The following is a 112,490-nucleotide window of genomic DNA, read 5'->3' as shown; positions in this document are numbered from 1 at the left end:
ACAATAGTTACCTATATTATACAACATTAACGCGGTGTCGTCTTAAACAAAATTAACATAAAATAGGCTGTCGAGACTTTCTCGACAGCCTGAAGCCGCTTCTATAGGAAGCGGCTTGGTCTTTTTAAGAGATAAGTGTATTTAATTTGTCACATAACTTGGTTAGATCATTCCGATTGATCTGTTGCTCTGCCATAGGAAAAAGTACAGTTTCTTCTTTTATAAAATGTACAGTCAGCACTTCAAAGGCCTCTCCCGCGTTCTTGGCTGCCTCTTGAATGTCATCAAGCGTGAGCAAACTCAAATCGCCCTCCGTCTGATGAAGAAAATGATCGATATAGCCCTCTATTTCACGGTGCTCCTCCTGTATACCGACGAGCGGTCCCTGCTCAAAACCAATGTAGGTTCCTAGCATAGAAAAGAAGTGTTCTTCTTCCTTTTCGGTATGTTTCTTGAGGGGTACCCTAAAGTCGAGAATCTGCATTCTCAGTTTTTCCAGTTGCTTGCGGCCTTCTTCCAAATCTAGTATTCTGTGCTGCTCAAACCACAATACAATGGCATGCCATTCATCCATCAGATATGTTAGATATCGATGCTCATTTTCAAGAATACGCATGGCAGGTTTGGAAAAGCGCAGTTTCTCATTTTCCAGCACGCGGATTTCCTCCATTCATCGGCTAAAAATCCAGCATTTTTTTCTTTAATGCATATTGGACCAGTTCAGGCCGGCTTCTTAAATTCAATTTTTCCATGATCTTCGCTTTATTTGCTTCCACCGTCTTGACAGAGATGAACAGCTTTTCCGCAACTTCCTTGTTACCGTAACCTTTTGCGACCAGAGGCAGAATCTCCAGTTCCCGCTTGGACAGGATCTCATAAGGATCTTCTGATTGTGACGTTGTATCTTTTTTGATGAACTCACGAACGAGAGAAGTAGCCATTTTAGGATGGATATAAGTCCCACCCCCATGAATGGTTCGTATGGCAAGTAATAGCTCCTCATCTGGAGCATTTTTCAAAACGTATCCTGAAGCACCATTCTTTAAAATATGAAAAAGATATTCTTCATCGTCATGCATGGTCAAAATCAGAATTTTAGTATCAGGGTGGTCTTCTTTAATCTTGCCTGTGGCGATCAATCCACTTTCGCCTGGGGGCATGCTGAGGTCCATGATTAGAATATCCGGACGATATTTAGCTACCATCGTATACGCTTCAATGCCATCCGCAGCCGTTCCGACAACCTCCATATCCGATTGGAAGTTCAAAATCATGGAAAATCCGCTTCGTACAATAGCATGGTCATCCGCTAACACAATTTTGATCAAGTCTCTATTCCTCCTCTTGGCCAATCGGAATTTGCAAAAAGACTTTGGTTCCCTGACCCACATTTGATAGGACGCCAAAACTTCCGCCTACCAGCTCTGCTCGCTCCTGCATGCCATATAAACCTAATCCCGTTCCAATAGGCTGGCTCCCCTTTTCAAAGCCAATTCCATCGTCCTCTACAGTCAAACGAAGCGTATGATCGTGCTCAGTCAAAGAAACTTTAACCATGTCTACCTGGGCATATTTTAAGGCATTGAGAACAGCCTCTTGGCAGACACGGTAAATGACCGTTTCCTTTTCACTTCCGTATCGCTTTTGGGGAAGATCCGACACAAATTCAACGACAAGACCAAAGCTTTGTTCAACCCTCTTAAAGTGGGAACGAAATGCCGCTTCAAGCCCAAAATCATCAAGTGTGGCGGGGCGTAGTTCCACAGACAGGTTGCGGATATCATCCAGCAATCGCGTCATGGATGCTTCAGTCTGCTTCATGTTTTTGATGAGCTGTTCATCATTCGTCATGTATTTTAACACCCGCAGCTCAACAACCGCACTCATCAATTCCTGGGCGACGCTGTCGTGCAGTTCCCTGGAAAGCCGTTTACGCTCATTTTCCTGCGCTTCAATGACATGCTTCATCATTTTGTTTTGATACAATTTTTCCTGCGTCTGAAATTGCGGAGTCAAGTCCCTCAACATCAACACCCTTGTTCCATGTTCAGAATCAATGGTGTGAAAAGAAGCGGCATAGGGGATCATTCCGTTGCTCTTTGTTTCCAGATATACCTGAAAAGAAGCGAAATCCTTGGATTCTGGCATATTGAAATAACAATCAAGGCAGGTACGGGGCTCCGTTTCGCTTGTATAGCCCCTGCATGTTCCACACAAAGCTTTTTCCTTCCCTTCATAGAGTTGAATGAGGACGTCATCGCTCACAATCTCCTCCGCTGCCGGGTTCATAGCTAGGGTGTTCCCTTGCCCATCAAAAAAGAAAATGGCTTCTGTACTGTTCTCAAACAACTTCACCATTAGCGCATTCAAAGAGCCAGTCCCTACAGATAATGTCAATTACATCACTTCCTTCCCGTTCAACTCTCCAAATCCCCTATGCGCCAAAGCTTCCAAATCACGCATCATGGCTGCGGTCATCAGCAGTTCTTCCCGAAATCCACCAAGCAGTACGCCCGCGACGCGAGCATCATTCCATAGGGGAACAGCCCCGAGACTCTTGAGTTTCTCGGATTGAACGATCGGGTAGTTAAACAGGTTGTCTGCCCCCACATATTGATGAACAGATGGAATGAAAACGGATTTCCCAGTTTTGAACACGACTCCTGCTATGCCCTTTCCGGATTGCAGTACAATTCGCTTAAAGCGATCATTTAAATTACCGGCTGCATTTTTCCATTTAATTACGTATTGATATTCGGCCGGTTCAACCAGAGCAAGCGCCATGAAATCATAACCGAAATGTTCGCGTATTCGCTCAAGCTCCCTTTGATAATCCATCCTATTATTCATCGCTCTCTCCTAATAGAATTAGGAAAGAAGGCAGAGCCCGCTTTCCTAATTCGATTTATGTCTTCTGTAAAGGATATAACTTCTGCGCACATAATTCAACGGAACACTCCACACATGTACAAGCCGGGTAAACGGCCAGAATGCAAAAATCGCAAAGGCCATAAGAATATGAAGCTTGAAGGACATCGGTACGTCTCTCATCAGTGTCGGGTCGACACGGAATACGAATAAACCGCGGAACCAGATTGAGATCGTCTCTCGATAATCGAATTCTGGCTGTACCGCATTCGTTACGAGAGTCGCAAACATCCCCATGCATACAATGGCCAAAAGCAATACGTTTACTATCAAATCAGACGCCGTACTTAAATGGCGCACATTGCGTATTGTAAATCGACGAGAGGTAAGAATCAACATACCGAGGAACGTCATCGCTCCAAATATTCCACCAATATAAACTGCTCCAATATGATATAGATGATCGTTTACACCCAGTGCATGCATCCAGGTTTTGGGTATGCCCAGACCGGATACATGACCCATAATAACCGGGATAATACCCAGGTGGAATAAGAGACTTCCGATCATCAATTGTTTCTTTTCAATAAACTCACTTGATTTCGCTGTCCAATTGAACTGATCATTTCTGTAGCGGAAAATATGCCCTACAATAAAGACGACCACACACATATAAGGGAAAATAACCCATAAAAACTGCTCTAGCATCATCATTGCGCAGCTGCCTCCTGTTCTACGCATGCTTTAAGCGTTTCGCGCAGTCCCTTGACCAGATGAAAATACGGGCTTTCCATTTTCTCCAGCGCTTTAAGTAAATGATATGTGCCGTCTTCCAGGATCGCGATTGGCATGCGGAAGTTTTCTGTCGTCTTCGGATCTTGCGACCATTCGGCGGCATACAGAAATTCACACATGAGCGGAAGGTAATCTGGCAGCTCACCATCTGGCATTTCAAGACCATACATCTCGTATAGCACCTTTAACTTGACCAACATTTGTCCCCGTTCTTTTGCATCTTCGAATTTGAAGTAAGTCATATATAGTGCACAATTTTTTTGAAAATCAAAGGTTTCTGTATACATTTCCTGAATCTCTTCCATACTGAACTCTTGCATAAGGGACCAGTAGGTGTTCGCATACGTATATGCCGGATGGTTTGGATCAAACGATGCTTCCAGAAAAGCCGGATGAAAATCCAGCTTTTCCGGGTACATGAGTTGTTGGGCGAAAAACCCGAATGATGGCTTGCATTCATACAGCTTCGCTACATTAATCACGCCAAATACCCCCGTAGAAGTTTTCTTCATACATTTCTTTTCCCGTTTTCAAAGGCTCTTCCATCCCCATTGAACTTGCCATACTACAGCCGTCACATCCAGATCCTGAACCCATATTTCCCATGGTATCGCCGTAACCCGCAGATCCTTGAGCCCGGTACGGATTCGAATATCCTTCTTTATGCGACGTTGGAATGACGAAACGATCCTCATACTTGGCAATCGCCAGAAGCCGATACATCTGCTCAGTCTGCCGAGGTGTCATGCCAATGCGCTCAAGACGGCTTTCATCAAAAGATTGTCCTGTGGATTGAGCACGCATATAGGAGCGCATCATAGCCATTCTTTGCAAGGATTCCTTCACGGTTTGGGTGTCGCCCGCCGTCAGCATATTGGCAAGGTACTGAATAGGGGTACGCATTTCTTCGATAGCCGGAAAAATCATATCGGGATTCTCAATCGAGTCTTTCCCTTCAAAGTAATTCATGATCGGGCTAAGTGGTGGAACATACCAGACCATAGGTAATGTACGATATTCCGGATGAAGCGGGAATGCCAGCTTGTGCTCAATGGCAAGCTTGTAGACCGGCGAGTTCTGCGCTGCTTCAATCCAGTCCTCCGAGATGCCGTCTTTTCTCGCTTGAGCGATCACTGCCGGATCACTAGGATCCATGAACAGGTCACACTGCGCCTTATAAAGCTCTTTCTCGTCCTGCGTAGAAGCGGCCTCAAGCACCCGATCCGCGTCATACAGCATAACACCGAGGTAGCGAATTCGTCCTGTACATGTCTCGGAGCAGACTGTCGGCAGGCCTGCTTCCACACGTGGGAAACAGAAGGTACATTTTTCCGCTTTGTTCGTCTGCCAGTTAAAGTACACTTTTTTGTATGGACAGCCCGTCATGCAATACCGCCAGCCGCGACATGCTTCCTGATCCACGAGCACAATTCCGTCCTCGTCCCGTTTGTACATAGCACCTGAAGGACAGGACGCGACACAGCTCGGATTTAAACAATGTTCGCAAAGCCGTGGGAGATAAACCATGAACGACTTCTCAAAGTTAAATTTAATCTCTTCTTCGATTTTCTGAATATTTGGATCAAGCGGACCAGTTACATGCGCACCCGCCAGGTCATCTTCCCAGTTTGGACCCCACTCCAAATCCATTTTTTCACCCGTTACCGCAGAGTGCGCGCGTGCCACAGGTGAATGCTTCTGTTCACCAGCGTTGGTCAGTTGCTCGTAATTGTAAGTCCAGGGCTCATAATAATCTTTCATTTCCGGCATGTCTGGATTGTAAAAAATCTTACCCAGTGCTATCTTGGACAGCTTGTTGCCTGACTTCAATTCCAATTTCCCTTTGCGGAGCTGCCAGCCGCCTTTATATAATTCCTGGTCTTCCCAGCGCTTCGGATAACCGATACCGGGTTTAGTCTCCACATTGTTAAACCACATATATTCCGCACCTTTGCGGTTCGTCCAGGTTGTTTTACATGTCACGCTGCACGTATGGCAGCCAATACATTTATCCAGGTTCATGACCATGGCAATTTGAGCTTTAATCTTCAAGCCAGTTAACCTCCTTCATTTTACGTACCGCAACGTACACATCACGCTGGTTGCCGATTGGACCATAATAGTTGAATCCATAACTAAGCTGAGCATATCCACCGACCATCTGGGTTGGTTTGAGATGAATTCTTGTTGGTGCGTTATGACTACCGCCGCGTGTATCCGTGATTTCAGAGCCTGGCACTTGAATGTGCTTATCCTGAGCATGGTACATGAACATAGTCCCTCTTGGCATCCGATGGCTGACAACGGCCCGGGCGGTTACGACGCCATTACGGTTGTATACCTCTACCCAGTCATTGTCAGCAAGATCGTGCGCCTCTGCGTCTTCATTGTTGATCCATACGGTAGGACCTCCACGAAACAGCGTAAGCATGTGCTGGTTATCCTGGTAGGTGGAGTGAATATTCCATTTACCGTGCGGTGTCAGATAGCGAAGCACGAGTGAATCTTGTCCGCCTTTTATTTCCCGATCCCGAGGACCGAACACCATCGGTGGCAACGTCGGTTTGTAGATCGGCAATGATTCTCCAAATTGTTGGAAAATCTCATGATCAATATAGAAATGCTGTCTTCCCGTCAAAGTACGAAACGGAACGAGACGTTCAATATTCGTTGTAAATGGTGAATAGCGGCGTCCCTTCTTGTTCGATCCAGTGAATACTGGTGTCGGTATAACTTCCCGAGGCTGTGCCGTGATACTTTGGAAAGTGATTCTTTCCGCTGCCCGATCAGCCGAGATGTCTTTAAGTTCAACACCGTGAAGCTCTTCTGCCTGCTCATAAGCCTTTTGCGACACCCGTCCATTAGTCGCGGATGAAAGATGAAGAATTGCATTGGCCACTTGGCGAGCTGTCTGGATTTTTGGCAGTCCGTCTTTAATGGACTCATCGTAATAAACTCCGTTCAACTTTTTCATTTCCTCATATTCTTCTGCTACGGAGAAGCTGACGCCATGCGCACCTGCTTTCCCAGTAGTCAAATTCGGACCGAGTGAGATAAATTTATCGTGAATTTTAGTATAGTCACGTTCGATGATGCTGAAATTCGGCATGGTTTTACCCGGGGTCGCTTCAATCTCACCCTTCGTCCAATCCTTTACAAGACCCATCGGCTGTGAAATTTCACCCACACTGTCGTGTGCAAGCGGCGCGGTCACAAGGTCTTTATATATACCTGGCAGGTACTCTTTCGCCATATCAGAAAAGACTTCGGAAAGCTGGCGGTAAATATCCCAGTCCGCACGGGATTCCCACAGTGGATTAACGGCCGGATTAAACGGGTGTACGAAAGGATGCATATCGGTGGACGACAAATCCGTTTTCTCGTACCAGGTTGCCGCCGGAAGCACGATATCCGCGTACAATGGGGTTGTCGTCATCCGGAAATCAAGTGCAACCATCAGATCAAGCTTTCCTTCTACATCTTCTCTCCAGACGATTTCCTCCGGTTTCTGCTCCTCGTTCGGCCGGGCAAGCAGGGCATCAGATGCTCCGAGTAAATGCTTCATGAAATACTCTTGCCCCTTCGCCGAACTGGAAATCAGATTGGATCGCCAAACAAAGAGTGAACGCGGGAAGTTCTCGGCTGCCCCAGGATCTTCTACAGCGAAGCGTGTCTTACGTGATTTAATCTCTTCCACAGAATGATTAATGATTTCCTCGTTGGACTTTTTGCCTAATTGCGCTGCCTCTTCGGCGAACAACAGACTATTTTTATTAAACTGTGGATAAGAAGGCAGCCAACCCAGACGCGCTGCGAGCACGTTGTAGTCTGCTGGATGTCTGTAACTGACATCCCCGCCAGTCGGTGACTTCAAGGTGTCTGTTCCACTTTCTTCGTAACGCCACTGCTCTGTTGCAAAGTAGAAAAACGATGTAGCATTTTGCTGTCGAGCCGCCCCTTGCCAGTCTTTTGCAAAGGCAATCGTTGACCAGCCTTCGATTGGGCGGAGCTTTTCTTGACCCACATAATGCGCCCAGCCTCCCCCGTTTACACCTTGGGAAGCCGTCAACACGACAAGGTTCAAGATGGACCGATAGATGGTGTCACTATTGAACCAGTGGTTGATACCCGCACCCATAATAATCATGGAGCGCCCTTTGGTATCGATAGCATTTTGGGCAAATTCCCGAGCAATCTGTACCACAACAGACGCCTTCACACCTGTGATCTTCTCCTGCCAGGCAGGGGTATAATGCGAAGCTTCGTCGTAATAATTCTTGGCGTTATGAGAGCTGTCATTGCGTGCGACACCGTACTGGCTCATCATCAAATCGTACACGGTTGCTACGTAACGTTCCGAGCCATCTGCCAAGCGTACTTTTTTGACTGGAATTACACGTTTGAACGTTCCATTACCTGCGTTATCAAAATAAGGGAATACGATTTCTTCCCATTGCTCGCCATGACCTTCCACAGTGAGTGCGGGCTCAACCTTTGTTCCGTCTTCCCGCTCCAGAATCAGGTTCCATTTCTTATCCTGCTCCCAGCGCTGTCCCATCGTACCGTTCGGAACCAGCATTTCCCCCGCTGCTTCGTCATATATGACTGGCTTCCAGTCCGCATGCTGCGAAGCATCTCCAAGGTCACTCGCCCGTAGGAAACGTCCACCTTTCCAGGCTCCCTCGTGCGGATCAAGCAGAATCATAAACGGCATATCTGTATATTGTTTGGCATAGTTAATGAACATCGGTTCTTGGCGCTCTTTGTAAAACTCATCCAGAATAACATGTGTCATAGCCTGGGCTACAGCAGCATCTGTACCCGGATGTGGTGCAAGCCAGTTGTCAGCGAACTTCACATTCTCCGCCAAGTCGGGAGCCACTGATACAACTTTTGTCCCCTTATAACGTACTTCCGTCATAAAATGAGCGTCTGGCGTCCGGGTAAGTGGTACATTCGATCCCCACATGATCAGGTAACCCGCATTGTACCAATCAGAAGATTCCGGTACATCCGTCTGCTCACCCCAAATTTGAGGAGATGAAGGCGGAAGGTCGGCATACCAGTCATAGAAACTCAACATCTGTCCACCAAGAAGCGAAATGAATCTGGCTCCTGAAGCGTAGCTTATCATTGACATCGCCGGTATTGGCGTAAAGCCCGCGATCCGGTCAGGACCATACTTACGAATGGTATAGATGAGTTGCGCCGAGATCAGACGCAGGACATCGTCCCAAGCGACACGGACATGACCGCCTTTTCCGCGAGCTGCTTTGTAGAGCTTGGCTTTCTCCGGATCTTCCACAATGCTTGCCCATGCTTCCACCGGATTGGCATGTTCCTGGATGGCAGCCTGCCAAAGCCGCAACAGCTTACCGCGCATATAAGGGTATTTCACACGTAATGGACTGTATTCATACCAGGAAAATGTAGCGCCACGCGGGCATCCTCGCGGTTCAAATTCTGGCATATCTACACCGCAGGAAGGATAATCGATCTGTTGATTTTCCCAGGTAATGATGCCGTTTTTCACAAAAACCTTCCAACTACAGGAACCCGTGCAGTTCACTCCGTGAGTCGTCCGAACCACTTTGTCGTGAGACCAACGCTGTCGGTACACGTTTTCCCATTCTCTATTTTTTTCCTCAAGGATTGACCAATTTCCCGAATAGCTTTCGATCGGTTTAAAAAAGTTGAGGTTGTATTTTTTTTTCATCGATGACCAACACTCCTTTTTAGAATAAATCATCCCAACGCAAGTTCCATGGGAAGGTTCATTCGCTTACTCTCATTATGTAATTCATTCATCGCTGTTCCCATTAGGGAATGTCCTATAGCGCTACAGGAAATCCCTCGTTCTATCGAAAGATACAAAAAAGCCTCCCTCTGCTAAAGGAAGCTTATATGAAGAGGTTAATTGTTCTTTTGGCCCGTTAACAGGAGCATGATAAAAGAAATGAGTATGATAGAGCACGTCCAGGCCCAGGCCATAGGAAGATGCCCAGAATCCACCGCAATATAAATGGCCGTCGGAATCGTTTGTGTTTTACCCGGAATATTTCCGGCAAGCATCAACGTAGCACCAAATTCGCCCAGACCGCGGGCAAAACCGAGTATAAAGGCAGCTTTAAAAGAAGGGAAAATTAAAGGAAAGGTGATATACCGGAAAACCTGCCATTCACTTGCACCCATCGAACGTCCCGCGTTTTCCAAGTCCTGGTCAACAGAAGACAATCCCATTTTCAGTGTCCGATAGACAAGAGGAAAAGCCACTACCACCGCTGCTATAACCCCAGCCCACCACGAGAATATAATAGGTTCTCCAAACCATTGCTCCACAAAACGTCCGAACCCGCTTTTTCGTCCTAGTAATATTAGTAGTAAAAAACCAACAACCGTCGGTGGGAGTACCAAGGGCAGCATAAGCACAGTTTCAACAACCGTTTTCCCTTTAAATAAACCTAACCGTGACATGGACCATGCCACAAGCAAACCTAATATGATTACTAGAACGCTGGATAACAGTGCAACCTGCAACGATAAGCGGATAGGAGGCCAATATTCATTCCAATCTATATCTTGCATGCTCACTTCGGTATGGTAAATCCATACTTAGCCATAATATTCAGAGATTCTTGTGATTGTAGGTATGCATAAAAGTCTTCGGCTTCTTGAATGTGCTTTGAACCTTTGATAATTCCGATTGGATACTCAACAGGTGAATAGGCTTTGGGATCCACCTCAAAGGCGATTTTTGCCTTTTGTGAAGTCAATGCATCTGTTTTATATACAAATCCGACATCAGCATTCCCAGTTTCCACATATTGCAGCACTTGTCTAACGTCTTTTGCTTGAACCAGCTTGCTCTGTAACGTGTCCCAAAGCTTCGCTTTCGTCAGCGCTTCCTGTGCGTAGTTGCCTGCAGGAACACTTTCAGGAATTCCGATCGCAACTTTCTTCACTTCTCTTTTTGTTAAATCGGTTACACTCGCAATGTCCATCGTCCCATCTGCTGGGATAACCGCGACCAATTCATTCGTCAGCCATGTTTTTTGTTTATTACTCTCTATTAACTGTTGATCTACGAGAGACTTCAAGTTTTTCTTCGAAGCGGACAGGAACAAATCCGACGGCGCTCCTTGCTCAATTTGTTTTTCCAGCGCACCAGAGCCGCCGAAGTTAAAATTCAATTTGGTGCCTGTATGGGTTGATTCGTATGAATGCTGAATTTCTTTGAGCGCATCCGTTAAACTTGCAGCTGCGGATATGGTAAGCTCAACAGTTTCAGCCTTTTTCGAAGAATCCTGGCTGGAGACCTCGTTGTTCTGGGCCGTGCTGCTACCATTTGAAGCTGATTGTTGCCCCGCACCGCACCCTGAAAGTAATAAAATGATGGAAATAACCAAAACGAAAACAGTGCTACTTTTAATTAATTTATGCAATTGGTTCGGCTCCTCATGTTAGTTCATCATTAATTAATGGGTTTCGCTATTAGCTGTGCCTGTTTCGTACGTTCGATCAATGTACAATTTTCAAGAAGAATATGATTGAAAATATCTGCTTCCAGGTCTTCTAACCGCTTCAATACGAGTCGGTGCGTACCACAAGCTTCCTGCATCGGCTCAAAGCCATTTGTGATCAAGCGCATTTCCTTCAGGAATTCCACCACCGTTTGATGTTCGTTTTGCAACTTGGACAAAATTGGATTTAACTCATCTGCTCGTTCCATTGTTGATTCTTGTAAAAATGCTTCAATCATCGGAAACACAAGGTCCTCCTCATATTGAATATGTTCCGATATTTCCTGTTTAAGCAAGGTGAACAGTTCATTAACTCGCTTTAGATGCGGATAACGTTCGCCATGAACCCGCGTTAGTTTGGTTACATACGGCGTTAACGCCGATAGTTCTTCCCGAAGCTTCGTATGATACTCATTTTGAATATAGGCGATTAGTTCTTTGGGTTCGAGTGAAGGAGGTTGCATTTGCTTATGCTGTGCCTGCTTTTCTTCCACTTCATGTATCTGCTTCAGCAGTTCACCAGCGTGGAGACCTTGATTGGCTGCTGCTTCACGGAGCGATATTTTCCCTCCACAGCAGAAATCAATCCTCAGTTTGCGGAACAGATCTCCCGTTTTGGGTACTGCTTTCACAATGTCCGCCACCCATGTTTCTTCCGTTAACTGGCTCATCTTCCATTCCTCCATCTTACTTCGATTTTATACTTACCTTTCATTCTACGTCTCCCTTAAAGCTGAACCAATCAGGGGGTTCCCTCTTTCATTCGTGGAAAGAGCCTGATTATAAAAAATCAGAAAGCAACTGTTCAGCCGCTTCTTTCCCTTGAGCGATGCAATCTGGAATTCCAACGCCCCCATAGCCGGCACCACATAGAAAAACACCCGGTAAATCCTGTGCGAAGTCCTGTCTAATCTTCGCCATATGCTCTTTGTGTCCAATCGGATATTGCGGCATTGATCGATCACACCTACTGACTTCGGTGAATTCCGGTTCCGCTTCCAGGCCCATTAAATCTTTCAAATCTTTACGCGCGGCATCCACAAGTTGATCGTCTGTCATCTGAATCCACTCCTGTGCACCTGCATGTCCAATGTAGGTCCGTAAAAGCGTATATCCTTCAGGAGCAGTATGGCTCCACTTCGTCGAAGACCAAGTACATGCTGTAATCTTTTTGCCTTCTTTGCGGGGTACTAAAAATCCCGTTCCCTCAAAATTAAGATTAAGATCTGTGTTTTTATAAGCAAGAGCAATATTGGCTACGGAAACATAGTGAATCTTGTGTAACCAGCTAGCGCTTGCAACGCCGGAGAATAATGTAGCCGCTTCAAAAGCTGGAACAGCGCAGATCACCGCATCCGCATCTATTTTTTGTCCATGTTCTAAAATGACCTGATAACCGCTTTCTTTCCTTACTTCAACTACACCTTGCCCCATAACAAAACGTACGGTATCCAGCCTTTCCTTTAGCCGCTCCACGATCGAAGATAATCCTAGCCGATAAGAAAGAAACATACTTTTCTTAGCGATATCCGGCAGGTTGTCTTGTACTGCTGGCTTTCTCCCCGCCCCTTTAGACATACCCTTAATCAGACTTCCATGCTTTTGTTCCATTAGTTTAAATTGAGGGAAGGTTGACATGAGGCTCAGGGAATGAGTATCCCCAGCGTAAATTCCAGACAGCAGAGGTTCCGTAATCTGGTCCAGAACTTCTTTGCCGAGACGCCGTTTGATAAAATCACCTAGAGATTCGTCTGCATCACCTTTCTTTGCCGGAATGATTAAATCCAGGGCTGCCCGTGCTTTTCCCAGCGGAGAAATAAGTCCTGTCCGAATGAAGGGAGTGAGCTTTGTTGGAATGCCCAGAATGAAGCCCATCGGCATCGTATGAAGTTTGCCCTTATGCAAAATACTAGCAGATTTGGCTTTCGGGTTTGTCGATACCAGATCTGCTTCCAGCCCCAACTCCATAGTCAAATCCAATATTGCCGTCTTTCTGGCCAAGAAAGCATCCGGTCCTTTTTCGATCATAAAATCGTTTTGGCGAACGGTTTGCAGTTTTCCTCCTAGACGTTCACTTTTCTCCACCAGTGTAATCTCCACTTCAAGTTGCCGATCCTCAGCCAGCTTTTTCACATAAAAGGCAGCACTTAAACCGCTTATTCCTCCACCGAGAATAACGACTTTTTTAGAACTTTTCTTCATGAAAACACTTTTCCTCTCCAACCCCGGGTATATAAGCGCAATAAGGGTCACTCTCCAAATAGTCTCCTGTTATTGCAAAAGCCCTTGCTCTGGAGCCCCCACAGACAGCCTTGAATTCACAGACTCCACATTTACCTTTAAGTAGGGACTTATCTCTAAGATTCATCATGATCGGAGAGTTGCGATAAATGTCTGCCAAGCTATCCTTTCGTACATTCCCGCACATAAGAGGCAGGAAACCACTCGGGTATACTTCGCCGATATGACTAATAAAAACAAATCCATCTCCGTCATTTACGCCTTTAGGAGCACGTCCTAAAACATCTGCCCTCTTTTGTCCGTCTGCTACACTGTTCTCACCTGCGCTGTGCTTTTGCTGCAGCACGACCCTCCGGTAGTGAGGAGCTTCTGTAGCCTTCACTCCGTACGGCATCTGTTGCTGTATTTGATACAACCATTTCATTACGGCTTCATGCTCATCAGGAGTAATCATATCTTTCTCCATGCCACGTCCAGTTGGAACAAGGAAAAATAAACTCCATAACACGGCCTGCATTTCCTTTACTCTTTCTGCAATTTGCTCCAGATCATGAAGATTGTACCGGGATACCGTAGTGTTCACTTGAATAGGGATGTTCAGTTCCTTTAAATAACCAATTCCTCGCATGGTCGTATCGTAAGAACCCGCTGTACCCCGAAAATGATCGTGAATCTCGGCACATGAACCGTCCAGACTAAATGCCCACCGCGATAATCCAACTTGCTTTGCTTTTTCTACCGCTGTTCGTGTCACTTTAGGAGTGGCACTGGGGGTCATTGAAACCGACAGATTTTTCTCTTCAATTGCATATTGAGCCAGTTCAAACAGATCAGGACGCATTAAAGGATCTCCGCCTGTGAATACAAGCAACGGATGATTCATTTCAGCGATTTGATCTATTAGCTTCTTACCTTCTTCTAGTGTCAGTTGGCGAGGATCAGGTTTGTACTGAGCTTCCGCTCTACAGTGAAGGCACTTTAAAGCACAAGCTCGTGTAACCTCCCAGATGACTATAAACGGGTCAGTATGATAATCACGCGGCGTTTTCAAAGATATCATTGATGTCTCTCCTTTTAGAAATATAAAAACAACACAAAAACATAGAGCATCATTGAAAATCCAATTTCCGCCATGCCAACTTGTTTTGCCTTTAATCCGAGTTTAGGAAGCCAAATGGCTCTTATCAAAAAAATTAAAAAAGGAATAAACAGAAATAACTTTAACCAAATAGCAAACAACAAAATCACCGCATGATAGATAACGGAAGCATAATGGTAACGTATATTTTTTCTTTCACGAATGATCGTTTTGACATACAAAGCAGTTCCGATAAAGTAAAGCACCAAAAGCAAGAATAGCTCTGTTGCTACCCTCCAATCCTCTCCTCCCCCCATATAAATAACGGGATATATAAAAGAACAAAAGAGTAAAATTGCAACAATGTCATTGAGTAAAGCACGTTCATTTTTCGTTCTCGCAAAATAAATATTAGCCATAAAAAAGAGCAATAAAAGAACTCCATACCAGATCAAGGCAGGCTCAAACCATATCAGTGAAATTAACAAAGGAAGTAATATCACTCCATATACAACGGCGGGTTTGCGGTATCTTTCACTGCTGCCTGTTTTGATCCATTGGAGGACAGGAAAACTGAATAAGTAGATAAAAAACCAGCACACAAATAGGGGTATATGAATGAGATCCCCTCGAGAAGCAGCTAAACCGAATAAAAATGGAAGAATGAGCATAGCCCAGGCTCCATGTTGATTGGGTATGTATCTGCTCATCCCCCTCAAACCCTTGATCCTTTTTTCACAATCTTTTTTATGTCTGTTATTTCGGTTAATCGATTCATCATCCATTCCCCCAAGATTGAGTTTTATCTTCTAACTTCATTCTAAGTATTATATGAAATTGAACCAATTAGGGAGTTCCCTTTTCCTTAGAGGGGAAAATCCTAACCGGAAAAATAACGCTATTTTCTTATGCTATACTGTACTAAAAAAGGGAACAAAGAAAGGATGAACTGTTATGGGAGGACCTTCTTTACGTCAACTGCATGCTCATCATGCCATTCATCAAGGCGGGCTATCTGGCGCTCTAGATAAGACGAGAGAAGTAGAGGAATTACTCGAAGCGAAAGAATTCCAGGTGGCGCGCCAGGCTGCCGACCACTTGATCGAATATTGGGAAACCCGCATTCTCAGCCATGCTGATGCAGAAGAGGAAGGATTCTATCAGGAAATGGTCGAGAAAAAACCGGAACTGCAGGAGGCTGTCGTCAAACTTACACGAGATCATGATCTGCTCCGAATCATTGTAAAAGAACTCAAAGCCGGGATCCGTGAAGAAGGGCTTACGCCTGAAGTTCTTCAACAGTTCCACGCGCTTCTGGTTGTCAATGCCATTCATAGTCGGGAAGAAGAACGTTTGCTGTTTGAGCAACCGTCATAATCAAGATGTGCATAACGATTCACATTCTCTATAAAAACGTACCAAAGAAATAGTCCAACGCCTCTTGTGAGTATCCGTCATCTCCTTGCCAGGCTGCTACGGAATAAAAATCATGATTGCCGTGCTGTCGTTTACGAGGCGTGTCCTGTGGGACCAGCAGTCCGGCATATCCCCACACCTCCATGACGACATCACGCTCGTTTTTGCTGGATGGAAACACATCCTTCCAGCGCTTTTCCAATTGACGTGCACTGCTTTGAGCATCACAGTTCTGAACAGCTTCGAGCATGTTATGGAGTATAGCTAGATCCTCATCGGAAACCTGAACATCCTCTTCTTGACTGAACAATTCAAGGTCCATCCAGCAATACAGAAGGTGGTTCAGACGAATACCGCCCCATTTGATTCGTTCAAAATTTAGCACATTCAAATCTTTATTGACGTATTCCTTATCGGACATCAATTTATTAAAATTACAATCCCCACAGCTACTGTAATTGGGCAGGACGACAGGCCGCTCCCCATAGGTGTGCAAAGGAAGCCCTGCGGTTAATGCCCAGCTCGATAAGGCGCTTCGTAAATGAACCTTTTTCGTGGAAAGACTATGCAAAAATGCTGCTGCCACTCGTTCTTTTGTAGCCTTTTGCTGGTGCAGCTCATGCAGCCTGTTTATAATCTCGTTATGTGTAATGGTGATCGGATCGAACATCAAGCCCTTACTTTTGGCATATTCAAAATCCTCACCCGAAAAAGATCCCCGCTCCTGCTTCCAGCCGCTAGAGGACCAGAATGTGTTCATCAGTATTTTTTTCGCCTTTTTATCCACAACATATCTCCCTTACTCATCCAACACCCTCACCTCCAGCACAAAGCGCAGGGTTGTCGTGTATTTTATGTAAGATCACTATTCATCTTTATACTTAAAAGCAATGGCCGTATTTCCCGACCGGGGGTCAAAATAAGAAGAGATTTTCCCCCAGTTCAGTTCATATTCCATATAGGGGTAAGGCTTTGTTTGACGATAGCTTGGCTTTACGGACAAATGTTGCTGTAACAAACGATCATGCTCCCTTTGCCGCTTTCTCTCCCCTTCTTCAGACCAATTATCCCACGAAGTTGGAAATTCATTGCCCTGGAGCGAAATCTCCGCGACAACTAGGCTGGTATCCTTAAAGCATACAGACACAAAAAAATGCCGACGCAGCAAAGAAACCTGATCGAAATGATACCAGATATACTCATTTCCTAGCTTTCTTACAGAATGAAAATATTTCGAATACCAATCGGCCTCTAACAACTGATCTTCCGTTAAAGATGAGTAAATCGCACGCTCACCATCGACCTGAATGATTCCCGATTCCCAGTCATTCATTGCTGCCACTCCTTCAGCTATTATGCCAATCTCCTACAGTTGCTCTCTGCCCTTATTTGTCCACATGATTGAAAATGGCCTGCCAGGCCCGATCTAGCACCCTCGTATGTAATTGTTTGGCATAAACAGTTCTAACGATGGCGAGAACGATCACACCCACGAATACAACACTGAGCAAAGTAATAGAGGGAACCCAATAGTCAAACATGGCATTCGCCAGCACTTGCAGCAAATGTCGTTCGGGTTGTAAATATTCCATTGCTGCAACGATGCCTGCTGCCAGCAATATGATCACTGATATAATCATAAGCATTGCATTGATTACTTTGTATTTGGCAAGCCCTCGCTGAAAAACGCGAGTTCCCGCATATTGCTCCAGCACGATGATCTGCTTGTGAAAATCATGTTCTACCTGCTCTACAGGCAGATCGTGCTCCTGAATAAATGCATGAGCTTTCTTCAGTTCGGATTGAATAAATAAACTACTCTGGATAGCAGATCCCAGCTGACCTAAAACATTCATATCTTTTCACTCCACTTCAATAGTATCTAACTTACGAGTATATAGGGTTGCCATGCTCTACAAAACGATCGGTTCCAGACTGCTCTCTAAATGAGCCTATTAGTAAAAATCAAAGTAACCCCGCCAGACTCCGTCATTCTGATGCTTGGCAAAATAAAAGCTGCCTCCATCCACAATATTCAATTGGGCTTTGGCATCCGAAGCAATCTGAAATACAAATTCATAGCCCTCGCCAAAGTCAATGCCCGATTGAATAAAGCTGGGATAGCCACCGATTTTGTGAACCGCATATATTTCCTCTACGATGTCCTCAAAATAGTCGGGTTCCTCCTCGTCCATTTGGTTAAGGGCATCGCCGTATTCCTCAGGGATGTCATCACCGTCCCAGACCGGATAATCATTCTCTTTGAGTTCAGGGAACAGCGGAAATGCTTTGATTTGCATAAATGACGGACCAAAATCTTTTTCGACCAAATCCTCTACCGACGTATACTCACGAATACACATATACCCTTCCATGTCCTCATGATCCAGTACATCGGGAGACAGGAAGACTGTCAACAGCTTGATGCTACGCATAGCTTCAGGGACAAAGGGCAAGGTCGGCAAATACAATTGCATGATCGGAGCCATAGCATTCCCCTGTACATCAATGGGTCGTTCCTCTGTTGGCAAAGCCACTGTAACTCTACCAATCCAGCTTTGTTCAAGGGAATCCGACGGTCTACGACCCCCTGTATGAAAAATCGTAGCTTTACGTTTTAGAATCGTTCTTAGCTTCTCAATAGCGTTGCTGGACAACGAAATCACTCCTTTCTAATCTAGAATAGAAACAGAACAACATCCTCGCCTGCTTTAAATCCAAACTCTCTTATTCGATCTTCCATCTCTTGAATCTGATGTAGATAATCTTCCGGCACAGCTGGCAGACCCTGTTCATTCACTAATGTCCCACCGAGTCTGGTGCGTGCATATTCGGCACTTTTCCACATCACCTCAAACACCGTTTGCGGCTGCGCGGTTCGCACCCCATCCATACTGAAAATTAAATCTGCAAAGCGATCCTCTGCGAGTGTACTCAACCAAAAAAAGCCAGGCTCGGTTCCCGTATGTACGCTAAATAGTTCATCATAACCTCCCGTCCCGTGATGGTGTGCATGGAAAATGTCCATATCTCCCCACTCCATTCCGAGACTCAGCATGACATCCCAGATATCCGCTCCACGGTAAGATTGGCCTTGATCCGCTACTAGCCTAAGCATGACAGCGTGTTCCCTTTCACCTTCCTGATCTGTAAATGCTTTAAGTTTTTCCGCCTTTGCACGTGCATGGTGAGCATCCTCTCGAGGAAGCACATGAACAGTTCCCTTCTCCTGAAAACGCGCTGGCAGTGTGTTCATAAAGTCTGCAACCTTGACTTCATCCAAACAAACCTGCATCTCTACATTATCGAATATATCTATACAAACACAAATTTTATCAAAATGGCATTCGCCTGCTGGTCTGCGCCCCACACTAGTCCACACCTGTAAATCATGAACATGCCCATACACGATATATCCTTTGAGCAATCGCAAAATATCCTCATCTGACAACGTAAAACCACTAAATTCCACATCAATCAGCCAATAGATATTAGCATCAGGCTCCACTTGATGGATTCCTTTTATGGTCTTGACAGGCTCATGTTCCAACTCCACGGCAAGGATGCTCGATACATCCTCACTCCCATGTTCGGGTAAATTCATGAATCTCTCTCCTAACTAGCTGTTTTCACTTTACAGTTTCCTATAATTCTCAATATATATTAAACTATAAATCACCAAGCACAAAATAGTATAAAAACGGTGCTGGGTTGTTGAACTTAACTTTTAGAAATTCAAAGCTTCGAAAGGGGAGAACTCATGATGCAAAAACTTTGGCAAAAAGGGAAGGCTCTATCACTGCCTATTATGGTGTCCGCATCGCTGATATCTGGAGCGCTGTCTGTAAGTACACCTGCGGCGAATGCGGCTGCAACCAAGGAATTGCTTCAGCTATCCGGTCAGACTACTTACTATGGAGAGGTCGAGAATGGGCAGCCTAACGGACGTGGTACGATCAAATGGAGCGAATATAAGCAGTATTCGGGTGATTTTGTGAATGGCAAGCGATCAGGTACCGGAAAATATACAAATCAATACACGGATGCAGATGGACAGAATCATAAAGTCGTATACAACGGAACATGGAGCAATGACACGATGAGCGGCAAGGGTACGCAGACTGAAAAAGTGACGCAAACGGATGGAACCGTACGTTCGAACGAGATCCAAGTAGGTACTTTTCAGAACAATGGATTACAGAACGGCTACCAAGTGATCCACGCTGTGGCCGATCCAGACTACAGCTTCACTTATAAAAATAGCAATGAAATAATAAATATCTTACACAGTAATCAAGATCTGGTCCAAAGGTGGCAAAAAGGAGACCTCTTCTCCGTAAATTATAAAAATGGCTCTGTCCAAAAGGAATACTCCATGTTCCCTGAAGAGACTGCTACCAAAGAACGCCAAAGACAAGCGTCCATTAAGTATCTCAAAGGTATTACTGCCAAGGTCACTCCTCACTTGCAGCAGTTTGAAAAGCTGTCCAAGCAGATTCCGCTAAAGTAATTAAACCGACGCGAAATATATATTAGTCTCTACGCAAGAAGGCCTCTCTTTCTAATGGAAAGCTCCATTTGAAAAGAGTGGCTTTTTTCGTTTCGTTATGAATGGCTATAAGAACTTCGGATCATACACCTCCTACTATTCTCCCTTATGCACCCTCATGAACTCATACAAATGACTTATTTTTCACTAAAATCCCCCCCTTTTTTTGCTAACCCCCACTGGATTCACTAAAATATAAGTAATTATTTTAATCATCCGAGGTGGACATCATGGCTAAAATTATGGTTCCTCCTGAGAAACTAGAAGCAGTTTCCAGGCAGTTCGCACAGGCACGTGAGCTGGGGGCACAAATTTGCGGACAACTGTCACAGCATATTCAGATGTTAGAAAATAGCTGGGCAGGAACAACACAGCAGCGCTTTTATCAGGATTTTCATAAAGCTCGTGGACAAATGGATGCTTTCACTCAAACTGTCAGTTCTGTCAGCACAGAGCTGCGTTCCATTGCAGTAAAATTCAAGGAAACAGACACCCAAGCAGACACGGGGATTACCAAAGGAGATCACAGCGGACAGATCAGCAACAGCGAAGGGGCAACTTCCGGGAAAAAAGGACCCGATCCAGCAGATATAGCCATTAACAGCCTGTCAGAGGCCAACAAATGGCGCGGGCAACTAGGATTTGCCGGAACAGCGATCTATAGCGGTCTGGCTTCCACACTTGTGCTCACCAAAACAGTAGAATTCAAGAGAAGTCTGAAGAATCCCACTCGAGCGGTTATACATAATGCGGCATGGGTGAAAGGCAAGGGTAACAATGCTTTTATGCGTAATTTAGGCAAAAGCCTAAACCGCCAATTCGCCAAACCGGGTATTGTGATGAAGGGGTTAAAGGGCTTCGATCGTTTAGCTGGAAAGCTTCAAATGGGTAAGCTCGGCCTCGGATTCAACAAAGCCAACAGCTTTCCTCAGTGGACACGGAACGTCATCGCCGGGGTGGAAAAAGGACGTTACGGCATAGCCACCCGCCAAATTCCCGGTATGATTGCCAAAAAGCTCTACCCTATTAATGCCACCATGAATATTGTGGGCGAGGGTATCAGTCTGGCTGGAAAATGGAAAAGCGGGAAGCTTACCGGAACGGATGTAGCTGTATCTGCTTCTAACGTAGCGATTAAAACCGCCGCAACTTATGGCGGCGCTGTCGTTTTGGGGTCCATAGGCGGTGCTATCGGTGGTCCGGTCGGCGCAGCCGTCGGGGCATACGTCGGCGGTACAGTGGGAAGCTGGGCAGGCGGAAAAGTCGCCAAATTTGCGGAAAAAGGGATACGCTGGGCCAGCAAATTATTTAAATAATATACACACCTAACAGATGGAGAAGGAGCCTGACTATGGACAAACAAACGGTAATTTTAACGCTTGAGGAGCTAGGTTTTGCCTTGACCGCATTGGGCGCAGAAGATATGGCTTCTGGTCTGCTCCAATCTTATTACGGGGAACTAACCGAAGATCGCTGGGAACTACTTTTTCATGCCGCAACGCATAGCATGATATCCAAGGGTTTGATGGAACAACGGGATGACGAGCAACAACAGCTCGAATTTGATGCGTTCATTGTTGAAATTTTAGCTCATCTGGTACAAAGTCGTCAGATGCTACGTGGCTTTAAGGAGCAACAAGATAAGCAAAATACGTTAACGATACACCATGGAAATGAACGTTTTCTGTATCATTTCTCCAGTCACAATGAACTCCATTTCTTTCGCTGGTCTTCTCCAGAAGACTGGCATCACGACATTGATCAACTGTTCGGCCTGTCTGCTCCGAACTTCAATGCGCACAGCCGATACGTCGATCTGACCGAAGAACAGTGGAATGAGTTAACCTCATCCAACTTCACCATGCAGCAAATGACAACGTGGAAGCTTCATGAGTCGGCTCAACAAATGATACAAGACTGGCGGGAGGATTTTGATCGTAATCAGTGTAGCCTTGATAATTTGAGCCAAATGGTATACACGGATACGGATGAAAATGGTCCTTCTGTTACAAATCTGCTATTTGTTCTTAAAGGAAAGAATGATGTGTGGATTGTAAGAAATACAGAACTGGATATGCAGGCCACTCCATGTCTGCGAATTGAAAGTGTGACCGAAGCTGACTGGATAGAACGGATAACTTATTTCATTCAGGCGTTTGTTCCCGACGAGGCGGTATTCCGTGGATAAAATTGTATATCGAAGATCTTTGGCATTTTGGAAAGCCATGGGCAGCTTGATGTTTGTGCTTATTTGTCTGTTTTTGCTGCTGCTCATTTTTATCGACGAAGATATCTCAGCTCTACAAATCTTCTTCTTTATTACGTCCGCCATTGTCGGACTTCCTTTTTTCGGTAGCTATCTCGTGGTTTGTTTGAGCAGAACGCTTCGAAAGGATACCTACCTGTTCATCTTTGACGAGCACAGCATTTCAGATGGTATTCGAACTGTCCCGTGGGCTGCAATCACTAAAGTCGAATTCGAAGGGGCCTCCATCCGCAAATGGCTGCGCCCTCGCTTTCCCGCCTTTATTTTTCATCTGAATGACCACAGCACCTGGGAAGTCAGCACCGACTATGTGTTGAACGATATAGAGCTGAACCAAACCGGGAAACAACTTCGAACTCTCATTAACCAGCATGGCAAGTCGAAGAAAAAACGTTCCTGAATAGTGCCATTGAATATATCAAAGCTTGTCTCTATCATATGCGGCCGAATTGGCCGCAGCCAAAAATGGAATACCAAACTGGCTGCGGATAAAGGAGTCTGCCGTCGTAATCAAACCCTTGACGATCTTCCCCTCAATCCTGGTCTCCGCCAGCGCTTCTGTCGCAAAAGCAAGCAGCGCTGGATCGAGCCCACCCGCAGACCCGGTATTAATGACAAGCTCTGGGCTAAAACGCTCAATCAGCAGGGCCGTAGTCGAGGCAGCGTTCGCTTTGCCAATTCCTGATTGCAGCAAAATAACTTCCTTGTATTCCGGCTTATACTTGAAAAACACCCGTCGCTGCGATACGCTGCACCGCCTCCAGCAGCCTTTCCTCACTGTTTACCAGACTGACCCGCACATAAGAAGCTCCTGCACGACCAAAGCCTTCTCCAGGAGCGACCGCAACGTGCGCCCCGTCCAATAAAAAGTCTGCAAAGGAAGCCGATGTATGCCCCTCCGGCACCTTGAACCAGGCAAAAAAAGACCCTTGGGGAGCTGCTACATCCCAGCCAATACCTCGTAACGCTGCAATAAGAACATTACGGCGCCGCTCATATAACTTCGCGAGCTCCTGTACTGGCTCCTGGGTGCCCAGCAATGCGACAGCTCCCGCATCCTGTACCGCGCCAAAAACAGTGCTGTAGGCATGCGTATGATAATGCTTGAGCGCACCAATAACGGACGCATTTCCAACCGCAAATCCGAAGCGCCATCCAGCCATGTTATACGTTTTGGAAGCTGTATACGTCTCGACGCCATACTCCTTGCCGCCGGGGATTTGCAATAAACTAATCGGCTTATGCCCGTCAAATCCAAGAGCACCGTAAGCAAAATCATTCATAACTGGAAACTGATACCGAGCGGCATAATCCAGCGTCTTCGTCAGAAAATCTGCAGTAGCTACGGCTCCAGTCGGATTGTTCGGATAATTAATCATAAGCAATTTGACCTGCTCTGCGATTTCCTCTGGCACGGTTGTATAATCAGGCAAGAAACCAAGCTTCTCATCAAGCGGAATCGTATGAATATGGGCTCTTGCCAGCGCAGCAGCGGAATAATATTGGGGATATGCCGGATCGGTGGTCAATAACCAATCACCGGGATTCAGCAGCGCCTGTGGAATCCCCATTACGCCTATGGCTGAGCCGTTGAATATGGCAATCTCCCGGTCAGGATCCAGCTCCACCTGATACTCCCGTTTATAGAACGCGGCGACAGCCTCCAGCGTGCTTTTTTTTCCATGAAAAGGCGGATAGCCCTGATTGATCGGTTGATCAACCGCTTCCTTCAAAGCGCTGATAATATGCGCCGATGTTGGCTGATCCGGGTTGCCGGCTGCCAGATTAATTACATCTATTCCTTTACTTTTATACAGATTCACTTTGTCATCTATTGCGCTAAAATAGTTGTCAGGCAGAGCCTTGACGAGATCAGAGGATGAAAAAATCACGTTCATATCCACCTTCTATCCATAAGATACAGGCTGACAACGTCAGCCCGCAGAAGATAATGCCCCATATTATTTGAAATAGCTTGGCAACTTGTAGCCTTCATAATCAGGGTTCGAATGGATGTACTTTTGGAATTCATCTGAATGATATCCTTCAATAATGTCTTTGACGAAGGGCTTATCCTTGTTCTTGCTGTCCACAGCGACCACGTTCGTGAACGGATCTGTCATATTTTCAAGCTTTAATGCCGAGGTCAGCTTTATTCCATTCGATACAGCAAAGTTCCCTTGTATAGCCGCAAAATCAACATCCTTCAGTACACGTGGCCCCTGTGCCGGATCGGTAGCAACAAATTGCAGATGATGCGGATTAGAGGTGATGTCGTTCACCGAGGTTTGCAATGGATCGATATTGTCCTTTAACGTAATCCAGCCTACTTCCTTCAAAATATTCAGCGCACGCAGCATATTGACTGGCTCGTTGGGCAGGTTGATTTGGGCTCCATCGCCGATTTCGTCAAGGCTGGTATGCTTGCTGGAGTACAATCCCATTGGAGGAGTCGGGACCTGTACAGCACCAATCAGATCAATATTCTCCCGCTTATTCATAGAATCCAGGTAAAGCGAATGCTGAAACACATTAGCATCAATATCCCCCTTAGCCACGGCTACATTGGGCTGAACACCGTCTGTAAACTCTTTATATGTAATCTTATATCCTTTCTTCTCCAAATATGGAGCCACACCATTCTTAAACTGATCGCTATATGGACCAGGATTAAAGCCGATATGCAGTGTTTTCTTTTCTTCACCCGCAGCATTGCCCGACGTATTCTTGCTGCCGCAGCCTGAAATAAAAAGCACGACTGCTCCCAGCAGCAATATAAATGAAATCCATGGTTTCTTCATTTGATGTCTCCCCCTGCTCCTTGATATCTTCTACTTTTGGTGAGTTAGAATGTTTACAGTCGCTCAAAATACCAAGTAACTTGATGCGTTTTATAGATATTACAATGATTTTTTATTCACTGTCAACAACATTTAATTACGCATCTTCTGCATAACAAATAAGGGATCACAACAGGCGATCCCCTTGTAGGTAAAAACACTTCACAAGTTTGTAATATTATTCCGTTTCAATTATACCCCCTGGGGGTATAATTGATATGAAAATAAAACCCTAAAGGAGCTATTAAATATGAGAATGCAATGGGCTTTGCTCGCTGGTACAGTCATGATGATTTTGAGTGGGTGCGGGAACAGTAACGCGCCAAACCAAGAGCACACGGCAAACAGCAGTCAACAGCACGACACATCGGAGATGAACCATTCCACTTCCAGTGAGCTTCCTGCCGGATTAAAAGAAGCTGAAAATCCAGCCTTCAAAGTTGGTGGTCAAGCGACTATACGAGCTGACCATATGGCAGGCATGAATCGGGCTACTGCCACGATTGTGGGTGCTTATACGACTACTGCTTATACAGTCTCCTATACACCAACCACTGGAGAAGAGAAAGTGAATAATCATAAGTGGGTTATTCATGAAGAGATTAAGGATGCAAGCAGCGAGCCCTATGCACCGGGCACAGAGGTTATCCTTGCAGCAGATCATATGAAGGGGATGGATGGGGCTAAGGCTACCATTGATTCCGCCGAGCCAACGACCGTATATATGGTAGACTATACGCCGACTACAGGAGGAGAGCCTGTCAAAAATCATAAATGGGTGACGGAGAGTGAGCTTTCAGCCCATTAGAACTCTTTCAGCACAGGTCGCTTGTGATAACAAAAGGGAGCCTGGCATCGGCTCCCTTTAACGGCTTTAATTGAGTTTGGACAAACCTACTTCGCCAAATTCAGCTTGGCCTCCTTGATATCATACAAAGTCCCTTCGTTGGAATCTACAAGCTTTTTCATTTGTTTGTTGGCTAGTCCATTTGCAGGCACGATTGCATTAAAAATAACATCATTTTTCTGTAATTGCTCGTTAATTTCATCTACTGAAAAACGGGCTTTACCCAGGGCTGTATTCTTATCATGAACTGGTGCATCTGTAATGAATATGATTGTTTTGGAATTAGAATTTTTGGGAAATTTACTTATAGCTAACTGAATAGCCTCTAATCCCGATTCCTTCAAATCCCCGCCAGCGGAAGGGCGCAGCATATTCAAGTTACCTTTTAACTTATTTTTATCGGTCGTAAACTCCAAAAATTCTAAATCTTTATCTGCCTTCAGATTGATATCCCGAAATGCAACGACAGCAAAATGAGAACCTGCTGGAACGGAATCAACAAAGCCTTTCACCTTCTGTCTCACATAATCCAGCGTCCCTGTCATACTACTCGTAACATCTATGACGAACACAATATCCGTAGATTTGGAGAAGGTGGTGGATATCTTTTTCAGAATCGTTGGATTGGATTGTGATTCGGAAGCATCTTCATTTTCCTCCATTAATTGTTCACTTTCGCTAGTTGTCAAAACCTGCGGTGGAGCAAGGAAAATCACAACGCTCTGAGCTGCAATATTCCACTTCACCTTCGCACCCAGCGCCTCACTAACAAAGCGAATAGGAACCATTACTTTGCCGTTAATGAGTCTTGGCGCCGCATTGAGACGCACTAATTTTCCGTTGATATAGGCATCCCTGGAGCCTACAGTTAACTTGATCGTTGTATTTCCTTTGGTTGCAGTAACGGTCTTGGTAGCTCCATCCCACTTCACTTTCGCCCCAAGCGCCTCAAAAACGGCACGAAATGGCACCAGCATACTTCCGCTAATAGAGGTCGCAGGCTGCTCATATTGTTGCAGTTTACCGTCTATAAACACCTCAACCTGCTGAGCCTTGTTATTATTTATAGGAACAAATTGGGGTACAGACGCTGCCGAATTTCCCGACTGATCGATCATTTTGATATAAAAGTAATATCCACCTGTAGATAAATTCAGGTTACTCAAAGGGTAGCTAAACGTTGTTTCCGGATCGAACTGAATCCGTTTAATTAATTGAGCATCCGCATTTTTGACCATAACATATGAAGTGTACGTGGGTTGAATATTTTTCATCTTCAAACGAACTGAAAATGATGTACTTGAAGAGTTGATTGTAAATGTACCCGGAAAATTTTCTCCAGATGGGATAGACAAAGGGATTTCCGGTGACTCATCAACCGCTTGGTCCACTTTAGGCTCCTCGATCGGCTGGGTTACTTGCGGTTCAATTACTTTCGGTTCATCCACAGGTTGAGCAACTTTGGGTTCACTGGGAGTGGGAATCTCTTTTATATGGGTCTCCACCTCAGGCTGCGTTACTTTCGGCTCCTCCGCAAGTGGAGTTACTGTAGATTCATCGACTGACTGCACAGTCCCTTTCATAGTTATAGCTATAGGAAGTTCTATATGATTTTCTGATCCTGGCCCAGGTGCTGGTCGTGAATCCGCAATCGTAATTGTGGAGTTGGCATAATCGATCGTAAAGTCACCAGAAGGAATTTCAATGTTGTTGCTATACAGACGAATTGGTGTATCAGGCTTAATCGTAAACGGGAGATCAAATTTAAACACTCTGTTTACTCCATTACCATCATCAAGAATAAGCTTAAGCTTATCTCCATCTTTGAATACTGTCGAATTGGCAGCCTGAACACTTTCTGTGCACAAAGTGATCAACCCTACAAATATCGTTAAAAACGAAAGTAGGAACATCATTTTTTTGAGCTTCATTCTTATTTCCCCTTTTAAATCTATATTCTTGTCGGTAAATCATAGCATAGGGTTAGATGAAGTTCATTCCATCTGATTACAGTTATGGATATAGGAACTCACTTTTTCCATCATTCGCGCTCTGTTCAATGTTCATATGTATCTTCTTGGTCCGCTTCTTCAACGTGGCATACGTAATATAGCCGCCTTCAGTGCTTTAGTCCCTTCTTCGCTTTTCAAATAATCCGACGGTGTTTCGTTGCCGAGTGCGGGGACTTTTCGATCCATCCAAATCAGCAAATACTCCCCCATATCGGGCAGCAGCACAATCTGAATCTCCTTGGGAATTTTACTTTTGGCCACTTTTGCTCTTTTAGCCGGATCTACCTGTGCATACCGCTCCTGATAGACCTGAACCATGTTGGCCCAGTTCTCCGGCTTAAACTCTTTCAAATATATGTCTCTCATCTACGAACCCTCCTTAGGGCCTCAGACCACGCTTTTCATGCTGGAGCAACCATTCTTTTCTCCATAGCCCTCCTGCATAGCCCGTTAGTTTCTGATTGGAACCGATAATTCGGTGACATGGAATCACAATGCTCAGCTTATTTTTTCCATTAGCACTGCCTACGGCTCGGATCGCTTTTTCATTTCCAATAGCAAGAGCAATATCTTTATAAGCTGTTGTTTTACCGTACCCCACGGACACCAGAGCATTCCATACTTTTTGCTGAAAATCCGTACCTTCAAAGGCATAAGGAAACGTAAACTCAAAGCGCTCACCTTTAAAATACTCGTCAAGCTGGATAGCGCATTCCGCTAATACTTGGATTGGAATCTCTTCTATAGCCCTCGTTAAGAGCTCATTCCGATTAGAGAACATAATAGAATAGACAGCCTCATTTGTGCCCTGTATCTCTATCTCTCCAATCGGCGATACATACTTCATTACGTATAGTTCGCTCATAAGAAGGATACAACCTCCTTCCTTTTCTATTCCCTACTCAACTTTCTATACTCACTAGGAGAACAATGGTTCAAGCTACGAAACGCCTTATAGAAATGGGAGGGACTTTGGAAGCCCGTCTCATAGCAAATCTCAAGATTCGTAAGATTTGTACTTTTAAGAAGATAGGCTGCCTTATCTACTCTTATTTTTTCCAAATACGTGCGCGGGGTTTCGGCGGTTTCCTGTTTAAAGATCCGATCCAAGTAAAAGGAGCTTATTCCGATATGGTCCGCAATATCCTGCAATACAAGTTTTTCCTTGTAATGATTAACCAAGAAGGTTACCACATTCTGCACAAGTCTGATATACGGCGAATGGTCTGTATGGGGCTGGCATCTTTTGCAAGCACGAAAACCCGCCTTTTCCACTTTGTCCAAATCAAAATAAAACTCTACATTTATTTTCTTCGGCTTTTTGGATCGACAGGAAGGTCGGCAGTATATGCGGGTTGTTTTCACAGCGGTAAAAAACAACCCGTCATACTTACGATCACACGCTATAATTTTCTCCCACATTTCTTCAAAAGAAAGACTAAGGTTAGCCATGATCGAATGCTCCGTCCTTTCTATAGTTCATATTCATCTAGCTCAAGGATTTTGCAAAATCCTCATATAAATGTGATGTATCTTGTAGCTCTATCAACTGTTCTGCATTCTTTTGCAAAGCAACTATTATCTTATCAGAAAATGCATTTCCAAAGCTAAACCGTTTAACTCCTAACTGCTGAAGCTGGTGGACATTCGTCAGACCCGGCAGGGATAAAACATTAAGCGGAGCATGGATATGAAACACAACTTCCCTGATCTCTTCATCACGCTTTAATCCTGGAACAAAAATTCCGCTCGCACCACTATCCTCATACGCTTTGGCCCGCTCTATGGTCTCTGAAAGTGGAGTATTCATCTGCAAATATGTATCCGTTCTTGCGTTTATAAAAAACGCTTGAAACCCACGCGCATCCAAGGCCGCTCTAATTTTGGACAATAGGTTACTGTGCAGACCCACTTCTCGAAGTCCCTTTTGCATTTTCAAAGAATCCTCAATATTAATCCCTGCAACTCCCACATCGGCTACCCTTAAAACATGCTCAACAATCGTTGCCGTGTCCTCTCCATATCCTGCTTCAATATCTGCCGACACTGGAATCTGAACATGCTCAACAATCGTCCGAATAATACTTACGTGCTGGTCAAAATCAATAAGCTCTCCATCTGAAAATCCAAACGTATTGGCAATCCCCCAACTCGTCGTACCTATCGCCTTAAAACCTGCTTTCTCCAGAGCCACCGCAGATAGCAGATCCCAGGCGTTCCCTAAAAATAAAAGTTCCTCTAATGTGTGAAGTGCATGAAACTGCTGGATTTTGTTCATAAATATAGCCTCCTGATATGTGATGTAACTCATTTTATCAAGAGGCTATCTTTGTTTCGTCCTCATTCTTGCACTTATGGTCTGTAGGAATCTAGGAACAACTTGGTCCATTTATTCACATATAAATCATAATTTTTGAAAAAAACGGTTATTTAAGCTCTATTCAATCCTATGCTTTTTATCTATACTCTTGCTAAATCCATTCGAGTTAGATGGAAATCTACGCTTTTAGCCTTTCACAATTACATTTTATAGGAGGAGTTATATGTATAAAATAAAGTTCCTTATGATCTTGCTAAGCTTTACTGTAGTCGCTTCTTTCTCTAGCTTGTCCGGCTCTTCACCTAGCAAGGCTTTTGCTGAAGAGAATGGGACTCCGGTGCAGAAAACGATCGATTTAAATGAGGGCTTCGACAACTCAAATGAAGCTAGTATACAGCCATTATCCCTTACCAGCGAAGAAGCTACTAGCCAAGCAGCGGTTACAACTATTGACCATGATGCTAATTTCTCACCTTCAACACTTCAGTTCCTGAAGGCTAATACAGGACTCGACGGTGAGCAGTGGGATAATATTATGAAGCTAGTGAACAAACCAGAGCAAGATTCTTTGAAATGGACTGAATTCTATGGCTATGCTGAAGATATCGGCGATAATCGTGGGTACACCATTGGTATCTTTGGAGCAACAACAGGCGGTTCAAATGATACGGGACCAGATGGCCCGTACTTATTTAAAGCTTTTGATGCTGCTAGTGGAGCTAGCAACCCTTCCATTGCAGGTGGATTAACACGTGCTGGTCTAAAGGGGAAGATGAATGGTTCGATTCTAAAGCTCAGCGATAGCGATAGTGTAATCAAGAAGAAGATCAACGCTCTCCAAAACAATGAAGCTTGGAGAGAAGCCATGTGGCGTACGTTCTATGACACCTATATCGAATATAGTGTACAGCAAGCACATAAACGCGGATTTAATACTGCTCTAACGATTGGATCATTTGTCGACACAGCACTCAATCAAGGCGCTACTGGTGATTCAGGTAGTCTTGAAGGAATCCTCTCACGTTCAGGCAGTAGTACGAATGAGAAGAATTTCATGACTAGCTTCTATGCTAAGCGTACATTGGTTGTCGATACCAACGATTATAACCAACCTCCCAATGGTAAGAATCGTGTGAAACAATGGAGTTCTCTCTTAGCTTCTGGCGAAACAGATCTTAAGAACGCAGATGCAGCCGTGATCAAAGCAACGAATTGGGAACTGAAGTAAATACAATATACGTCATTAGGAGGGCATATCGTATGTCCTCCTTTATTTATTTTCATAAATATTGAGTTGGTGTTGACTACTAACAAGGTCCCATTTTCCCAAACAGTTCCTCTCATCATTCAAATATGTGGGTCGCGTGTGCAAATAGAGAGACTGTCCCAAAAGCCCGAAAGTTGCAAGCTCCTGAAACAGTCTTGTAAAATGGTTATGAAGTCGAAATAAGGCCGTTAGATGATTCGGTAGCCAGATGGAAGTCTACCGCTACTGCGGATATTACGGATTTGTTGCAACGTCAAACGTTGATTGGTAGAGATAATAGATTCCACATCATTCCCACGAATCAGATCATCCAGGTCGGCGATGCTGCGATTGCCTCTAAACACACGGAAGTTACCTCTAAACCGCGTGCCTGTAAAGAGTACCAGTGTAGCATTGCTGCTGGTAGAAAAGAAACGCAGACTTTCGATGCCGTCGAGAATGTTATCGGTATTACGAATGCCTAGGTTTCCTCTGAATACTCTCCTGGAACCCCGAAAATTTTCTTCGTTGTAAACTGTAAGACGTGGATACGTTTGAGATACATATGCTTTGTTGTCCATGTTGTAATTCCTCCTTTCAACTTATCTTATGCCTCACCATCCGATTGGCGCGGGCCTCGCAGCATCCATCTAAAAATGGTTATGTGATTGAATAGAGCGATGCAGACTTGAAAAAGGAACATATGTTCTGTATAATCTAGCTTAGCAATTTGGAAAATCCTGAACTAACGGAGATGCGGACATGGACGATAAATTTATTGAGGAACTACGTGAAATTAGCAGAAACGACAAGCGAAGATCCGAATTTCTTATTAAGGGTATGAAGGAAACACTTCAGGAAAGAAAAGAAAAAAACTTTATCGAAAGATGGATTTGGCGACAAAAAAATAAGAAGCGTATAGCGCGGAAGTTTAAATCCTAGTAGATATAACAACCGAATCTTCATAGCTTCATAGCACTTTACAAGTGCTTAGGTCACAGCTCATTAGGAGGCAGAGTCATGATTGAGCAACTAGTCCCAAACGACGATATATTAAATCAAAATCTATTTTTGGCTGATGAAGTTCGATACCATTTGATCCATCGAATTTGTGAGTCAGAAGGATCAACATGCCTCAAAACGTCCGATAAAAATATGGTCTTTGCTCAATCACCCGGACATAAGGCCTGGTTATGGATCTCACAACAAATCACAGATAATCATAAATTGACCTATATAGGAGAACTCTTACGTTATTTAAAAGGAACCACCCTATCAGGTGTATGTGGTGATGCCGAAACAGTCGAGAAGTTCGCAAATGCTTACGCACAACGTCGTCATGCTGCTCAGGTACATACCCATATGGTCATGGAATCTTATTTCTGTCCTAAATATAAAAAGCCCTCGGGCGTTGAGGGAATGATCCGACAATCCATCCCAGAGGATGTACAATTAGTTGCCCAGTTTCTAGCTGGTTTTTCAGAAGAAGCTTTAGGTAGTTTTATTGATCCGGTTAGTCAAATATCGGTTGCGGAGAAGACCATCGGGACAGGAAATTTGTATCTTTGGATTGTAAATAACATGCCTGTGTCCATGGCTAATATTGCTCACCGCTCGCCGAGACATGCTCGCATTAATGCTGTGTATACCCCGCCTAATTTACGAAAGAAAGGTTTTGCCAGCGGAATGGTATCCGAGCTATGTTCGATTTTGGAAAATGAGCATTTAGTACCCATGCTATATGCAGATTTAAAAAATTCGGTTTCCAATCAAGTTTATAAAAATATCGGCTTTAAGGAAGCCGGCAAAATCACTGATATTACGTTTGAATAAGCCCTCCTACTGCAAGAGAGCATATTATTGTTCATTCAAAATCAAAGAAGACCACAATGTCACCTTCATCACTGGGCCTCCTTTTCACTTATCTATAAGCTTTACTCCGTAACACCCAATTCCGTGTGGACTGAGGATCTTCGTGAAAGTAAATATACAGCCACAATAGCTATAACGACCCCTGCTGCTCCAAACCAGGTGATGGAAGCCAGCGAAACCTGACCAACAACTACACCACCGATCCCAGCTCCGGCCGCCATGGCAAGCTGCATCGTAGACTGATTGAGACTCAGCATCACACCGGAAGATTCAGGCACAAGAGTGACCAAGTTATATTGTTGAGTAGGTCCAGTTGTCCAGGCAGCGAACGACCAAAGGATCAATAAAGCAAATACTGCGATCAGGGAATGAGCGGCGGCAGGAAGTAAAAGCAAGGAAAAGACATGCAACACCATGCCCCCGAATAATGTAAAGGAAATACCCTTTTTATCTGCGCTGTATCCACCGATTTTCGACCCGATCAGGCTGGCAATCCCGAAGGCAAGTAATACTGAGTTTAGCATATTATCCCCTACACCTGATACATTCAGCAAGTACGGTGAAATGTAAGTATACGCGAGGAAATATCCCCCTCCCCAAAAGAAGGTAATCGCCAATCCCAAAGCAACTTCAGGCTTCTTCAGAAGAGCAAATTGCTGTAGTAAGGGAATCGGTTGATCTCCTTTTAAGCGAGGGATTGTCATAGCGATAACGATCAAAGCAATAATCGCTGTCAAAGCGATGCCGAGAAATACGGTTTTCCAGCCATATGATGCAGAAGATATCATTCTTCCAAGCGGCACCCCGATAATCAGCGAGGCTGTAAAACCCATAGTAACTGTAGCAATAGAACTGGCCTGCTTGCCGGCTGGAGCAATCTTCGCAGCAATGCTCAGTGCTGTAACCACAACCATCCCCGCCCCGAGGGCCATAAGAATACGTGCGGCGATAAACATTCCAAAACCCGGCAGAATAAAGGAGAGGGCATTAGCTACTGCAAATAATCCGAGCGAACTCAGGAGCAGCTTGCGTCTGTCCCATTTAGCGGTTACTGCCATCAGAATCGGCGTGCCAATCGCGTAAGCAAGAGAAAAGACTGTAATCAACTGTCCCGCTGCGGACACCGTAATCCCCATGGTTGTCGCAATCTGATCCAAAATGCCTGAGATAATGTATTCGGATGTGCCTACCAAAAAACTAACAATGGCCAAAATATACACTTTCCACGTGCTCTGCATTTTTAAATAACGCCTCTTTTCTTATATTGTTTTTATATTTTTACAAATATCGAAATTAAGACTAAAAAAAATTATGTCATCAGGAACGGGGCATATTTCTGCGCTGCTTCCACATCCAAGCTGTAATAGATAAACGTCCCCTCTTTACGGTATGTGAGCAGCCCCGACTCTGCCATTTGCTTCAGATGATGCGATAGCGTTGAAATAGCTACACTGTTCAGCTTCTCGCCCAGCACAGAGCAGCATTGGCCACTTTCCTCTTTTAGCAGAAGTGCTATCTTGAGACGAGTTGGTTCTCCAAGTGCTTTATATATTTTTACAGCTTGTTGCATTTCCGTTGTATCTTTCACCCTGTTCGGCTCCCTTCTGTTTCAGTCTTAATTTCGATGTTTGTCGAAATAAAGTTATCACAAACATTTGTAAAAGTAAACCCGTTTCTTCTAAAGACACTGCCTTTTTACACTCTGTGGTGTGAATGATGGTCTTTCTCATCTTATAAATAATCCCCCATCCATAAAAGGATGGAGGAAAAAATGATCTGAGTGTAAAGGGAGAATCATGGATGCCATAGCATTAATTCGGGCTTGCCGTGGGTCTGACAATAATTTCATTAACATCTACATCCGCTGGCTGCTCCATGGCATACAGAATGGAACGGGCTATGGCATCAGGCGAAATCGAAATACGACGGTACTCTTTCATTCCTTGCCGGGCCTCTTCATCTGAAATACTGTCAGCAAGCTCAGATTCAGTTACTCCCGGCGATACCAGCGTCACACGAATATCTCCCCCCACCTCCAAGCGCAATCCTTCAGAGATCGCCCGAACCGCATACTTTGTAGCGCAATACACCGCTGCAGTCGGGGTTACACTATACGCGCCAATAGAGGCGATATTGATAAACTGACCAAATCCTTGCTTTTTCATAATCGGAAGCCCTGCCGCAATCCCATGCAGAACGCCTCGTATATTTACATCAATCATGCGATCCCATTCCTCTACCTTCAGGGCCTCTAATTTTGAAAGAGGCATCACTCCCGCATTGTTCAAAATGACATCCACACGCCCAAATGTTTTTTCCGCGTAGTTAATGAACGCTTCCATCTGGTCCCTCTTCGTCACATCCAGTTGCTGATAATCAGCCGATCCACCTTTAGAACGAATCTCGGATGTCAGAGCCTCCAGTCGCTCTGTGCGTCTGGCCCCTAATATCACATGAGCCCCATGGCGAGCAAGTAAACGGGCAGTAGCTTCACCGATCCCACTGCTTGCCCCCGTAATAGCTACGACTTTCCCTTTAATATCCAACATGCTTATTCCTCCTCTAGTTTAAAATGTCACTGAAAAAAGATAAAATAGATTACTTTTTCTCTTCCCTGTAAAAAACCATCCCTGCATGATACAAGACACCATCTTTGAATTCACCATCTGCCGTAAATCCGGTGTCGTCCACATACTCGATATAGTCATCTTCTACGATGATATAGCTGCCTGTATAGGCACTTTGCCTTTGACCCCGTGCTTCATCATAACGGCCATTAGGCAAGAGTTCGTGACGGATATTTCCGTCTTCAGTTACCCACATCCCTATACAGGGATGCTGCGAAGCGTGTACACTTTTTTCCGCTTTGTTACTCTCCATGACTCCCACTCCTTTGCACTTCTATTTTTTTCTCAATTGCTCATTAGGTGTTGTATCTGCATCTTATTATGAGAGGAATGTCCATCGGGCTGGTAGAAGAATCAGAGCAAATTATTGCCTAATCCTCCAAAGACCCTTAATATGTAATAAACTACTGAAAATGAAAACGGGCTACGTTGAAAGAAGGGATGTGTCAAGATGGGGGCAACCAAAATAGAGGGTTCTACCATGGAAAACAAAGCCGAATTGGCAAGGCTTATAGAACGATTTTCAAATCAGGACGGAGTTCTCACTACAGCCATACCTTCGCTTCACTTCGTCCGAAGTTCAAATACAACCGTTCCGGTACATCAAGTCCATGAACCTGCCTTATGTATTGTGGCACAAGGCAGAAAAGTCGTGATGCTCGCAGAGGAAAGCTACCATTACGGCACATCCGACTACCTTGTTGTGTCGGTGGATTTGCCGATCTCGGGGCAGGTCATCCAAGCGTCATCAGAAGCTCCTTATTTGTGCCTCCGGCTCAATTTTGATCCGCATCAGGTTTTGGACCTGATCAAGGAATCTGCTTTTCCCACAAGCCCCATGCCTGATTCCAGACGAGGCTTGTATGTAAGTCAAACCAACTCACTACTGCTGGATGCCGTGGTAAGGCTAGTGCATCTTTTGGAAAACCCGCAAGATGTTCCGGTGCTTGCTCCATTAGTCATTCGTGAGATACTGTATAGGATTTTACAGGGTAATCAGGGGGAATCCTTAAAACAACTGGTCATGGCCGGTAGCCATTCCAACCGAATTGCAGAAGTCATAAAGCGGATTAAGCAGGATTATGATAAGCCGTTGCGTATTGAAGAATTGTCCAAACTAGCGAATATGAGTCCTTCGTCACTACATCGTCATTTTAAAGAGGTTACGGCTATGAGCCCCATGCAATATCAAAAACAATTACGTCTACAAGAGTCCCGCCGCCTGTTGTTATCCGAGTCAGCGGATGCGGCAGATGTAGGTTTTCAGGTAGGTTACGAGAGTCCCTCACAATTCAGCCGCGAATACGCCCGCTTGTTCGGCCTGCCTCCAATTAGTGATATCAAACGCTTGCGCTCGGATCAGGATCACCAGACCACTTGAGCACGTTGTTAGATGAACATATGAAACCAATGGTCCTACTAACGCTTATCCCATCATAGATGGCAGGATGTAAAAAAACAGCACAAACAACCGCTCTTCCGGTAGAGACGCGGCTGTTCAATATTTCCTCTATGCATGCATCAATACGGATTATCCAGCTTGACGAACAAAGCTCGAATGACATCCTTCTCTGCCGAAGTAAGCTTTTGTCCTGCCTCCCATTGTTGAATCTCTTTCTTGACTTCCTTGGGTTCTCTATAGCTGAGAGCATACCCGATGCTTCCTATACCTTGTGTGCGGTTGGTTTTGTCCATATTTGCCAATGCTCGAGTCATCGCAGTTCTGTCTCTTGTAAACAAATCTCCCATAAGGGCAGCATAGCTTTCGCTTAAAGCTCCATCCAAACCTTCAGAAGCTCGGATCAGATTTGGAAAACTTTTCGATGGAATAAAAGCTCGCTGCCTATACAAATATTCGATCATTTCCAGGCTTTGATGTTCATTGTTTTCGTTCATCTTTCCCCATTGGATTCCTGCTAAATGGTCCGTTATATGACGTACTTTTGCTTCATCACTGAGGGAAGAATCCTTATAAAAGGACAGCACAAGCTCCTCTTTACTTTGCTGGGTATGCTGCGTATCGGCTGCAGTTTGCTTAGACTCCCCATGGTTTGCTCCGGACGGCGCCACAGTTTCAGCATCCTGTCCCACTGGCTGGGGAGTACACCCTATGGTTACAGCCAGCATTAGTGCAGTACAAGCTGCAGAAACGAACCCATTCCCTTTTAACATGAATCCACTCTCCTGTCTGAACAAACAATGGTCGTTATAATTGCCCAAAATCCACTCCTATCTTGCTACGCCTGCAACCGTTCATCCATCTAACAAAGGAAGTTTCCATCTAGACTTTTACGCGTCACGTCCCACCGTAGGCTTACGGATCACGGAGACGCTCGATTCCCTCACGATCAGACGAGGCTCGAATTGCACACGCTCATAATCCCCAGGTGTCTGTTCCTGAATCCGCTTGAGCAGCAGCTCCGCAGCCAATCGTGCCACCTCTTCCCCCATGATGGAAACTGAGCTGATCTGAGGAGTCGTTACCATAGACCACAGATTGTTATCAATACCAACTACAGCAACCTCATCCGGCACTTTTACGCCCAAATCCTTAAATCGATTGACGATCCCTATCGCCACCATATCATTAACCGCATAAATAGCATCCGGCATATGTTTCAAGCTGTAAAAATAATCGGCAGCACGCAGCCCTGTCTCAAAGGAGAAATCATCACCAAAATAAACGAGTGAAGGGTCCACATGCTGGAGAGACTGCTCATAAGCAAAGTATCTTTCCTCGATTTTGTCCTTCGCAGCACCTGCATAGGCAATTCTTGTTCTGCCGATTTTAAGCAAATGCTCCATCACGAGTCTTCCCTCTTGCCGGGCCAGACTGACGATATCCGCTTTGACATCTTCGCCCAGCTTCTTGCCATAGTTAATAATGGACACGGGAACGCTAGCTTTGTTAATCAGATCTACCAACATTTTCGGATACGCCAGCGGCATAATGATGAGCCCGTCGACATGCAGCTTCTTGACCTCACGAACTGTTTCAAGCTCCATTCTGGCATTCCCGGCGGTATTGATTTGCACGACACGGTAACCATGCTGCTTGGCGGCCTGCTCTACGGACCAAGCGATTTCTGGAATAATCGCGTTACGAATGTCCGGCACGGCCAGCGCGATTTGTCGTGTCTGACGCACTTTCAAGCTCTGAGCCGAGGTGTTGGGCGTAAACCCCATCTCTTCAATCACTTGCAAAATCAAGGCTTTCGTTCTCGGGCTGATGCCCTCACTATCGTTAATAGCTCTGGAGACAGTCGCAATACCGACTCCTGCCCGCTTGGCTACATCCTCTATGGTTACTTTCTTTTGATCTGTCACGCCCAAAATCCTTTCAAGAACGGAATCGTTTTCTGACTTCCTAAAATAAAGTCTTAATACTGATATTATACCACAGAATGAGTGTCTAAAAATTGAAGTCGCTTTCTTCTTATCTTTGCTACATCTGGAAAATCCACAAAATATCTTTGTATAAAAGCAACGAGCCGAATATAGCACTGTAGTCACAAGTGATTATATTCACAAAAAAATCAAGTGCTTTTTGTATGAATTTGGTTTGACAATGTGTAAAATTTGTGACATATTATTTTTCGGAAACGTTTCCTAATTCATTCACTTTTATAGAGGCAATGATCATATATTCTTCAAGGAGATGACAAACATGCAAGCATTGAGATGGCATGGAGTAAAAGACTTACGATTGGAAAACATTGAGCAACCCGCCGCTCTGGCAGGAAAAGTAAAAATAAAAGTAGAATGGTGTGGCATTTGCGGAAGTGATCTTCACGAATATGTAGCAGGACCAATCTTTATTCCCCAAGATGCTCAGCATCCATTGACTGGCGAAAAAGCGCCGATCGTAATGGGACATGAATTCTCTGGACAAGTCGTCGAAATCGGCGAAGGTGTAACCAAGATTCAGGTTGGCGACCGTGTCGTTGTAGAACCGGTTTTTGCATGTGGAGAATGTGATGCATGTAAACAAGGCAAATATAATCTTTGCGATAAAATGGGCTTCCTCGGTCTGGCAGGCGGCGGCGGTGGATTTTCTGAATATGTCGCAGCTGACGAGCACATGGTTCACAAAATTCCAGAAAGCGTATCTTTCGAGCAAGGCGCATTGGTAGAGCCTTCGGCCGTTGCTTTGTATGCTGTTCGTCAAAGCCAACTGAAAGTCGGCGATAAAGCTGTAGTATTTGGCGCTGGTCCTATCGGATTGCTGGTTATTGAAGCGTTGAAAGCTTCGGGCGCATCTGAGATTTATGCAGTAGAGCTTTCTGAGGAGCGTAAAGCTAAAGCTGAAGAGTTGGGTGCTATTGTGCTTGATCCTAAGACTTATGATGTGGTGCAAGAGCTGCACAAACGGACCAACGGTGGCGTAGATGTAGCCTATGAAGTCACTGGAGTACCTCCTGTGCTGACTCAAGCTATTGAATCTACTAAAATCAGCGGACAAATCATGATCGTCAGCATTTTTGAAAAAGAAGCTCCGATTAAACCGAACAATATTGTCATGAAGGAACGCAATCTGACGGGTATTATCGGCTACCGTGATGTATTCCCGGCTGTTATCAGCCTGATGGAAAAAGGATATTTCCCAGCCGACAAGCTGGTTACCAAACGCATTAAGCTCGAAGAAGTGATTGAGCAAGGTTTTGAAGGACTCCTGAAAGAGAAAAATCAGGTTAAAATCCTGGTATCTCCGCAAGCCTAATTTAGAAAATAAACCAGATGTCTGCTCTATGCAGACATCTTTTATTATAAAACCGGGTTGCACGGCAAGAGTTCATACGGAATTAAAAAGACAAAACAGCGCTCTCCTACTGTGGCTTCTGCCGTTAAGTGAGAATAGCGCTGTTTTATTATAATCTAGTTTATTGAGTTACATTACTTAGTTACATTTTTCAGAACATCGTCAATCATTTGACTATTTGCAATTGTACCTGTATACAACCAGCTGGAATCCTTGCCAAAATCGTATACATGGCCTTCTTTAACGGCTGGAATTCCCGCCCATACAGGATCTTTTACAATATCTTCTTTACTTACGTTTTTGCTGTTCACGATAAAGACATAATCCGCATCCAGCTCGGCCAGCTTCTCCAGCGATAAATTACTCCAGTTCGCCTTAGCCGTTTTGGAAATCTCCTGTACGACTTGTGGAATCTTGAATCCCAAATCCTTATACAATACATCACCGCTGGATAGATTCTGGTTTACGACATACACGTTTTTATCCGTTACCCATAATGCCGCCGCAGTTTTTTGTCCCACCGTCTGACTCAGCTTGGCTTTAGCCTCTGCTGCTTTTTTGTCGTAGTTGCTCAATGCCTGCTTCGCTTCATTGCTCTTATTCAGCACCTCACCCACGGTCAGCAGTTCTTGACGCCAATCATTGTTCATATTACTGCCTACCACGTAGGTTGGAGCAATTTTAGAGTATTGATTATATTTGTCGCCTTCCACCATGCTCGCACTGTCCATAATGATTAAATCAGGCTTGAAGTTCAGAACCGCCTCAAACGGAAGATCTGAAGCGATGGTAGGAACATCCTTCAGTTCTTTTTGCAAGTAAGCTTGAACTGAATTTTTACCCACCGACCATTGGGCTACCGGTTTAACACCCAACGCCACCAGATGATCCTCCAGATAAGAAGCGATCACACGTTGAGGCTGAGCCGGAATCTTCACCTCATGCCCGAGTGCATCCTTCAGCACCCTTTCCTGTGATGTTGGTTCCGCTGATGTATTATTGTTCCCTTGCGAAGCACCATCGGTTGCCGTAGGACTGGATGTGTCTGAGCACGCGCTGAGCAGCAGGGTAAAACTAAGCAATAAAATAAATGCCATGGAATGCTTTGCGTTTCTATTCATTCGTAAAATCCCTTCATCATAATTTTGATAATGATTATTATCCTCAATACCAGTATGCAGGGCGCCACTTATCGAATCAATGGAACATTCGGACATGCTCAATGGATTATCTAGACGTGTATCTCCCATAAAAGCAGATGAATATAGGCTGTCCCGATAGTGAACCGGGGATACGCCAGTATATTTTTTGAATGCTCGGCTAAAGAAATAGACATCCGGGTACCCCACACTGACAGCAATATCCTGTAAAGTGGCATCCGTCTTCCGCAAAAGCTCCTTCGCCTTGTCCATTCGCAGTTGAATCAAGTACGTAATCGGGCTACAGTCTGTTTGTTTTTTAAATAACCGGGTCAGGTGCCGCGGACTACATTCCAATAATCCGGCCAAACGTTCCAGCGTAATGGACTCCGCGTAACAATCCTGCATAAATCGAATGGCCTGTGTCACGATACCCCGCGCAGAAGTTCGAGCCTTCGGTTCCTGCAATTGCCTCATACATTCATATGCAAAATCATAGAACCGACCCTGAGCCTGAATCTTGGATAGCGCCTCTTGATCCTGCCATGCGTACTTCAGTAGTTGAAGCTTTTGATACAGTATAACCGGATAAGGCGGTGAAAAACCATGAACTATCGAAGGATGATTATACACCGTATGTCCCGATAGTGAAGTCGCTTTATATAGTACAAGGATATATTCAATCCCGCATTGCGAGGGTTTCATATTCAGTACAAAGCCTTTGCTGCCATGCAGTACGTACCCTGAATGTGGCGTATCCTTCCAATCACCATCCAAACGCACGCTACCCTGCAATACAAATACAAAAGCCTGCGCTGGAAGACGATACGGTTGAAGCAACTCTTCTGGCTCCAGTCGAATATGCCGGACATCCATGACACGGATCGACGAGTGGAGCCATAAGGACAGCAGCTCGTTCAGCTCGTCAGCCTCATGCTCCTTACTCGTCCCGGTGTGGGAACCTGTCTGCTTTTTCCGGTCCTGCTTCACTTGTCAAGGCCTCCGCTTCATAAATATCATACTTTGTATCCAAACCAACCTCATTATATATCATCTTTTACTGCGTCTACCATGAGACAAATATTCCTGCACGAAACAAAGTGAATATACCATTTCCATGGTACAATTTGTATAATACAAGATTTAAAATACATAGGGGGTTTGACAGCATGAGCGGTCCCAACGTTGCATTGAGTACAGGAGCTAATGCACCATTCGGTAAGGAAGATACAGTGCGGGTCACCATTACATGGAAGCATGCACCTGCCGAACTGGATGTTAGCTGTTTTATGGTAGGAGCAGACGGAAAGGTTTCCTCAGATGACTATTTCGTTTTTTACAATCAACCCGCTGACCCGCACGGCCATGTACGGTTACAGCGTCCAAATGACAGAACCACTGAGTTTACTGTAGCGCTCCAGGAACTGGAACGAACCGGGGTGGAAAAATGTGTGTTTGCGGCCACACTGGACGGCCCAGGTACTTTTGCCGATGTGGTCGGCTGCTCAGTTACTGCTCAAGGCAAGCAATCCCATATCACCTACAGCATCACCGAAGCCACCAGTGAGACATCGCTTGTGCTGGCAGAAGTGTATCGTCATACGTCTGGCTTCAAGCTTCGCGCAGTTGGGCGTGGTTTCAACGGAGGACTAAAGCCGCTTGCCGAAGCTCATGGTGTGACCGTGGAGGAAACGGAATCGCCAGTGGATACCGTTCAGATGAACATCCCTACATCGGCGATCTTAAGCGCGGTAGGTGCTAAAGCTGGCGGAAAAGAGACTGCCCCCATTAACGCAAGAATTAATCTGCACAAGCAGAATGTACAATTTTCACTGAAAAAGAAAAAAATAGACCGTGAAAAAGCACGTGTAGCGGTTGTATTCGATGCTTCTATTTCTATGTTCAAATTGTACACGGGTGGGACTGTGCAAAAAGCCTGCGAACGTGTGTTGGCTGTAGCCGCCTGTATGGATGACGATGGTGAAATGGATGTATGGTTTTTTGCGGACAAAGCCAAACGTGCTCCAAGCGTCACAGAGAGGAATTTCGAGAATTACATTCATAGGAATTATGCTGAGCCTAGTGAAGATAGTGAGCTGGGGTGGGGCAATAACGAGCCAGAAGTCATGAAGGATATCATACTTAAATACACAAAAGAAGATCCCAACGACATGATCCCGACCTACATTATCTTTTTTAGTGATGGAGGTATTTATGAACAAAAAAAAATAGAACAGCTGCTGATTAAAAGCTCAAGCACTCCGATTTTCTGGCAATTTGTAGGTCTTGGTAAAGCCGATTACGGAATTCTTCGAAAGTTGGATAAGATGCGCGGCCGCGTAGTAGATAATGCAGATTTCTTTGCCTTGGATGACATTGACTCCGTGACAGATGCAGAATTGTACGACCGTCTGCTGAATGAGTTTCCTAGTTGGCTCAAGCAAGTACGGGCTAAAGGAATATTGCGGAGCTAGTTCCCGCCGTAACGCCAATACTGCACCAGATTAACGCCCTCATGCCCCCTGCGTGATCACTTAAATATCACCAAGTAGAGCAATAAGAGGCACAATGATCGCTGATAAAGCAATCCTCAGCGCCAGCATTCTGCCTCTGTTATCTTCAGTTTGTCCTCTATCGATTTCAATCTCCCTACCATATCCTATTTCTTTCATTTCCTAATTGGATATTTTCATGTAGTATAAGTCTAATTGAAGTAACCCTGTTTGGGCTATGCTGAAGCTATACACTATATGAAGGAGGATTTCATATTGAAATCAAATGAACCCACTTTGCACAAAAAGCTGCTCCCACGGCATATTACCTTTATGGCTATGGGCGGAGTCATCGGGACGGGTATTTTTAAAGGAAGCACCGAAACGATTAGCTTGGCGGGACCAGGAGTTATTTTATCCTATGTCTTCGCAGGACTCCTGCTCTTGGTCGTTATGGGCGCAATTGCCGAGATGGCTACCGTCTATCCCAACATGAATATGAAGGATTTTATTCGCAAAGCTTTTGGAGAACGACTGTCCTTTATTATCGGCTGGTTGTATTGCTTCATGTGGCTGGCCGTCTGTATCATTGAGGTCATTGCTGCGGGTAGCTTCCTGCAATATTGGTTGCCAGATGTCCCTCTATGGGTACTCAGTTTAGTCAGTGCGGCTTTCATTATTGTCGTCAACATGCTGAGTGTCGGCGGATTTGGGGAACTGGAATTTTGGCTTGCAGGTATTAAGATTGCCATGATTATTATCTTCATCGCCTTAGGTGGCTGTATACTGTTCGGGATTATTCCCACTGAAACTCCACCTTATCTAAGCAACTACGCGCAGCACGGCGGATTTCTACCCAATGGCTGGTTGGCTATCTTTTCAGCGCTGCTGGTCGTAACCTTTTCATACGGAGGGTCCGAGCTGATTGGACTGACGTTGACGGAAACAGAAAATCCGGAAAAAGTACTGCCTAGAGTGGTTAAAAGCTTTATTCTTCGCGTTGTTTTGTTCTATACGTTGCCAATTCTCATCATTTGTGGCTTGATTCCCTGGAACCAACTGGATGCGAATACCAGCCCGTTTGTACAGGTATTGTCTTCTGTAGGGCTTCAAGGCTCGGCTCATGTCATGAACTTTATTCTGATCACTGCTGTACTGTCTGCCGCCAATTCGGGAATTTATGGGGCTACACGTATGCTCCATTCGCTGGCTGTCAATGGAGAAGGCCCCAAGTCACTTGCCCGCCTGTCTTCCAATGGGGTTCCAGTGAATAGTCTCAAATTGTGTGCTGTAATCCTGATTGTCGGTTCCATGGTTGCTTATATCGCTCAGGACGGGCTTTTCCGTATTTTGATGGCTGTGCCGGGCTTCGTCGTGCTGCTCGTCTGGAGCTGCATTTGTCTGTCCCAATTGAAATTGCGCAAATCTTATCCAGTGGAGCCTACTTTCAAGATATGGGGATTCCCTTATGTAACGGCGATTACAGTGGGATGCCTATGGATAATCGCGGTTCTATTCTTGCTTGACCCGCAAAATCGCATCAGCATTAGCGTGTGCGTGGCTTTCATGGTATTTCTGGTCATTTGGTCTTTGGTGAAGTTCCGGAGAAAGCAGGCGTAAGCAGCATATGATTCAATCGTACTTATTTCCTGTTTCATATGCCTTTCTTGCGTTTCCTTTTGCTGCGTTATTGTTCACACTGCCTTTCCTAATCGTGCAATATCGCAGGCATGGCTATATTCACAAGGCTAGAGCATGGCTGCTTTACCTGATGCTTTTATACTTGATGAACGCCTTCTTTCTGGTCATATTACCGCTTCCGGCATCGCGTCATAATGCTGCATTAACCGGGGGAGCGTTGCAGTTAATGCCCTTGCAGTTCGTTCAAGACATTATAAGAGAAACATCCGTCTCACCCGCTCATCCCTCCAGCTATGTTCATTTGCTGAAGGAGCGTGCCTTTCTACAAGTCGTTTTTAACGTTGTGATGACCATGCCTTTCGGTATGTTCTTACGTTATTATTTCCGTGCACGATGGGGATGGTGTCTGATTCTGTCTTTCACCCTGTCCCTCTTCTTTGAGGTGACACAGCTGACAGGATTATATGGATTTTTTGACCATGCGTATCGTGTATTCGATGTGGACGATCTGCTGGCTAATACATTGGGCGGTATGCTAGGCTTTCTATTAGGCGAATGGTTTTCACGCTTCCTGCCTCGCTTGGAGCATCTGGACAAGCATTTGGACATTACGACCAAACGGGTGTCCTATACCCGACGGGGTGTTGCCTTTTTCGTGGATTCTATCCTTTGGGCAGGGTTGCTCAGCATTATGGAGTCCATGCATGTATCTGCTGCTTTCTGGGTTTCCAGTGGAATTTACTTTATGGTGGTTCCTTACCTGACAAATGGACGAACTCCGGGGAAGTGGCTGGTACGCATTCATCTGATAGGGAGAGGAAAAAGAGTTGCCCTGTGGGAGCTCATTAAGCGCTACAGTCTCTTGTATTGGTTGTATTTTGGACTTAATTACGTACTAGGTGGATCTGTACTGGGATCTCATCTGTCTCCTTGGATAAATGTTATGATCAGCCTTGTGCTGTTGGTGATGAACGGATGGTTCTTTTTCCATCTAGTCATACGCCTATTCAAGAAAGCACCGTTATTTTATGAGGAGCTTAGTCATACTTCGCACCAGATTATATGGCCCAAGCGCTACCATCCTACTCAGAATGACCCCGCTGACCCAACACAGACGTCGGGAGCGAATATAGTACAAAAATAACCAGAGGATCGACACGTCATCAAGCCCCGGATCTGCATTGCATCCTGGCGAATAAAAAAACAGGCGAAGCAAAGGGATGTGCCTTTGCTCCGCCTGTTTTTATTTTGCGTATATTTTTATGTTGCATATAGATATAACTTAACTTATTTCCACTGTGCAATTTGATCAATAGGTAAACGTGTGGAAGGATGACCATCGTTGATTCCTTTACCCATGGAAATGAGCATAACAGGGACATAACGATCTTTGTCCAGACCAAAGGCTTCAGCAATTTGATCCTTCTCATAACCGCCGATAGCGTTGGTGTCGTATCCATGAGCGCGCGCCACCAGCATAAGCTGCATGGATACCAAACCACCGTCGATCAGGACCGTTTCTTTGTTCACAACGGGATCAAGCGCTGCAAAGTGAGCTGCTACTTTTTCCTGTTGCATTTCTTTAATGTCTTTTGGCATATAGCCCAGTTCTACAGCTTCTCCGAAAATTTGTTCGAAATTATCAAAGTTGTTCAAATCTCCAAACACAGCGATCACTGCCGAAGATGTCTCCACTTGACGTTGGTTGAAACGGGCCAATGGTGCCAGTGTGGCTTTACCTTCAGGGCTGTCAATGACGAGGAAACGCCAAGGTTGCAGGTTAATGGAAGATGGTGCGCGTGTAGCTTCTGTCAAAATCTCAGTCATTTCCTCACGGCTGATCTTCACGGACGGATCGTATACTTTTACCGAACGGCGTCCCAGGGCGATTTCTTTAAAATCATTCGTTTTTACAGTACTGGATGTATTCGTATTATTCATTCCAATCTCTCCTTATCCCTCTGTGGGTATAGTAATGTTAAAAAAATGTTGTCAGTCCATATCGGATATATGACTATTCATCACTTGCAGCATATCAGCTAGCTGGTGCCGCTGGGTCTCGTCGAAGCTCTGTAGCATCTGAGCTACAAACTGTGAACGCTCCTGCTTAAAGATGACAATGCGTGCACGCCCATAATCGGTCAGGCTTACCAAGGTAACCCTGTTGTCCTCTGGCTTTGTGCGTCGAGTGACCATTTCTGTCGCTTCCAGTTGTTTCAAATGGCGTGTTACGGCTGCAGCGTCAATGCCAACCTCTTTTTGCAACAGAGTTTGACTGATTTCCTTCACTTGATACAACTTGCACAATAGTTGCAATCTGGATGCGCTGACTCCTGCACAACGCTCAAACTTGGAGCTAATCTGCTTGTTCAGCAACAACAGCATGTCAAAAATATACTCAGGCTCGGATGGTGTCTGGGTGATATCAATCTCTCCTCCCTTAAGCATATCGCTGGGCTTCATGATCCAACCTTTGATCCATCAATTATTGATCTATCAAGTAATATACATCCTCTTTAAAAATAAATCAAGTCCCTGATAAAAATAAAGTGTCTCATTCCAAATAAAAGCTGAGCGACTCACACAGAGTCGCTCAGCTTCAATATTGCTTTTATTAGCTAGGTTATTCAATCATTGTACAATAGAGATAAGGAGTTGTGCCGTTGAGTTAGATAATCCCGTGAGACAGCATAGCATCAGCCACACGCACAAATCCTGCGATATTGGCTCCGACAACCAGATTGCCCGGCACGCCGTATTCCTCAGCCGCCTTTACGCTGTTAGCATAGATATTTTTCATAATATCATGCAGCTTGGCATCCACTTCCTCAAAGGTCCAAGATAGACGCATGCTGTTTTGTGACATTTCGAGCGCCGACACGGCTACTCCACCTGCATTGGCAGCTTTGGCTGGCCCAAACAGAACTCCATTGTCCAAAAACACTTCAATGGCCTGTAGCGAGGATGGCATATTGGCACCTTCGCCTATAGCTTTTACGCCATTGCTTACCAGCAGCTGGGCTGCTTGCTCGTCAATTTCATTCTGTGTGGCGCATGGCAGTGCGATGTCGCATTGGATCGACCAGATCCCCGAACAGCCTTCTGTATAGATTGCGCCTGGACGCTCTTGAGTATACTCGCTAATCCGCAGACGATTCACTTCTTTCAGCTGCTTTACCAGCTGCAGATCGATACCGTCTGGATCATAGATGTAGCCATTCGAGTCACTACATGCCACGACTGTAGCACCGAGCTGCTGTGCTTTTTCAATCGCATAAATAGATACGTTCCCCGAGCCGGACACGACGACGCGTTTTCCTTCAAAAGACGATCCCTGAGCCTGCAACATCTCGTTTACAAAATATACACAACCGTAGCCAGTCGCTTCTGTACGTGTGAGACTGCCTCCGTAATGAATCCCTTTACCCGTCAGGACGCCACCTTCATGTCCTCCGCGAATCCGCTTGTACTGCCCGAACATGTATCCGATCTCACGTCCGCCTACACCAATATCCCCTGCCGGAACGTCGGCATCTGGACCAATATATTTATACAACTCAGTCATGAAGCTTTGTGTAAAACGCATGACTTCGTTATCTGATTTCCCTTTGGGATCAAAATCCGAGCCGCCTTTACCTCCACCGATGGGAAGACCCGTCAATGCATTTTTGAAAACTTGCTCAAAACCCAAAAATTTGACGATTCCCAGATATACAGACGGATGGAAGCGAAGTCCACCTTTATAAGGCCCTATCGCACTGTTAAACTGTACGCGGAAGCCGCGGTTTACCTGTACAACCCCTGCATCATCCACCCAAGGTACACGGAAGGTAATGACTCGCTCCGGCTCCACTAGCCGTTCCAGAAGCCCCTGCTGCATATACTTAGGATGCTTAGCCAATACCGGAATTAGCGAATCCAATATTTCCTTGACGGCCTGATGGAATTCATTCTCATGAGGATTGCGCGCGATAACCTTCTCAAAAACGGACTGCACATATTCGGCTGCTGCTTGTTGACTCTGCTCTGGACGGATCATGGTCATTACTTAATACACCCCTTTTATAATTAGCCCCTCTGTTAAATGACGGAACGACTTGATTCTGCACCTTCGAGAGTGGAACCTTATGTATTCATAAAATTTAGTTAACTATACATGATTTTTTATAATAATACAGCAAATTCGCCTATAAAAGATTTTTGTATCCTTCATTAAATAACTCTATGAACCTCTCATTGCCTGTTAGTTTCCTGAAGCTAAATCCCTTGATTTACGGGCTTTTTCTCCAATTTCCAAGACCCTAACACCTTACTCTATATGGCATTATAATGTGAACAAATTCAAACTAATACATACATCATATCTGGAAAATATGGATATAAAAAAGAAGGCTAGCGCACAGGGCGTAGCCTCTTTTCCCATTCTTTTACACATAAAAGGCTTCAAGCTGACGCACAATTTCTGCTTCGTCATGCTCTACCACCTGCTGATGCTGCGATTTCGAGAACAATTGTTCAATTTGCGTCGGGAACTCCTGCTTGATGTCCACCAGACGAATAGCTTCATCAAATTTGGCCGGATGTGCTGTCGCAAAGGTCACACATACTTCGTCCGCGCCATTATACGCCTCATACGCGGCAATACCGCAAGCCGTATGGGGATCGAGCAAATAATCGTATTCGGCCTTGTATTTCTTGATTAGCTCCAGACACTGCTCATTCGAAGCGCCGAGCGCTTCAAAATCCTGCCGTACCCGCTTCAAATCCTCTGCACTGATCACAATCCGTCCCTCAGTTTTGAGGTTATTCATGTATTCAGATACCTTGGCAGCATCCTCACCGAGGAAGTAATAAAGGTATCTTTCGAAATTGCTCGCCACCTGAATGTCCATGGAAGGACTGTATGTGCTTTTGAAATCGCCCGGTTGGTATTCGCCAGTCTTCACAAAGCGCTCCAAAATATTATTTTCATTGGTGGCAATGATCAGCTTATGGATCGGCAAGCCCATTTTTTTCGCAAGAAAGCCAGAAAAGATATTGCCAAAGTTGCCGGATGGCACGCTGATATTGATTTTTTTCGTACCCGCTGACTCCTGCGCCCGGAAATAAGCATAAAAGTAATATACGGTTTGCGCCAAAATACGCACAAAGTTAATCGAGTTAATCGCCCGCAAATGATGTTTAGCTTTGAAATCGAGATCGGCAAACAGGTCCTTAATGACTTTTTGACAATCGTCAAAGTTCCCTTTTACGGATAGATTCAGTACATTTTCATCGTCAACCGTCGTCATTTGCAGCTCTTGTACCTTGCTCACCTTTTGGTGTGGGTGCAAAATACAGATTTTAATGCCTTCCTTGCCACGCACGCCCTGAATAGCTGCTGCCCCGGTATCGCCTGAGGTTGCACCCAAAATGTGAATGATCTCATTCTGCTTTTTGGACACATAGGAATAAAACTCACCCATAAATTGCAGCGCCACATCCTTGAACGCGAACGTAGGCCCGTGGAACAGCTCCAAAATAGACAGGGAATCGTTGATCTTCTTCACTGGCGTAACTTCCGGGTGACGGAAGCTCGCGTAACTGCGCTCCACCAGCTGCTCCAAATCTTCACGAGGAATCTCATCATTGATATACAGCGCAAAAACTTCCAGAAGCAGCTCTCTGTAGCTCAATGTTGCCCATTGCTCCAAAGTAGCTGCCGACACGGTCGGTATCTGCTCCGGTACCATTAGACCTCCATCGTCAGCTAACCCCATGAGCACGGTATCAATAAATCCCTTGGCTTCTACTCGACCTCTAGTGCTTATATATCTCATATACATCCCCCAATAAAAATTCAATTCGAACCTTTTTTCGAATATATTATTGTCTATAATACCCTGTCGCGGTGCTGTAACCAAGCCTTTTTTTCATATTTCACAGACTTTCTCCTACTTTACCATACCCTGATGCATCAGGCATCTGTAATCACTAGGCAATCGGAACGTCAGAAACAGGCCGTGAGTCTGAAAAAAGAAGGCTGCTCCAGTCATTAGGAACCTGAAATCGAGAGTGCAGCCAGCTTGAGCGAAGGGGATGTGCAGCTTCCCGTAAAACGCAAATCGTTGCCAACTTCCTCTACCTGCTGCAACACGTCAAAGAAGTTGCCCGATACGGTGATCTGATTGACTGCTCTGACCACTTGCCCCTGCTCAATCCAGTATCCCAGACAAGCCAGCGAAAAGTTACCGGACGCCGTATTCGTACCCGCATGCAGCCCTTGCAACTCGACGATCATCAACCCGCGATCCGTCTTGCGAATCATGTCCTCCAACGTAGACGTCCCTGCTTCCACATACAGATTATGATACGACACACCAATTTTACCGTTATAACTGCCCTTGGAAGCATTAGAGGTACTTTCCACCCCAGCCTTGCGGGCTGTCTTGCGGTTATGGAAATACGTCCGTAGTTCCCCGTCCTTGATGATCTCGTTACGATGCGTTGCACTGCCTTCAGCATCAAACGTGCTGCCTGCCGGAACGTTCTCCATCAACGGATCATCAATCAGCGTGATATGTTCGCTTGCCACCTTTTGCCCCAGTTTCCCTGCCAAGCGTGAAAAGCCTTTATCCACCGACTCCGCAGAAAATACCGACGTATACGCAGCCAGCAATTGCGCGGCTGCATCATGACGGAAAATGACTGGATAATTATCCGATTGGATCGTGTGCGCACCCAGCTTGGAAACAGCCTCTTTTACGGCTTTATGCGCCACATCCGCAATATCGATTTCTTCCACACTTCGCAGCGAATAATCATGCCAGCCCCCGGTAACGGTCTCGTCATGATCTGCTGCAATCACATACACATAAGCGCTTGCCAGACTTTTGCGACGATGGCAGTGCAGTCCTTTTGTATTTACTATCAGAACCTCATTTTCACGAATGCTGACCGAGCAATGCCGAGCCATCACAATCCTTGGATCTGCAACAAGCGCTGTGCGCTCCATTTCTAGCGCCGCTTCAATCAGAATCTCAGGAGCGGTGTCGACCAACGCTGAGGCATAGGCAGGCTGCTCAGGATAACTCTCAGAGCCTGCGAACAGCTCTTCCTGTTCCTCGCTCTCCAATATGTCCGCATTGCTGCGTGCTTCATCCAATAAAAAGTCGATCACGTCCGGTTCCAGCTTCTCCGTAGAGGCATAACCCATTTTCCCGTTAATGACGCCCCTGAAGGAAAGCCCACCGTTTTCCACGATGGTATATTGATCAATTTCTCCCTTCAGTACCTTTACCGAGGTAGAACGTCCATTGACATAGTAGATTTCCATATCCGCGTAGCCGATTTCCCGGCCTTTGGTGAACAACGCTTCCTGAAATTGCTGAATATTCATCGCCTATTCCCCCTTCCGTCCGCCAACGGTCATCTCGGACACGCGAATTGTCGGCTGTCCGCAGTTGACCGGAAGACTTCCGCTGACCGAACCGCACATCCCCTGACCATGATCCAGATTGTTGCCGACCATATCAATATTTTGTAGGGTTTCAATCCCTTTGCCGATCAATGTTGCGCCTTTGACCGGCTCGGCAATTTTGCCGTTGCGAATCATGTACGCCTCTTCGACCGCAAAATTAAACTCGCTCGTCGAGGTGTTCACCGAACCACCACCCAGCGATTTGGCATAGATTCCGTACTCCGTATTGGCAATGATTTCTTCACGGGTCGAATCCCCGTTCGCAATAAACGTATTATTCATACGGGACGCAGGCGCGAATTTATAGGACTGTCTACGTCCTGACCCTGTCGCAGGCACACCCATCTGGCGCGAGCCCATGCGGTCGATCAGATATCCTTTTAAAATGCCGTTCTCAATTAATACGTTGCGCTGTGTCGGCGCTCCTTCATCATCGATATTGAGCGAGCCCCAAGCGTTCTGAATCGTTCCATCGTCTATAGCCGTGACAAGCGGTGAAGCTACCTGCTGCCCGATCTTATTGGCAAACACGGAGGTTCCATGGGCCACCGCCGTAGATTCCAGCCCGTGCCCACACGCCTCGTGAAAAAGAACGCCACCGAAGCCGTTCTCAATCACGACCGGCAGTCTGCCACTAGGTGCATATCCCGCTTTAACCATCGTGGACGCAATACGAGCGGCGTGTCTGGCATTTTCTTCGATATTCAGATTCTCCAGGAATTCAGTCCCTGCATACGCTCCCGGCCCACGGAACCCGGATTGTCTATGCTCCCCGTGTGTCGCAATCGCGCTTATTCTCATGCGTGTATACGTACGGGTATCCTCCACCAGTAGCCCGTTGCTATTGGCGATCAGCACGTTCTGGATCGAGTTGCTAATCCCAATGGAGGTTTGCGTAATGGAAGGATCGTATTGGCTTGCCGCCTCATGCGCCCGTCTCATCATGTCGATCTTGGCGCGTTTCTGTGAACCGTCAGGAATGATCGCAATTGGATGTTGGTTAGGGATGGCATGGGGATGGAGTGTAATGGTGTGTGTACCTGGCGCTCCACCACCGCGAATGGCCTTGGCGGCCGATTTGGCCAGTCGGATCAGGCTCTGTTTGCTCATATCGCTGGTGTAGGCGTACACCGAGAAATGCTCCTTCATAATCCGAATACCAATCCCAAAATCCCGGCCTGACAGCGCCGTATCCACAACTCCCCCGGTCATGCCCAGTTGTCCATTGGTGCGGTCCTCGACGAACACCTCTGCAAAATCTCCGCCCGTCTCCAGCGCGGCTTGCAGCATATCCTGAATCTGTGTTGGATGTATCATCACGTTCCTCCTCGTTTTTGCCGTATTTCTTATTGTACGGTTAAGCGATCAAGATAATATGCGGGTTCATGTTTATTTCCCATAACTTTACTATACATGATGTTGGGAGTGGGTGTAACTATCTGGGTGGCAAGTGGTTTGGAGGAGGTGAAGATTTATGCGTGGGGATGGAGGGATTGAAATGAGAAAACCCGATCAGACTGTGAAGGGTCATGTCGGGTTAATGGAAAAAAATTGATTACTGGTTGGGTTGAGCAAGTACGTGCATATGATGCCGCTACGTAGACGGATCATTCTTCCGATCGCTGTTGCCCCCAGATTTTTTTGATTATAGTTTAACGGTAAAAATCCGGGTTCAAAGGCGAACACTCCGCTTCTTCAGAACGATTCCGTCCCCTCCGCTGCTAAGCTTGGGTTTGCTTTATTTTGTTCGCCAAAATACTTTTTTTCAAACGAACTTTAAACAATTCCCTGCGAAGGTCCAGTTCCATGATATGAAGATGGTCGGCCGCTTCTTTGACGGTTTCCATGTGAAGTACGCTTGCCTTTTGAGAAATAATAGCCAGCGCATCCCAAATGAGCTTTGTGCATGTTTTAAGTCTCTCTATGTGTTCGTCTTCTTGCTGCACCAAGTTCTCGTATTCTTCAGCAGTATTTTCAGATGAGTTTGTATGTTCCATGCTCTTTAGTATCTTAGGTTGGGTATCCAAGTTACCATCTCCTTTTTATTCAAAGTGTAGCAAAGGATGATACCGGATGTGGTACGTGGATACGTAACAATGAAATGATCATACTTGAGTCAGTATCTTTGACTTATTTCTTCTGGGTTTTTCATTGTTTCACTCCTCTTCTATTCACCTCCATCACGAAAAAACTTAGACAAGCTGATTTATTTAGTTGAGAAAAGAAAAATAAAAAAAGGCTGCAAAAACAGCTTAACAGATACTTAATAGTCACACGCATTATGTTACTTTTTCAAAACTAGTATCCATGTTTCACTTTTGAAATTCAGTGAGGTTACATTCTTTCGCAATTAGTCATTGCGTGTAGCCTCCGATAATATATCTTCACTTTAATAGACAGCAATTGGACAAACTTGACTGAAGAATCAAGATAACAAAATTTCAAGAAATTCACTATATTTTTTCATTCGACAAGATATACCTTACTTCGATTGTTATAATAGGATATTATTTCAATGTTGTCCAAATAAATAATAAAATGAAGGTGGGAACGAAAATGAATCACAGAAAAAAATTATTATTAGTTCTTCCATGCTTACTACTCTCTTTTTCCTTATTTGCCTCTAGTGCTCTCGCTTATGTAAACTACAAAAATAACTCCGTATCTGCACAAGTTCAGCAAAAATCAAATTGGTGTTGGGCAGCAGTATCTAGCATGCTTGCTAATTATCTTGGAGCAAATGTAACTCAATCACAGATTGTCACTAAAATTTATGGATCTCCCGTTAATAATACAGGCACTGTTTATGATATGAAAAATGCGCTAGCTAATTGGAAAGTAGAATCTACACCAATACGTTCTAAAGTTTCTTTTGGGGAAATCATTAGTAACATTGATAAAAATATGAATTTAAATGCAGCAATCGCTTGGACTAGTGGTGGTGGGCACGCTCTGCTTATAAAAGGATACTACCAAGATACAAGTAGATCTATACAAAATGTGTACTATATTAATCCAGGTGATGGTTCTGCCACAGTTAGAGACTATAACGAGTTTGTAAGCAACAGTTCTTGGGATTGGCGTAATACTTTGAGTGGTGTATATGTGAATTAATTTACAAATAGTAAATTACTAAATTGTTAGCTTAGGCTTCGCCTTGGTCTGAGATACGATCTTATCCAAAAGTATGTTAATAAAGTAGTTTAATTATATTCAGGGAGGCTCTATTCAATGAAAAAAAAGCTAATCTTATCGTTTTTATTGATGTTTAATATACTCTTATTTAGCTTCAACAATTTAATCTTTGCTCAATCTGATGAATCAACTCCAGATGCTCAAATCAGAGCGAGCATAGAAAGTGATTTCAAACTAAAATATGTTGATTCTTTAAATGCTGTAAAATCAGATTATAAACTTAAAGCGGAAGAAGATTTTGAAAATGCACAACTAAGTTCAGGTACTGCCTTTTATAAGGTTACTGATGATGTATACAGTAGCGCTATAGATTTTGCAGGATATATTTTTACGCTAAAGACTAATGATCGAGATGTTGCAACCATTTATGCAAGTTCTAATACTGGATCATGGAAGATATCCAGTATTAGTAATCGAGTTAATTCCGAAAATTCTTTATTAACAGCGGAAGCCACTCTTTCAAAAAATGAGAAGGTAAAACTTATTGATGATGAAAGGTATGGACTCAATGCTTTACTTATTGAAGGAGGAGAAAAAGAGCGTGTAATAGATCTAAGTGGTAATGGAAAAAACGTTAACAATCTTGAATCTAGCTCAAATAAAACAATTTCAAAATCTTTATTTGACCAAAAGATAAAAGAAATGAAGGCGGAAAGATCTGGACCAGCCACCAAAGATGGAGCTGTTATAATGGGAACAGGTCAATTCGATTTTAATGAGACTTCGAAGGCTTCGAGTAATGTTGCAATAATCTTATTTTCTCTCGGCATTATTTCATTATTCCCTATTTTCATAATCTTAAAAAAGAAAAGGAATTCTTAAAGATATTTTAGCTTTGCTTGTTCAGCTACCTTAGATGAGAGAGGCGTCAGGGGACTTTCATTCTACTATTCCTCATTTTTCTGTCCAACTAACTGTAGCCAGTCCATTGATACATAAAGGAGAACATAAGAAGGATTGCAAAAGTCTTCCTGTAACAGGGAGGCTTTTTGTTTTATTGTTCAAAGGAAACTATATGATATATTTTCGACCATACTTCAGGTGCGATAGGAAATTCGATTTTATGCTCTTTGGCCTTTTGGTTGATTTTTTGGCGCTGCTTTTCATAGTGTTTTTCTTCTTCCATATAAGCTTGGAGCTTCGTGTACATGTCCTTTTCTTCAGGTGTACGATGACACGGAAGGATCATCTCTACAACTTCCGTTACGGGTATTTCTTTGTCGGGGGAGAATACAGATGGTTAGCTGCTTCATATCTACAGGAAAGAGATACAAATCTGTTGTCGTTAAAGCATTGCGCGTCAAGTTTTTAGAAACGGTAGATTTAGTTGGTTCGGTTCCAAGGAAAACAAGTGCCTTCAATGCTTCGGCGTATTTCTCTAGTACAAATATCTGGCGACCTTCTTTGTTCTGAGCGCCGGTAAGAACATTGTCCAAAAATACATAGGTATGCCGAGCAATCTTTTGACCGTTTGTATTTGAATAGATGGCGGTTAAGCCCCTTTCCAGCAAACGTTTGAGTTTGTCATTATACACATTCTCTAAATATATTTTTTTACATTGATTCACATAATTATTAAAAAGAAACTCAAGCAGTTTCCCACTTGAGTTCAACTTTATTATATAGGTAAATACACCAATCTCACTTACCAACTTCACGTGCCTTCTGAACGAAAATAAAATATGTTCCCGCACTCAACCCTAAAGCCTTTTTGAATGCAGGAACATATTCAAATTCCCCTCTATCCCTCGCACATCACTGCTTCTCATCTCGATATATCACTACCACGCACTCCACGTGTGTCGAGACGATGGAAGAGATATAGTTCCTCTTACCTCCTAAATTTCAATAAAGGTCACCCTCTTTTGGACACCCTCACACTCAATTAATGGCAGGTTTAGGCTCGCTCTTGAACCCATCAACCGCACCCATATCTTAAGTAGTGGTATATTCTTCCGAGGTTTAGTGGTAATCTCATATTTACCCAGATATGTCAAGGATTTATTTCGGAAATTGAGTTGCAAAACTTGAATTACTTACATAAAAGATAAATATAGCTACAATATGTATCGAATAGGATTCGAATCCCATTTATGCATGATTTCTCTATTGGCCAGTAGGGAAGATAGAAAACTGATTTAGTTCGATCAAAGGACATGGTTACATAGAAAACAGCTTCTAGATTCCTCTTAATCAGCCTATATCATTTTTCTACACGTCATGCTATTGAATACATTCATGTTCCATAGAAGGAAAGTCATGAAAATGAATAAAGTTTTGATGGTAGGATCATTGGCATCTGCTTTAATCTTTAGCTCTTTTTCTAGTGTATTTGCCCAACCAGAGGTTAATTCTACCGCATCCCATGCCGACATTTTTATCGATTCATCTGTTCAAGGGAAGGATCGAAATGTTCTTCTAAACTTTATGGTAGATTTGGAGCCAAACGCACGTGAAAATGTAGTCTATGAAGATGCTAATGGAAAGCTGTATGCGAACAAACCTGAGTTACTCGAAAAAGTATTTAAATACAAAAAAACTTCTGACAATATAATCGAAACCCCTGATGGCAAAGAAGGATATGCTTTACCAGTTGATAATTTACCAACCCAAATTGTTCTTCATAACGAACAATCTAAACAGGATGACAATAAAACTTCTGTTAGTAATAGTGTTTATAATGATTCTTCTTGTGCGTCCACTTCAAAATCACAAGGAGAAATTGGTACACAGGCTACACAACATCCATGCACAGGGAGTACAGGTCCCTATAGAAGGGTAACTTCTAATGCTAATTATTCATGGCAATCTCATTATGTCTACTTACCTGGAGGATCAGAGATCCGAGATAACAACAATAAAGCATCTTCCAGCTATAATGGTGATGCAGGCTATGTATATGTCGGAGGACAGGGTGCTAATGGTGGCGGTGTAGATGCTGGACTCATTCATAGTACATTGTATGATAATTGGGGAATGCTGATCAGTGTAGATAGTGACCCTATAGGTTACTCACATCGGTTTAAGAGCAAGCAAAATGTAAATATGAAGTTTTCTATTCCTTCAACTAACAATATAGCTCTTACCGTTAGCGGAATTGATTATACTACCAACCAGAACACAACAATAACCATAGGACGCCAAGCACCAGGTTTCGTTCCGGGAGGTGGGAATATATTAAAACGATTAACTACAATTGGGCAAAAGCCGCAAAATTTTCACAGCGGTTCTTATCTTCATAATGCCCACTGGTATAACAGTCTAATTGGAAATAGCTCAATGAATTACCATACTTGGTCTGCAGCCGATACCAACGCCAGTGGCACATGTTCTTTTACAACTGATGTTGTAAGAGTAAATTATATAAATGCAGGTGAAGAAACTGATAATATAGATATTTAAAAGTTAATCTCTAAAAGAGAACGTATTAAGGAGAGTTTCCTTTGATGCGTTCTTTTTTTCCTTTTTTTCGCAACTAATTGTAATTATTGGAGTAAAATAATTAGTGCAGTATAAATGAATGGAGGGCAATTTTATATGAAATTGTGCAAAAATATTGTTTTATTTTCTATGATGACCTTGTTATTGTTTTCGTTAAACATGGGCAACGTAGATGCAAAAGCAACTGTCATTAAGGCTCCGGTGATTCTTAAAATTAACCAATATTACATCTTATACACATCACCTGACGTGCCATACATCGACAAACAACAGCGTTTTATGATTCCATTACGTGCAGTAAGCGAGTTGCTTGGTGCGACAGTAAATTACGATGCGCCTAAAAAAACAGCCACAATTTCTTGGGATCACAAGAATATAGAAGTTACAATTAACTCTAACAACGTAACGTATAATGGAAAAAACACGAAAATTGATACTGTACCTGTTCTTAAACAAAAACAAGTTTTTATCCCTGCCAAGGTGCTACTTGACGGCTTAAACATTAAGGGCAGCTGGGAGGATCAATTGTTAACGATTAAAGATAGTAAATTCAAAAAAAGTAAAGTGATTTCCTATTTAGAGGGCGGCTACGATCCAAATACAATCCCCTTAAGCACGGACATAGATACCAATAAAATTCGCCCGCTATCTTATGAGCTAACATTACCGGGAGCTGGTAGCAGTTCAAACATGGCAACATTATCTATAACCGCTCGGAATATATCTGGTAAGGATTTGAAATTAGGTAGTGAAGACCTTCGCCCCACTTTCATTACAGATATAAGCTACCAATACGATAAACAGGATAGAGATCGACCTGCAGTACAAGCAGGAGCAACTTTTACGCGTACCTGGAACAAAATAGATCTTTCGTCTACAAGTTCTTCAAACAATTTTCAATCCAACCCTCTTAAATATATTGTAGCTGTCGGGAATACTAAAGATTAAATTAGTGTATCTAGCCCCCTAGGCATGTTTAGTACTATAGGAACATCAATGCTCAGTATTTTCCAAACAGGGCATACTAATACGTTAAAATAAACGATTTTAAATCTATACAAAGGACTTTATGTACGCGAAAGCGCCCACACTTTATCGGGCGCTATTTGTTTAATGTTTAAAGTATTTGTAGGCTATATCTTACAGATCTAATGGGGGCATAAGTAGCATTGGTCGCTCGTTCAATATAAGGATTGGCATCCAATGTAACCTCAACATTGGTGAACCTTAGTATGAAAAACCAGGATACCACCCTGCCGAAATTTGCTATGAAACAACACTTTCAAAACCGACCTCTGCGACCCTATCAACACCAGTACACTAGGTATGCTGCCTCACCCTTTCTATTATATGTCGAGATGATAGAAAGAATAAACGTTCAATCCCCTCCTATTTCACCTCTCTACTTCCAAAAATAAACATAGTAAATCTCCCAACCAATGGGTCATTCTGTAAACTAAATCTCTCTTTTAACCGATAAATACATATGCTGGGTTGTTTATTAAATATCACCTCTCGTTCCTTTATAGCGTACAAACCTTGTAATACATATCTATCTTGCCACATTGTTGTACTCATCTGCGGCTTCTTTAATCAAAAGCAATTTCAAGAAGACGTGCTCTACTTGGAAATACCCATCGCATCTAGAAAGGAGTCATGAACTCACTTGAGCGTATTATCAGATGGGATCGGATATGAAAGCCTACGCTTTTATGGTCCCTTTCAGCCCCTACACATCGATCAACTTCAAATAACACGTACCATTAACGATCATGTCTATTTACATATCAGTGGCATGCTCTCTGAAGAACAGGGAGCCGCTTGTATCGGTCAAAGTATGGAGCAAGAGTCGATTGTGATTCGTCAGTTGAATGATCAGGGAGAATCGCTGAGAAGGCTGTTCCATGGGATTGTTACACGTATGTCCGTACACTGTGTACGAGGCGTGTATACATTTGAACTGGAGGCCGCTTCCCATTCATACCAGATGGATATCAAACGTAAAAGACGCTCCTATCAAGATATTCACCGCACCTATGATAATCTGGTCACAGCACTGGTTCGAAAATATCAGTACGGAGATGCCATTGACACGGTAAGCAACCATGCCAAATTGGAGACATTTGTTTTACAATATGATGAGACCGATTGGGCGTTTTTAAAACGTCTCGCTTCTCGCTTTGGCTCCGTACTTGTGCCAGAGGTAACCGCAGCCTCGCCCAAGGTTTTCTTCGGGATACCAGAAGGCAAACAGTACAAGGTGGAACGGGATGTATTTTATCGGGTACGGAAAACGTTTCATGAATTGGATGCGGAAAAGCCGGGAGAACGTGCTGGCTCGTATGTCACCTATATGATTGAAAGTCTGCAATACTATGCGCTCGGCGACCTCATTACGTTACCCATTGGACAAGGTAAAGAGTTGGTCGTGGTTCGAGCAGTGACTACGCTAGCGGATGGCCTACTGCGCACCCGTTATGATCTTCAAGCTGAACAAGATATCCGCAATGCGCGGTATGAAAACGATCAGGCTACTGGAATTTCGCTGATAGGAACGGTACTGAAGGTACAGCAGGATTTCGTCCAGCTTCAACTCGACATTGATCCCAAGCAAGACCCGGCTAAAGCCTGCTGGTTCCCTGTAGCCACCCGTTATGTTGCCGAAGAACATAGCGGCTGGTACGATATGCCTGAGATCGGGGAACAGGTGGAATTGTATCTGCCAACACACCGCGAACAGGATGCCTATGTAACGGATTCGCTGCGACAACAACGCCACACCAATGGACAGCCGAATGTGAAGGTATGGCAACATATCCAAGGTAGCGGCGTAGAAATGTCTGAACATGAACTGACCCTATCCACCTCCGGTGAATTTTCCATTACACTGCATGAAAGTAGCGGCATTACCATCGACAGTCCGGGGAATGTGCAGATTCAGGGTGGTCATGTGAAGCTGGGTGCAGGCGAGGAACTATCACTCGAAGCTGGCACGGCGCTATACTTAAAAGGTGGAGCCAGCAGCATGGTACTGGATGGTGAGACGGATACCAAAGCTCCAGTGATTTATCAGGAAGGAACGGTAAAAGCACCTGTTTTCGTTGCTGACCTCCCTCCTGTGCCCGAGCCGCCACTCATGAGCATCAAAGCCTATGAAGCAGCTCAATCAGCAGCCAAGGATTCATCTAGCAGCCAAGCCTCTACCCCTAAAGCAAAAGTCACCAGTCCAGCAGAGCTTAAACAGGCGAATGCCTTGATGGGTACGGTGTCCAAGCTATTAGGCTCCATTCCAGTGATGGGAAAAGTGGCTGGCGTTGTTGCAGGAGCGCTAAGTGGACCTGCAGGAGGTGTGATTCTGAGAGCAACCGCAGCGATCCCAGTTCGGAGCAAAGGGACCCCTACCGTTGGAGGAGGCGGTAAGGGGAACGGCATTCATCCGTTGAAACACTTGGCTGGTCTAGCATTACAAGGGTTAATTACTGAGTATGAACATGAGCAAGCGAGACATGCCTACTATAGCAAATGGATTCTGGGGAAAGTGTATACAAGCGCACGTCAAATAGTACATTCCGGCAGCCGATTAGAGTTGATCCAAAACTTGCTGACAACATCGAAAACCATGGTTCATGCCTATCAACAGGTACCTAAAAGTGTTAAAGATAGAATGCTGAGGGAATATAAAGAACAAGAAAAAGCTAGGGCTGAAGCTGCTCTTAAAGCAGAAAAAGAAGCTAGAGCTAAAGCCCTTAAAGCGAAAAAAGAAGCTGCGCCACCAGAGCTTACAGATGAAGAGTATGAGAGAATTTATAGTGATTATGTCTATTGGGCTTCATTAGAAGGTGATCGCAGACCTGAAATTCCGCTAGGAAGCTACCGTGGTGAGGACGGGGTGGTTCGTACAGCGAATGGAAATCCAGATTTTAAATACTATGATGACTGGAAACAAAACTATCCAGGAGATTTTTTGATTCTATCTAATCAAGAGGGCATCACACCGGAAGAACAACGATGGATGAGCCATGCAAACATATTTGCAGAGCCAGTGCCACTTGACGGTCGAGGTGGTGAAGGTAGAGCCCTTAAAAATGAATTCTCCAAAATGAGCAAAGAAGGGGCATCTGAGAACGCTAGGCTCGCAAGAGAAAATGTGAGGGGAATTCAACAGCGAATAGATCAAAAAAGCATTACTACAAAAAATGCGTCCGAACCTATTGAGAACGCATCAGAAGTTATGCCTTCAAAAGCAGGCAAATCCAAGGAGAAACCTCCTAAAACTGAGGGGACGGGTAAGATTGATGGAATGCCCCCTATAGTTCAATCAAGAATAAACTTAAGAAATGGGACTGCAGAGGAAGGAGCAGGATTTAACCACGTACTAGATAGGCATTTTAACCCCAATAAGAATGCTTCCCAATTCTCGGTTACACCCGGTGAACTAAAGAGCATTCTTCAAAGTAAAGAAGTTGTGAGTACACCAGTTTCAAAAGTTTTATATTCAGACATAAAGTTAGCAGATGGGTCAATTGAAAAACAAGCTAGATATGTGAGGGAAGTTACTTTAGACTCTAACATAGGAATTGACAAGTTTAGTGGTTCTTCAACAAATACTATGACTGTATTAACCGATAAGCATGGAAATCTAGTTACTGCTACACCGGGGGTGATAAAATGAAACTCATAGGAAGTAAACAAGAACAAGATTTCAGAAAGGAATTAGAAGGTTCAAATTTGCTTTTGACTAAAGACGGAAAAGCCGAAAAAATATTGAATGTGTTAAGAGTTACCTTTGGAGAATTAAAAAGTGCATATATTTTGAATTGGACACCTGAACAAGGCGAGGACATATACACAATTTTGGTTGACATTGATAAAATCGCTAAAATTGAAATTAGTAGAGTCAATCATTCGGAAGTTCCTTTAATTGAAACTTACAATCTGAGAGATTTCCAAAAACGTTTGAGTAAAATATTTCAGATTAAATTAGCCGTGGCGATTGATATAGCGAAAACGGAACATCAGGAAGGGTAAATATTTTGAAACCTTGATTGGCGTCATGCCTTTCAAGGTTTCTTCTTTTGGAGGGGGTGGGTGACGAATGAACCCATTATTCAAGCAATAACACATATAACCCAAGTAATACCCGTATAAAGATTTCTTCATAACACAGCAATGCTTTAACTTTATAACCTAAATAACGCTACTACGTTACATCAAACAGGTTGATTATGGTCAGATACCACCATGATTGACCTGTTTTTTGTTTTCTTTGTTTTTTGATTTTTTTATTTACTCGCAGCTCTGTAAATTATGCTACCCTGATAGGGAGAATGGAATACCAATAAATACCAACTTTTAGGATAAACACCACTACTATTAAGGGGACGGGTGATCTTAACCAATCTGGTACAAAGTATTATAATCCAAAATACATTACTTGGATGATTGGAACGATATAGTCGTTGAATTAATTCCTGAGAATTTAACAGAATTCAAAACATACGAGGAGGAAGAGTTTGAGAAGTTGAGTAAAGATGAATTCATATATTTGTATAGCTTATATCAAAATATAGATGCGTCAGTCGACGCCCTACTGCGAGGTATTTATGACCTTGTATCAGTCATGCTTTCGCCGTAATCGAAGGATACGGCGAAAGCAGTTTGAAATCTTTGGAGAGAATTATAAAGCTCATGATAGATTACGATTTCCCATTGCCAAGTATCGACCCATTTCTAAAATTTTCTATAGAAGAAAATAGAGGATGGGGTGACAAGTTTGATGGTACAAAATTGTCTAAAATTCTTTAACATGGAAATTGATTAGTTTAAGTGTACCTAAACATTAAACTTTCAAAGCTTATTCCAACTTCAATCTATGAGTTGGGATAAGCCTTTTTTCTAAAGATCTAGCTGATTTATATATACACACAGTTAGCCCTATAACAGATTTCACAAAAATATTGTCGTGATCACGATCACGGTTTAGACTGTAAATTTAAGTTAAAATACAAACAATTTTAAATTTATTTTATCTAAAACCAAAGATACTCTGATGGATCACAAAGAAAAAACAAGGAAGTGTACAAAGATGAAAAGAACTGATTTACCTCTTGTCTATTCTTGTTCTGGATGTTCCTCCGCAGCACAAACCGCTAACATGATCGCTATACAAATGGATCGAGAAAAAGTCGCTGAAATGTCCTGCATAGCTGGTGTTGGCGGTGATGTCAAACCACTTGTCAGAACAGCAAAATCGGGACGTGACATCATTGCAATTGACGGCTGCCCCTTGTCCTGTTGCAAGAGTTGCTTAGCAAGACATGAAGTTCAACCCAAACACCATTTCCTGCTGTCTGACTTTCACGTACCCAAAATAATAGGAGAAGATCCTAACCCCGATCATTATAGGAATGCTTACACACAAATCTTAGAACAAATTGGACAATAATTCTTAGTCAAAATTAAGGTGTGTATTGAAAGATGGCTCTTATTATGTAACAATATCATAAATTAGTTTTTACTGGTGGCTCCTAACACATCTTTAAGGGCCACCAGTATTTTTTTTATACAGCAACATCTTTTTAATAAGGAGAATAATTATCGAATGTTTAAATGAATTTGTCTCACAATTTAAAATTGACAAAATTCCTATGCGTCCTTGTTCAAAAGAAGATTTTTTATGTACCAGACTTAAAGAGCAATTAGTTTGTTAACTGTTCCCAAACTATCAAGCTTTATTTCTTAACGTCAACATGTAATGTTCCATTGATCGTAGTAGTATATATTGCCCCCCCCAGAAACCTGGTACACAAATTCTCAAACCGACGTTCTAAAGGAGTGGATGTAATGTATGAAATACTAAATAAAATACAAATAAAAACTTGATATATCGCTAATAAATCATAAAAAGACACGAAATACGGTTTTTAAATGGAAAGTAAGCCATGATCCAGTAAAGTATAAGCGGAAACAGCAGCATTTTTACAAAATAAAAAAACATTCAATTTCTTCCCTTATCATATGATAATTTGCTTCTTACCTCTTCTTGAAATGCAGTATCCGTTAATAATTTGTAAAAAAACAAATCCAGCTTCTGCTTGAGCCAAATATGATCCACCCCAGAATCATCTTGAATAAACATGGCTAGTTGAATGTCATTTCCTTCCCGATCCGTACAATATAAAGCCTCTGTTAGAACAGAAATGGTAGATCCACCTTTGTTTCCAAACTCTATTAACTTGGAGTTATCCACTTGTCGCTGAATTAGCATTTTTAGATATGGATTTATAGTAGAAGGAACCAACTCCCCCTTGTGTATAAGCTTCATGAGGTAAGCATATTCTTTAGTCGTTGAACGAGGAAGTTTGCGCGATTCCAGCACTTGAAGCTTTCGTACATAATTCTGCCTGGTGTTCCATTTCTGAATACATTCTATCCCCTGATCACGATTTAAAATCTGATGAATTTCAATAGATTTTTTCATATATTCCTCGTAGCTCATCTCACTTATCTTTTGTATCGACTCTTTAAAGCCTATGTTTTCGGTCTCTTGGATATAAGGAGACATGAATCCCGCAGATGAAAAAGGAAAGATTTTATCATGGGAAGAAAGTGAGAGCTTCATAATATTCTCATTTATCTTATCCAAACCCATTTTTTCCATCAGAAATTCTGTATTGGCATTGGAACTATATGCTAACATACCGTGAGTAATATCCAATAACGTAATTTTCCCTTGAACCTCTTTATGGTTTGAGCGAATGGATTTGATCCAGTTATGATGAGCGCTACCATCGGAACCAGGGATATAAAATTTATTTAATTCCTCTAAAGGAACAAGTTCCTGCTCGTCTAATATTTTCGCTGCAACTTGGCGAGCAAATTCGATAGCAATGATCACTTTGGCCGTGCTGGCAAGCGGCATTTTAACTTCTGAGTTATAGCTGATTTTCTCCATACCATTTTTGATCATAAACAAAGATGCTTTACTCGGATTTTCCTTCAAAAAACTTAGAACATCCATTTCTGTTTTCTTATTATTTTGGCGCTTCGCAATGAACAAAAACAGGATACATATGAACACAAATATTAAGATTATAGCTACTAACAATAAAATTATTTTCATACTTTGCTCCTTAATGGACACGCTTAGGCTGAAGCTCACATAAGTCGTCACAGTTCCCCACAGGAATCACTTTTCTTTTAGAAGCTATATAATCATACAAATAACCACCTATACCCATTTTTTTGAAAATAATTATAAAGGGAACCGCCCACCAAAGATACGGTATTCTTGTACAAATTTGTGCAATAGAGTCAATTCAACGTTGTATTTTACTGGAATCATTCATTGAGAAACTATGCATTCACCTTTCTAATTCATTAACAAACAGGACACCAACCATCATAGAAAACCAGAATTTGTTTGTGTTGAAAGCTTACATATCCTAATCTTCTTGTTTTTCTTCGAATTGTAATGGATATTTTCCGGAAACTGATCTTTATAAAATGGTATAAATTTTTATATTTTCAAATCGAACCCCTTTTCCAAACTTTTTCTGCTATGCATTAATCGTTATTATTGCTCTTCAAGCCTTATGTACCAGACTTGAAGAGCCTCTCTCCATTTATCAACTAGATCCTCATTGAAGAGCAAAATACCAATGCTTCCTATAACATCATTTTAGCAGATAGTCACTTTAATACACTTTACCAAAAAAGTGATTGCCTTTATTCTCCACTAAAGCTTTTAGCCCATTCAGCAACCCTACGACTGCTCTCTTCTTCTGACAAATCCTCGATCCTGGTCATAATAGACCATCTTACTCCGCAAGGATCCAATATACTTGCGAATCGATCACCTGAAACAAAGTTTGTAACTGGTTCCCTTACTTTCGCTCCTCTTGCTACCGCATTTTCAATGACCTGATCAACATTCAACACGTAAATTCCTAAAGAATAACACGCTTTGCCTTCAACTGGCGGCAAGACCAATTGATATGCCGGATTCGCTGCTCCCAGCTGCAAAAAACCATTTCCAAAATCTAATTCAGCATGAACAATGATTTTATTGCCATTCTCATCAGGATATTCAGTAATATCCTTAACCCTTGCATTGAAAACCGTTTTATAGAACTCTATTGCTTCTGAAGGATTCTTCACTGTAATAAAAGGGGTAATAGATGTAAAGCCGTTGGGTATCCCCTTCTTTGTATATTTACCTGACACTCCTGTATATTCTCTGCTTTCAGTCATTTTGACTCCTCCTTTAAATGATCGTGACAGTCCAATTTAATGCTCATACCTTTATTGGATTGAATTCATCAGCTCATAGAAATATTTGGGTTCATGAGTCTTATTTAGACTATACCAGGCTTCTAATGTTTTAGAAGAAAACACACCCAGAGCTTTCAAAACGTGTACGGAGAATTCCAACGGAGCCGTTCCAGATGCAGTGATTAGTTTTCCATCCGTTACAGCAGACTCCATTTTGTAATAATTTTCGCCCGTGTAGGTGGGACAGGTCATTTTGAGGTATTCCAGATCATTGCTTGTATGCCAACGTGAATTCAACAATCCTGCTTGGGCAAGTCCCATGGTAGCACCACAAATCGCAGCAACCCATATACTTTCCTCTAAACACCTCTCAACGATTTTTAAAATCGGTTGGTGAATGGTTTCTGTCCATGTATTTCCACCGGGTAAAATCAATGCATCCGTGCTCTCAATGCTGCACTCATCCAGTTTGATGTCAGGCAGAATTTTCAATCCGCCCATGGTAGTGACAGGAGTCTTTTCCATTCCCACGGTAACTATTTTGGATGGGGCCAGCCCCTTTTTATAATATCTTCCCGAGTTCAGTTCGGCAGTTAAGTAACCGATCTCCCAGTCTGCCATGGTGTCAAACACATACAGATATACCGTACTATTCATTCACAGGTTCTCCTTATTTTATAATTTATCAAGTGATACCAGCCCTCGGTAATCCATGATTATCCTCATTATAAAAAAGCTTCACTGACATCCGCTGTCAGTGAAGCTTTTAACGTTGATAATATTCCATTAACTCCGACGCAACAGCAACAAGTTTTTTCTTCAAACTCTGTGGTTCGATGACTTGAATGGATTTCCCATAGGGTAGGAGTAAATAAGGGACATATGTATGAAGTGATTTTTCCTCAAGCAAAAAGATGGCTTGATTGGATGTCCGCTCTTTCAGATGAGGCCCCAAAAACCAATGCAGACATAAGTCATCCAATGCCTCTGGCCTGCCTTCGATCATTAAAGAAATTAAACCGTCCTTGCCTACTAAATCAGGCAACAGATTTTGCATAAAAAATTCACGGGCCGAAAAAGCTTCGGAACGCTTAAATAGGATTGGAGTACGCTTGATTTGTAGAATCCGATCTGCCCGAAAGCTACGTATCTCATTTCTTAGGTGACAAAATGCAACAGTGTACCATTTGTTGTTCCAGTAAACCATTCCATAGGGGTCTATCACCCTATTCTTGGGTTGTTCTTCATGGCTTGTGCGATAATCCATTTCTACAGAGAATTCGTTGGCTACAGCTTGCTCCAATTCCGCCAATATCGGCTGAAGAGAAGGTTCTCCCATGCGGTTTATCACTTCAAATCCGGCTAAATGACGGCTAAGTATACTTTCCTGCTCTTGATTCGAATACATTTTCAATTTTGACGTCGCACTGCTTAACGCCTCACTCAAAGGGTATCCAGCCTCTTTTGCAAAAACAGCAGCATGAAGGAGTGCCTTTTTCTCCTCCATATCAAATAGTAAAGGTGCTCTAATAAAATTATTCAGCAAGCTATACCCGCCATTATGACCCGTGTCGGATATTATCGGCACTCCACTGGCACATAGTGCATCAATATACCGATAAACTGTCCTTATATTTATTTCTAACTTTTCGGATATTTGTTTTGCAGTCATTTTTACGCCCGAATTCAACATCCATAGAATGGCCAGCATATTATCGTTTTTTGGCATAACCTGAACCCTCCTCTCTCATTAAAGCACAACTTTTATAAATATCTTTGTATACTCCTTCTTACCACCTATTATATGCTTTTTTCCAGCTTATACTTCCCTCTCATATCTTCTAATTCCAGATTTACACATAGTAAATACCACATCTAATGGGCCATTCTGTAAACTAACTCTCTCTTTTAACCAATAAATACATATGCTGGATTTATCATTAACAACATATCTAGCTGAGAATCTCATAATAACATTTACCAAAAACAACTATAGAAGGAGACATCTATGGAAAACACCGTGACGTACGGTCATATCGAAATCATGCCTTATGAATTTGTCCGCCTTCATGAACTTAAAATCCTAAAAACAGTCAATGATCATGCCCGAATGATCTGTACAGGTATCATCTCGGAGAAAAAGCGCGAGCTATATGTGCGTGCTTCGGATGAGGAAACCCAGGTCAAAGCTTTTGTTACAGACAAAAATGGCAATCGACAGCCCCTTGTTCGAGGCATTGCCTTGGATGTGGAGGAAAAAGTCGTTCACGGGGTCCATTACCTAACCGTCGAAGCCATATCTCATACCTACGAGTTAGATATTAAGCGCCATCAGCGCTCTTTCCAGAATCCTAAGCTTACCTATACGGGTCTAATCGAAAGTATTGTATCGGACTATTCCAAAGCCGAAGCCATGGATGTTGTGTCCCATAAGAAGCCCATCGGCACCTTTATCATGCAATATGATGAGACCGATTGGCAGTTTCTGAAACGGATGGCCTCCCACTTCTACTCTCCGCTCATTCCTGCGGTGGGCTATGGGGTTCCCAAGTTTTATTTTGGCCTGCCTATGGGACTCAGCAAAGGAGAAATACAATCTACCAATTATAAAGTCACCAAACGGGTTGCGGATTTTCAAACCGCCTCAGAGAACCATATCCCCGGTGTGCGTGATGCGGATTTTATCCAGTATGAAGTTGAAACGGAAAAGTTGCTTGAGCCTGGCTATGAAGTAACCTTTCAAGGTCATAAGTTGATCGTAGCTGAGGTGCTAACGGAGATGAAAGACGGGGTGCTGACCCATACCGCCAAGCTGTCACCACGAAGCGGCTTACGTCCAATTAAAGACTACAATCGCTCCATTATCGGCGCTTCCATTCATGGCAAGGTACTGAGCGTTCGTCGGGACAAAGTACGCGCCCAGCTCGATATGGACGATCAGCAAGACCCGAACACGGATTACTGGTTTCCCTACTCTACCATTTATGCATCTGCGGATAACACGGGCTGGTATTGTATGCCTGAGGACGGGGATAGCATCCGTATCTATTTCCCCAGTTATAAGGAAGAAGAAGGATACGCGATCAGCTCAGTTAAAAGAGAACCGCAGCCTTCCACGGGAAAATCTTCTGCGACTTCTGGACATGCCACAGCTTCTACTTCGTCTGCCGGATCAAAATCTTCTTCAGCCTTGTCCGCAGCAGCTCCTGCGCCAGATCGAATGGCTGACCCTGCCATTAAGACGCTGCGAACCAAATACGGCAAAGAAATCATGCTCGCTCCGGATCAAATCGTTATTTCCGGGAATGGCATGTCTATTGTCATTAACGATAAAACAGGCATTGATATTGTAAGCGGAAAAAATGTGAGCATTAGTGCGGCTTCGGATATTGTTATGAGTTCCGGTAACATCCAGCTTTCCGCCGGAAAAATTGAGCTGTCTGGTAAAGGCAACACGATTACGCTGGATGACAAAACCACCTTCTCCGGCACGGAAATTAAGATGAACTAACGGAAGGTGAGAACTAGCAGATGGATAAACAAGCGGCGTTACACCATTTTAAAGAGCATCATTTTACACCTTTGCTGGACATTCAGTTGGACATGCTGGAAGCCAAGTTTCAGCGCTGCCAAGCTCAACTGATCTTCGACTTCAAAGAATCGTTCAGGGATTTGTGTATACACATTTTGAGCATGCAGCAACAAGGTCAAAAACAACCCATTGGATATATTCACTACTCGTTCTTGCGCACTCAGATGCTGGAGCAATCCTACCTGTATATGGTCGAGGCTTACTCTGCTGAATGGTACGAAGATGATTCCGATTGCAAGTTAACCTATGACGCATCATGGGCTTACGCAGCAATGAATACCATGTTGGAAACCTTGGAGCAGGAACGAAAAATATATATGGGGACGATCACTTCAGTGGACGTTGAACGACTGATGTTGGAATCCGCTCCTTTTTTTCACCAGTTTGTGAACTCCCTCCTGCGCTTAGGGATGGCAGAAGTGGTTCAAATGCCTGAGTATCTCGCCATTTATAAAGCTGATCGTTTAGCTATCCGAACGGGCGAGTACAAGGATATCAGCGAGAATCTATATGCCGAAGATCAGGAAGCACTTCTTGCAGATCATGCGAAAGAGCAATTGATACATTCCAGTGAAGAAGAACCCTATGTTTACGAAAACCTAAAGCGGCTTTCTCTTCCCCACCTTCACCTGATGCAAAAGGATTTGCGCTATAACGATTTTAGCCACAGTGACTTACGGGGAAGCCAGTTTCACAGCTGCATATTGATCGGAAGCATCTGGCAACGAGCCAATCTGGAAGGAGCCAGCTTTGGGGGATGTCTACTGACCGATACGGATTTTAGATATAGCGATTTGAGAGGTGCTAACTTCAATAGTGCCAGCGGACAGCCGTATCGGGAACATGGAGTTCGGGTGCCGGGGCTATGTGGGCTTCATTTCGAACACGCCAACCTGGATGGGGCTGATTTTACAGATGTACATTCGTTTGAACATGCATATTTTGAGGGGGCTTCGATGCAAGGAACTCTTGTCCCACGAAAGTACCAACAGTATTGGAAATTAAGCGAAGCACAGCGTCAATCTATTGTGTGGACGGAATAAGGAGGAATGTGTATGCGCCATTATTATGTGCTGGTCGATGATCATCGTATTTCCCGAAACATTAAACCGATGAATTTAGACCTTTTTAAAACGCCATTTGTTGGCATGCCTCCGGCTCAGGTTTTAGATGTTCATGCGACAGAAGATGCCGAGTACACGGACTGGCTACCGTTTTCACCCTCACAACCGCTATTTTCCGATTCTATGAAACGGATTCTAGAACTATACAATACACAAGCTCGTTTTAAACAGGTGTATATCGTGAACCGTGAACCTAGCCGTCAAGAATTATATTGGATTTCATCCGTTTCCTCTGTGGATGGCATTTCAGAACAGACTGAATTTTATGCGCACGACCAAACCTTAAAACGACTTGTGCTGGATAGCCATAAGGTGAATGGACACCATTTTTTTCGACTGTCTAACGTAAGGGAACCTTATTTCATTGTTAGCTTGGAGGCTGCTGAAAGCTTACTGCGGCGGAGTTTGAGTGGTTTTCGGCTACAAAAGCTAGAACTCTTATAAGGAGGTTCAACCTTGACGGAGCATTGGGATGAATTTTTTTTGAAACTGCATCATCAACAAATATTGAAAGAGCAATTAAGTACAGCGGAAAACGATGAAAGCTGGATGATGGTAACTATTGAAGAAGCGATGGAGGGAATTTCAAAAGGCTCGCTAACCCTATCGGATCAACAGGAAATCCGGTTTCAAACCCTTCCTGTCTTTGAAAATCAACTCACCATTTCCCTGCCTGACTCTCTTATTCCAGAAGTTCGGGCTGGACAGACGGTAGATCCGTCGAAAAGCTTCGTTGTTCAGGACAAGCTGGGCGGAATCCTGTTCGGTCTGCACCAAAGCAGGCAAGAACTGGACCCCTCGCAAATAGAAATCTATCAACAACAAATGATTGAGCAAACGAGTCGTGCACAACCAAGTATGAAGCTCGTAGATGAAAAGGCTCTTTCTATTCAAGATACCACCATTGGCTGCTATGAAGCTGTTTTTCTAGTTTCCCCCTCTCCCTATTATCAGATTGTCTTTGTGCGTTCCTGGCATGGCAAGGCTGTGATCGGGAGTTGTCAATTTAAACTGGAGGATGCTCCCCTCTGGGTTCCCTTAACCTATGCCATGCTGCACACCGCAACATGGTGGTCGGGGCTTTCTTGATTCTATACCTTTTATTCAAGGAGGTACTTATATGTTTTTACCTTTACTTATTAAAGCTCTGGCTCAAGGTGCACTCAGCGGAGAACATTCTTATGTGGTGAGAGGAGCCAAGTTACAGTGCAGTCAAGGTACAGATCCTGGTGTGCTCAATATGATGTACAGCCACGGTGTCTTCATTAAAGATAAGCCCGTTCTGAACGTGGACGATGCTATTTGTGGAGCCAATATTAGCAAAATTAATGCTTTTGGACTGTGTAAATTGAAGCAAGGCCTTCCTTGTGAACCTGAGATTGCGTTTGGGTCCAAGTGGACAGGCGGGAAGGAAGACGTATTGGTTGAGGGGGCACCCGCCCTACTCAACAATTCGACCTTAATGTGTAGCTGCCAAGGTGTACAAGAGGCGATATCCTCCTTTTTTGGTGCAGACAGCACGGGATCAGGTGGTGGAGGTATCATCTCCATTACAGATGACGGACAGGATGGTTGATTTTATCAAGCAAGGAGATTAAGGATGAACATCGTAGCGAAAGAACGCTTTACCTATCAGCACTTACATGTCACTTGGCCCTATGGCAAGCTGCGTCTTCATAACGTCCATATGAGTCACGAGCTGGGAGAACATGCTAGACTGGTGATCACGGGTAGTCTAGAAGCCGATCAGGCAGACACAATCATTACCAAAGCAAGCAGTGACGACGAAGTTGAGCTATGGTATTCCGATGCCAAAGACCAGAAGCATCCCTTATTTATGGGACAACTGTACTGCGTAGATGTGGAGCACAGACATCAGGAGATCGTGGTAACTCTCGACGTCATTTCTCATAGTTTTAAACTAGATACGCAGCTCAAAAACCGCTCCTTTCAACACATCAATCAAAAGTATGCGGAGATTGTAGATGCGGTGCTGGCCGATTACAAAGGCTCGGATAAGATTGATGAAGCGTTTGAGAAAAAAGAAACAGGCCAATTCATCATGCAATATCAGGAGACAGATTGGACTTTTTTAAAACGGCTGGCTTCGCATGTGGGAGCCCTTCTCGTCCCTAATATCGTTTCACACCATGCTCAAATTTGGATCGGTATACCGCAGGCCAGACAGCATATTCATTTGAAAGAGGTTCCTTTTACGCTTCAACGCAAGATTGCTCCCTATCTGGATCAAGAGGCGAATGGCTGGAGATCTGCCAGCATCGGAGATTACACCCGGTATACCTTTGAGTGGAATCGAATGCTGCAATTGGGAGATGAAGTCGAGCGCAATCACGAAACCTACGTCATCACCAAACGTGAAGGACAGTTGGTTCGCGGTTTAATGACCTGGTCGTATGAATGCGCATTGTCACAAGGCTTGAAGGTCCCTAAAATCTATAATCGTACCATCATTGGCGCGGCTATTGAAGGAAAAATACTAGATGTCAGCCGGAATCAGGTGCGGTTGCATTTAGATATAGACGATCAGCAGAATCCCAAGGATGCCCAATGGTTCCCCTATTCTGCTGAAGGGAATCAGGTGTGGTATCTAATGCCGGAAAAAGGTGCGCAGGTGAAGTTGTATTTTCCTAGTGCAGACGAAGACGATGCGATGGTCATACAATCGGTTCGAACAAAACCATCCAGCGTTGCTGTCCCTTCATCTCACGCAGCTCAAGGTGCCGTGGTCGAATCGTCTGCAGAACGCCACCAGCGCAAAACAGCCGATCCCGGGGTCAAATCCTTTGCAAATCCACAGGGAAAAGAAATCTCCTTAGGGAACTCTGAACTGTCGATGAGTGCGCAGGAAGGGTCACTGTACATTTCCATGAATACCCATAACGGTGTCAGCCTGAACAGCACCCAACGTATACAAATCCAAGCCGCAGGCAGTCTCAGTCTTTCGGCAGGTAGCATTCAGTTGCAAGGAACCAACGGCTTACACTTGAATACAACAACCGATACGTTGGATCTGGAGCAGGAAGTTAATAGCGTGAGCTCAGAAATCCAACTTAAAGCTTCCCTCCATCAATACTACCCAGAACCGATCTTGTCTGACTTTGAGAAGCAAGTCGCTGAAAAGGGAATCCAAAGTGTGCTCGGAGCACGCGTTAAGGAAAACGTAGGTGCGACCCTCAAGGGAGAATGGGATGCGGGTATAGAGTTTTTAGGCGGTGTATGGGACTCAGTTGTCGACATAGCGGATATGGGAACCATGGTAATGACTCCTTTCGTTATGCCGGGAAATTACACTGGTAAAGGTTTTTTGGAACGCAATGAGACGCTCGAGGGTATTAAGGGCGGTGCAAAGTTTGGCTGGGACTATATTGCCGATTCATTCCAAGGAAAAAAAACAAAGAAAGATGTGGTTCACGACCTTGAAACCGTGTGGGACGGCATAAAAAGCATACCCGATCCGATTGAGCGAAAATTGAATAATTTCTTCCCTAATCCATTGACCGATACCAAACAGGAAAGTTACGACGCAGGATATGACAGTATCAAGGCCGTGGAACGTGTAGCAGATATTTATGGGTTTGTCAAAGGCGGCGCAAAGTTAGTTAGAAAGCTGGGTAAGTTGGGTAAAGAAGAAGCCTCCTTATCTAAGGGACTCAAGGAAGCTGAAGAAAAGAAAGCCGGTAAAGGAGGGACTCCGGGGTTATTCGGAGATTCAGCAAAGGCCGACTCTGCTCTTGCCAAAGTTGGAGATGGAAAATTCAAAACGAATGCCATCCGTTTTCCAACCAATTTTGAATCCTTAGGAAGTTACTTGCAAAGTGTAGCTAGAAAGATGAATATCCGTATAACTAAAAGGTCACCCATCTTCGCAACGGCTGGAGATCATTATCGGCTTCATGATCCTGGTCCTGACGTTCCACATTCTAAAGGTTCCGGTGCAAAGATTTCGCCTGAGAGACAAAAACAGATTGATGCGTTAGAATCAGGAGAGTATACAGGTAAGAGCACTAAGGGGACGGGAGAAGTTCCAAAGTTTAAACTTACCGAACCTTCTTTACCAAAGGGTGGCAAACCTAAAGGGAATTATGGAGAAGGAGATTCCCATGGAATAAAGAAGCAAAATGAAACAGCCGATGTATTGGCTGATAATGGCTATGACATTGAGATGTTAGATGAAATTGATGGTGGAAATGGTCATGGCATTGCAGAAGGGTCGAATCCAGATTTTCTAATCGAAGGAAATGTATTTGATTGTTATGCACCAAAACCAGATGGAAAGATACAAAGTATAATTAAAGAAATAGCAGGAAAGACGAAGAAACAGTCTGGAAGAATTGTTTTGAACATAGACAACTTTCCAAATGAAAAAGTTACCGAAATTATCGAAACAATTTTAAGAAAAGCAAATCCGAATGGAGATTTAAAAAGACTAGAAGAATTAATTCTAGTGAAGGATGGAAAGATTACAAGAGTGTTTGGAGGTTAAAAGTGAGATGGACTGTACGTTATTCTTAGTCTCAAATTTGGATAAAGAAACACTTAAAAGAATAATTTATGAAATAGTATGCGATACAGTTGAAGATAAAGTAACTAACTACGAAGATTTTTCTCGTCTTAGCTGTAAATACTTCACACTTGATATTGAAACAGAAGATATTATTAGTATTGATTTTTTAAGAGAAGAATATGGGATGGACATCAATGCAGAAATTGGGATTCAATTATTCGGGAAATTATTCGAGAAAGGACTAGAAGTATTATTTAAAATTTTCGGTAATATTTTAATGGTTTTTAATCCTGACATGGTGTTTGTGGAAAATGGTACAGATCAAATATTCAGAAAAGAAAATGCTACTGTATTCATAAATACAAAGCTAGATCAATACCAGAAAAAGTATCTATCAAACAAGATAATTACTTCACTGCGATACCCATATATTTTCGAACAGTTATCAAACTGAAAGCAGGCTATAGAATGCTTGTTGGATATGAATCCACTCGAATCATGAACATTTTAAAGGTGGTGGGACTACCAAATGACGAATGAATCCATCATTCAACCAATAACACATATAAGCCATGTAATACCCGTATAAAGATTCCTCCATTTCGGTTGTACGCACATCAAATGCTTTAATTTTATAACCTGAATAACGCTATTCCGTTACATCTAACAGGTTAATTATGGTCAGATACCACCATAATTAACCTGTTTTGTTATCTTCGTTTTTTCTTGCGTTTTTTCAAATTTACTCGCAACTGTAGAATACGCCGCCCCGGTAGGGAGGATAAAATAGCAATAAATCGCATCTTTTAGGATAGGCACCGCCACTATTAGAGTAGGGGCGGCAAAAACGAAAGATTTTTCATACGTCGGCAACTTAACGGAACATTTCAGCGATTCTTACAGCGAAGAAAGAACTCTGCTGACGAGCAGTTGACATAGAGCAGGTAAGGATACGTTCTAGGCTCGCCTTCCTGACTTCATAGCCGCCGTGCGGCGGAGTAATCAAAAACGCATAAGGCAGGGATTGAAATGACAACAAGAGCGAGTGGTTTCGTTTTGATTCAAAACCGCCAAGTCGCTAACGAGTACATGGACAAGGTAAGTCAAGATAGTGAGTTCACGTCACTTCATAAGGTATTTACCAAAGTGCCGCTTAAAATCCATCGTTGTTATGGCTTGAGCCAGTATGAGAAGCTGATACTGGTCGACCTTATCGCTTATATGAGCGACAAGGCTCAGTGTTACCCCACCTATGAGATGATTGCTCGAAATGTCGGGAGTAGTTAAAAAAAGCTTAAATCTATGTTTTTTCTACTTCATTTATATATTCCTTCAACTCAACCCAGACCCGCACAAAAAATGCACCCCCTAGCATTCATCGGACAAACCAAGAGGTTTGATCCAATGTCTACACTAGGGGGTGCTATTCTAACCTGGGGAATTTGTTTTACCCCTTAACCGACCCGGCTGCGATCCCTTCCACAATCCGGTCACTCATGATGAGGAACACGAGCAAAATGGGCAAAATGCTGATCATCAGCGTGGCTCCGATAGCTCCCCAGTCGGTCGTATATTGTCCAATAAAGTTTTGAACGCCGACGGTCAGTGTTTTGTTTTCGTCCGAACTAATAAACGTATTCACGAAAATAAACTCATTCCAGTTATAGATCATATTAATAATAGACGTCGTTGCCATAACGGGGGTTGTCATGGGCAGCACAATCCGGAAGAACATTCGGTTGACGGAGCAACCGTCCATAACAGCCGCTTCTTCCACTTCACGGGGCAGGGCGTAATAGAATCCCAGCAAGATCATCATCGTTGTCGGCAGATTAAAAGCAACATACGACAGGATGATAGAGAGTGAAGTGTCTGTTAAATGCAGTTTGAGAAACATACTGAACAACGGAATCAAGGTGGAATGGACTGGAATCATCAGTCCGACCATAAAGAGCCCGAGAACCAGCTGGCTTCCTTTCCACCGCATACGTGTAATGGCAAACGTTACAAAGCTGGCGAGCAGCACCGTTAACGCCACGGATATGACCGTAATCCACACACTATTGAAGAAATACCGCCCGATATTGCCGCTGGTCCACACATTCATATAGTTCTCCCAATGTGGCTGGGACGGGAGTGCAAACGGCGGAAGGTTAAACACTTCCTGATTATTTTTAAGTGAGAACAGCATCAGCCACACCAGCGGTAAAAGCTGCGTCACCGCCAAGATGATTAAAATGATATACAAAGCGGCATAACCGACCCGAGTTAACATTTTGCCGCGGGTACCGACTCCAAGCGGATAGTTGGCGGCTGCCTGGGTTTTCATATCCGTTCCTCCCTCTTCCTGTCCTTTGTTACCCTCATCTATTTGCATGACCGTATTATGAATACTGGATGGTGTCACTAGTAGCCGTAACCTTGCGGATCAGCCACGTAGCGATCAGACAGATGAGCAACAGGGCAAAGGCTGTAGCGCTACCGTATCCAAAATCAAAGCTGCGGAATGCCTGGTGGTACATGTACGAAGCCATCACTTCACTGGCTCCATTCGGCCCACCATCCGTCATGACGTAGATGAGGTCAAAATATTTGAGCGAGCCGACAATGGACAATATGATCGTAACGTTAATCACCTCGCGCAACAGGGGCAATTTGATACGAGTCGCAATCTGCCAGGCACTGGCCCCGTCAATCCGGGCAGCCTCCATCAGCGTTTCGGGAATGTTTTTCAGCCCGGCATAATAGATCAGGATATAAAAGCCTGCATATTGCCAAATAATCGGGATGAACAAAGCAAACAGCACCAAGGACGGATTAGCTAACCATTCAGGCGGGTTGTGAACTCCGACCGACGCCAGTATGGAATTGAACACTCCGTTTGTTGGATGATACATTTTGAGCCACAGCTGTGCGATCGCTACAGATGACAACAGCATGGGAATCAGATAAATTTTCCGCAGCAGATTCGCTCCCTTGATTTTTCCTGACAAAATCATCGCAATGACCAGATAACCGATCAGACTGATGCCTGAAAACAAGGCCAGCAGCAGCGAATGCCAGGCACTTTGCCAGAATGCACTGTCTGTGAGCAAATGTTGATAATTGTCCAGCCCCACAAAAGTCATAGAACCGATTCCATTCCACTGATTCAGGCCGTAATAGCCGGTCAGTACGATGGGTACATATATTACGGCTAATAACAGCAGCAGAGAAGGCAATACATAGAGAGCAATGACAAGCTTATTGGACATGACCTTTTCCACGGTTGGACCTCCTTAGGTGGTCAATTTCAATTTCCTTTCTCGATGGCAGCCTTATGCTGGTCGGCAAATTGTTGCGGTGTCACCGCTTTACCAAACAACGCCTGAATCATATTCAAATGTACCTGTGCTGCATTCGGCTTCATCTGTACATCGGCGAACAACGTAATACTGCTGGCTTGATTCAGTCCGTTCAGCAAATCGACATACAGCTTGGGCAATTTTTCTTTGGAGGTGTCCACTTTCGTCGCCGGAATAACGCCCGCCTGTGTGACCGATTGTTCTCCCCATTTAACTACAAAGTATTCAACGAACGCTTTGGCCTCTTCTTTCACCTTGGAATTCTCAGAAACAAACAAACCTACTCCCGGACCTCCTACCCAACTGTTCTCGTTGCCCTTGCCGCCTGCAACCATCGGGAATTTAAAGAAGCCAATTTGATCTTTAAATGCTTGCGGGATTGCGGGATTGGTCGTAAAATTCGGCAATTCCCAAGTAGCCATCAAATACATAGCTGCCTTGTTGTTCATAAATTCGGATTTTCCCTCATCATTGGACAAGCCGTTAAATCCTTTGTTAAATGCATTCATATCCACAAGCGTCTGAACTTCGGAGGCCGCCTGAATTAAACCAGGGTCATCGAACGATCCTGAGCCGTCAATCGCTTTTTTCAGCGTTTCGTTACCTGCTATACGGTCCGCCAAATACATATACCAGAGCGAGCCGGTCCAGCGGTCCTTATTGCCTAATGCAATCGGTGCTACTCCATGATCCGTAAGTGTTTTCACAACCTGCTTAAATTCGTCAAAAGTCGTAGGTACCTTCAAGTTGTATTTTTGGAATATGGCTTTGTTGTAATAAATAGGTGTAATATTCAATTCAATCGGAAGCGCATACGTTTTGCCATTCAGCGCATAAGCTTCGGTCGTTCCCGGTACGAATTTGTCCTTCAGCTTGGAACCTTGCAGCAGGTCATCCATCGGCGTAAATAATCCACCTTTAACGTAAGGCTCCATAAAGCCTGCTGCCCAGGTGATGCCGATATCCGGCAATTCATTGGAAGCTGACAGCACTTTGAGTTTGTTTTTATATTGTTCATTTTCCAGCACTTCCTGCTGAATGACGACATTCGGATGATCCTTTTGGTATTGATCTATAATCTGAGTCACAAGCTTGCTCTGCTGTGCCGAGCTTCCCTCTGGCCAGAGGTGCATCATTTTGAGTGTAACCTTTCCCCCGTCTCCACTGGAACCGCCTTGACCATCCTTACCAGCACCGCAACCGGATAGCACCAGCATGAATGACAGCAGCAGGGTCAACCCAGCAAACCATTTTTGATGTGAGCGCTTACGTAAACCATACTCGTTGGACATCGTTAGACCTCCGTTTGTTGTATTTATATTTTTTGTAACCGTTATCATTTGTAAGTTTAGCACTCTATTCCTGCTTTCAACAGGGTACGCTCATTGGGTATAATTCCACTTTTATTGGGTTTGATCTGCCTACTGTCAGTCGATATTCTCCGGCCCTGTACGCATCTGCTGCCTGTAGCGGCTGGGACTTATCCCCTCGGTCGCTTTGAATACTTTAATAAAATATTTATCTGTTCGGTAGCCTGATCGTTCGCCGATTTGGGCAATCGTCAATTGGGTATGCAGCAGTAGCTCCTTGGCCCGTTGCATCCGCAGCCGATGCAGATATTCGCTGAAGGACAAACCACTTTGCTCCTTGAATAAAACACTAAAATAGCTCGCATTCAGGTGTGAATGCGCGGCAGTCTGCGCCATCGTAATGGATTCGTGAAGATGCTCCGCCATATAGGTGAAGGCACGTCGTACCGGATCACTAAGGGTAGCCGCCTGGAGATCAAGCTCTAGCAGAACAGGGTCAGCCAGCTTGTCCAGCTTCTCGTATCGCTGCCGCTCCTCTTCAAGCCGAAGCGCTTCATTGACCGCATTCAGCAGCTCTTGTTTATCAATCGGTTTGAGCAAATAATTGACGGCTCCCAGACGAAGAGCCTGCTGGACATAATCAAACTCCGCATACCCTGAGATGACAATGGTCGCTGGTCGTCGTGAATCCCGTTCCAGAGAGCGGATTAAATCCAGCCCACTGAATTCCGGCAACCGGACATCCGTAATCAACAGATGAACCGTCTCTGCACGCAGTATATTTAGTGCTTCCAAACCATTACCGAATGTCACAATCCGGTATTTCCCGGCTGCCCATTGCTCCAGTGTCTGGTGTATCCCCTGACGTGTTCGCTGTTCATCGTCTACAATGACAATGGTTTTGGATGAAACACTCATTCCTACCGCCCTCCATATTCATCAGGAATTTCAAAAGCGACCACCGTTCCTTCCTGCTCAGCACTATGTATCAGCACACCGTCCGTTGGATAAGATGCGCTGTCATAATAGAGAGCGAGCCTGCGCTGCACATTAACCAGTCCCATACCGGTTCCCTTGCTCTCGCAGGCTGCTCCCCCCATCAACGCTGTACGCACAGCTGCAAGTTCTTCCATTGTCATTCCAGGTCCGTTATCTATGACCGCGATCCTGGTCCACCCCGGTCTGGTCGAAGGAGTGACACTGATTTCAACACGGCCGTTGCCGATGCGATTTTCCACACCATGCAAAATAGCATTCTCTAGAATAGGCTGGATCAGCAGTTTAGGAAGCGGAATTCTGGCTGCCTCTGAAGGCATATGAATTTGCCAGCTCAGACGTTCCCCCAGACGCATCTCCATCAGTTCCAGATAACGACGGATTTGCGCCATTTCTTCCCCGAGGGTCACCCAAGAGTCATGGTGAGCCGGTTCAATAACATAACGAAACAGCCGCGACATGGACACCATCAGCCCGGCAAGCTCCTCCTCTCCCTTCTCCTGTAGCGACCAGTTGAAAGCATCCAGCGTATTAAAAAGAAAATGCGGATTGATCTGTGCCTGCAGAGCTTTAAGCTCGGTCTGGCTTTGTAAAACCTCCTTCTCGTAAATGACATGGATCAATTCATTGATATCGACAATCATCGTATTGTACTCTGCGTTCAATTCTCGCAGCTCGACCGCTGCTGCCGGTTCTGGATTCAGAGCCAACGCCCCTTCCCGTGAACGACGCATCGCCTGAATCAAGTGACCTATCGGTCTTGTAATCAACGTAGACAACATAAAGGACATAAATAGGAATAGCACGGCACCAAGAGACGCGGAAATGATAAGCGTAGTCCGTAAAACCGTAATTCCGTCTGTGACGACGCTAACCGGAATCAGGATCAGCAGCGACCAGCCCGTCCGCTCCGACTGCTGAACCGCCTTCACATATTCCCGCTCCCCAATATGAACCGTCTGTGTCTTGCTGTGCAGTACACCTGACAAATCCGTCTGGTTCATTGGTTCACCCGACAGCAGCTGGCCTTGACGATCTACAAGCAGCATGGTTTCATCCGCTTCTTCATTGACTGCTGACGCACCATTCAGTCCAAAATAACTTCGCTCCATACGGGTAATGAGGTACCCTCCGCGTGAGAACCAGCGATCCACCAAGCTGACCTGCCGAATTGCTAGCAGTGACCTGGGGTCCTCGGGATCAATGCCGATCCAGACCAGTCTTCCTTTCATCTGATTCGCTTCCCGGATGTCTGCCTGTCCGATACGTTCCTCCAGACTGCCCTCTCTAATCGGAAACAACATCTTCCCTTCAGCAGTATACAGTTCCAGTGAGCCGACACTCGGCATATATGCCTGATAGCTATGCATCACTTGCAGTAGGGATTGACGCTGTCCAAAATTCACCTTGCCCCCGTTGCGCTCCTCCAGCAAAATATGCTGAACAGACGGGTGATTAGCGACCTGCTCCGTCAAACTGTCCATCTGGCCGATTAATGCATCCAGCCTACCGCTTGCTTGTACCGCAGTTTGACCAATATGTCGCTCGGCACTGTCTTTTAACAGGTGAGACACATTGAGATAAATGAACGCCCCCGCTACACTCATCATAATAAGCATCACCAGTATAAATCCGATAAAAATCTGGTTACGTAATGTGTTTAATGGTTGGTACCTTAAACGCATATGCCATCTCCCCCTGAGCCATCGCAGAAAAGTAGATAATGAGAACGCTTTCTATTTTCTATTCTAGCGCATCATTCTCCTTTGTTGGCATATTTTCAGCAGAGATTATATCAAAATGGACAGCAATCTCTGGAATCATTATGTTCGACAATAACACGTAATAACGATACTTATTAAAAAAAATGACTCCCGACACATGCAGGAGCCATCTACTGACCAGTTAAACCGAAGCTTCTTTAAAATCACCCAAACTAAGGTACCGTCCAGGCTCCGAAGCTTGGATATAAAATAGGTATCCTATTAGAGGGCAGCCAAAATGCGGTCGCACAGCTCCATCGTTTTCACGTTGTCCCGTCCACTTGAATCAGGCGTACGTCCTTCTTGGCAGCAGTTTATGAAATGTGCGATTTCACCGACAAAACCGCGCAAGTACAAATCACGGTATCCGCCCGACATCGCGGAAGCTGATGGTGTCAGAACCGTATCATTTTCCGCAAGGGATTTCCAAGGAAGCTCTGTATGACTCTCCGACTTGTGAATGATCAGTGTATTCACCTCATCCGCGTTCGCAAAACCGTGGTCAAAGGTTACCGTAATACCTTCACTCTCGCGTGTCCATGCTGTCATACCTGCGAAGTATAGGCTGCCCACTACACCATTTTCAAATTTCAAGGCAATCGTATGGGAAATACACTCACCGTTATCGTTCGCAAATCCGGTAACCTGTACCACTTCCCCGAACAAATAACGTACCAGGTCGACCATATGAACCGCCGCCAGCTTCATGAAGTCTTCGCCAGTTTTACAAAACTGGGTACTGTCCACGAGAAATTTTGCCTGAAATGAGCGTGCGGCTCCAAGCGAGCCACCCTCAATCCATTCTTTTAACTTTATGTATACAGGTGCGTAGCGCTTCATGAAACCGACCATCAGCACAACGCCTGCTGCTTCTGCCGCATCTGCAATTTGGGCCGCTTCCTCGGCATTCCAACCCAGTGGCTTGTCTACAAAGACATGTTTTCCAGCCTTAATGCAGTCTAGTACGAGCGAAGGATGATCTGCCGCTTGTGCTATCACGACAACTCCATCACAGTCTTCCTGCTCCAGCATAGCCTTGTAATTGTCATAAGGTGTGCCACTACTTCCAAACCGCTGAAGTGCTGTCTTCGATCTGCTTAAATCTCTAGTCGCAATCGCCTGAATTTCAGCACCTGCCCCAATAACAGCAGGATATATATTCGTTGAAGCGTGAAAGCCAGCCCCGATAAAACACAGCTTCGCCTTGCTCATGTTAGTCCCTCCCATGTACACACTAAAATAATCCGATCCCATCGTACCCTATTGCCGAAGTATATATACAAAAAAACCTTAACAAAGATAATCCCTTATCCTTGTTAAGGCTCTGTCTGTATCACCTGCAACCATCCTTAAAATACATACAATTACAGGGTTCAGAAATTACCTTGTGGATAATGAAGCCCATTTTTGCTCCAGCCACTGGTCAAATTCAGCGCCCTTGTCGCCTTCATAGATGTCATAAATATCGACTCTCATCTTGTGCAGCTTCTCGCGAAAATCGTTGTAGGTATGGTCGGCTGGCAAGCTTTTTTTAATCCGCACCAGAATTTTCGTCAGGCCCTTAACAAGCTCACCCTCTTTGCGCACAGGCGGCTGTACATTCTCGCCCCATTCCTGAAGTCTGCGGTAAGCGGCTTCCTGAACGGCATATACCGTATCATGATTCAAACGATGTGTCAGCAAGTCAATCGTCTGCTGGTTCTTCCATGCACCCAGATCATTTACCGCAGCTAGGCGTGTTTTCCAATCGGAGGTTCGGTTTGCAGCTACTTTAAGCTGCTCATATACTTCTGCAAATTCCTGCTGAGTTTCGTTGTTTTCCAAAATTGTCTCATCCTTTTCTAAAAATCACTATATTACTGTTCATCACGATTGCCGTTTGTTAAATATAACATACTTGCAGGTCTTCTTCTAAAAAAAGATAAAAATGAAATGATCGGACGTTACAGGAAATCTGCACGTGCGGGTGTAAATGCATCTAGCAGAATACCGCCATCCTCCAGTGGGATACAGCCATGAAGAGTATCGGATGGAAAATGGATGCTGTCTCCATCTTTGACGGTCTGGACTTCCTTGGTTTCGCCATTATCGATCATAAACTTAAAACTTCCCTTTATTACATAAGTGACTTGTTCATGGACATGCTTATGCAACAGGATCTCCCCTGTTTGGGCTTTAGCAAACATCACTTTGACATACATAAGCTGGTCGCTGTGGGCCAGCACTTTCCGGGTGGTATTACTGTCAACGATGTCAATTTGAATATCTTGGTCGTTAAAAAACATGGATCATTCCTCCTCTTTTTAAGCACAAATGATTTAGATGAGTTATTTTGAAAAAATTCATAAATCGGTTTAGTTTAAAACCAGCGAAAAATAAGCCAAAGTACTCCGGAAAGGGTAGTAAAGTCGGGATCGGCGAACGTTACCCCTTCGGCACCCAAAAAAGAAAAGAGCGGCAAGGTGAGAGCTGGTAGCAGACAGAGCAAGAATCCATTAAGACAACTGGAAATAACAGCTCCTCTAAAACCACCGCTGGAATTGCCGAATATCGCGGCTGCACCACCAGCGAGGAAGCAGGCCATGATCCCTGGCACAATGACAGGCAATCCGACAAACGGGAAAAGAAAGACGCAGGCAACGCCTGTGAAGAAGCTGACCAAGAAGCCTACCAACGCGGAATTGGGTGATTTGTCGAACAGTACCAGAACATCCACACCAGGGATTGCTCCAGGTGCGAACACTTGGGAGAAGCCTTTGAAAGCGGGTACAATTTCAGTTGTGAACAGCTTAACACCCGCTTTTGCGATATACAAGCCGGCTGCGAAAATAGCTGACTGTTCGAGGATGAAGACGATGTATTCTTTGCCATCCGATAATTTGCTGACATAGTCAGAACCAGCAACCAGTCCAGATACCAGCAAAAGCACAAGCATCGTCAAGGTCGTTGCAACATTGGGGTCGCGCAAAAAACTGATGCGGTCATTAATTTTTACATTTTCGGTGTCATTTTCACGGTTGCCGAACACTTTCCCTAAATAGGTGCCCAGAATGTAAGAGGTCATGGAAGCATGAGCAATCGTATAATCATCCGATTTAATAATGTTTTTGCTGGCATTTCGGAGTAGGTAAGGAAACACCGCCATATAGCTCCCAATGACCAAAGAACCGACGATGATCGTAGTCAGCGAACTGAGACCTAGACCTTTCATAACGGCTGTAGCGGCAAAGCTCATAAACAAAATCAAGTGAAGAGACAAATAAATGTACTTGAACTTGGTCAGACGTGCAAGCACGATGTTAAGGATCATGGAAAAGAGCAGAATGAGCGCAGCATCCGCCCCGATCTGATCAATGGTCAGTGCCATAATGGCTTCATTGCTGGGTACGACACCTTTAAGGTTGAACGCATAAGAAAAAATTTGGCTGAAGTTAGTGAGAACGCCTCCTAAAATGCCGCCGCCGACCTTGATCATGGTGAAACCCATGAAAGAAAGGGTAGTTCCCGTAATGATTTCTGATACTTTCTTCCTCTGAAATATAAGGCCGAGTAATGTCACAATCGCGATAATAATGGATGGCTCCCTGATAATGCTCATAAACATTTCCATAGTGATCTCCGACTTTCTTTTATTTATTTTCCATTCTTACTAAATCGATTTAGTAATACTCGAAAAAAATTTCCCTTCCGGGAATGTAAAAAGAAGAAGAATCATTTTTTTGTGAATTAAATCACAAATTACTCCATGCATTATTCGTTTGAGCTCTATTCCTCCCCTCTCTTCAATCACCATCATCACTAAATTCAGGACAACCATAAATGAAAGGGTATTCATGACTCGAATCATAAGATCATTATAGCTCTTTATTTTCTTTTTACAATAGAATTCATAAAAACGTTTTCAAAAAGATGAAAAGGACTTATTCAAACATTCAGTTCAGCTTTAGGACCGATTCTCTGTGGTTGATGACCGGATTCATACGGATGATTTCTGACAGCTCCTCATGATCCTGTTCTTTTTGATCAATTTTCTCCAGCAGTAGCCTGGCACTTCTTTTCCCCATTTCAAAACTCGGCTGGGAAACGGTTGTGATCGGCGGATTATAAAAAGACGCAAAGGATACATCATCTATGCCAATCAAGGAAAAGTCATTAGGTATGGTCAGATGATTATTTTTTGCATAAATCAGCACCTGCTCCAAAATCATGTCATTCGTAGCAATAATTGCAGTGGGCGGATTCTCCATGTGAAATAGTTGTCCAATCAGATTAGGCATTTCATCCAACCTGCCGCTTTTGATATAGTTTTCATTCACGGGTATGTCATGTTTACCCAGCGTATTTCGGTAACCTGACAGTCGCTCACTTCGTGTGGTGATCGCTTTTTTGCCTAAGGGGAACGTGATAATCCCAATGTTGTTATGACCATGCTCAATGAGTGCTTCAACCGCAAGCTCGCTGGCCTTTTCATTATTCAGTAGCACCGTATCTACGCTGAGTTCATCGATTTTTCGGTCCACAAACACGAAGGGATAGCCATTTTTGACAAGGGAAACATATAATTTCTTGTTCTCTTCCGTCGGGAAAATGATAAGTCCATCCACTTGCCGAGCAATCATCGACTGGACATACTTTTTCTCTTTGAGCGAATCATCATCGGTATTGCAGACAATGACCTGGACATTTTCCAGTTGGCATTCATCTTCAATGGCACGCACGACTTCTGTTGTAAATCTCGATAAAATGGTTGAAGAAATAACCCCCACAATGAAGGTCTTCTTCTGCTTGAGACTACGTGCCACCTCATTGGGTATATAACTGAGATCCTCAATCGCTTGCTCGATCTTCTTCTTGGTGTTTTCACTCATATAGTTGTATCTCTTTTGCAGAAACTGCGAAACTGTACTCTTCGACACCCCGGCACGTTCTGCCACTTCCTTCATCGTTGTTACCATAATTACCCTCCTTTCTTTTTTGCATGTCATGCGTGCTAATTTTCAAATATATATTCTGCAACCTGTATGTAAAGTGAATTTCACTTTATTATATACCTTCTTTTACAGCAGGAAAATATAATAAATAAAGAGTTAGAGCGTGCCTCTACTCATATACAAGCGCGGCCAAAAATATGGGGTGGAAACTCCCTCACGAATCTTTTACAAGGGGAACTTTCCTACTTAGCTTGATAATCCGTTGTTATAAATCTATTGATTTCGAACGAAATCTTAGAAATATACGAATTTTATGAACTTGTTTGATGGAAGATTTGAACATAAAATGAAAATGTAATCGGTTACAAATTCTTTTAAATAAAGGAGGAAGCAGAATTATGAAGAAAAAAGGATTAAAAAAAACATTTTTCGTCATTGCCTCCCTCGTAATGGGCTTCACACTGTATGGCTATACACCCGTTTCTGCAGATGCAGCCAGTGTGAAAGGATATTATCACACCCAAGGAAACAAGATTGTAGACGAATCCGGGAAAGAAGCGGCATTTAACGGCCTGAACTGGTTCGGTCTGGAAACTCCTAATTACACCTTGCATGGACTGTGGAGCCGCTCAATGGACGACATGCTGGATCAGGTGAAGAAAGAAGGCTACAATCTGATTCGTCTGCCTTACAGCAATCAGTTGTTCGATTCCAGTTCCCGTCCAGACAGTATTGATTATCACAAAAACCCTGATCTGGTCGGATTAAACCCGATTCAAATTATGGACAAGCTGATCGAAAAAGCTGGACAACGCGGTATTCAGATTATCCTTGACCGTCACCGTCCAGGCTCAGGTGGGCAATCCGAGCTGTGGTACACATCCCAGTACCCTGAGTCTCGCTGGATTAGTGACTGGAAAATGTTGGCTGATCGTTATAAAAATAACCCTACCGTCATTGGTGCGGATTTACACAATGAGCCACACGGTCAAGCAAGCTGGGGTACAGGCAATGCCTCCACAGATTGGCGTCTGGCGGCACAACGTGCAGGGAATGCGATTCTATCCGTGAATCCAAATTGGCTGATTCTCGTAGAAGGTGTAGACCACAATGTACAAGGCAACAATAGCCAATACTGGTGGGGTGGCAACCTGACAGGTGTAGCCAACTATCCTGTCGTTCTGGACGTACCGAACCGTGTCGTATATTCTCCACATGATTACGGCCCTGGTGTGTCTTCGCAGCCATGGTTCAACGACCCGGCCTTCCCGTCCAACCTGCCAGCGATCTGGGATCAAACCTGGGGCTACATCAGCAAACAAAACATAGCACCGGTGCTGGTTGGTGAATTCGGCGGCCGTAATGTTGATTTGTCCTCCCCTGAGGGGAAATGGCAAAATGCGCTTGTTGACTATATTGGTGCCAACAACCTGTACTTTACGTACTGGTCCCTGAATCCGAATAGCGGCGACACAGGCGGTCTGCTGCTGGATGACTGGACTACCTGGAATCGTCCGAAGCAAGATATGCTGGGTCGAATTATGAAGCCTGTTGTTTCCGTAGCCCAGCAAGCGGAAGCAGCAGCCGAATAGGCACAGGCCTTCAACTTCACTTAATTAAAAAAGCCGATTTCCCTCCTTCAGGCCAGATTATGCTGGGCTATGAAGATGTGGAGAAACGGCTTTTTTTGTTCTTCCAGTTTTACACATTGTAAATTCCCCATTGAATGGGTCATTTTGTAAACTAAATCTCTCTTTCAACCGATAAATACATATGTTGGATTTTAATTTAGAAAGGAAGTATTCATGTGATTATTTGGAAGGGTTTTGGTATTTTAAATATTATTATTCCAGGGATTTTATTTGTTATTGTCGGTAGTTTAGTATCCGCTCTAGGGCTTGACTCCATAGATTCCCGGCTGCCAATGGCTTTTGTGTTCATTGTGTCGGGAGTTATTATCTGGTATTTGGGGAAAGCACTCAACTCCGACTCGGACAAAGTGCTAGTTGATATGGAAACGGGACAACGCTATCGAATGGGAACCCAGCACAGTCTGTTTTTTATCCCTATGCATTATTGGGGCCCTGCAGGTCTAGCGATCGGATTTATTTTAATCGTTGCATCGATATTTATTTAACGTTGATTGCAAACATAAGCTATTCCGAACACCGCAATGCGAGCTAGTTGCTCCCATTGCGGTCTTTTTCCTTCTCGCAGGTCGATTATGCTCAGATACCGCTATGGTTTACCTGTAGGCCAATGGGTTTGGGTCAGGGGAACACCTAGCTCATGCTTCGACCTAGCTGCTCCACCTTGCTCAGCCAATCGTTGCGCTGCTGATCCGATAACTTATTCATAAGATCAATGGTCGTAGAACGCACTGGTTTGACACCACATAGATGCAGCGTGGAATCCTTCATCATCCGATGCCCAGGCTGTCCCTGGAAAAATCGGTAGTACCAGTGCGGACCGTCCATCGTTGTAATGAGGCGAGCTGTTCTTCCTTTTAGAAGCTTGTCAGGCAAGGATTTTCCTTTTTGATACTTAAACGCAAACCCCGGCATAATGGTACGGTCAATGAAGCCTTTCATTAATGCAGGCAAGCTGCCCCACCAGATTGGAAAGACAAAAACAAGATGTTCTGCCCATTTAATCGACTCCTGTGCTTGGATCAAATCAGGTTCCAGCGGCAATTTATTACGATATCCACCTAATAGATTTGGGTTAAAATCCAACGCGGATAACTGCAACAAACGAACCTCTGCTCCTGCAGCCTTCGCTCCTTTTACATAGGATTGAGCCAACGCTTCTCCATAACTGCCAGCGACTGGATTCCCTTGAATCACCAATATTTTTTTAGACATATAAGCCACTTCCTATCTTCACATTATGATTTTAGTTAGAAAACACTAACTTTATATTTAAAAAGAAAAGGTCACTACTGACCTTTACTTAATAAAGCTGTTAAACGTTGTTTGACCTCTGTTGCAAATGGAACCAACTGCTGTGGAAGTTCACCTTCCAGGCTGGATACGGACAAGCGTGTAATAGCTCCAATGATGAGCACACCGGATAGCTTAGCATCCTGCTTCGGCAGTTCACCTTGTTGAATCCCCTGTTCGATGAATTCAGTCAACGCCTCCAGCGGCTGACGCACATTCTGGCTCTGGCTTGCTTCAACATACAGCTCATGATGCTGTGATAGTAGAAGCAAACCATACTGGTCCTCATCATGCATATTCAGCACTTCATCCACCAGTTGATGGAAACGACTAACGAAGTTCCCACTCTGCTTGCGATAGAAGTCAATTAAGGTGGTGTAGCTATTGCAATACTGCCCAAATACTTCCAAGGCCATCGCATCTTTACTCTTAAAATGCTTATAAATCGCGGCATCCGTCACACCGGCAGCCTCTCCAATTTCTTTGACTGAAATCCCGTCAATTCCTTTGGTTGCAAATAAGCACATCGCTGCCTGCAGAATATCTTTCTTTTTGCTGTCTATATGTGTTTTCTTGTTCATAAAATTATAGTAAGTGATAACTAACTAAAATGCAAATTATATTTTTATGCAGGCTCATTCTGTCTTCATACTTTCATTTGATATATATTGTATTAAACCTAAATACCATGTTTTTATAAGTGAATGATCATAAATACAATTAATGATACGTGTATCGCCACATTTTATTCATATAAAATAGATATGTAATCGAATAAAACGGGCGCTCGGGCAGGCGGGACTCATTATGCTTAAGGTGCATGCAGTCACCCAGCAGGGAAAAGACTCAGGCAGTCTTGGCATATGAGCGACGAGCACATTTCCCCGCTGCAAAAAGTCGTGCACGCCATCCATAACCAAAGCTCCAAGGCCGGTCTTCAGCTTTGGCATGTCGGACGCAAAGGCTCGTTGCCCCAAAAACAGCTGTATCTGCCTCTGGGTTGCCTCACCGCGAACAGTATCATCCACTGGCTCGCACACTAAATTGAACAATTTCCACAATAATAGGTGTGCCGGAGGAAATTGCCTCCCCTTCGTTAAGGCGAATCGTCAGCGATTCAGGTGTCAGTCTATACAATGTGCTTTCTTGTATCATTCCATTAATGTATAGATTGGCATAACTGTTGCTTCCGACATTAAACCGCTGAAAGGGCTCCTGTACACCATCTACAGAAAATTGATCCGCCATAATCGTGATTGAAGACTCAATTGTAGCAGGTGCAAAATAAAAATATCGCTCGGCTATGGGTATAATTTCAATATTTGAAATGTCAGCTGCCGGACCGGTTGGGCCTGTTATTCCTTGGGCTCCGGTTGGGCCCGCTATGCCCTGTGCTCCAGTAGGGCCGGGTGCACCTGTTGCACCTGAACTACCTTGGACGCCAGCCGGACCTGGCGCTCCCCGTGTTCCTGCTGGACCCTGTATTCCTGGTATTCCTTGGACTCCCGGTGTTCCCGCAGTTCCCGGTATGCCTTGTGCTCCTGCTAAACCTGGAATACCTTGTACCCCTGTTAACCCGGCTTCGCCTTGCTTCCCTGTCAAACCAGGAATACCCTGTGCTCCTGCCGAACCTGGAACACCCGGCTTTCCCGTCTTGCCCATTCTCCGCCTCCGCTTGGTAGGAGTATTTCTACATCTCCGTTGCATGATTAGCTTTGGATGCTTTTTGGCATGGAACCCCGTTTTTGTTCTACCTTTGAGTGAATAACTTGTTTTACACTTTTTACGTTTGTTGATCTTGCAATGTACGGTTCTTTTTCCTTGCCTTCTTAGTGATGAATCGCGTCTCCTCATACCAGTCGTATACACCTCCTTCTCACATGCTTATTTATGTATTGTATGCATATCCCTCTTTAGGGTTTTAGGCATTTGTAGGATGCCGATTCCAAGTATTCGCTTCCATCTGTATTTGTAGCAAAATAGGCCTTCTCCATTCACCCTATTATTAATAGAAAGGTTAATATGCCGTTTCCGAATAGGTTGAGAAATCATTTATTGATTAAGAGCCACCGAATGGCTCATACCAGTAAAGAAAGGAGATGAAAACTATGCCCATCATAAAACCTGTGTACACAGCAGTAGCTACTGCTCCCGTAGCAACTGGTGGTGCCATAAGCACGACTGTAACCCCAGCCGTGACTCGTTTTTTTGCAACAATTACAGCCGGGATGATCGGAGCAACAACAACAACTATTCCTGCTGCAAGCTTCGTAGATGACGCCGACGCTCCAGTAGTTGCTTTACCAACATTAACGGCTACTGATTCTGCTAATTATTATATTAATGGAGTTATTCAGCAGAGTTCCTTATTCACCCTGACCACGGCAAGTCTGGTCATTGCCTCTGTAGATATTACACCAGGTGTCCCCGCTGTCATAGAAATATCTGATTTTAGCGGCACAACCTCCACCATATCAACTCAGCCCACCATCTCTGCCCCTACCGTAACAATTATCACTTAAGACGTTTCATCCTTTTGATTCAAGATGGACTGAACGGTCATTCACACTGTACATTACCCCGTATAAGCTAGAAAAGACCGATTCAGATGTCGATATCTGAATCGGTCTTTTAAGCTCAAGATGAATATACAATCGTTTTCAAATGACTGGGTACTGTATGATTAAGGCAAAATAGCAAAGGAGCGCACTGGAAATCCGGGGGAATCTTGAATGCTCGGAACGATATTATATATGACCGCGCCCGTCGGGGGCAACTTGTCCAAATTTGTCAGCATCTCAACTTGATACCGATCCTGCTCCAATATGTAATATTCCCCTACCAGCTTGCCAGCTTTGCGATAAGCTACAGAAGAATCCGTATCTAGCGTTTCATGTCCAATGGCAGCCACATTCCGTTCTTCTACCAAAAAGCGTAGCGCCTCTAGCGACCAGCCCGGACAGTGTGCATCTCCGGCGTCATCCTTGTTCGAGAAGGCATCTGAATCAGGCCAACGTTTGCTCCAATCACTGCGAAAAGCGACAAAGGACTGATCAGCAATGCGTCCATGCTCTTTCTCAAAGTCCAAAATATCCGCAACCGTAAGCTCATAGTCAGAATTAGCTGCAACGGCTGCTGAACGGTCAATGACAACGAGCGGCAAAACCAGCTCCTTCAATGAAAGCTCATGCAAGTAACGTTTGCCCTTCACAAAATGAACGGGTGCGTCAATGTGAGTCCCATACTGACCTGGAAAGCAGTATTGTTTTACAAAAAAGCCATCGTCGTGGGTAAACAGGGTATCCACCTGAACATTATCGAATACTGGAAAATGAGGGATTTCAGGATAAAAAGCGTGGGACAAATCTACCCACTCTTTTTGCTTCAACAACTTCAAGATATCTGCTAAATGCTCTGCCATGATGCCCATTCCTCCTCAGCTTTATTACAAGCCATTTTACCTGAGGATTCTGCAAAAATCTATAAATCGACCTTCCAGAATGTATAGATTGAAATCGTTAACATTTTGAGAAAAAACACAAAAACAATTCCATATATTCATATATACATTTCCTATTCCGTGTGATTGTTAACGTTTTCATTATTACATATACGTCTTGATTGGAAAAAGTAGGGGTCTATTGAATTATATAAAAAATTCGACAAAAATTTTAGTATGTAACTTTTATTATATTAACAAATACTGGAACACGAAGTATGATAGAAAATGTAGAAACCACAGGAGCACCCGGGACTCCCTTCGTTTGTCTACTCTATTCATCCAATATACGGAGGTATTTTATGAAAAAGAGATTTTCACTCGGAATTGCAGCAGCTCTGCTATTCACTACCCTGTCCCCTCTTGGTTCACCTGCTCATGCAGCCAGCGATATTGGTAAAGAAACGCTTGGTAACAAAAACGGTTGGGCAGCCTTTTCTACAGGCACAACAGGCGGAGCTGCAGCCTCTTCTTCTAATATTTTCACCGTAACGAATCGCAAGCAATTAGTCGATGCTTTGGGCAAAAACAGCAATAGTACGCCTAAAATCATTTATGTCAAAGGCACGATCAACGCCAACGTCGATGACAATAACAAGCCGTTGGGATTGAACGATTACAAGGACTCTAAATATGATTTTGACGCCTACCTCAAAGCTTATGACCCATCCACTTGGGGTAAAAAGGCTCCGTCCGGCACATTGGAAAAGGCACGTGAGGCTTCACAAAAAAATCAGGCCAGTCGTGTCGTCATTGAGATTCCTTCTAATACAACGATTGTCGGTCAGGGTAGCAATGCCGTCATTAACGGCGCGAACCTTCAACTAAAAAAAGGGACAGATAATGTCATTATCCGTAATATTGAGTTCCAGGATGCCTACGATTATTTTCCTCAATGGGACCCAACGGACGGCAGCACAGGCAATTGGAATTCGGAATATGACAGCATTACAATTAACGGCGCCACACATGTATGGGTAGACCACAATACCTTCAATGATGGATCTCACCCAGATAGCCAAAACGGCTCCTTTTACGGTCAAGAATACCAGCATCATGATGGGCTTCTCGATGTGATTAACCAGGGCGATCTGGTTACGGTTTCTTACAATCATTTTTACGATCATGATAAATCATCGATTATTGGCAACAGCGACAGTAAAACAGCAGATGAAGGGACTTTACGTGTAACCCTGCATCACAATTATTATGAAAACACGGTACAACGCACACCACGCGTGCGGTATGGACAAGTCCATCTGTACAACAATTACTATACAGGTGATGTAAAACGCTCCGAATATCCTTCACTGTATATATGGGGCGCAGGTAAATCCTCCAAAATCTTCGCCGAAAACAATGTTATTGACGTTGCCGGTTTATCTGCAGCTAAAATCGTGACTGTCTTTGGTGGAACTGCCCTGTCAGATACGGGCACAATCCTGAATGGACAAGCTGTTAATGCAGGCTCCAGTGCGGGTCTTAGCTCCTCTGTAGGCTGGAAACCATCGCTGAACGATAAAATTTCCCCATCCGCCAGTGTGAAGGCAGAAGTCACTTCCCAAGCTGGCTCTGGTAAGCTGTAAACACTGCCCATTAACACAAATAACCGCAGACGCATACAACCTGCGATTTTACACCAAAAAGGCTGCTTCCTCCGTAGAATGATTCCACACGGAGAGAACAGCCCTTTTTTTTATTTTTCATTTTTTTAATTACAAATTATAGCGCACATTAACTACCGTATTGTTCTACCAAAACCGGCTTTTCAAATGCGTTATCCAGCTTGCGAAGCTTAGCCTTTACCGCATCTGGTGGCTCAACCGCTGGCGCATCTGGATGCAGCAACCATGATTTCACAAAATGCGTATCGGATAATTGAAAGAGTGGAGGCTCTTTCTCAAAGTCAATTTTCATAGCATAAGAACTGCGAGCTGCAAAAGCATCCCCTACAGGTGGGTGAAGCAGATCCGGAGGTGTTCCCGGAATAGCTGCCAGCTTCTGACCATGGCTGTCCAAACTTGGCATAGAGGCGAGAAGGCCCCATGTATATGGATGTTTCGGGTTGTAGAAAATTTCATTAACCGTACCTGTTTCCACGATTTGTCCTGCGTACATAACGGCAACGCGATCAGCCATCTTCGCTACAACACCGAGGTCATGAGTAATAAAGATGATGGAAGTATCAATCTTTTTCTGAAGATCTTTCATCAGTTCCAAAATTTGAGCTTGAATCGTTACGTCCAACGCAGTCGTCGGCTCATCGGCAATCAGAAGTTTCGGATTAGCAGCCAATGCCATCGCAATGACGACACGTTGACGCATACCGCCACTAAATTCATGCGGATATTGGTTAAAACGCTGTTCAGGATGTGGGATACCTACTAGATTCAGCAACTCAATACCCCGCTTGCGAGCAGCATCCTTGGATATTTTTTCATGCTTGAAAAGCACTTCCGTAATCTGCTTGCCCACTTTCATCGTCGGGTTAAGCGAAGTCATTGGGTCCTGAGAAATCAGGCCAATTTCCTTACCACGAATTTTTTGCATCTGCTTTTCCGTTTTATTAATCAGCTCTTGTCCGTCAAACATAATTTGACCCTTTTGATAAATGCCCGGAGGGGTCGGAATCAACTTCATAACAGCTTGTGAGGTTACGCTTTTACCTGAGCCGGATTCGCCCACAATCGCCAGCGTCTCTCCTTTATTGACATGAAAGTTTACGCCACGAATGGCCTGCACTAGTCCCTGGCGGGTCTTGAAAGATATCGTTAAGTCCTTCACTTCCAAAAGGCGGTTCATCTCATCACTCTTTCATTTATTATTCATCACTATTATTGACCACTATCTAAAAAAACGACGTCCATGAGTCAAGGTATATACGATTAATTTTACTCAGTTTAGTACCTACCAGTCAAGCTATATCTCAAATATCACCGAAAAACTTCCATTCGATGTTAGATAAATGAAATGTTTCTCCGAAAAAACGATCATTTTTAACCATTTTTGTACTCATTTATAACATGCGCTGGATATAGCTGAAGCGTGCTCCACCCAATGGCGAACGTGTGCAGAGTAGTTCTCCATTCAACCGGGTAGCAATTTGACGACAAATAGCCAATCCAAGACCTGTGACACCATTCGAGCCCGCATAGAATCTTCCGAACACCTCGGTTGCCTCTTGTTCGGTCAGCCCTTCCCCATCATCATCCACATGTATAACCCATACAACCTCCGGTGTTGTCCCTGTCTCCAAATGAATGACAACCTCCGTAGAGGTATGCCGAACTGCATTTTGCAGCAAATTCAATATCATGCGGAACAATTGCTCGGCCGGAACGGCCACATGCAGACCCTCTCCCTCCACTCGGAGCGAGATAGAACGTTCAGCAGCCACCGGCATCAATAGATGAACAGCATCCTCCGCCATGCTTCTAAGATCAACCAGAGAGACAGGCCATTCTTCATTCAGCGCCTCCAGCCTCGATAGCTGCAGCAGCTTTTCCACCATGTCAATTAACCGCTGGGACTGCACTTTGATGATACTCAGTCCCTCGTCCTGGGATACCACTTGATCCTGAATGGCATATACATAGCCTTGAATCGACATTAACGGTGTCCTTAGCTCGTGAGATACATTTTGTAGAAATTCAATTTGACCGTGATGGTGCTGCTGAATACGGGCGGACATGGAATGAAAGGTGCCGATCAGCTCGCCAATCTCACTTTTATCCGCCTGTGGAAAATCACTATCCTGCGGCTGATTCGGCTCATAGTTGCCAACCGCCTCCTTCAATCGTTTGAGCGGACGCACCAGACGCGAGACCACCATCAGACCAATGACGAGAATCACTAAAAAACCTGCGATGATAGACAGTAATGTGGTTCTCATTAACGGTACATACAGGGCTCTCAAAGAAGATAAGGGTGAGTATACAAAAATACGAAAAGGTTGTCCGGGCAATTCTTCATTCGTAAACAGTACCTTTTTACCTTGAAGCACAGCCACCCCTTCATGTGTAGCGGCCAGATCCTGGGCAGACGGATGAACCGATGCAAAAAATCCCTGGCGGATCAAAAGCAAATGTTCGATCTTTTTGCCTTCCATTCCAGAGACGCTTGAGTCGATGATGCGGTTATCCGTGCTTAAAATAAAGTAATCGGTAGATAAAAGCACGCCCTTGATAACATAGTTAAATTCAGCATTATCCAGTCGATCAAAGCCTCCATCGCTCATAATATGGACGGCTTTGCGTGCCTGCTCATGAAGTTTGGATTTGGCTTGATTCACCAGAATGTCGTCGATAAGTCTGATGAATAAGACCACTGTAATACAGACGGTAATAAGCATGGCGATGGACAGGGAAAGCAGTATTTTAGCTCTCATCGTACGCATGATTACAACTCCTGAACCGTTGCTTTATATCCGAAACCCCATACGGTGTTAATGACGAGCGTAGAGTGATATTCAGCTAACTTTTTACGAATCCGTTTGACCAGATCATCCACGACTCTCACATCACCTATAAAATCATAGCTCCACACCTGCTGAATCAGATGTTCCCTGCCAAAAGGTCTTTCCAGATGATTCGCAAGAAACAGCAACAGATCGAATTCACGTGAGGTTAAATTCAGCTCTTGTCCGTCCACTGTGACTTTACGAAAGTCAGCAAAAATACACAGATTGCCCGCATGGCATAGATCTGCGTTTTCTGCCGCTTGCCTATCGTCCGATGCAGACATTCCGGCCTTGCTCAGTCTCAGCATCGCTTTGACCCTTCCTACCAACTCCCTTGGATTAAAGGGCTTGGTCAAAAAATCGCTGCAGCCCAGCTCCAGCCCGTGAATACGGTCGTTTTCTTCTCCACGGGCAGAGATCATTATGATCGGCATTTCCGTAAACTCACGAAGCTGAGTCAGTAGAGAAAGCCCATCAATGCCAGGCATCATAATATCAAGAACGAGACAATCCGGACGGTTCGTACGGATATGCTCTACCAGTGTTTTACCGCTGGAAAAGGAAGTCACCTCGTAGGATTCTTTTTTCAAATATTCAGATATTAATTGCAGAATGAACACATCGTCATCCACTACTACTATTTTTGTCATGGCCTTAACCCCTTGCCGTTGTTCTGGATGCTTCCATCCTCTCTTTAAGCTTAACAGAAGCCTAGCAGAATAGACAAAAGACGGGTATACCGTTCCCGGTCCCGTCTTTCTTATCATGAATCGCTGCTGTATATGCCAGGCGAGCTGAGTGCTAACTACGCATCAAACTTATTTCTTGGTTGTTACTACTTTGGCTGCTGCTTTTGGAGTTGTTTTTGCTGGGACTGCTTTTTTAACTGGAGTTTTGTGGGTCACTTTTTTAGCTACGACATGATGTGTACGAGTTTTATGAGCTGTTGCTTTGTGTTTAACAACATTATGTTTTTTGGCATGATGTTTAACTGTACGGTGCTGCCCTTTCACTGCTTTTGTTTTGTGGCTTGCCGCTTTTTTCGCAACGGATTTTTTGGCAGGGGCTTTCTTCGCTTTGGTTGTTGTTTTATGAGCTGTTACAGCTTTTTTAACCGGTGTTTTTACCACAGGTGTTTTCGTCACAGGTGCTTTTGCCGGTGTTTTGGTAGCCGGTGTCATAACCGCAGGAGCTTTGGTTACTGGTGCAGTGCTCGCTAGAGTCGTTGTTGCTGTAGCGGCGAATGCGCTGCTTGCTCCTCCCAGTACACTTACTACGGTCAATACGGCTGCTGCATTTTTAGTCCATTTTTTCATGATTGAATCACCTCTCCTTTAAAGTATCTTTAGCTTATCAGGAGAATTCGGCATAATTGTGTAGCAAATGTGTGAAAAGTATATGAAAAAGCGTGCAGCTCTGTACTTAGAAAATACATGAGTCTGCACGCTATGAGTTTTACAATAACCGTCTTCACTAGCCAATGGCGATCCAGGAAATAATACCGTAGTTATGCGCGGTTTCGTTCCACTTGGTTACGACGATCACTGCTCCATTCGGCGTCTGAGATTTCAGCGTCGCATGAAAGAGAGGGTGGTTCGTCATCGCTACTAATGTGTAGTCCGGGTTTACAAAAGGCTCCCCGAATACAATGGTCACTTCCGTCTCTCCTTCACTGCCTTTCAAAAGAAACGGCGCTCTGCCGAACTGCTGCAATGCGGGCTGATTCGCACACGTACGAACCGGAGTGATGCTCAAATGCTCCGGCTTCACTGCGTTCAGCTCCAACTCACGTGAGCCTACAGTGCCTTCCACCAGATGATGGCCTTCAATGCTCTGCTCTGCCACATGATGGCTTTGTACCGCAGCGGCCTGCAGATGCTCTGCTCCCACAGCTCCCGGGCTCAGCACCTCGCTGTCGACGGCCTGAGCTTGCAGATGGTTTCGAGATATACTGTTTGCCTGAAGTCTGTCGCCACTGATACCTTCCTCTGGCAAAAGTCCCGAGAGATGAATATCTGTGGACAGCTGAGCCCGTGTCACTGAACCCGGTTTTAGGTGATGCGAATCAATAACTTCCTCTCCAATGTGGTGGCTCTCAATAGCCTCCTCAGCCACATGACGGGACTGTACCGTTCCATCTGCCAGCTTGCTGGATGTTACCGCTCCTTCTTGTATAGCATCCTCAACCACCGCCTGCCAGCCTACATGCTGTGGTTGAATAGCCCCTGCTTGCAGATGCTCCGACTGGACTGAATCCAGCGCGATATGCCTGGACTGCACCACGCCTTCTGCCAGTGCGGACCCTTGGATCGCCCCCTCGGCCAAATGCTGAGCGTGTACGGCATGCTCCGTTAAATGCACGGAGTTTATGCTGGCTTCTGCCAAATTCGAAGCACGCACCGCCCGAAGTGCAAGCTTCTCAGCGTTTACGCTGCCTGCCTGGAGCGCGTGAACCGATATACTCCCCGGCGCAATATGCCGAGTCATCACTGCCGAAGCCTGCAAATGATCAGAGGTGACGGATTCAGGAGCCAGGTGGCTCGACTGGACGGCCTCTTCTGCCAAATGATTGGCTTGCACCGCTTCGTCTGTAATGTGCCACGGCTGGACCGAATGAGGAGATATTTTAGCGGCAGTTACGCCGTCATCCGCCAGTTTGTCGGACGTAACGGACTCATTCTGCAAAGCATCGGTCGATATTGCTTGTGAGGCGATATGCACACCTTGAATAGTTCCAAGGTGCAGATGGTGCGGTTGAATAGACTCCGGTGCGATATGCACGGACTTCACCGCCCCCTCTGCCAGCGCTCTGTCCTGTACAACACCGGGTGCCAAATGCCGAGGGTGTACGGCATGCTCAGACAGCTGTGAAGGACCAACACTTCCTTCCGCGAGATTCGTCGCGTGCACCGAGCGTGCCGCCAGTTTTTCCGAGGTGATGCTTTCTGCTTGAAGCGCACGACCTGACACACTGTCCTGGGCCAGATGTCTCGCAAATACCGAGGAAGCCTGCAAATGATCAGAGGTGACGGATTCAGGAGCCAGATGGCTCGACTGGACGGCCTCTTCTGCCAAATGATTGGCTTGCACCGCTTCGTCTGTAATGTGCCATGGCTGGACTGAGTGAGCAGACAGCTTGGCGGCAGTCACGCCCTCATCCGCCAGTTTGTCGGACGTAACGGACTCATTCTGCAAAGCATCGGTCGGTATTGCTTGTGAGGCGATATGCACACCCTGAATGGTTCCCATTTGCAGATGATGCGACTGGACGGACTCCGGTGCGATATGCACGGATTTCACTGCCCCTTCTGCCAGCGCTCTGTCCTGTACTGCACCAGGTGCCAAATGCCGGGGGTGTACGGCATGCTCAGACAATTGTGAAGGGCCGACGCTTCCTTCCGCGAGATTCGTCGCTTGCACCGAGCGTGCCGCCAGCTTTTCCGAGGTGACGCTTTCTGCTTGTAACGCACGGCTAGACACACTATCCGGGGCCAGATGGCTCGCAAGTACCGCCGAAGACTGCAAGTGGGCAGAAGTGACAGATTCCGGTGACAGATGGCTCGACTGGATGGTCTCTTCTGCCAAATGATTGGCTTGCACTGCTTCGTCTGCAATGTGCCACGGTTGTACCGAGTGAGCCGACAGTTTGGCAGCAGTCACACCCTCATTCGCTAATTTATCAGACGTAACGGACTCATCCTGTAATACATCGGTCGATATCGACAGGGATGCCAGATGCTCGCTCTGAATAGTTCCAGGGTGCAGGTGATGCGGCTGGATGGATTCCGGGGCAATGTGTACTGACTTCACTGCCCCCTCAGCTAGCGCTGTATCCTGCACAGCGCCGACTGCCAAATGCTGAGTGTGTACCGACTGTGCAGATAAATGCGAAGGACCGACGCTGTCTTCCGCAAGATTCGTCCCTTGTACCGAGCGTGCTGCCAGCTTTTCCGAAGTGACGCTTTCCGCTTGTAGCGCAAGACCGGATACACTATCCGGCGCCAAATGACTCGCAAGTATCACCGAAGACTGTAAGTGGGCTGAGGTGACAGATTCCGGCGCCAGATGACTCGATTGAACGGCCTCTTCTGCCAAATGATTAGCTTGCACTGCTTCATCTGTAATGTGCCACGGCTGTACCGAGTGAGCCGACAACTTAGTGGCAGTCACACCCTCATCGGCCAATTTATCAGATGTCACAGACTCATCCTGTAAAACATCAGTCGATATCGACTGAGATGCCAGATGCTCGCCCTGAATGGTTCCAGGGTGCAAATGGTGTGATTGGATTGATTCTGGAGCGATATGCACGGATTTCACTGCTCCCTCTGCCAACGCTCTATCCTGTACCGCTCCGGCTACCAGATGCCGGCTGTGTACGGAATGTGCAGACAGATGTGACGGTCCGATGCTGCCTTCCGCAAGATTCGTCCCTTGTACCGAGCGCGCTGCCAGCTTTTCCGAGGTGACGCTTTCCGCCTGTAGTGCACGACCGGATACACTATCTGGCGCCAGATGACTCGTAAGCACTGAGGAAGCCTGCAAATGGCGAGAGGTAACGGATTCGGAAGCCAGATGGCTTGACTGGATGGATTCTGCTGCCAAATGATTTCCTTGCACTGCTTCGTCTGTAATGTGCCACGGCTGTACCGAGTTGACCGCCAGCTTGGCGGAAGTCACACCCTCATCCACCAATTTATCGGAGGTAACAGACGCATCCTGCAAAGCATCGGTCGATATGGCCTGGGATGCGATATGCTCGCCCTGGATGCTTCCTGTGTGCAGGTGATGTGGCTGGATTGACCCCGCGGTAATGTGTACCGACTTCACTGCTCCCTTTGCCAGCGTTGTATCCTGTACTGCGCCAGTTGCCAAATGCCGGGCGTGTACCGACTGTGCAGACAAATGTGACGGGCCGACGCTGTCTTCCGCAAGATTCGTTCCTTGCACCGAGTGGGCTGCCAGCTTTTCCGAGGTGACGCTTTCCGCTTGTAGCGCACGGCCGGACACACTATCCGGGGCCAGATGGCTCGTGAGCACTGACGAAGACTGCAAGTGGGCTGAAGTGACACTTTCCGGTGCCAGATGGTTCGACTGGATGGATTCTGCTGCCAAATGATTTCCTTGCACAGCTTCGTCTGTAATGTGCCACGACTGTACGGAGTGGGCCGACAGCTTGGCGGCAGTCACGCCCTCATCTGCTAGTTTGTCAGATGTCACAGACTCATCTTGTAAAGCATCGGTCGAAATGGCCTGGGATGCAATATGCTCGCCCTGAATGATTTCAGTATGCAGATGGTGTGGTTGGATCGATTCCGGGGCAATGTGCACGGACTTCACCGCTCCCTCTGCCAGCACTCTATCCTGTACCGCTCCAGCTGCCAAATGCCGCGTGTGTACGGACTGCACAGATAGATGTGAAGGGCCGATACTGCCTTCTGCAAGGTTCATTCCTTGTACCGAGCGGGCTGCCAGCTTTTCCGAGGTTACACTTTCCGCTTGAAGTGCACGACCGGACACACTATCCGGAGCCAAATGTCTCGTTAGCACCGAGGAGGCCTGTAGGTGCACCGAGGTGACCGCTCCAGATGCCAGATGGGTCGAGTCCACAACCGCCACGGCCAAATGGTTGCTTTGTACAGCTTCATCCATAATATGCCCGGACTGCACTGCATGGGCTGACAACTTGGTAGAGGTTACACTTTCCTCTGATAGTTTGGCAGAGGTAACCGCTTCATCCTGTATGGCTTGAGTCGCTATAGCCTGCAATGCAATATGCTCGCCCTGAATGATCCCGCTTTGCAAATGCTCGGATTGGATGGATTCTGCTGCAAGATGCTCAGACTTCACAGCATTCTGGGCTAATATCGTGTCCTCTACTGATCCTGCGGCCAAATGCCTGGTTTGTACGGCCTGTGCAGCCAAATGCCCGGGTCCCACGCTGTTTTCCGCCAGGTTGGAAGCCTGCACAGCCCGAGCCGCTAACTTCTCGGAAGTGACGCTTTCCGACTGAAGGGCATGGCCGGACACACTATCTGGGGCGAGATGTTTGGTTTGGACCGAAGCAGACTGCAAATGGTTGGAGGTGACGGATTCCGGCGCCAGATGATTCGCCTCCACTGCTTCAACAGCCAGATGGTTGCTCAGTACTGCTTTATCCGTAATATGCCATGGCTGCACCGAACGAGCAGACAGCTTGGAGGAAGTGACACTGCCCTCAGCTAGCTTAGGCGCAGTAATCGCCAAATCATTAATTTTATCCGTAGCCACACTTTCCGGCGATAGTTTCAACGAAGTAACGGCATGATCCTGTAAATGGTGGGAGTATACCGCACCACTGGCCAAATGCGCGGTATGAACAGCGCCTTCGCCTAGTATGTCTGCGGTAACGGACTGTTCTTGCAACGCCGCGGTTCCGACACTGTCTTCCCCAAGATGCTTGCTCTGTACAGAGCTCTGGGCCAAATGGGTTGAATCCACCGATTGAGCCTGTAACGCCTTTCCGCCCACACTGTTGTCGGCAAGGTGGTTTTCACGGATTACTCCCGTTGCAATGTGTACGTGGGTAATGACTTGCGACGCAATTTTATTTCCGGTTACCGCCCCTTTACCAATTTTAGTTTCTACAACCGCCTCGTCAGCGATTTTGTCAGACTTAATCGCGCTCGAAGCAATGTGATTTTCCTTGACAGCCTGATTCGCCACATGGTGATCCAGAACTGCACCCTTCCCTATTTTCTCGCTTGTCACAGCCCCGGAATGCAAATGTTGCTCCGTAACCGCCTCTGGTGCAATATGATCTTTCCGAATAATTTCGGATTGAAGATGCACGGAAGAAACTGCCTCTGGAGAAATCTGAGGTCCTTGTATGGCTGCTGTTGCAATATGTCTGGTAAGTACTGCCTCATCGGCAATTTTGTGTGGGAGAATGCTCTGATCCGATATTTTGGATGAAGTGACGGATTGATCAACAATCTGTAATGAGCCTACAGACTGATCTGCCAGTTTATTGGATTGAATACTCCGATCCGCGATATGCCGGGCTGTTACTTGGCCCGTTCCAAGCTGCTCTTCCCCGATGGAGCCAGGACTGAGATGCTTTCTTTCAATCGCTCCTGCCTGAATGTGCGTACTGGTGACTGCCTCAGACTCCAGATGACGCCCGCTGACAACACCTTCCTCCAATTGTTCCCTGCCCACAATTCCGTCGGATAGCTGCTTGCGATTAATCGAACCGGGGGCCAAATGCCTTGCATGAACGGCATGCTCGGTCAGGTGCGCGCTCTCAATGCTGCCTGCCTGGATTTTAGTTCCATCCACAGCCCCATCCCGCAATTTGGAGGTGGTCACAGACTGATCGCCCAGCTTGGAGCTATCAACAGCTTCATTCGCCAAATTGTTCGATTGAATCGTACCGCTGCGAATTTTATCGGAGGTGACCGACTGATCTTGAAGCATATCTGAAGACACGATCCATTGCTTGAAATGACGGCTTTCAATCGAGCCATTGGCAATATGATCGCCGCTGATAATTTTATCCGCCAGCTTTTCTGGAGTGATGCTGCCATCACGAAGTTTTTCACCACTAATAGAGCGATCCTGCAATTTACTGCCTGCCACTGATGCGTCTGACAGATGCTCGACCGTAATGGAGTCGGGAGCAATCTTCGAAGCAGTCACAGCACCGTCAGCTATTTTAATTGTATGAACAGCATAATCTGCTAGAAATTCCGTTTGGATACTCTCTTGTTTCAGCTTGCTGGAATCTATGGAAGCGGGAGCGATCTTTTCACCTGTCACAGCGAAATCACTCAAATCGTCTGTATAGATGAAAGCATTGTTTACATGCGGAGCCTTCTTATTGTTCAAAATTTCTTCCACATCAATTGGATCAGGTTCTGGTTCTGGTTCCGGCTCTAGCTCTATCTCTGGCTCTGGCTCTAGCTCTGGCAGTCGGGGTTCTTCCATCAAAGCTGGAGTCTCCTCTACATCTGCAACCTCAATTTCTTTCTCGTGCAGAGCCTCGACTTCAGGCTCGACAACTGTCTTTAGCTCCGACTCCTCTGTAGTTGGGGGAGGCGGAGAAGCAACTTGATGAAGTCTTGCTTCTGTCTCCCTCTCCGCAGGCAGTGGTTTTGAGCGTTGTATCATACTTAACTCATTCATATCCGGGTCAATTACACGATAGAGCGGCTTTTTGTTTCTGTTGGTTTTTCGGCTCTTGTTCTTCAAGCAGCTCTCTCCCTTCTCATGTTTATCGTTACAGCATCATATGCAGACCCTTAGGCACTTGCCACCCTGTACAGAGATTCACTTTTGGGTAAAAAGGATACTTACTAAAATCCACGTTTGAAAAAAAATAGTTAAAAGTTAAAATAGTAAGGGTGAAGATCGCTACAAGAAGAGAGGAATTACAATAACATGATTATCAAACCAAGAACACGTGGCTTTATCTGCACCACTGCTCATCCGGTGGGCTGTGCCCAACATGTTCAGGAGCAAATTGACTATGTACAGGCCCGTCCTGCTATCCAAGGCCCCCGTAATGTACTTGTAATCGGGGCATCTGCCGGATATGGATTGGCTTCTCGCATTACTGCCGCCTTCGGTGCGCGTGCCAATACAATTGGCGTGTATCGTCCTAGCAATGCTACGGCAACACGTACAGCATCGGCAGGCTGGTACAATTCTGCTGCATTTGAAAAAGCTGCTCAGGAAGCTGGGCTTAAATCCTTAAGCGTGACAGGCGATGCCTTCTCGGATGAGGTCAAGACCAAAACGGTGGAAGCCATTCGCGAAGAACTGGGACAAGTCGATCTGGTGGTTTACAGTGTCGCTTCAGGTCGCCGTACAAATCCCCACACAGGCGAAACGTTTAATTCCGTACTCAAACCTATTGGTAAGCCTTACACAAACAAGACCGTTAACTTCCACACCGGGGAAGTCAGCAGCGTGACGCTCGAACCCGCAACAGAAGAAGAAGTACAAGCAACTGTAGAGGTTATGGGTGGTGAGGACTGGAAATTGTGGATTGACGCCTTGCGTGAAGGCGGTGTATTGGCTGATACTGCAACGACCTTCTCCTTTTCGTATATTGGTTCGGATATTACGCAAGCCATCTACAGAGAAGGCAGTATCGGAAGTGCAAAGGATCATCTGGAGGAGACAGCACATCAGCTGAACGATCAGCTGAAAGTTACAGGCGGACGCGCCTTCGTCGCAGTCACCAAAGGACTCGTTACCCAATCTAGCTCCGCTATCCCTGTCGTTCCTCTGTATATTTCTGCTTTATATAAGGTAATGAAGGAAAAAGGGCTGCATGAAGGGTGCGTAGAACAGAGCTACCGCCTGTTTGCTGAGCGTCTGTACGCACCAGAAACTCCTGTAGATGAAGAAGGACGTATTCGTATTGATGATTGGGAACTACGTGAAGACGTGCAGGCAGAAGTTGCAAAAATATGGGAGGCGCTGACGACCAACAATATCTACGAATTGTCCGATCTTGAAGGATATCGTCGCGAATTTTTCCAACTGTTTGGCTTTGAGTTCGAGGATGTAGACTATGATGCTGACATTGATCCCATCGTAAATATTCCTAACGTGCGCTAAGTCTTTTAATATCGTCATTATGTCAAAAAACAAAAAAAGCTGTTCTCCAGCAGAGAAACATTTCGTTCTGCATGGAGGACAGCTTTTGTTTTTAATTAAAAGGGACACTTATGTCCGCTTTGAACTGCAAATGATGCTAACATTGCAATTTTAAATTTCATTTGATATTGTACAGGTAGGCATAGCAAAATCCCTCTTCCTAACAAGAGGGTAAGCAAAGTTGGACAAGTCCTACCTTGACTGACCGTGATACTATTTGCTCAGCCCATCACACCCATATAAGGAGGTGTACAACATGGCAAAAGACGTTCTGTGTGAAGTCAACTCTTGTACGTACTGGGCCCAAGAGAATAAATGCAGCGCTAGCTCCATTTACATCGTAAGCAACAGACCTGAAGACACTCACAAATCCGAAGAAACAGACTGCAAAACCTTCGAAGCTAAGTAAATCTTTGATTTCAAGCCTAGCTTTATAATGAAGGAGCCCATGCCCGGGTTCC

Annotated in this window: 101 protein-coding genes and 1 pseudogene; 36 read left to right on the top strand and 66 right to left on the bottom strand. The window is 44.7% G+C overall.

Going from position 1 to position 112,490, the window contains the following annotated elements:
* Positions 1-124: 124 nt before the first annotated feature.
* The 14 genes from JOD82_RS19270 to JOD82_RS19205 all read right to left on the bottom strand — a co-directional run bounded on the left by JOD82_RS19270 (position 125) and on the right by JOD82_RS19205 (position 15,287).
* Entirely contained in the window at positions 125-655 is a 531-nt protein-coding gene (locus tag JOD82_RS19270; RefSeq protein ID WP_029515510.1) for a hemerythrin domain-containing protein, read from the bottom strand.
* Positions 656-677: 22 nt separating this feature from the next.
* Positions 678-1,325 carry a response regulator transcription factor gene (locus JOD82_RS19265; RefSeq protein WP_023989699.1) on the bottom strand — a complete coding sequence of 216 codons (648 nt, stop codon included), beginning with the start codon at positions 1,323-1,325 and terminating at the stop codon, positions 678-680.
* A 7-nt stretch (positions 1,326-1,332) separates the two neighbouring features.
* Positions 1,333-2,397: a PAS domain-containing sensor histidine kinase gene (locus JOD82_RS19260; RefSeq protein ID WP_029515511.1), complete on the bottom strand. Its 1,065-nt coding sequence runs from the start codon at positions 2,395-2,397 to the stop codon at positions 1,333-1,335.
* Positions 2,398-2,850, bottom strand: a complete 453-nt coding sequence (locus tag JOD82_RS19255; protein WP_029515512.1) for a GAF domain-containing protein — start codon at positions 2,848-2,850, stop codon at positions 2,398-2,400.
* A 45-nt stretch (positions 2,851-2,895) separates the two neighbouring features.
* On the bottom strand, positions 2,896-3,579 hold the full coding sequence (gene narI / locus JOD82_RS19250; RefSeq protein WP_029515513.1) for a respiratory nitrate reductase subunit gamma: 684 nt from the start codon (positions 3,577-3,579) through the stop codon (positions 2,896-2,898).
* Positions 3,579-4,145, bottom strand: coding sequence for a nitrate reductase molybdenum cofactor assembly chaperone (gene narJ, locus JOD82_RS19245; protein WP_029515514.1), 567 nt, complete (start codon positions 4,143-4,145; stop codon positions 3,579-3,581). Before narJ ends, narI begins: the two co-directional genes overlap by 1 nt.
* The gene (narH, locus tag JOD82_RS19240; protein ID WP_028542275.1) at positions 4,138-5,715 is read right to left on the bottom strand and encodes a nitrate reductase subunit beta; all 1,578 of its coding nucleotides are present in this window, start codon (positions 5,713-5,715) and stop codon (positions 4,138-4,140) included. The genes narJ and narH overlap by 8 nt, the downstream gene beginning before the upstream one ends.
* On the bottom strand, positions 5,705-9,379 hold the full coding sequence (locus tag JOD82_RS19235) for a nitrate reductase subunit alpha (protein ID WP_029515515.1): 3,675 nt from the start codon (positions 9,377-9,379) through the stop codon (positions 5,705-5,707). The genes narH and JOD82_RS19235 overlap by 11 nt, the downstream gene beginning before the upstream one ends.
* 197 nt (positions 9,380-9,576) lie before the next feature.
* Positions 9,577-10,254: a molybdate ABC transporter permease subunit gene (gene modB, locus JOD82_RS19230; protein ID WP_029515516.1), complete on the bottom strand. Its 678-nt coding sequence runs from the start codon at positions 10,252-10,254 to the stop codon at positions 9,577-9,579.
* Complete coding sequence (gene modA, locus JOD82_RS19225) at positions 10,251-11,105, bottom strand: molybdate ABC transporter substrate-binding protein (protein WP_029515517.1); 855 nt, start codon at positions 11,103-11,105, stop codon at positions 10,251-10,253. The genes modB and modA overlap by 4 nt, the downstream gene beginning before the upstream one ends.
* A gap of 29 nt (positions 11,106-11,134) precedes the next feature.
* Positions 11,135-11,854: an iron-sulfur cluster repair di-iron protein gene (gene ric, locus JOD82_RS19220; RefSeq protein ID WP_209949808.1), complete on the bottom strand. Its 720-nt coding sequence runs from the start codon at positions 11,852-11,854 to the stop codon at positions 11,135-11,137.
* 109 nt (positions 11,855-11,963) lie between these two features.
* Entirely contained in the window at positions 11,964-13,385 is a 1,422-nt protein-coding gene (gene hemG, locus JOD82_RS19215; RefSeq protein WP_029515519.1) for a protoporphyrinogen oxidase, read from the bottom strand.
* Entirely contained in the window at positions 13,369-14,484 is a 1,116-nt protein-coding gene (locus JOD82_RS19210) for a TIGR04053 family radical SAM/SPASM domain-containing protein (protein WP_069010498.1), read from the bottom strand. Before JOD82_RS19210 ends, hemG begins: the two co-directional genes overlap by 17 nt.
* Before the next feature lie 14 nt (positions 14,485-14,498).
* Positions 14,499-15,287: a YwiC-like family protein gene (locus tag JOD82_RS19205; protein ID WP_069010497.1), complete on the bottom strand. Its 789-nt coding sequence runs from the start codon at positions 15,285-15,287 to the stop codon at positions 14,499-14,501.
* Between the two features lie 169 nt (positions 15,288-15,456).
* On the opposite strand from JOD82_RS19205, the gene JOD82_RS19200 reads away from it, so the two are divergent.
* Positions 15,457-15,879 (top strand): hemerythrin domain-containing protein, encoded by a 423-nt coding sequence (locus tag JOD82_RS19200; protein WP_029515522.1) that lies wholly within the window; start codon positions 15,457-15,459, stop codon positions 15,877-15,879.
* A gap of 28 nt (positions 15,880-15,907) precedes the next feature.
* Here the strand turns inward: JOD82_RS19200 and JOD82_RS19195 are convergent, their stop codons facing one another.
* The 5 genes from JOD82_RS19195 to JOD82_RS19175 form a co-directional block, all read right to left on the bottom strand.
* Positions 15,908-16,705, bottom strand: coding sequence for a hypothetical protein (locus JOD82_RS19195; RefSeq protein ID WP_069010496.1), 798 nt, complete (start codon positions 16,703-16,705; stop codon positions 15,908-15,910).
* Between the two features lie 78 nt (positions 16,706-16,783).
* Complete coding sequence (locus JOD82_RS19190; RefSeq protein ID WP_069010495.1) at positions 16,784-17,251, bottom strand: hypothetical protein; 468 nt, start codon at positions 17,249-17,251, stop codon at positions 16,784-16,786.
* 52 nt (positions 17,252-17,303) lie between these two features.
* The gene (locus JOD82_RS19185; protein WP_029515525.1) at positions 17,304-17,774 is read right to left on the bottom strand and encodes a DUF6097 family protein; all 471 of its coding nucleotides are present in this window, start codon (positions 17,772-17,774) and stop codon (positions 17,304-17,306) included.
* A gap of 99 nt (positions 17,775-17,873) precedes the next feature.
* Complete coding sequence (locus JOD82_RS19180; protein WP_256026032.1) at positions 17,874-18,584, bottom strand: DUF1963 domain-containing protein; 711 nt, start codon at positions 18,582-18,584, stop codon at positions 17,874-17,876.
* An 11-nt stretch (positions 18,585-18,595) separates the two neighbouring features.
* On the bottom strand, positions 18,596-19,522 hold the full coding sequence (locus JOD82_RS19175) for a cell division protein ZipA C-terminal FtsZ-binding domain-containing protein (protein ID WP_069010493.1): 927 nt from the start codon (positions 19,520-19,522) through the stop codon (positions 18,596-18,598).
* A 159-nt stretch (positions 19,523-19,681) separates the two neighbouring features.
* Here JOD82_RS19175 and JOD82_RS19170 point away from each other — a divergent pair, with 159 nt between their 5' ends.
* From JOD82_RS19170 to JOD82_RS19155, 4 genes are all read left to right on the top strand, one after another.
* Positions 19,682-20,428 (top strand): MORN repeat-containing protein, encoded by a 747-nt coding sequence (locus JOD82_RS19170; protein WP_039274388.1) that lies wholly within the window; start codon positions 19,682-19,684, stop codon positions 20,426-20,428.
* Positions 20,429-20,697: 269 nt separating this feature from the next.
* On the top strand, positions 20,698-21,783 hold the full coding sequence (locus tag JOD82_RS19165; protein WP_069010492.1) for a WXG100 family type VII secretion target: 1,086 nt from the start codon (positions 20,698-20,700) through the stop codon (positions 21,781-21,783).
* A gap of 35 nt (positions 21,784-21,818) precedes the next feature.
* The gene (locus JOD82_RS19160) at positions 21,819-22,655 is read left to right on the top strand and encodes a hypothetical protein (protein WP_069010491.1); all 837 of its coding nucleotides are present in this window, start codon (positions 21,819-21,821) and stop codon (positions 22,653-22,655) included.
* A complete protein-coding gene (locus tag JOD82_RS19155; RefSeq protein ID WP_069010490.1) occupies positions 22,648-23,133 on the top strand; it encodes a DUF5381 family protein in 486 nt (161 codons plus the stop codon). The genes JOD82_RS19160 and JOD82_RS19155 overlap by 8 nt, the downstream gene beginning before the upstream one ends.
* A gap of 174 nt (positions 23,134-23,307) precedes the next feature.
* Here JOD82_RS19155 and JOD82_RS29290 read toward each other — a convergent pair.
* The 3 genes and pseudogenes from JOD82_RS29290 to JOD82_RS19140 form a co-directional block, all read right to left on the bottom strand.
* A pseudogene (locus JOD82_RS29290) lies at positions 23,308-23,445 on the bottom strand (phosphorylase family protein); the annotation flags it as partial.
* Between the two features lie 4 nt (positions 23,446-23,449).
* The gene (locus JOD82_RS19145) at positions 23,450-24,625 is read right to left on the bottom strand and encodes an aminotransferase class I/II-fold pyridoxal phosphate-dependent enzyme (protein ID WP_081317528.1); all 1,176 of its coding nucleotides are present in this window, start codon (positions 24,623-24,625) and stop codon (positions 23,450-23,452) included.
* A 69-nt stretch (positions 24,626-24,694) separates the two neighbouring features.
* Entirely contained in the window at positions 24,695-25,534 is an 840-nt protein-coding gene (locus JOD82_RS19140) for a MetQ/NlpA family ABC transporter substrate-binding protein (protein ID WP_069010487.1), read from the bottom strand.
* A 289-nt stretch (positions 25,535-25,823) separates the two neighbouring features.
* Here JOD82_RS19140 and JOD82_RS19135 point away from each other — a divergent pair, with 289 nt between their 5' ends.
* Complete coding sequence (locus JOD82_RS19135) at positions 25,824-26,381, top strand: YdhK family protein (protein WP_069010486.1); 558 nt, start codon at positions 25,824-25,826, stop codon at positions 26,379-26,381.
* Positions 26,382-26,467: 86 nt separating this feature from the next.
* On the opposite strand, the gene JOD82_RS19130 is transcribed toward JOD82_RS19135, so the two are convergent.
* The 5 genes from JOD82_RS19130 to JOD82_RS19110 form a co-directional block, all read right to left on the bottom strand.
* On the bottom strand, positions 26,468-28,351 hold the full coding sequence (locus tag JOD82_RS19130) for a stalk domain-containing protein (protein ID WP_069010485.1): 1,884 nt from the start codon (positions 28,349-28,351) through the stop codon (positions 26,468-26,470).
* 159 nt (positions 28,352-28,510) lie between these two features.
* Positions 28,511-28,798: an antitoxin Xre/MbcA/ParS toxin-binding domain-containing protein gene (locus JOD82_RS19125; RefSeq protein WP_069010484.1), complete on the bottom strand. Its 288-nt coding sequence runs from the start codon at positions 28,796-28,798 to the stop codon at positions 28,511-28,513.
* Positions 28,799-28,811: 13 nt separating this feature from the next.
* Entirely contained in the window at positions 28,812-29,297 is a 486-nt protein-coding gene (locus JOD82_RS19120) for a methylated-DNA--[protein]-cysteine S-methyltransferase (RefSeq protein WP_209949807.1), read from the bottom strand.
* Between the two features lie 26 nt (positions 29,298-29,323).
* On the bottom strand, positions 29,324-29,884 hold the full coding sequence (locus JOD82_RS19115; RefSeq protein WP_039274368.1) for a bifunctional transcriptional activator/DNA repair enzyme AdaA: 561 nt from the start codon (positions 29,882-29,884) through the stop codon (positions 29,324-29,326).
* A 37-nt stretch (positions 29,885-29,921) separates the two neighbouring features.
* A complete protein-coding gene (locus tag JOD82_RS19110) occupies positions 29,922-30,710 on the bottom strand; it encodes an isocitrate lyase/PEP mutase family protein (RefSeq protein WP_069010482.1) in 789 nt (262 codons plus the stop codon).
* Positions 30,711-30,975: 265 nt separating this feature from the next.
* Between JOD82_RS19110 and JOD82_RS19105 the strand changes: the two genes are divergently transcribed.
* Entirely contained in the window at positions 30,976-31,980 is a 1,005-nt protein-coding gene (locus JOD82_RS19105; RefSeq protein WP_069010481.1) for a chitosanase, read from the top strand.
* Positions 31,981-32,207: 227 nt separating this feature from the next.
* Here the strand turns inward: JOD82_RS19105 and JOD82_RS19100 are convergent, their stop codons facing one another.
* Positions 32,208-32,579, bottom strand: a complete 372-nt coding sequence (locus JOD82_RS19100) for a hypothetical protein (protein WP_029515541.1) — start codon at positions 32,577-32,579, stop codon at positions 32,208-32,210.
* A gap of 181 nt (positions 32,580-32,760) precedes the next feature.
* Here JOD82_RS19100 and JOD82_RS19095 point away from each other — a divergent pair, with 181 nt between their 5' ends.
* Both JOD82_RS19095 and JOD82_RS19090 read left to right on the top strand, forming a co-directional pair.
* Positions 32,761-32,940 (top strand): hypothetical protein, encoded by a 180-nt coding sequence (locus tag JOD82_RS19095; protein ID WP_029515542.1) that lies wholly within the window; start codon positions 32,761-32,763, stop codon positions 32,938-32,940.
* A 78-nt stretch (positions 32,941-33,018) separates the two neighbouring features.
* Positions 33,019-33,831: a GNAT family N-acetyltransferase gene (locus JOD82_RS19090; protein ID WP_029515543.1), complete on the top strand. Its 813-nt coding sequence runs from the start codon at positions 33,019-33,021 to the stop codon at positions 33,829-33,831.
* 101 nt (positions 33,832-33,932) lie between these two features.
* Here JOD82_RS19090 and JOD82_RS19085 read toward each other — a convergent pair whose 3' ends face one another.
* The 4 genes from JOD82_RS19085 to JOD82_RS19070 all read right to left on the bottom strand — a co-directional run bounded on the left by JOD82_RS19085 (position 33,933) and on the right by JOD82_RS19070 (position 36,750).
* Positions 33,933-35,108 (bottom strand): MFS transporter, encoded by a 1,176-nt coding sequence (locus tag JOD82_RS19085; protein WP_209949806.1) that lies wholly within the window; start codon positions 35,106-35,108, stop codon positions 33,933-33,935.
* 71 nt (positions 35,109-35,179) lie between these two features.
* Positions 35,180-35,458 carry an ArsR/SmtB family transcription factor gene (locus JOD82_RS19080; protein WP_029515545.1) on the bottom strand — a complete coding sequence of 93 codons (279 nt, stop codon included), beginning with the start codon at positions 35,456-35,458 and terminating at the stop codon, positions 35,180-35,182.
* A gap of 223 nt (positions 35,459-35,681) precedes the next feature.
* Positions 35,682-36,419, bottom strand: coding sequence for an SDR family oxidoreductase (locus JOD82_RS19075; RefSeq protein WP_209949805.1), 738 nt, complete (start codon positions 36,417-36,419; stop codon positions 35,682-35,684).
* 49 nt (positions 36,420-36,468) lie between these two features.
* Entirely contained in the window at positions 36,469-36,750 is a 282-nt protein-coding gene (locus JOD82_RS19070; protein WP_029515546.1) for an Atu4866 domain-containing protein, read from the bottom strand.
* Positions 36,751-36,948: 198 nt separating this feature from the next.
* Between JOD82_RS19070 and JOD82_RS19065 the strand changes: the two genes are divergently transcribed.
* Complete coding sequence (locus JOD82_RS19065) at positions 36,949-37,878, top strand: AraC family transcriptional regulator (protein WP_209949804.1); 930 nt, start codon at positions 36,949-36,951, stop codon at positions 37,876-37,878.
* A gap of 140 nt (positions 37,879-38,018) precedes the next feature.
* On the opposite strand, the gene JOD82_RS19060 is transcribed toward JOD82_RS19065, so the two are convergent.
* Both JOD82_RS19060 and JOD82_RS19055 read right to left on the bottom strand, forming a co-directional pair.
* On the bottom strand, positions 38,019-38,669 hold the full coding sequence (locus JOD82_RS19060) for a hypothetical protein (protein ID WP_209949803.1): 651 nt from the start codon (positions 38,667-38,669) through the stop codon (positions 38,019-38,021).
* Positions 38,670-38,786: 117 nt separating this feature from the next.
* On the bottom strand, positions 38,787-39,824 hold the full coding sequence (locus tag JOD82_RS19055; protein WP_209949802.1) for a LacI family DNA-binding transcriptional regulator: 1,038 nt from the start codon (positions 39,822-39,824) through the stop codon (positions 38,787-38,789).
* Positions 39,825-40,164: 340 nt separating this feature from the next.
* Between JOD82_RS19055 and JOD82_RS19050 the strand changes: the two genes are divergently transcribed.
* Positions 40,165-41,217 (top strand): 2,3-butanediol dehydrogenase, encoded by a 1,053-nt coding sequence (locus tag JOD82_RS19050; protein ID WP_029515549.1) that lies wholly within the window; start codon positions 40,165-40,167, stop codon positions 41,215-41,217.
* 173 nt (positions 41,218-41,390) lie between these two features.
* Here the strand turns inward: JOD82_RS19050 and JOD82_RS19045 are convergent, their stop codons facing one another.
* Positions 41,391-43,385: an AraC family transcriptional regulator gene (locus JOD82_RS19045; protein WP_081317522.1), complete on the bottom strand. Its 1,995-nt coding sequence runs from the start codon at positions 43,383-43,385 to the stop codon at positions 41,391-41,393.
* Between the two features lie 179 nt (positions 43,386-43,564).
* Here JOD82_RS19045 and JOD82_RS19040 point away from each other — a divergent pair, with 179 nt between their 5' ends.
* The 3 genes from JOD82_RS19040 to JOD82_RS19030 all read left to right on the top strand — a co-directional run bounded on the left by JOD82_RS19040 (position 43,565) and on the right by JOD82_RS19030 (position 47,672).
* Positions 43,565-44,869: a VWA domain-containing protein gene (locus JOD82_RS19040; RefSeq protein WP_069010475.1), complete on the top strand. Its 1,305-nt coding sequence runs from the start codon at positions 43,565-43,567 to the stop codon at positions 44,867-44,869.
* A 294-nt stretch (positions 44,870-45,163) separates the two neighbouring features.
* A complete protein-coding gene (locus JOD82_RS19035; protein WP_029515552.1) occupies positions 45,164-46,507 on the top strand; it encodes an amino acid permease in 1,344 nt (447 codons plus the stop codon).
* 7 nt (positions 46,508-46,514) lie between these two features.
* Positions 46,515-47,672 (top strand): VanZ family protein, encoded by a 1,158-nt coding sequence (locus JOD82_RS19030; protein WP_165149694.1) that lies wholly within the window; start codon positions 46,515-46,517, stop codon positions 47,670-47,672.
* Between the two features lie 143 nt (positions 47,673-47,815).
* Here JOD82_RS19030 and JOD82_RS19025 read toward each other — a convergent pair whose 3' ends face one another.
* From JOD82_RS19025 to JOD82_RS18995, 7 genes are all read right to left on the bottom strand, one after another.
* On the bottom strand, positions 47,816-48,469 hold the full coding sequence (locus JOD82_RS19025) for a nitroreductase family protein (RefSeq protein ID WP_069010473.1): 654 nt from the start codon (positions 48,467-48,469) through the stop codon (positions 47,816-47,818).
* A gap of 51 nt (positions 48,470-48,520) precedes the next feature.
* Complete coding sequence (locus JOD82_RS19020) at positions 48,521-48,913, bottom strand: MarR family winged helix-turn-helix transcriptional regulator (RefSeq protein ID WP_029515555.1); 393 nt, start codon at positions 48,911-48,913, stop codon at positions 48,521-48,523.
* A gap of 283 nt (positions 48,914-49,196) precedes the next feature.
* Complete coding sequence (gene gdhA / locus JOD82_RS19015) at positions 49,197-50,573, bottom strand: NADP-specific glutamate dehydrogenase (RefSeq protein ID WP_209949801.1); 1,377 nt, start codon at positions 50,571-50,573, stop codon at positions 49,197-49,199.
* Positions 50,574-50,955: 382 nt separating this feature from the next.
* Entirely contained in the window at positions 50,956-52,347 is a 1,392-nt protein-coding gene (thrC, locus tag JOD82_RS19010) for a threonine synthase (RefSeq protein WP_209949800.1), read from the bottom strand.
* 215 nt (positions 52,348-52,562) lie between these two features.
* Positions 52,563-53,906 (bottom strand): TldD/PmbA family protein, encoded by a 1,344-nt coding sequence (locus tag JOD82_RS19005; RefSeq protein ID WP_209949799.1) that lies wholly within the window; start codon positions 53,904-53,906, stop codon positions 52,563-52,565.
* A gap of 3 nt (positions 53,907-53,909) precedes the next feature.
* The gene (locus JOD82_RS19000; RefSeq protein ID WP_209949798.1) at positions 53,910-55,304 is read right to left on the bottom strand and encodes a TldD/PmbA family protein; all 1,395 of its coding nucleotides are present in this window, start codon (positions 55,302-55,304) and stop codon (positions 53,910-53,912) included.
* A 404-nt stretch (positions 55,305-55,708) separates the two neighbouring features.
* Positions 55,709-56,014 carry a hypothetical protein gene (locus JOD82_RS18995; protein WP_238808089.1) on the bottom strand — a complete coding sequence of 102 codons (306 nt, stop codon included), beginning with the start codon at positions 56,012-56,014 and terminating at the stop codon, positions 55,709-55,711.
* Positions 56,015-56,543: 529 nt separating this feature from the next.
* On the opposite strand from JOD82_RS18995, the gene JOD82_RS18990 reads away from it, so the two are divergent.
* Together JOD82_RS18990 and JOD82_RS18985 are read left to right on the top strand one after the other, a co-directional pair.
* Complete coding sequence (locus JOD82_RS18990; protein WP_209949797.1) at positions 56,544-57,101, top strand: papain-like cysteine protease family protein; 558 nt, start codon at positions 56,544-56,546, stop codon at positions 57,099-57,101.
* A 117-nt stretch (positions 57,102-57,218) separates the two neighbouring features.
* Positions 57,219-58,004, top strand: coding sequence for a hypothetical protein (locus JOD82_RS18985; protein ID WP_209949796.1), 786 nt, complete (start codon positions 57,219-57,221; stop codon positions 58,002-58,004).
* Positions 58,005-58,342: 338 nt separating this feature from the next.
* On the opposite strand, the gene JOD82_RS18980 is transcribed toward JOD82_RS18985, so the two are convergent.
* Complete coding sequence (locus JOD82_RS18980) at positions 58,343-58,834, bottom strand: hypothetical protein (protein ID WP_209949795.1); 492 nt, start codon at positions 58,832-58,834, stop codon at positions 58,343-58,345.
* A gap of 607 nt (positions 58,835-59,441) precedes the next feature.
* Here JOD82_RS18980 and JOD82_RS18975 point away from each other — a divergent pair.
* The 5 genes from JOD82_RS18975 to JOD82_RS18955 all read left to right on the top strand — a co-directional run bounded on the left by JOD82_RS18975 (position 59,442) and on the right by JOD82_RS18955 (position 67,068).
* Positions 59,442-60,584, top strand: a complete 1,143-nt coding sequence (locus JOD82_RS18975; protein ID WP_102998963.1) for a hypothetical protein — start codon at positions 59,442-59,444, stop codon at positions 60,582-60,584.
* Between the two features lie 135 nt (positions 60,585-60,719).
* A complete protein-coding gene (locus JOD82_RS18970) occupies positions 60,720-61,571 on the top strand; it encodes a copper amine oxidase N-terminal domain-containing protein (protein WP_209949794.1) in 852 nt (283 codons plus the stop codon).
* A 718-nt stretch (positions 61,572-62,289) separates the two neighbouring features.
* Positions 62,290-65,295: a contractile injection system protein, VgrG/Pvc8 family gene (locus JOD82_RS18965; protein ID WP_209949793.1), complete on the top strand. Its 3,006-nt coding sequence runs from the start codon at positions 62,290-62,292 to the stop codon at positions 65,293-65,295.
* Positions 65,292-65,651: a hypothetical protein gene (locus JOD82_RS18960; protein WP_209949792.1), complete on the top strand. Its 360-nt coding sequence runs from the start codon at positions 65,292-65,294 to the stop codon at positions 65,649-65,651. The genes JOD82_RS18965 and JOD82_RS18960 overlap by 4 nt, the downstream gene beginning before the upstream one ends.
* Positions 65,652-66,708: 1,057 nt before the next feature.
* Complete coding sequence (locus tag JOD82_RS18955) at positions 66,709-67,068, top strand: putative zinc-binding protein (protein WP_016821878.1); 360 nt, start codon at positions 66,709-66,711, stop codon at positions 67,066-67,068.
* Positions 67,069-67,620: 552 nt separating this feature from the next.
* On the opposite strand, the gene JOD82_RS18950 is transcribed toward JOD82_RS18955, so the two are convergent.
* The 4 genes from JOD82_RS18950 to JOD82_RS18935 form a co-directional block, all read right to left on the bottom strand.
* Positions 67,621-68,745, bottom strand: coding sequence for a serine hydrolase (locus JOD82_RS18950; RefSeq protein WP_209949791.1), 1,125 nt, complete (start codon positions 68,743-68,745; stop codon positions 67,621-67,623).
* Positions 68,746-69,350: 605 nt separating this feature from the next.
* Entirely contained in the window at positions 69,351-69,875 is a 525-nt protein-coding gene (locus JOD82_RS18945) for a VOC family protein (protein ID WP_209949790.1), read from the bottom strand.
* Between the two features lie 51 nt (positions 69,876-69,926).
* Positions 69,927-70,553, bottom strand: a complete 627-nt coding sequence (locus JOD82_RS18940) for a type 1 glutamine amidotransferase family protein (protein WP_209949789.1) — start codon at positions 70,551-70,553, stop codon at positions 69,927-69,929.
* A 109-nt stretch (positions 70,554-70,662) separates the two neighbouring features.
* Positions 70,663-71,625: a helix-turn-helix transcriptional regulator gene (locus JOD82_RS18935; RefSeq protein ID WP_209949788.1), complete on the bottom strand. Its 963-nt coding sequence runs from the start codon at positions 71,623-71,625 to the stop codon at positions 70,663-70,665.
* 279 nt (positions 71,626-71,904) lie between these two features.
* Between JOD82_RS18935 and JOD82_RS18930 the strand changes: the two genes are divergently transcribed.
* The 8 genes from JOD82_RS18930 (at position 71,905) to JOD82_RS18895 (ending at position 80,424) form a co-directional block, all read left to right on the top strand.
* Positions 71,905-73,407: a hypothetical protein gene (locus tag JOD82_RS18930; RefSeq protein WP_209949787.1), complete on the top strand. Its 1,503-nt coding sequence runs from the start codon at positions 71,905-71,907 to the stop codon at positions 73,405-73,407.
* Between the two features lie 20 nt (positions 73,408-73,427).
* The gene (locus JOD82_RS18925) at positions 73,428-74,531 is read left to right on the top strand and encodes a pentapeptide repeat-containing protein (RefSeq protein WP_209949786.1); all 1,104 of its coding nucleotides are present in this window, start codon (positions 73,428-73,430) and stop codon (positions 74,529-74,531) included.
* 12 nt (positions 74,532-74,543) lie between these two features.
* Positions 74,544-75,056, top strand: a complete 513-nt coding sequence (locus JOD82_RS18920) for an imm11 family protein (RefSeq protein WP_069012526.1) — start codon at positions 74,544-74,546, stop codon at positions 75,054-75,056.
* Between the two features lie 12 nt (positions 75,057-75,068).
* Entirely contained in the window at positions 75,069-75,701 is a 633-nt protein-coding gene (locus tag JOD82_RS18915; protein WP_069012525.1) for a hypothetical protein, read from the top strand.
* 31 nt (positions 75,702-75,732) lie between these two features.
* Positions 75,733-76,188, top strand: coding sequence for a DUF4280 domain-containing protein (locus JOD82_RS18910; RefSeq protein WP_069012524.1), 456 nt, complete (start codon positions 75,733-75,735; stop codon positions 76,186-76,188).
* 24 nt (positions 76,189-76,212) lie between these two features.
* Positions 76,213-79,116 carry a CdiA C-terminal domain-containing protein gene (locus JOD82_RS18905; protein WP_141695521.1) on the top strand — a complete coding sequence of 968 codons (2,904 nt, stop codon included), beginning with the start codon at positions 76,213-76,215 and terminating at the stop codon, positions 79,114-79,116.
* Between the two features lie 7 nt (positions 79,117-79,123).
* The gene (locus JOD82_RS18900) at positions 79,124-79,591 is read left to right on the top strand and encodes a hypothetical protein (RefSeq protein WP_069012523.1); all 468 of its coding nucleotides are present in this window, start codon (positions 79,124-79,126) and stop codon (positions 79,589-79,591) included.
* A gap of 575 nt (positions 79,592-80,166) precedes the next feature.
* A complete protein-coding gene (locus JOD82_RS18895; RefSeq protein WP_029515616.1) occupies positions 80,167-80,424 on the top strand; it encodes a helix-turn-helix domain-containing protein in 258 nt (85 codons plus the stop codon).
* Positions 80,425-80,584: 160 nt separating this feature from the next.
* On the opposite strand, the gene JOD82_RS18890 is transcribed toward JOD82_RS18895, so the two are convergent.
* The 10 genes from JOD82_RS18890 to JOD82_RS18845 all read right to left on the bottom strand — a co-directional run bounded on the left by JOD82_RS18890 (position 80,585) and on the right by JOD82_RS18845 (position 91,505).
* Positions 80,585-81,466, bottom strand: coding sequence for a carbohydrate ABC transporter permease (locus JOD82_RS18890; protein WP_069012544.1), 882 nt, complete (start codon positions 81,464-81,466; stop codon positions 80,585-80,587).
* 55 nt (positions 81,467-81,521) lie between these two features.
* Positions 81,522-82,403: a carbohydrate ABC transporter permease gene (locus JOD82_RS18885; RefSeq protein ID WP_029515618.1), complete on the bottom strand. Its 882-nt coding sequence runs from the start codon at positions 82,401-82,403 to the stop codon at positions 81,522-81,524.
* Positions 82,404-82,429: 26 nt separating this feature from the next.
* On the bottom strand, positions 82,430-83,773 hold the full coding sequence (locus tag JOD82_RS18880) for an extracellular solute-binding protein (protein WP_029515619.1): 1,344 nt from the start codon (positions 83,771-83,773) through the stop codon (positions 82,430-82,432).
* Positions 83,774-83,908: 135 nt separating this feature from the next.
* Positions 83,909-84,709, bottom strand: a complete 801-nt coding sequence (locus tag JOD82_RS18875) for a response regulator transcription factor (RefSeq protein ID WP_029515620.1) — start codon at positions 84,707-84,709, stop codon at positions 83,909-83,911.
* Positions 84,710-84,711: 2 nt separating this feature from the next.
* Positions 84,712-86,472: a cache domain-containing sensor histidine kinase gene (locus JOD82_RS18870; protein ID WP_029515621.1), complete on the bottom strand. Its 1,761-nt coding sequence runs from the start codon at positions 86,470-86,472 to the stop codon at positions 84,712-84,714.
* A 300-nt stretch (positions 86,473-86,772) separates the two neighbouring features.
* Complete coding sequence (locus JOD82_RS18865; RefSeq protein WP_209949785.1) at positions 86,773-87,762, bottom strand: Gfo/Idh/MocA family protein; 990 nt, start codon at positions 87,760-87,762, stop codon at positions 86,773-86,775.
* Positions 87,763-87,930: 168 nt separating this feature from the next.
* On the bottom strand, positions 87,931-88,374 hold the full coding sequence (locus JOD82_RS18860) for a HEAT repeat domain-containing protein (RefSeq protein WP_029515623.1): 444 nt from the start codon (positions 88,372-88,374) through the stop codon (positions 87,931-87,933).
* Positions 88,375-88,493: 119 nt separating this feature from the next.
* Entirely contained in the window at positions 88,494-88,835 is a 342-nt protein-coding gene (locus tag JOD82_RS18855; RefSeq protein ID WP_069012521.1) for a cupin domain-containing protein, read from the bottom strand.
* Between the two features lie 74 nt (positions 88,836-88,909).
* Complete coding sequence (locus tag JOD82_RS18850) at positions 88,910-90,160, bottom strand: PTS ascorbate transporter subunit IIC (protein ID WP_029515625.1); 1,251 nt, start codon at positions 90,158-90,160, stop codon at positions 88,910-88,912.
* A 322-nt stretch (positions 90,161-90,482) separates the two neighbouring features.
* The gene (locus tag JOD82_RS18845) at positions 90,483-91,505 is read right to left on the bottom strand and encodes a substrate-binding domain-containing protein (RefSeq protein WP_039272991.1); all 1,023 of its coding nucleotides are present in this window, start codon (positions 91,503-91,505) and stop codon (positions 90,483-90,485) included.
* 374 nt (positions 91,506-91,879) lie between these two features.
* Here JOD82_RS18845 and JOD82_RS18840 point away from each other — a divergent pair, with 374 nt between their 5' ends.
* A complete protein-coding gene (locus tag JOD82_RS18840) occupies positions 91,880-93,073 on the top strand; it encodes a glycoside hydrolase family 5 protein (protein WP_069012519.1) in 1,194 nt (397 codons plus the stop codon).
* A 215-nt stretch (positions 93,074-93,288) separates the two neighbouring features.
* Complete coding sequence (locus tag JOD82_RS18835; RefSeq protein WP_029515629.1) at positions 93,289-93,618, top strand: hypothetical protein; 330 nt, start codon at positions 93,289-93,291, stop codon at positions 93,616-93,618.
* A 145-nt stretch (positions 93,619-93,763) separates the two neighbouring features.
* On the opposite strand, the gene JOD82_RS18830 is transcribed toward JOD82_RS18835, so the two are convergent.
* Positions 93,764-94,345 (bottom strand): NAD(P)H-dependent oxidoreductase, encoded by a 582-nt coding sequence (locus JOD82_RS18830; RefSeq protein ID WP_029515630.1) that lies wholly within the window; start codon positions 94,343-94,345, stop codon positions 93,764-93,766.
* Between the two features lie 74 nt (positions 94,346-94,419).
* On the bottom strand, positions 94,420-95,004 hold the full coding sequence (locus JOD82_RS18825; RefSeq protein ID WP_209949784.1) for a TetR/AcrR family transcriptional regulator: 585 nt from the start codon (positions 95,002-95,004) through the stop codon (positions 94,420-94,422).
* Positions 95,005-95,286: 282 nt separating this feature from the next.
* On the opposite strand from JOD82_RS18825, the gene JOD82_RS29285 reads away from it, so the two are divergent.
* Positions 95,287-95,466: an oxidoreductase gene (locus tag JOD82_RS29285; RefSeq protein WP_238437886.1), complete on the top strand. Its 180-nt coding sequence runs from the start codon at positions 95,287-95,289 to the stop codon at positions 95,464-95,466.
* Here JOD82_RS29285 and JOD82_RS29540 read toward each other — a convergent pair.
* Positions 95,444-96,085 carry a DUF4183 domain-containing protein gene (locus tag JOD82_RS29540; protein ID WP_080658569.1) on the bottom strand — a complete coding sequence of 214 codons (642 nt, stop codon included), beginning with the start codon at positions 96,083-96,085 and terminating at the stop codon, positions 95,444-95,446. The genes JOD82_RS29285 and JOD82_RS29540 overlap by 23 nt on opposite strands.
* Positions 96,086-96,531: 446 nt before the next feature.
* Between JOD82_RS29540 and JOD82_RS18810 the strand changes: the two genes are divergently transcribed.
* Complete coding sequence (locus tag JOD82_RS18810; protein ID WP_013311418.1) at positions 96,532-96,945, top strand: DUF4183 domain-containing protein; 414 nt, start codon at positions 96,532-96,534, stop codon at positions 96,943-96,945.
* Between the two features lie 161 nt (positions 96,946-97,106).
* Here JOD82_RS18810 and JOD82_RS18805 read toward each other — a convergent pair whose 3' ends face one another.
* A complete protein-coding gene (locus JOD82_RS18805) occupies positions 97,107-97,844 on the bottom strand; it encodes a cyclase family protein (protein ID WP_029515633.1) in 738 nt (245 codons plus the stop codon).
* A 380-nt stretch (positions 97,845-98,224) separates the two neighbouring features.
* Between JOD82_RS18805 and JOD82_RS18800 the strand changes: the two genes are divergently transcribed.
* Positions 98,225-99,508: a pectate lyase family protein gene (locus tag JOD82_RS18800; RefSeq protein ID WP_029515634.1), complete on the top strand. Its 1,284-nt coding sequence runs from the start codon at positions 98,225-98,227 to the stop codon at positions 99,506-99,508.
* Positions 99,509-99,656: 148 nt separating this feature from the next.
* Here the strand turns inward: JOD82_RS18800 and JOD82_RS18795 are convergent, their stop codons facing one another.
* From JOD82_RS18795 to JOD82_RS18775, 5 genes are all read right to left on the bottom strand, one after another.
* Entirely contained in the window at positions 99,657-100,724 is a 1,068-nt protein-coding gene (locus tag JOD82_RS18795) for an ABC transporter ATP-binding protein (protein WP_029515635.1), read from the bottom strand.
* Positions 100,725-100,938: 214 nt separating this feature from the next.
* Positions 100,939-102,318, bottom strand: coding sequence for a sensor histidine kinase (locus JOD82_RS18790; RefSeq protein WP_209949783.1), 1,380 nt, complete (start codon positions 102,316-102,318; stop codon positions 100,939-100,941).
* A 2-nt stretch (positions 102,319-102,320) separates the two neighbouring features.
* Positions 102,321-103,031, bottom strand: coding sequence for a response regulator transcription factor (locus tag JOD82_RS18785; protein WP_209949782.1), 711 nt, complete (start codon positions 103,029-103,031; stop codon positions 102,321-102,323).
* Between the two features lie 168 nt (positions 103,032-103,199).
* The gene (locus JOD82_RS18780; protein WP_069012516.1) at positions 103,200-103,697 is read right to left on the bottom strand and encodes a hypothetical protein; all 498 of its coding nucleotides are present in this window, start codon (positions 103,695-103,697) and stop codon (positions 103,200-103,202) included.
* Positions 103,698-103,854: 157 nt separating this feature from the next.
* On the bottom strand, positions 103,855-110,613 hold the full coding sequence (locus JOD82_RS18775) for a WIAG-tail domain (protein WP_208332643.1): 6,759 nt from the start codon (positions 110,611-110,613) through the stop codon (positions 103,855-103,857).
* A 189-nt stretch (positions 110,614-110,802) separates the two neighbouring features.
* On the opposite strand from JOD82_RS18775, the gene fabV reads away from it, so the two are divergent.
* On the top strand, positions 110,803-111,990 hold the full coding sequence (gene fabV, locus JOD82_RS18770) for an enoyl-ACP reductase FabV (protein WP_069012514.1): 1,188 nt from the start codon (positions 110,803-110,805) through the stop codon (positions 111,988-111,990).
* A gap of 295 nt (positions 111,991-112,285) precedes the next feature.
* Entirely contained in the window at positions 112,286-112,438 is a 153-nt protein-coding gene (locus tag JOD82_RS18765) for a DUF1540 domain-containing protein (protein WP_013311427.1), read from the top strand.
* Positions 112,439-112,490: the final 52 nt, after the last annotated feature.

Source organism: Paenibacillus sp. 1182 (assembly GCF_017833915.1).
GTDB lineage: Bacteria > Bacillota > Bacilli > Paenibacillales > Paenibacillaceae > Paenibacillus > Paenibacillus polymyxa_D.
Note: the sequence above shows the minus strand (reverse complement) of the source record. Positions and strands in the feature narration are given on the sequence as shown.

Coding starts and splice junctions, on each gene's coding strand:
- JOD82_RS19255 (WP_029515512.1), bottom strand. CDS start 2,850: ATGAATAATAGGATGGATTATCAAAGGGAGCTTGAGCGAATACGCGAA.
- narI (WP_029515513.1), bottom strand. CDS start 3,579: ATGATGCTAGAGCAGTTTTTATGGGTTATTTTCCCTTATATGTGTGTG.
- JOD82_RS19235 (WP_029515515.1), bottom strand. CDS start 9,379: ATGAAAAAAAAATACAACCTCAACTTTTTTAAACCGATCGAAAGCTAT.
- ric (WP_209949808.1), bottom strand. CDS start 11,854: ATGAGCCAGTTAACGGAAGAAACATGGGTGGCGGACATTGTGAAAGCA.
- hemG (WP_029515519.1), bottom strand. CDS start 13,385: ATGAAGAAAAGTTCTAAAAAAGTCGTTATTCTCGGTGGAGGAATAAGC.
- JOD82_RS19210 (WP_069010498.1), bottom strand. CDS start 14,484: ATGATATCTTTGAAAACGCCGCGTGATTATCATACTGACCCGTTTATA.
- JOD82_RS19205 (WP_069010497.1), bottom strand. CDS start 15,287: ATGGATGATGAATCGATTAACCGAAATAACAGACATAAAAAAGATTGT.
- JOD82_RS19200 (WP_029515522.1), top strand. CDS start 15,457: ATGGGAGGACCTTCTTTACGTCAACTGCATGCTCATCATGCCATTCAT.
- JOD82_RS19190 (WP_069010495.1), bottom strand. CDS start 17,251: ATGAATGACTGGGAATCGGGAATCATTCAGGTCGATGGTGAGCGTGCG.
- JOD82_RS19185 (WP_029515525.1), bottom strand. CDS start 17,774: ATGAATGTTTTAGGTCAGCTGGGATCTGCTATCCAGAGTAGTTTATTT.
- JOD82_RS19175 (WP_069010493.1), bottom strand. CDS start 19,522: ATGAATTTACCCGAACATGGGAGTGAGGATGTATCGAGCATCCTTGCC.
- JOD82_RS19170 (WP_039274388.1), top strand. CDS start 19,682: ATGCAAAAACTTTGGCAAAAAGGGAAGGCTCTATCACTGCCTATTATG.
- JOD82_RS19165 (WP_069010492.1), top strand. CDS start 20,698: ATGGCTAAAATTATGGTTCCTCCTGAGAAACTAGAAGCAGTTTCCAGG.
- JOD82_RS19160 (WP_069010491.1), top strand. CDS start 21,819: ATGGACAAACAAACGGTAATTTTAACGCTTGAGGAGCTAGGTTTTGCC.
- JOD82_RS19140 (WP_069010487.1), bottom strand. CDS start 25,534: ATGAAGAAACCATGGATTTCATTTATATTGCTGCTGGGAGCAGTCGTG.
- JOD82_RS19135 (WP_069010486.1), top strand. CDS start 25,824: ATGAGAATGCAATGGGCTTTGCTCGCTGGTACAGTCATGATGATTTTG.
- JOD82_RS19130 (WP_069010485.1), bottom strand. CDS start 28,351: ATGAAGCTCAAAAAAATGATGTTCCTACTTTCGTTTTTAACGATATTT.
- JOD82_RS19125 (WP_069010484.1), bottom strand. CDS start 28,798: ATGAGAGACATATATTTGAAAGAGTTTAAGCCGGAGAACTGGGCCAAC.
- JOD82_RS19120 (WP_209949807.1), bottom strand. CDS start 29,297: ATGAGCGAACTATACGTAATGAAGTATGTATCGCCGATTGGAGAGATA.
- JOD82_RS19115 (WP_039274368.1), bottom strand. CDS start 29,884: ATGGCTAACCTTAGTCTTTCTTTTGAAGAAATGTGGGAGAAAATTATA.
- JOD82_RS19110 (WP_069010482.1), bottom strand. CDS start 30,710: ATGAACAAAATCCAGCAGTTTCATGCACTTCACACATTAGAGGAACTT.
- JOD82_RS19105 (WP_069010481.1), top strand. CDS start 30,976: ATGTATAAAATAAAGTTCCTTATGATCTTGCTAAGCTTTACTGTAGTC.
- JOD82_RS19100 (WP_029515541.1), bottom strand. CDS start 32,579: ATGGACAACAAAGCATATGTATCTCAAACGTATCCACGTCTTACAGTT.
- JOD82_RS19095 (WP_029515542.1), top strand. CDS start 32,761: ATGGACGATAAATTTATTGAGGAACTACGTGAAATTAGCAGAAACGAC.
- JOD82_RS19090 (WP_029515543.1), top strand. CDS start 33,019: ATGATTGAGCAACTAGTCCCAAACGACGATATATTAAATCAAAATCTA.
- JOD82_RS19085 (WP_209949806.1), bottom strand. CDS start 35,108: ATGCAGAGCACGTGGAAAGTGTATATTTTGGCCATTGTTAGTTTTTTG.
- JOD82_RS19075 (WP_209949805.1), bottom strand. CDS start 36,419: ATGTTGGATATTAAAGGGAAAGTCGTAGCTATTACGGGGGCAAGCAGT.
- JOD82_RS19070 (WP_029515546.1), bottom strand. CDS start 36,750: ATGGAGAGTAACAAAGCGGAAAAAAGTGTACACGCTTCGCAGCATCCC.
- JOD82_RS19065 (WP_209949804.1), top strand. CDS start 36,949: ATGGGGGCAACCAAAATAGAGGGTTCTACCATGGAAAACAAAGCCGAA.
- JOD82_RS19060 (WP_209949803.1), bottom strand. CDS start 38,669: ATGTTAAAAGGGAATGGGTTCGTTTCTGCAGCTTGTACTGCACTAATG.
- JOD82_RS19050 (WP_029515549.1), top strand. CDS start 40,165: ATGCAAGCATTGAGATGGCATGGAGTAAAAGACTTACGATTGGAAAAC.
- JOD82_RS19040 (WP_069010475.1), top strand. CDS start 43,565: ATGAGCGGTCCCAACGTTGCATTGAGTACAGGAGCTAATGCACCATTC.
- JOD82_RS19030 (WP_165149694.1), top strand. CDS start 46,515: ATGATTCAATCGTACTTATTTCCTGTTTCATATGCCTTTCTTGCGTTT.
- JOD82_RS19025 (WP_069010473.1), bottom strand. CDS start 48,469: ATGAATAATACGAATACATCCAGTACTGTAAAAACGAATGATTTTAAA.
- JOD82_RS19020 (WP_029515555.1), bottom strand. CDS start 48,913: ATGCTGTTGTTGCTGAACAAGCAGATTAGCTCCAAGTTTGAGCGTTGT.
- gdhA (WP_209949801.1), bottom strand. CDS start 50,573: ATGACCATGATCCGTCCAGAGCAGAGTCAACAAGCAGCAGCCGAATAT.
- thrC (WP_209949800.1), bottom strand. CDS start 52,347: ATGAGATATATAAGCACTAGAGGTCGAGTAGAAGCCAAGGGATTTATT.
- JOD82_RS19005 (WP_209949799.1), bottom strand. CDS start 53,906: ATGAATATTCAGCAATTTCAGGAAGCGTTGTTCACCAAAGGCCGGGAA.
- JOD82_RS19000 (WP_209949798.1), bottom strand. CDS start 55,304: ATGATACATCCAACACAGATTCAGGATATGCTGCAAGCCGCGCTGGAG.
- JOD82_RS18990 (WP_209949797.1), top strand. CDS start 56,544: ATGAATCACAGAAAAAAATTATTATTAGTTCTTCCATGCTTACTACTC.
- JOD82_RS18985 (WP_209949796.1), top strand. CDS start 57,219: ATGAAAAAAAAGCTAATCTTATCGTTTTTATTGATGTTTAATATACTC.
- JOD82_RS18975 (WP_102998963.1), top strand. CDS start 59,442: ATGAAAATGAATAAAGTTTTGATGGTAGGATCATTGGCATCTGCTTTA.
- JOD82_RS18970 (WP_209949794.1), top strand. CDS start 60,720: ATGAAATTGTGCAAAAATATTGTTTTATTTTCTATGATGACCTTGTTA.
- JOD82_RS18960 (WP_209949792.1), top strand. CDS start 65,292: ATGAAACTCATAGGAAGTAAACAAGAACAAGATTTCAGAAAGGAATTA.
- JOD82_RS18955 (WP_016821878.1), top strand. CDS start 66,709: ATGAAAAGAACTGATTTACCTCTTGTCTATTCTTGTTCTGGATGTTCC.
- JOD82_RS18950 (WP_209949791.1), bottom strand. CDS start 68,745: ATGAAAATAATTTTATTGTTAGTAGCTATAATCTTAATATTTGTGTTC.
- JOD82_RS18945 (WP_209949790.1), bottom strand. CDS start 69,875: ATGACTGAAAGCAGAGAATATACAGGAGTGTCAGGTAAATATACAAAG.
- JOD82_RS18940 (WP_209949789.1), bottom strand. CDS start 70,553: ATGAATAGTACGGTATATCTGTATGTGTTTGACACCATGGCAGACTGG.
- JOD82_RS18935 (WP_209949788.1), bottom strand. CDS start 71,625: ATGCCAAAAAACGATAATATGCTGGCCATTCTATGGATGTTGAATTCG.
- JOD82_RS18930 (WP_209949787.1), top strand. CDS start 71,905: ATGGAAAACACCGTGACGTACGGTCATATCGAAATCATGCCTTATGAA.
- JOD82_RS18925 (WP_209949786.1), top strand. CDS start 73,428: ATGGATAAACAAGCGGCGTTACACCATTTTAAAGAGCATCATTTTACA.
- JOD82_RS18920 (WP_069012526.1), top strand. CDS start 74,544: ATGCGCCATTATTATGTGCTGGTCGATGATCATCGTATTTCCCGAAAC.
- JOD82_RS18910 (WP_069012524.1), top strand. CDS start 75,733: ATGTTTTTACCTTTACTTATTAAAGCTCTGGCTCAAGGTGCACTCAGC.
- JOD82_RS18905 (WP_141695521.1), top strand. CDS start 76,213: ATGAACATCGTAGCGAAAGAACGCTTTACCTATCAGCACTTACATGTC.
- JOD82_RS18900 (WP_069012523.1), top strand. CDS start 79,124: ATGGACTGTACGTTATTCTTAGTCTCAAATTTGGATAAAGAAACACTT.
- JOD82_RS18895 (WP_029515616.1), top strand. CDS start 80,167: ATGACAACAAGAGCGAGTGGTTTCGTTTTGATTCAAAACCGCCAAGTC.
- JOD82_RS18890 (WP_069012544.1), bottom strand. CDS start 81,466: ATGAAAACCCAGGCAGCCGCCAACTATCCGCTTGGAGTCGGTACCCGC.
- JOD82_RS18880 (WP_029515619.1), bottom strand. CDS start 83,773: ATGTCCAACGAGTATGGTTTACGTAAGCGCTCACATCAAAAATGGTTT.
- JOD82_RS18875 (WP_029515620.1), bottom strand. CDS start 84,709: ATGAGTGTTTCATCCAAAACCATTGTCATTGTAGACGATGAACAGCGA.
- JOD82_RS18870 (WP_029515621.1), bottom strand. CDS start 86,472: ATGCGTTTAAGGTACCAACCATTAAACACATTACGTAACCAGATTTTT.
- JOD82_RS18865 (WP_209949785.1), bottom strand. CDS start 87,762: ATGAGCAAGGCGAAGCTGTGTTTTATCGGGGCTGGCTTTCACGCTTCA.
- JOD82_RS18855 (WP_069012521.1), bottom strand. CDS start 88,835: ATGTTTTTTAACGACCAAGATATTCAAATTGACATCGTTGACAGTAAT.
- JOD82_RS18850 (WP_029515625.1), bottom strand. CDS start 90,160: ATGGAAATGTTTATGAGCATTATCAGGGAGCCATCCATTATTATCGCG.
- JOD82_RS18845 (WP_039272991.1), bottom strand. CDS start 91,505: ATGGTAACAACGATGAAGGAAGTGGCAGAACGTGCCGGGGTGTCGAAG.
- JOD82_RS18840 (WP_069012519.1), top strand. CDS start 91,880: ATGAAGAAAAAAGGATTAAAAAAAACATTTTTCGTCATTGCCTCCCTC.
- JOD82_RS18830 (WP_029515630.1), bottom strand. CDS start 94,345: ATGTCTAAAAAAATATTGGTGATTCAAGGGAATCCAGTCGCTGGCAGT.
- JOD82_RS18825 (WP_209949784.1), bottom strand. CDS start 95,004: ATGAACAAGAAAACACATATAGACAGCAAAAAGAAAGATATTCTGCAG.
- JOD82_RS29285 (WP_238437886.1), top strand. CDS start 95,287: ATGAGCGACGAGCACATTTCCCCGCTGCAAAAAGTCGTGCACGCCATC.
- JOD82_RS29540 (WP_080658569.1), bottom strand. CDS start 96,085: ATGGGCAAGACGGGAAAGCCGGGTGTTCCAGGTTCGGCAGGAGCACAG.
- JOD82_RS18810 (WP_013311418.1), top strand. CDS start 96,532: ATGCCCATCATAAAACCTGTGTACACAGCAGTAGCTACTGCTCCCGTA.
- JOD82_RS18805 (WP_029515633.1), bottom strand. CDS start 97,844: ATGGCAGAGCATTTAGCAGATATCTTGAAGTTGTTGAAGCAAAAAGAG.
- JOD82_RS18800 (WP_029515634.1), top strand. CDS start 98,225: ATGAAAAAGAGATTTTCACTCGGAATTGCAGCAGCTCTGCTATTCACT.
- JOD82_RS18795 (WP_029515635.1), bottom strand. CDS start 100,724: ATGAACCGCCTTTTGGAAGTGAAGGACTTAACGATATCTTTCAAGACC.
- JOD82_RS18790 (WP_209949783.1), bottom strand. CDS start 102,318: ATGCGTACGATGAGAGCTAAAATACTGCTTTCCCTGTCCATCGCCATG.
- JOD82_RS18785 (WP_209949782.1), bottom strand. CDS start 103,031: ATGACAAAAATAGTAGTAGTGGATGACGATGTGTTCATTCTGCAATTA.
- JOD82_RS18780 (WP_069012516.1), bottom strand. CDS start 103,697: ATGAAAAAATGGACTAAAAATGCAGCAGCCGTATTGACCGTAGTAAGT.
- fabV (WP_069012514.1), top strand. CDS start 110,803: ATGATTATCAAACCAAGAACACGTGGCTTTATCTGCACCACTGCTCAT.
- JOD82_RS18765 (WP_013311427.1), top strand. CDS start 112,286: ATGGCAAAAGACGTTCTGTGTGAAGTCAACTCTTGTACGTACTGGGCC.